Here is a 115,343-nt window from a genome sequence, read left to right on the forward strand (position 1 = left end):
GGATGAAAAAGGTTATATTGTGACAGATGAGGATATGAGAACTAATATTTCAGGAGTATTTGCCGCAGGTGATATAAGAAAAAAATCCTTAAGACAAGTAGTAACTGCAGCAGCTGATGGTGCTATAGCAGCAACTACTGCTGAGCACTATTTAGAATCATTGAAATAATAAATACTGAGCTACCTTATTAAGGCAGTTATAAAAATAGGAGGGTTAATAAAATGATAGAATTAAACAAGAAAAACTGGGATGCTGAAATTACTGAATATGTTGAAAAGCCAGTGTTTGTTGACTTTTGGGGCGATAAGTGTGAAATTTGTAAACAATTAATGCCTGGAGTACATGGCTTGGAAAAAGTATATGGTGACAAAATAAAATTTGCCAGCCTTAATATAAGCAGTGCAAGGAGGTTAGCAATTTCTCAAAAAGTTCTAGGACTGCCGACGATGATTATATATAAAAACGGTGAAAAAATGGACACTATAACTGCAGATAAAATAAATACTCTTGATGATGTGAAGAGCTTTATAAAATCTACATATGATAAGCTTTAAAATTAAATAAAGTTCAAAATAAATATTAAAAAAGGAAGAGATAATATGTTAAAAGGTAAAAAGGTAATTGCGATAGGAGATAGGGACGGTATACCTGGCCAGGCTATTGAGGCCTGTGCAAAGTCAGCCGGAGCAGAGGTTATATTTGCTTCTACAGAATGTTTCGTTTGAACGGCTGCGGGAGCTATGGATCTGGAGATCCAACAGAGGGTAAAAGATTTGACGGAAAAATACGGTGCAGAAAATATAGTTGTAATTTTAGGTGGAGCAGAGGCAGAAGCGTCAGGTCTTTCTGCAGAAACGGTAAGTGCGGGAGATCCGACTTTTGCTGGACCGCTTGCAGGAGTAGCACTTGGACTGGCTGTCTATCATATTGTAGAACCTGAAATAAAGGAAGAATGTGATGCTGCAGTTTATGATGAACAGTGCAGCATGATGGAAATGGTTCTTGATGTAGAAGATATTATAAGTGAGGTAAAGACTATAAGAGACCAGTATTCAAAATATAATAAATAATATAAATAATTTCATTAAAAAGGAAAAATTTTTGGTAGAAAATAGTGTTGATATTAGAATAAAGAATAATAGCATGCAGGAATGCATGCTATTATTAAAATAAATAGGAGGTTTTAAAATGAATTTTCCCGTTGTTAAGAGAGCTTCTTATGTTTTAGTTAATACGCCGGATATGGTGGTACATAATGGCACTACCCAAACTTTGGAGAGGAAGACAAATCCGGATTCGGATTATCTGAAGCAGATAAAAAACCACTTGAGATCATTTGAAAATGTAGTCAGTTATGCGCCAAATCAAACTTATATAGGAAACATGGCTCCAGAAGAATTGAGTGAAAGAAAAAGACCCTGGTATAATGAAAAAGTTGATGGCTCATCGAGGTTTGGCAAGTTTGGAGAGATAATGTGTCAGGATGAGTTTTATGGATTGTTGAAGATATCCGATGTATTTGATCTGGTGATCTTGGAAAAATCCTTTACGGAGGCTGTAAAAGAGAGCTTTAAGAGGCATCCAATCTTAAAAGATAGAATTGATGACTTGAAAGAGGGAGAGAGCATAGAAAATATTAAAAGGCTTGTAAATGATGGCATAGCAGAGGGCCTTTACAGGGATGACAAACTTGTGGGATGCGTGAAAAGGGCCCACGAATTTGATCCGAATCTGTCGGCACATACCATGATTGAAAACTTGTCAGTAAAGGCATCGGGCGTTCTGGCACTGATGTATCTTGTAAAAAACTCTGGATTGGATGTAAGTCAAATTGATTATCTAATAGAATGTTCAGAAGAAGCCGTGGGTGATATGAATCAAAGGGGAGGTGGAAATACTGCCAAAGCCTGTGGCGAAATAGCAGGAATAAAAGGCGCCACTGGAGTTGATATGAGAGGTTTTTGTGCGGGACCTGCCCATGCACTGATTACAGCTGCAGCTCTTGTACAATCTGGTGTATATAAGAACGTGGTAGTGTTTGCAGGCGGATGTACTGCCAAACTTGGAATGAATGGAAAGGACCATGTGAAAAAAAATATACCTATCCTGGAGGACTGCCTCGGGGGTTTTGCAGTTCTTGTGTCGGAAAATGATGGAATAAGCCCGGTACTCAGAACTGATGTAGTTGGGAGACATACAATAGCCCACGGTGCTGCTCCCCAGGCTGTAATACAGGCTCTGGTACTTGATCCTCTGACTAAAAAAGGAATGAAAATTACGGATGTGGATAAGTTTGCACCTGAAATGCAGATACCTGATATAACAGAGCCGGCAGGTGCCGGGGATGTACCGACACAAAATTATAAGATGATAGGGGCTCTGGCGGTTAAAAGTGGACAGCTTGAGAGGAAACAGCTGCCTTTATTTGTCAAAGAACATGGTTATCCGGGATATGCACCCACTCAGGGACATATACCATCCGGCGTTCCTATTATAGGACACGGCATAGAACATATAATGAGTGGAAAATTGAACAATTTTATGGTAATAGGTAAGGGGAGTTTATTTCTGGGAAGAATGACAAATCTGTTTGATGGAGTATCTATACTTGTAGAAAAGAACGATGGCGGGAAAGAGGAGAATACTGAAGTATCCAAAGATGAGGTAAAGAAGATCATAGCACGGGAGATAAGAAAATTTGCACAGCAGTTGATGGATGATTAGAATTTTTGATACAGAGGAGGGGAATTATGGACAGGACAAAAAAATTGATTGCGGAAGCATTTGAGGATATAGCTGACGGTATAGAAAAGGGAAGCTTTAAAAGGAGGCCTAGAATAGGACTTACAGTTTATGGCTCGGAACATGGAGCAGAGGAGATGATAAAAGCTGCACAGTTGGCGGGGAGTAAATACGGTGATTTTGATATAGTGCTCATAGGGCCGAAAGTTGACTGTGGGTTTGAATCTGTAGAAGTAAGCAGTGCAGAAGAAGGTCATAAGAAAATGGTAAGTCTTCTTGAGGAAAAGAAGATAGATGGGTGTGTGACACAGCATTTTGATTTTCCTATAGGGGTATCGACTGTAGGTAGGATGGCTGCACCGGGAAGCGGCAGAAATATGATACTTTCAACCACTACGGGTACTATGGCCACGAATAGGGTGGAGAGTATGGTCAAAAACTCCATAGCCGGCATTGCAGTTGCAAAGTCCATTGGTATAGATAATCCAACCGTGGGGATTTTGAATGTAGATGGAGCCAGGGGTACACAGAGGGCGCTTGTAGAACTGCAGAACAGGGGATATGGTATTGATTTTGCTCAATCTCTCAGGAAAAATGGAGAAGTACTGATGAGGGGAAATGACCTCCTTTCAGGTACCCCGGATGTCATGGTTTGTGATTCACTGACCGGAAATCTGCTCATAAAGATTTTTGCAGCCTATACTACCGGAGGAAATTATGAGACTCTGGGATATGGATATGGTCCGGGAATAGGGGAAAATTATGATAAACTGATAAATATAGTATCCAGGGCTTCTGGGGCACCTCTTATCTGTGAAGCACTTAAATACTGTGCGATGTGTGCTGAAGGAAAAGTACTGCGGGCGGCGAAGAATGAATTTCAAAAAGCAGAGGCTGCAGGGCTGGAGGAAATATTGAAAAAGGATAAACCCTCAAAGGTTGAAGAGGTGAAAGTACCACCTAAGGAAGTTGTGACCTATGCAATACCGGGAATAGATATACTGGAACTGGACAATGCCTGCAGGGTATTATGGGAAAAAGGTATATATTCTGAAAACGGAATGGGCTGTACAGGGCCTGTGATTCTGGTAAGTTCTCAAAAGGGTGAAAAAGCCGTAAAAATTTTAAAGGAAGCAGGATATAAATAAGAGGGATAAAACAACCCTCTTATTTATCTTCAAAGATTCCGTATTTATCATGACAATAAATTACAAGGAAATGAGTGCAACTAATATAAAAAAGTACAATTTCTAAAAAAAAGTAAACGTTTTATTACATTAACATTACAGAATAGTTCAATGAATATTATCTGCTGGTTTACTATAATTTAATTATAAACTTGACTCAAGTTATAAATATTTTTATAACAATTCGTGACTTGAATATAGGGAAAGGATGGTTATAGTTATGAGTAAACGTCTGCAAATCGATTATATCGATGTTAAAAAGGTTCAATTCGGAAATAAATCCGAGTTGGTTAACGGTGTGTTAACAGTTAATAAGGAAGAGCTTTATAACCTGATTAATAATGACTTGTTTGCATGGATGAATATCCAATTGGTATACCCTGGTGAGAGCTGCAGAATGCTGGCAGTGCATGACATCATGCAGCCGCGCTGTAAAAAAGAACATCCGGAAGAATCTTATCCGGGAATTTGGGGAAAACTGGCACCTGCAGGTGAAGGGGAAACGGTAGCACTTAGAGGTGTAGTTGTTTCAGACATTTATTATGCAAAGTGTAATGTTAAATATTATATGGATATGGGCGGTCCATGTGCAAAATACACTCATTTTTCAAGACATTATCATGTCGTTATCGATGCTGCACCAGCTGAGGGTGTCAGTGATTTAAGTTATGCGGAAGCGTTAAAACATGCTTCACTGACGGCAAATGTATATTTGGCTAAGCTTGGTGTTGATCTAAAGCCAGATGAAAAAGAAGTCTTTGAGCTCGGACCAGTTGGCCCAGGAAAGGATGGCAAGCCTCTACCTAAAGTGGCATACTTTGTTACCCATATGGCCTCACATGATACTTGGAATATATTGTACTATGGGCAAAGCGCGCTTAATTTTCTCCCAATCATAGTTCAGCCTACCGAAGTGCTTGATGGAGCTTTCCTATGGCGATATTGGGAATGTAATTATTACCTGCAAAACGAGCTGTATATCAGGGAACTTATGAAGCGCCACGGCAGGGATCTTGAATTTGTGGGAGTTGTTTTCGCAAATAACGTTATGAAAATTGACGGTAAAAATACCATGGGCATGATTGGAGCGACATTATGCCGTGACACATTAAAAGCGGATTGTGTTGTGATCAATAAGTCAGGTATGGGACATTGCCAGCTTGATTCGGCGCTGGCTTTTAACTGGGCAGAAAAAATGGGTATGCCCTGTGTAATGAATCTCTCGGCTGTGTCCAATGATCGACCGGGTGACATGCTGGTGATCTCAGATCCTAAAGTTGATGCTGTTGTCAACAGCGGGCGTAATTATACGCTTCATCACCCGAGAGTTAAACGACTGATTGGGGAGAATGCCGGAGTTCCTAGTCTAGCTGGTATTGATCCTTGGGGACCTTTCGATCATACCACCAATTTTGCATATCAGGGAATATGGTCCCAGCTGGGAGATTGCTATGTGACTACGGATTCAAATATTCCATGGAAAGAAGAGGTGTAAATCATGGCTAAAAAGTATCGAATAGTTCATTATATAAACCAGTTTTATGGAGGATTTGGTGGAGAAGATACTGCAGGTATGGATATAGTTGTTAAAGAAGAGCCTGTGGGGCCAGGTTTAGCAATGAAAAATGCGTTTGGTGACAGAGCGGAAATTGTGGCTACGATTATTTGTGGGGACAATCATATTGCGGAAAACTTGGAAACAGTAGTACCTAAGGTGGTTAAAATTGTAAAAAAATACAATCCAGATATGTTCATTGCCGGTCCTGGATTCAATGCTGGCAGATATGGCATGGCCTGTGGTGCGACAACAGCAGCAGTTGTTGAAACACTGAAAATTCCGGGCGTTACAGCATTATATGCTGAAAATCCTGGAACTGATATGTATAAAGATCGCTGTTATATTCTCAAAACAGAAAACAATGCCAGGAAGATGAGAGAAGTTATAAAAAAAATAGTTGATTTTTCCCTTCGATTGGTGTCAGGAGAAGCAATTGGGGATGGCAAGAAGGAAGATTACCATGGAAGCGGTCCGGCCATTGAAATCGATTATTCAATACCAGCACCAAAACGAGCCATTAACATGCTTTTAGCTAAGTATTACAATAAGCCTTATAGAACGGAAGTGGTTATGCCCAATCATGAAAAAATTCCGGTGCCGGTACTTGATAAACCCTTGTCAGAAGCAAAAATTGCACTTGTTACTGATGGAGGCCTAGTACCAAAGGGAAACCCTGATAATATGGTTGTTACCAATTCAACTTGTTTTAAATATTACTCAATTGAAGGAAAGGACAAACTAAGTCCTGAGGATTATGAAGTAAGACATCAAGGTTATAATAATGCCTTTGTTCTTGATGATCCCAACCGTCTTGTGCCAGTTGATGCAATGAGGACGCTTGAAAAAGAAGGTGTCATCGGTTCTTTATTTGATTCATATTTTACAACTGCAGGTGTGATGACTCCTATGGAGAAAGGTAAGAAATTTGGTGAAGGTATTGCCAAAATAATGAAAGAACACAAGGTTGATGCGGCTATATTGACGTCCACCTGAGGAACTAGTTCTCGCTGTGGTGCAGTGATGACAAAAGAAATCGAACGTGCTGGTGTTCCTATTGTTCAAGTGACGAACTTGACAAAAATCGCCGAAGGTATAGGTTCTAACAGAATTCTTCGTGGAAACAGCGTCTTGCATGTTTTTGGCGATCCTTCGCTGCCAAAGAAAAATGAAGTGGCCTATCGTAAAAATGCTGTCAAGAAAGCTTTGAAAATGCTTGAAGAAGTGCCGGAAGAGGGTAAATCGGTAATCGAGGAAATTTAAGCTGGAAATAGCCAATGTGATAATATGACAATATGTTAAAATTAAAAGGAGGTTATTCTTTATGGTTAAGAATAATAAATATAGTGTTAATACAACTGAGCCAATATCTGTGAATGTTATAGATCCTTCTACAAAAAAAATATGGCCGGCTGAATTATGCCATGATTCAGATGGGTTTTTTCTGAAGCAATCCTCTGATCAAGCCAAGGATGCAGAGTTATTTTTGAGTCCTGGCTGGATTGATTTACATGCTCATGTTTACTATGGCGTAGGAGCCATATCCATACCTCCGGATTCAATTGGATTTGATACCGGTGTTCATTTTATAGCTGATGCTGGAAGTTCAGGTGAAGCTACCATTACTGGATTGAGAAAATATGTTGCACCTGCCTTTAATACTCCATTTAAAGCCTGGTTAAATATATGTTCTACTGGTTTGGCACAAATACCTGAAGCTACAGATATTTCCGCAATGGATGTAGCAAAAACGGTGAGAGCGGCCAATGCAAATCGTCCCTTTGTCTGCGGCATCAAAATTAGAGCTGAAAAAACCACTGTCGGTGCAATGGGTATACAGCCGGTAAAACTTGCAGCTAAAGCTGCACGAGAAACGGGAATGCGCCTTATGGTACACATTGGGCTGCCTATGCCGTGCATCGAGGATATACTGGATATTCTGGCTCCAGGTGACGTAATATCTCATGTTTATCACGGGAAATTAAATTCACCCTGGACGTCTGAGGGCAAACCGATTCCTGCTATGGAAAGAGCTTTAAAGCGCGGTGTTCTTATGGATGTAGCCCATGGAATAGGCAGTTTTAGTTTTGAAGTTGCAAAGAGGGCAATAGCTGCAGGATATCCTCCGTTTACTATTAGCTCTGATGCTCATGTTCTAGGCATAAACGGTCCTGTTTATGATCTTCCGACTACAATGACTAAATTGTGTGCTGCGGGCATGGATCTTGTGGATGTAATAGAAGCGGTGACAGCATCACCTGCTAAAATATTACAGCTGGGTGATTGGTGCAATTTGAAGGGAAGACTGCATAATGCAACATTGTTTAAGCTTAGTAAATCTGCTCCTGCATCCAGAAAATTTATTGATTGTGTTGGCAAAGAAATTTTCCCTGAGAAATATATTATTCCTACAGCTATAATTAATAAAGAAGAAATGAAATGGCTGGATTATCCTCTTAAAAATGTAAAGGTAGATGTTGATCCTGCAGTACACATATAAGAAAATTTAAATACAGAAATGAAGGAGCCTGCTGCATAATTTAATTATGCAAGCAGGTTCCTTTTTTAAATATTCTATTCTGTCAGTGTCAGTTGAAGTGTCTTGGTAGATCCATCTCTATAAATTACCACTGAAACTGTATCACCGGATTTATGGGTGGATTTTATTTTATTTATTTCTTCTACGGTTTTTATGGATTTGCCGTCAAATTTTTGTATGATATCCTCTGGTTCCAATCCGGCCTTTTCAGCGGGACTGGATTTTTCAATTTCCTTTACATAAACACCTTCAGGTATGTTGTATTTCTTTGACAGGCTGGAGTCAATATCCACGCAGGCAATTCCGATTTTCAATATTGGTTTTAAGAGGCCGTTTAACTTGGAAGCCACTGTATTTATAGGAATGGCGAATCCTATACCTTCAACCCCGTTTCCACCTATTTTAGCTGAATTTACTCCTATTACCTGCCCAAGTGAATTTACAAGGGCACCGCCGCTGTTTCCTGGGTTTATAGCTGCATCTGTCTGTAAAAAGCTTTGAGTGGTGTTACCCACAGTGATTTCTCTTTTTGTAGCACTTATAATACCACTTGTGACAGAGCCTAAAAGTTCCTTGCCGAGGGGATTGCCTATGGCTACTACAGAATCTCCTACCTGAACATTATCAGAGTTTCCGAGTTCGGCCACTGCCGGCATTTCAGTTTTAGTGGTTACTTTTATTACAGCCAGATCCTGATTTTCATCGTAATTTACAACTTTGGCGGATACGGTTTTTTTATTGCTCAATATGACACTTATGCTCTGAGCACCCTGTATCACATGGTAATTTGTGAGTATATATCCATCGGAGTTTATTATTATGCCTGAACCCATTCCATCGTCCTCACTGCTTTGCCCATCTGAAAAACCGAACATATCCGAATATTGGGATATGGATTTAGTGGAAACACCCACTACTGCAGGGCTTACTTTTTTAGCTATTTCTGCTATTGTAAGGCCGCTCTTGCTTGAAGTGGATATAGGGGAAACCTGTGTCTGTGAAGGCTTTGTCTGCGTTGAGTTTATGGTCTCATAAAGTGGTGTATTTTTGAAAAAGTCTGTATTTGGAACTACATATAAAAAAGCTGCGGCAGATAGAGAGGCGCCTATCAAGCTGGATATCAATGCCAGGGATATATATGAAAAAATTTTTTTGCCTCTGGAATGTTTTTGGGAAAATTTATTTTTGAAACGGGATAATATGTTCATTCTTGCAGTATCTTGATTTTTGTTATAATTATCATCCATGTAAAATTCCTCCTTCTATGAGCTTTTAATAACTATATTATATCATGGTTATATGATAGTTTTTTTTTGTTACAACTATATGTCAAAACTGTAAACTGAGTATGACAATTCTGTTTATTATATGTTACAGATTTTTTATGCTTTTATTAAAAAAGTATTGATATAATTATTATAATATTATACAATTATCTTCTATATTTTATAGGAGAAAATTTAATTTGGAAAGTTCGATTAAGTTAAGGTGATTTTATGATATATGTAATTGGTATATTATCTGTATTTATATTTACCGGTGTAAATTTGTATATTGGTATAACTGTTTTTGAAACTTTTAAATATTTTGTGACTTTTATAAATTCATATGTCTATTGGATTGTGTTTTTGCTGCTTGTATTGTCCTTTTTTATAGGAAAATTTTTCAAAAAAATCCTGCCTGAATTTATAAGTAAGATGTTTTACTTAATAGGATGCTATTGGCTAGCTGTAATTTTTTATTTTATAATAGCTGTGATAATATTTCAAATTATCAAATTGACCTGCTATCTTTTGCCTTTTGCTTATATTTCAGATGGAATTAAATGGAGAGCTGTATTTTATGCTGTTTCAATGATGATAATATGTGTTATTTTAATAATTGGAACTTATAATGCAAATTCAATAAGACTGTCGAAATATAATTTACAAGTTGAGAAAAATATAAATGGAATTGAAAAATTGAACATAGTGATGATATCTGATATTCATGCAGGTAGAATAGTGGGCAAAAGCAGAGTGAAAAATTTAGTTAAAAATGTAAATTCATTGAAACCTGATCTGGTTATTTTAGCAGGTGATATTATAGATGATGATGTGGATTTGAAAGAAATGAAAGATATTCTGACGCCATTAAAAGATATAGATTCCGCCTATGGTGTATATGCGGTGTTTGGAAATCATGAATATATTGGCAGAAATACTGGGTATATGACAGAAGAGTATAAGAGATTGAATATAAAACTTTTGGTAGATGAATTTGAAGGTATAGATAATAGATTTTATATAATAGGACGAAACGATATTGCCTATAAGAATTTTACAGGTAAAGAGAGAAAAAATATATTTCAATTGACGGATAGATGTGACAAGACAAAATTACTGATTGCAGTAGATCATAGGCCGGTAGATTTGGAAAATTGTAAAAATGCGGGGATAGATATTCAGTTTTCCGGACATACCCATAGGGGTCAGCTTCATCCTTTAAATCTTATAACGAAAAGAATCTTTAAGATTGATTGGGGATATTTAAAAGATGGTAAATTTAATATTATAGTTTCTTCGGGATTTGGAACTTGGGGTCCGCCTATAAGAATTCATAGTAGATCAGAGATTGTTGAAGTTATTCTCAAAGGAGCCGTGAATTGAAAGTTCAATAAGGAGGAGGACAGTTTCCAATGGATAAACAGCGGAAATACACTGTGCTAGGTGAAGAGTATGAAAAATCTATGAGTTTAGAAGAAAGAAAAAAAAAGGGCAGTTTTTATACACCTTACTATATAGTGGATTATATAGTGGAAAATATTATGTCCGATTTGGACGTTAAAAAAAATCCTTTTGTAAAGGTGCTGGATCCCTCCTGCGGCAGTGGATATTTTTTAATAAAAGTGTATGAAATTTTAATGAAAAAATTCAGCGAGAATTTAGAATTTATTAGACAGAATTTTAAGGATGAAGATTATAGGATTGAAGATAAAAATGGAATCAGATATATAAAGGGCAGTGAATATTGGCAGTACTCTAACCTGGGCTATCATATACTCAGGGAATGTATATACGGCGCAGATATAGATGAATTTGCCGTAGAACTGGCAAGAATAAATTTGTGCAATAAAAGTGGAATTGATTTTGAGTTTAAATATAATATCATATGCTGCAACAGTTTGATAAAATGGGAAAAAGAACATGAAAATGGAGAAATTTGTGGAGATATATCTGAATTCTGGAAGAGAAAATATGACTATGTACTGGGAAATCCACCATGGATATCCCTCAGCAGAAAATATAAAAAAGAGGATAAGCTGACGAAGTATTATAGTGAGAATTATAGTGGAAATACGTATTTACCCAATTTATATGAATATTTTATAAAAAGATCTATGGAACTTTTAACACCTCATGGAAGATTTGGATTTATAATTCCAGATAGACTGGCCAGTAATCTTTATTACAGAGATTTTAGAAAAAATTTACTTGAAAATTATAGCATATTGAATCTGGTCTTTGAAATAAAATTTCCGGAAGTAAATGCCGATTCCATGATTATTATAGCTGAAAATGGCTGCAGAATGTACAATAAAGTAAATATAGACATATGTAAAAAGAGGATGTATGCTGTGGATCAGCAGAAATATCTGGAAAACTTAAATTTTGAGTTCTCTTACTGCTATAATTCAGAGAGCCTGTTTATAAAGGAAGGTATTGAAAAATCCAGTAAAATGCTTTCTGACATATGCTGTACTTTTACTGGATTCATAGGATATAGATCTAAAGTGACTTCAAATAAGATCAGCTCTAGCCAAGTTAAAATATTAAAGGGCGAAAATATAAGAAAATTTAAGGTAGAAGGCAGCTGTTATTATGATTTTATACCTGAGAATATAAAGGGAGGAACCAAGGATATAAAAAAACTTGCCAGTAAAAATAAAATAGTTATAAGGAAAACTGGGAGCCAGCTGATAGCAGCACTGGATTGTGAAGGATGCATAATAGAACAATCCCTGTATGGTATAGTGGGCAAGAACAGGAAAATTTCCATTTATTATATTCTGGGAATTTTAAATTCAACCCTAATTCAATGGTACTATTTAAATTTTCTAATAACAAATCCCAATTCGACCCCCCAGATTAAAAAGTACAGTTTGGATCGGATACCCATATGCGAATGCAGTTATGAATATAGGAGTGAAGTTGAAAAATTAGTAAATAAAATAATGTATGAAAAAGGGGAAAAAAGTAGATTTGAAAAAAAATTAGACGAAACTGTATTTAACCTATATAATATTGACTATAAGTACAGATATATTATAGTGGATGAAGTACAAAATAGCAGAGATGGGAAAAAAGGTGGCAGAAAATTAAATGGGGGGAATTATTTATGATAACCTTGTTTTGCATTTTATTTGTGATATTAACTTTGTGTTTGGTATTGTCTATAGTGGGAATTGTGATGCTTCCAATTGTAGGACTTATAATAGCAGCAGCCTTTATTATTGCCATAATAGGAATTATTTTGAAGATTGTATTTTCACTGCCTTTTTTAATACTTGTTATAATATTGGTGATACTGTACATGTGTAGAAATAAATGATCAATTATAATATTCGATATGTAACGAACTATGTAGGCGGTATAAATTATATAGTGTTTATATGTAAAGAATATTATCAAACTTATTTTATTAAAATATATTGACTTATTATATATATGATGTTAATATAATTACGTAAATTTAATAAATTCTTTTGAAAAACATTCGTATAATCTTGATATAATATGGTTCAAGAGTTTCTACCAGAAGGCCAAAACTTCTGACTATGAGTGGATTCCGGGAAGAAAATATTTCAAGTATTTTCTAATTTGGATTATTCCATAATTCATATTAGAAATTTTTTATTTTGGAGGTATCAACATGGAAGTTGAAAGATCTAAACTGGATTCATTTTTTAAATTAACTGAGAATCACACTGATGCAAGAACAGAAATTTTAGCGGGCGTTACTACTTTTATTACCATGGCTTATATAATTTTTGTGAATCCCAGCGTACTTATGCAGGCTGGTATGAACAGCAAGAATCTTATGGGAGATGCTGCAGTTAAGGCAGGACTTTCTGCAATCAATGATCCCGTGGTTGCATCGATATTTGTAGCAACCTGTATAGCGGCAGCTATTGGAACTTTTGTGATGGCACTTTATGCAAACCTTCCTTTTGCACAGGCACCTGGTATGGGACTCAATGCATTCTTTACCTATAGTGTTTGTATAGGAATGGGATATAGATGGCAGCAGGCATTGGCGGCAGTTTTGGTATCGGGGATAATATTTATAATAATTACAGTTACATCTATAAGGGAAAAAATTGTCAATGCTCTTCCTTATAATTTGAAATTGGCCATATCAGGTGGTATAGGATTATTTATAGCTCTTATAGGTCTTAAAAATGCAGGTATTGTTATATCTGATCCTGCTACTTTAGTCGCTTTTGGCAAACTGACCACACCTCATGTACTTGTTGCAATCATAGGTATTTTAATTACAGCTATACTTATGGCAAGAAATGTAAAAGGATCCATACTCATAGGCATAATTTTAACTACTATAATCGGCATACCTTTTGGGGTAACCCACACTTCAGGTATACAGCTTATAAGTGCTCCACCTTCACTTTCGCCTACGCTTTTTGCCTTCGATTTTAAAGGACTTCTGGGAATAGGAAAAGCAGGTATGGTAGGTGCTGTTACAAGTTTGATTATGGTAATCATAACTTTTACCCTGGTAGATCTGTTTGATACCATAGGTACTCTTGTGGGAACAGCTGAAAAAGCTGGAATGGTAGATAAAGACGGGAAAGTTAAAAACATGCACAAGGCACTTTTGTCAGATGCACTGGCAACTACAATAGGATCTTTGCTTGGGACCAGTACGGTAAATACATATGTGGAATCCACTGCCGGTGTTACAGCAGGAGGAAGAACAGGGCTTACATCTTTTACTGTGGGAATATTATTCATACTGTCATTATTTTTCTCTGGTCTTGTAGGAATAGTTCCAACTGAGGCTACAGCTCCAGCACTTATAATCGTAGGTGCACTTATGATGGGAGTAGTTACCAAAATAGACTTCAGTGATTTTACAGAAGCTCTTCCAGCTTTTTTTGCCATAGCTTTTATGCCTTTTAGTTATAGTATAGCAAATGGTATTGCTGCAGCTATAATATTTTATCCGATAGTTAAATTAGTTACAGGAAAATATAAGGAAGTTCATCCAATAGTATATGTACTTGCAGCACTTTTTATATTTAGATTTGCTATGCTTTAATTGAACTATTCTGGGATTTAGGTGAGAAATTTATTCATGAGAAATATGTTTTTCACCTGAAATCCAGGGTGATACTTTGTTTATTGTAGACATTAATAAAATATTAAATATAGGAATAAGAGGTTGAAATTTCGTTTTCAATAAACTATGATATTGTAAATGATAGGCGATAGGTGGTTTTTTAAATGAGCCGTAAATTGAAATTTGCAGTGTGTTTTATCACTATAGCATTTGTGGCCGTTTTGTTGACGGAATTTCAAATAGTGTTTTTTGGGGAAGATACGAAGCCTGAAAGATCGGATTGTATAATTGTACTTGGGTGCAGAGTATACGGCACAACCCCCAGCCCATTTTTAATGGGGAGGTTGAATAGAGGGCTTGAGCTTTATAATAAAGGTTATGGAAGATATATTATTGTATCCGGAGGAAAGGGTGAAGGAGAAAGTATATCTGAAGCTGAAGCTATGAGACAGTATTTATTGTCCAAAGGCATGGATAATTCAAAGATAATAGTAGAGGATAAATCTTCATCTACTATGGCGAATTTAATAAACTCTAAAAAAATAATGAATGCAATGGGGTTTCACAGTGCTGTGATAGTATCTAATAAGTATCACTTGAAAAGAGCATCCTTGATGGCAAAGAGTCAGGATATAAAAGGAAGTTATTCGGGAGTGTTTATATCCTCCTATAAAACTCAGGAAATTAGTGGATATATTAGAGAGATACCAGCTGTTTGGAAGTATTACATTCTCAAATTGAATTAAAATTTGATTTTAACTGTAGAGTTATAAAAATATGCCTCATAATCTAGATTTATGAGGCATATTTTTAATCCACGAAACTATTCCAGTAATTTGAATAATCTAATACTATCGAATCTGATTTTGCATCTTCTATATTATAACAATAAGCTAATTCCTTTATGAAATCCTTTGCTGAAAGTCCAGATTTGGAAATCAACTCGTCAACCTGTTTTTGTAAGTCTTCAGGTATCCTGGAAAAGCAGGAAGTAGTATTCATTTTAATAATCCCCCCATATGATATTAATATACTATATGCTATATTCCATTAATGAGTGATATATAACTCATATTACATTTTAAATGTATCACTTTATATGCAAAATGTCAATAAAGAATAGCCTATATATAGAAGGTTACACTGAGGATTTAAAGAAATTTATTGTACACTCTGCCATTAATCTATGCCCTGATAATGATGGGTGTAAGCCATCTATAAATAGATGATTTGCACTTGTATCTTTTAATTTTTCAAGAAAACATTTATAGTAATCTATGTAATGAAATTTATTTTCACTACAGAATGTTATTATCCAATTTCTGTAATCTTTTTGGAGCTCATTTATTCTGTCATAGTTTAGAATGTCGTCCCATCTTTTTATTGCTATACCCTTGTTTATAGCCGGTTCTATTCCTATTATTGGAATTATATCAGAATTTACGGCATCTTTTACAATCAATGCTATATTGTCTGTTACCATATTTAAAGGTCTGTTGCTCATGAAATCATTGCTTCCACCCATGATCAGTACGTAATTGGGATGATTTTTTATTACATCTTCGTAAGAACGGGATAACATTCCTGAGGTTGTATCTCCGTTTGCGCCTTTATTCAATACCTCCATTTGGAGGGGTTCTTTTATAAGCGACACCCAATTGTCATTTGCGGGAACACCATATCCAAAAGTTAAACTGTCCCCTATACATACTAATTTCATTTTTTGATTACCTCCTTATTTTTCACAGCTTTTAGAATTAATTGCCGTGGTTTTGTTTACCTGTGAATAATGTTCGATATGATATGAACATTATTCACATAAATGATTATACAATTTCAAATTAAACGAATATTAAAAGATAAATTGAAATTAATATATTGAATTATATAATTTACTATGTTAATATAATTATATCAGAAACAAGTACGAATGGAGCATCCATATAATCCTAATAATCTGGTTTAGGAGTTTCTACAGGAAACCGTAAATTTCCCGTCTATGGTTGAAGTGATTTAAAGCTGCGTGTTTTTTGTGCTGAATTTTAAATTGGTTTGCCGATTTTGGGGTTCTTGGAAATTTACGATGTAGATTTTCAGGAGCTTTTTTAAGTATCAGAGTTCAGGAATTGTGAACTGTGAATTGTGAATTGTGAATTGTAAAAGGAGGATATATTTTATGAAAGTAGCTATTATATTTGGCAGCAGTTCTGATATTGACAAGATGAAGGGTGCCGCCAAAGCTTTGAAAGAATTCGATATACAATATGAGGCCTATATTCTATCGGCTCACAGAGTTCCGGAAAAACTTCTGGAAACTGTAAAAAAACTGGAAAATGAAGGCTGTGAATGTATAATTTCGGGTGCAGGCCTTGCAGCACACCTTCCAGGAGTTATTGCAGCAAACACCACTCTGCCGGTTATAGGAGTTCCGCTCAATGCAGCGGTTGAAGGGCTTGACTCTTTATTTTCAATAGTACAGATGCCAAAATCAATACCCGTAGCTACAGTTGGTATAAACAACAGCTATAATGCGGGTATGCTTGCAGTGGAAATATTGGCACTTAAATATTCTGAAATTAAGAATAAATTACTCGAATATAGAAAAAATATGAAAGAAAAATTTATAAATGAAAATGGAAAAGGAGTGGAATTATAAAATGGAAAAGGGAAATATGATCTACGAGGGAAAAGCAAAAAAGGTGTATGAAACTGATGATAAGGACAAGGTTATAATTTATTATAAAGATGATGCTACGGCTTTTAACGGACAGAAAAAAGGACAGATTTCAGATAAAGGTGTGATGAACAATACAATCACTTCAATGCTGTTTGAACTTCTTGAAAAACATGGAGTGAAGACTCATTTTGAGGAAAAATTGAGCGACAGGGAACAGCTTTGCAAAAAAGTAAAAATAATACCACTGGAGGTAATAGTGAGAAATGTGGCGGCAGGAAGCATGGCAAAAAGACTGGGGCTTAAAGAAGGAACTCCCCTTAAAACTACAGTCTATGAATTGAGCTATAAAAACGATGAGCTTGGGGATCCTCTTATAAATGATTATCATGCAGTTGGAATTGGAGCTGCTACTTTTGATGAACTAAAAACCATATATGATATGACAGCAAAGATAAATGATGTTTTGAAGACATTCTTCTTAAAGCAGGGAATAAAACTGATAGACTTCAAAATTGAATTTGGAAAATTTAATGGAAAAATACTTTTAGCCGATGAAATATCGCCGGATACCTGCAGGCTGTGGGATGCAAAGACGAATGAAAAACTGGATAAAGACAGATTCAGGAGAGATTTGGGAAATGTAAAGGAAGCCTATGAGGAAATATTGAAGAGAATAAGCAATAATTAAGTTAAATCCTTATTTTATGGGTATAAAAGGAGAGAATTTTATGTGCACTTTGAATGATAAATTTAATACCTGTTCCTGTATTGAGCTGGAAGAAGATAAATTTAAAGATGAATGCGGCGTATTTGGTATATTTTCTAAAAACGATCTGGATGTGGTATCTCTCACTTATTATGGACTGTATGCCCTGCAGCATAGGGGACAGGAAAGTGCAGGAATTGTAGTTTCGGATGGAAAAGAATTCAAATACCATAAGGGAATGGGACTTGTTTCGGATGTATTTGACAAAAAATTGCTGGAAAGTTTGAAAGGACAAAGTGCTATAGGTCACGTGAGGTATTCTACTGCCGGATCCAGCACTTTAAATAATGCCCAGCCCCTTATAGTAAAATATAAACTGGGATCTATTGCCATAGCACATAATGGCAATTTAGTCAATGCAGATGTCATAAGGGCACTTCTTGAAGATGCAGGGTATATTTTTCAGACTTCTGTGGATTCGGAGGTTATATTGAGTCTCATTGCACGGGAAGCAAAGAAGGATATAGGCAAAGCCGTAGTGGATGCAGTTCAGGCCGTAAAGGGCTCTTACGCCATTGTTATTTTGACGGAAGATAAACTCATAGGTGTGAGAGATCCAAATGGGATAAGGCCCCTCTGCATAGGAGAGTTAAATGGTGACTACATACTGTGTTCTGAAAGTTGTGCACTTGATTCTATAGGCGCGGATTTTGTAAGGGATGTAGCTCCAGGAGAAATTGTCATAATAGACAAAGATGGAATCAAATCCATAAATTTTGCTGAAAAGACAAAATGTGAAACCTGTTCTTTTGAATATATATATTTTGCAAGACCAGACAGTACGATAGATGGAATAAATGTCTATACTTCTAGAATTAAAGCTGGGAAAATACTTTATAAAGAAAATCCGGTAGAGGCAGATGTGGTAATAGGTGTGCCAGATTCAGGAATACCAGCTGCTCTTGGATATTCGGAGGCATCGGGTATTCCATATGCAATAGGCTTTATAAAAAATAAATATGTGGGAAGGACATTCATATCACCTTCAAAAGAACTTAGATCCAAAGCTGTAGCTGTAAAACTAAACCCGCTTAAAGTAAATGTGGAGGGTAGGAGAGTCGTAATAGTGGACGATTCCATAGTAAGGGGAACTACCAGTAGGAAGCTTGTGGAGATATTGAGAAGGGCTGGAGCTAAAGAGGTTCACTTTCGGGTTAGTTCTCCTGTTGTAAAATACCCATGCTATTTTGGCATTGATACCCCCTGTAGAAAAGATCTCATAGGTGCCAATGCAAACATAGAGGAGATCAGAGAGGAAATAGGAGCAGACAGCCTGGGATATATCAGTATAGATGGAATTTTAAAATCTTTAGACTGCAGCGCTGAAAGAGGATACTGTGTGGGATGCTTCAGTGGAATCTATCCCATATCTGCACCTATAGAAAAAGATAAAAATTATTTAGAGTAAAGGATGGTTTTATCATGACAACCTATAAGGATGCTGGTGTTAACATTGAAGAAGGGTATAAATCTGTAAAGCTTATGAAGGAGTATTCAGCCAGTACTTTTATTCCCGGTGTATTGAATGGGCTCGGGAGTTTTGCAGGTATGTTTGAATTGGAAAAATATAAGAATCCTGTACTTGTTTCCGGAACCGATGGAGTTGGGACAAAATTGAAGATAGCTTTTCAGATGGGTATATATGACACAGTTGGAATAGATTGTGTTGCCATGTGTGTAAATGATATTTTGTGCCATGGAGCAAGGCCTCTTTTCTTTCTGGATTATTTGGCCTGTTCCAATTTACAGGCGGAAGTTGCTTCAGATTTGGTCAAGGGTGTATCAGAGGGGTGCATTCAGGCGGGATGTGCGTTGATTGGCGGTGAAACAGCTGAAATGCCTGGATTTTATGCCAAAGGCGATTATGACATGGCGGGTTTTGCTGTGGGAATTGTGGAGAAAGATGATATAATAGATGGAAGCAGAGTGAAAGAAGGAGATACACTTATAGGCATAGCTTCCAGCGGAGTCCACAGCAACGGTTATTCCCTTGTGAGAAGTCTTATAAGAAATTTTGAGGACAGTTTTGGTGACAGTACTCTGGGAAAGGTACTTCTAACTCCCACCAAAATATACGTAAAGCCTGTATTGAAATTACTGGGAAAATTTGATGTGAAAGCCATGGCTCATATAACGGGAGGGGGTTTCTTTGAAAATGTACCCAGGATGTTTAAGGAGGACTTTACTGCGGTCATTCATAAAAACAGCTATGATGTACCGGATATATTCAAATATATAATGGACTTGGGAGTGGATGAGCAGCATATGTACAACACCTACAATATGGGTATAGGTTTTGTACTCTGTGTAGACCCCGGGGACTCTGAAAATATAATATCTGAGCTTGAGAAAATAGGTGAAAGTGCATACATAATAGGAACTGTAAAAAGAGGGGAAAAGAAAGTATGTTTAAAATAGCGGTTTTGGCTTCCGGCGGCGGAACGGATTTTCAGTCAATAATAGATGGAGTGGAAAGTGGATATCTTGAAAATTGCAGGATCGAGATTTTAATAACGGATCGAGCTGGTATATATGCTCTTGAAAGAGCTAAAAAACATGGAATTAAGTACAAAGTGTTCGATAGAAAAGTTTATGGTGATAAAATATCGGATGAAATATTGAAACTGCTCTATAACAAGGCAGATCTGATAGTATGTGCAGGGTGGCTTTCAATACTTAAGGGAAAGCTGATTTCAGAATTTGAAAACAGGATTATAAATATACACCCTTCTCTCATACCTTCCTTTTGCGGGGACGGGATGTATGGAATAAAGGTACATGAGGCTGCAATTAAGAAAGGTGTCAAGGTATCTGGATGCACTGTACATTTTGTGGATACAGGCACTGACAGCGGTCCTATAATTTTTCAAAAATCAGTGCCGGTGTATTTTGAGGATACTGCTTATGAGCTTCAAAAGAGAATATTAAAAGAGGAGCACATAGCTCTTCCTAAAGTTATCAGGCTTATTTCCCAAAATAAAATATCAGTGAAACAGGGAAGAGTTCAAATTTGCAAATAAAATAAATGGAGGCGTAAGTTATGATAAAACGTGCACTTATAAGTGTCTACAACAAAAATGGTCTATTGGAATTGGCACGATTTTTGACCAGCAGGGAAGTGGAGATAATATCTACTGGAGGGACATATAAGTACCTTGCAGAGAACAATATAAAAGTTACAGAAGTATCGGAAGTAACAGGATTTGATGAAATACTGGACGGAAGGGTAAAAACACTTCATCCTGCAATACATGCAGGTATACTTGCTAAAAGGGATAACGAAGCACACATGGATACCATAAAAAACAAGAACATACTTCCAATAGACATGGTTGTTGTAAATTTGTACCCTTTTTTTGACAAGGTATGTGACGATATAAGTTTTGATGAAAAAATAGAGTTTATAGATATAGGCGGGCCGGCCATGATAAGGGCAGCAGCTAAAAATTTCAAAGATGTGGTAGTGGTTACAGATGTGGAAGATTATTCTCCAGTAATTGAAGAAATAAAATCCTCCGGGGATGTGAAATATGAATTTAGAAGAAAGCTTGCAGGAAAGGTGTTTAACCTTATGTCTGCCTATGACGGAGCTATAAGCAATTTCCTGCTGGAAGAAGAATATCCTGAATACCTAAGCCTGTCTTATAAGAAATCTGAAGATTTAAGATATGGAGAAAATCCACATCAGAGCGCGGCTTATTATACAGAAACTGTGGGAAAAGCTCCTATGAAGGATTTTGAGCAGCTAAACGGGAAAAAGCTTTCCTATAACAATATGAGGGATATGGATATGGCCTGGAGAGCAGTAAATGAATTTGATGAAATATGCTGCGTGGCAGTGAAGCATAATACTCCCTGTGGTGTGGCAATTGGGAGAGATCTTCATGATGCTTATTTAAGGGCTTATGAATGTGATCCCACTTCTATATTTGGAGGAATTATAGCTTTTAATGGAAAAGTAGATGCAAAAACTGCTGGAGAGATAGTAAAAATTTTTGTAGAGATAGTCATAGCACCTGATTTTGATGGAGAAGCAGTTGATATACTGGAGAAGAAAAAGAATCTCAGGATAATAAAGTGCGAAGCCAAACCTACAAATGAATACGAGATAGCAAAATTGGACGGGGGAATACTTGTTCAATCTGCGGATACAAAGCTTGTAGATAAAGTTAGGGTTGTAACTGAAAAGAAACCTTCAAAAGAGGAAATGGACAATTTGATATTTGGAATGAAGGTTTGCAAATATGTAAAATCCAATGCAATTGTGGTGGCTAAGGATTTTATGGCAAAGGGAATTGGAGGAGGACAGGTAAATAGAATATGGCCTGCCTGTCAGGCTCTTGACAGGGCAAAAGATGGTGTTGTACTTGCATCCGATGCATTCTTCCCATTTAATGATGTGGTGAAGGAAGCTGCTAAATATGGGATAAAGGCCATAATTCAACCCGGCGGTTCTATAAGAGACAATGATTCCATAGAAGAATGCAATAAAAATGGAATATCCATGGTGTTTACGGGAGTAAGGCATTTTAAACATTAATTTTAATAGAAGGGGGTAACCAGGCAGTGAAAGTGCTTGTTATAGGATCAGGTGGAAGGGAACATGCTATCTGCTGGAAGATAGCTCAGAGTCCAAAAGTGGAGAAAGTATTTTGCGCCCCGGGTAACGGCGGAATAGAAATAGAAGACAAGTGCAGTAACGTGAATATAACGGATATGGATGGCCTTATGGATTTAGCATTGGAAGAAAAAATAGATCTTACTGTAGTTGGTCCTGAGGTTCCGCTTACAGAGGGGATTGTGGATAAATTTAAAGACAGGGGTCTAAGTATATTTGGACCCTCTTCGAGAGCGGCAATGCTGGAGGGAAGTAAAATTTATTCCAAGAATTTCATGAAAAAATATGGCATTAAAACTGCAGAGTATGCAGTTTTTGATCAGATAGATAAAGCTTTGGGATATATTGGAATATGCAGTTATCCTGTGGTTGTAAAAGCAGATGGGCTGGCAGCCGGAAAAGGGGTATTCATATGTCAGAATTACAGAGAAGCAAAATCTGCATTGGAAGATTTAATGATAAGGAATGTGTTCAAAGGGGCAGGAAAAAAAGTGGTTATTGAAGAATTTCTGCAGGGAGTAGAGGCTTCAATATTGACTATAACAGATGGAAATACCATTGTTCCCTTTATATCTTCAAAGGATCATAAGCAAATTTATGACGGCGGTGTAGGACCGAATACCGGCGGCATGGGAGCTGTAGCACCAAACCCCTATTGCAGTGAGAAAGTGCTTGAAGATTTTGCAAAAAATATAATGGAACCCACTTTAAGGGGAATACAGCAGGAGAACTTGGATTATACCGGAATAATTTTCTTTGGAATAATGATAACCAAAAAAGGTGTCTATCTTTTGGAATACAATGTGAGGATGGGTGATCCGGAAACTCAGGCAGTGCTGCCCCTTATGAAAAGTGATTTTGTGGATCTGATTCAAGCTGCCCTTTCAAAAAGACTTTTGAGTTTCAAGCTGGAGTGGAGAAAAGGTGCATGCTGCTGTGTAGTGGCAGCTTCTAAAGGATATCCTGCAAAATATGAAACCGGATTTGAAATAGAAGGTTTGAAGAAGGAAAACAAAATTTTTGCAGCAGGTGTCAAGAAAGAAAATGGAATTTTTAAAACAAGCGGCGGGAGGGTTCTTGTAACCTATGGAATTGGCGGCAATCTGGAGGAAGCCATTGAATGTGCCTATGAAAACCTTAAAAGGGTGAGCTTTAATGGCATGTATTTCAGAAAAGATATAGGAAAGTAATTCAAATATCAAATCTAAGGGGTTTTTGGTTTTATCCGAAAACCCCTCATTAATTGTGAATTGTACATTGTGCATTGTACATTGTGCATTGTAAAAAGGGTCAGCTTTTAATTTATTGTTACATAATACTTTTTAAGTGGAAATAATTTTAAGTTAATAGTAAAATATAAAATAGTTCTTATCTTATGGAGGTTATTTTAATATGAGTAATGCGAAAAGGAGAAAGAGGAAAAAGAAGAAGAGATCTTCTTTTAAAATGTTTTTGATATTTGTAATCTATGAGCTTGTAGTGGTTGTGGTTACTACTCCATTGCTTGTATTTTACGGTCCCTTTAAAAATGTAAGAAATCAAATAGTGGCAACAGCTATGGCAACTTTTAGCCATCAATACATAGCTACTTTATTTTTGTCAAAAGACAAGATAAACCAAATACTTCAGGAAGGGAAAAATGGTCAGACTACCAGTGCAGAAGCTGAAAATCTAAATGGAGTAAATATAGCTCATGTGGGTGATAAGAGTATAAAGAGGTATGACATAGATACTTCAAAATTCAACGGCTATATTCTGGAAATAGACGATCCTAAAAGGATACGAATAGGGTATACCAGTAAACTCAGGGAAGTAGGAGAGAGGACCAGTGAGATAGCCAAAAGAAATGGAGCAGTGGCTGCTATAAATGGAGGGGGATTTTCCGATAGAACCAGCAGCGGAAAGCTCTGGGTAGGAACAGGGGCTTATCCGGAGGGAATTATAATATCCGGGGGAAAGCTCATATACAGTGATGTAAATCCTGATGGAGAAATAAATGTGACGGCTTTTACTCCAAGCGGAAGGCTCATAGTGGGAGATCATACCTTAAATGAATTACTTTCCCAGGGTGTGGTAGAGGCTATTTCTTTTAGAAATTCTCTCATAATAAATGGTAAGACTGTAGCTGTGGAAAATGAAGGACTAAACCCCAGGACAGCTATAGGACAAAAAGCAGATGGAACCATAGTCATGCTGGCCATAGACGGTAGGAAAGGACTTAAAATGGGAGCTTCTTTGAAAGATGTACAGAATATACTCCTCAAGCAGGGGGTTGTGAATGCAAGCAATCTGGATGGAGGATCTTCTACTACTATGTACTTAAACGGTGAGGTCATAAACAATCCAAGTGACTGGAACGGGGAGAGGACTGTGGCTACAGCCATATATGTAAAACCCTAGAGGAGAGTGGATGGATGAAAAACTTTAAGAGAATAATTATTTGGACTCTGATACCTGTAGTTATAGAATTAATAGGGCTTTTGTGTCTTAACTTGTTTTATTTCAACGGGGATGCAAATTTCAGCATAAAAAAGGTTGATATTTCTTCAAAACAGGCAGAGCATAAAATAAAAGTGAAAATACCGGAATATGCAGAGCAGATCAAAGTGGCAAGCAGTGGGAATTACATATCCTATTATGACGGTCAGTCACTGCATGTGGTTGATACCATTAAAAATGATGAAAAAGAAGTAAATCTTGAAAATGAGTTGTCCTATTATACCTGGAATCTGGATACTGATAATATGTTTATAGCGGAGAAAACAAGTACAGGAGGAAATTCAAGTAATTTAAAGTTTGAATCATATGATGCAAAACGTGATGAAATATACCCTCTGAAAAATTTGGATAAGAATCAGGATCTTTCCATACTGCTGCCGGACGACTCCTATGAGGTTAAACGAGTAGCATTTTCAGGACCAAGTAATGTGGTATATGTGATGAGTCTTGGAAATGAAGAGACAAATGGGAGAATATACAGGATAGATGTCATGATAAGGATGAATTTAGTTAATTTTGGAAGATGCCGTCTTGGAAATATAGCAGCTGTAAATGATGAAAATGGCGACGAGATCATATATGAAGACAGAACCTATAATAGAATCAGAACGGGAAGGGGAAGGGTGATAGCAACAGGGGAAAATGCCATGCATTATCTTCTAAATACAGATGAAAACAATAATATATACATAGGAAATGGTGAAAATAATAAGGTCAATAAAATATTCATAAGTAATCTGGATGTTGACAAGAGAAAAATATATACTTTGCCCTCATATGTGAATAAAAACAACATATATATCACCAGAGACAGAAAAATATATGTGGATAATCCGGAAGCTGGCGAAGTAAAGGAACTTACTACGGGAAAGGTGACTAAATATGACGGAAAATTGATATCTTTATATGAATATGGCATAGTAAGTCAAGATGGAAATAAAATAGTTAACAGTTTATTTTAACATGTTGATATATTGTTTAAAATCAAAGTTCAAAGTTCAATTATAAAATTTAGCAGATTTTTACTAAAGTTAAAAATCTTCATAATTTTATATTCTTGCTTTGAACTTTATTTATTTATGTCAATTTCCAGTTTAACATACAGAAAATTAATAGTGTATATTAATATGATATTAGAAATATATAATTTAAAATAATATATAATTAATTATTTTAATTCACAATTTTAAATATTTTTATTATTATTAATTGTTTATAATTTAAAATATATGTACTATATATTTTTTAGATATTATTAAAATGCAAAAAATATATACCTAAAAATGACATAATTATATTTTTAAAAAAGAATTTAATTGCGAATAATGCTGTAAAACCAATGATTACAAGGGATAAGCAAAAAGACACAATTCATTAAATAATATTCAGAATATTTTTTATATTAATTTAAACAAATAAATTTATGCTATAATTATAATAGTTTTAAATTTATTAATATTATTTTTGAAGGGAGTGTAAGTATGGCTACAAATAATTCTATATTTAGGACTAAAGAGCTAGATAAGTTGTTAGCCGAAACTAAGGGGAAAAAATCATTGAAAAAAGTATTGGGACCTCTTGAACTCGCCATGTTGGGAATAGGTGCCATAGTTGGGACGGGCATCTTTGTACTGACAGGGGTTGCTGCTGCAAATTACGCAGGGCCAGCACTAATATTATCTTTTATATTCTCGGGAGTTACATGTTGTTTTGCCGCGCTATGCTATTCGGAAATGGCCGCAATGATTCCTGTAGCAGGTAGTGCCTATACCTTTGGCTATGTAGGTTTAGGTGAAATATGGGCCTGGATGATAGGCTGGGATTTACTGATGGAATATATGGTAGCGGTTTCAGCAGTTGCGGTTGGATGGTCTGGTTATATAGTGGCACTTTTCGAATCTGGAGGAATCAAATTACCAGCAGCCTTAGTCAATCCGCCTGCAAACGGAGGTATAATAAATCTGCCATGTATATTGATCTTGCTTGTAATAGTACTTTTCCTTTTCAGAGGCATGAGCCAGAGTGCAAAACTCAATGATATACTTGTTTTGATAAAATTAAGTGTGGTAATACTGTTCATAATTTTAGGAGTAGGACATATTAAACCCACTAACTATCACCCATTTTTCCCTTATGGTGTCAGCGGCGTATTTAAGGGCGCAGCAGTTATATTCTTTGCCTATATAGGTTTTGATGCTGTTTCCACGGCAGCTGAAGAAGTTAAAAATCCACAAAAGGATCTGCCTATAGGTATATTAGGTTCCCTGCTTGTCTGTACTTTATTGTATATATTGGTTTCAGCAGTGCTGACAGGAGTGCTTCCATATTATACTTATAAAACTACTGCAGCTCCAGTGGCGTTTGCACTGCAAAAGATAGGGATTTCCTGGGGATCTGCACTGGTATCTATTGGCGCAGTGTGCGGACTTACTTCTGTACTTCTGGTTATGACTTATGGTTCAACCCGTATATTGTTCTCATTGTCCAGAGATGGCCTGCTCCCTGAAGTTTTTTCAGATGTACATCCTAAATTTAGAACACCTATAAAGAGTACTATGCTTGTTGGAGTTATAGTAATGCTGCTGTCAGGATTTGTTTCTCTGGGAGAGCTGGCAACGCTTACAAACATAGGTACATTGATTGCCTTCATTATAGTATCTGCTTCAGTCATAGTTTTGAGGAAGACAAGACCGGAATATGAGAGGCCGTTTAGATGTCCATGGGTACCTTTTGTTCCTGCAGTGTCTATAATATTTTGTGCTTATCTGATATGGAATCTGCCTCATTTTACTCAAATGGTATGTGTAATATGGTTGTGCATAGGGGCTGTAATCTATTTCACTTATAGTAGAAGTCACAGTTTAATGAGTAAGGAGGAAAATGTAGTTTCTCCAACGGATGGAAAGTAGTCTGATGATATATTATTGATTCTCATTTACTGTTTTATAAAATAATAGTAAATCGTATAAAAGAGGGGAGATGCCGGGATGCAGGGCATCTTTCCTCTTTTATTTTAAATGAATACATAATTGTATTCATTTAGTATATAGTATAAATATTTTAATAAATATATTATAAATAAAAATTTATAAATATAATTGTTCTTTTATATATATTTTTATAGATTATATAAAATATTATATTGCAAATATATGCAATATAGAATAAATTAAATTTTTTAGAATATAATAATTATTATGACTAATAGAAGTATTAAATTATAATATGCTATTATATTAAGAGTATGTAAATTCAATGAAGATTATGTACTCTTAATTTTTATTGAATTGATAATTTATAAAGTGTTTTATTTACTGAAAGGAGACAACATACATGGGAAAATCAAATTCGATTTTCAGGACAAAATCTGTAGAGGAATTACTGAATAATTCTCAATCAAAAAAAGGAGGATTGAGAAAAAGTTTAGGCGCATTTGAACTGACGATGATGGGAATTGGAGCAGTTATCGGAACAGGTATATTTGTATTAACCGGAGTTGCAGCTGCAAATTATGCTGGACCAGCATTAATTCTTTCATTTATAGTTTCAGGTATGACCTGTGCTTTTGCAGCGTTATGTTATGCAGAATTATCTGTTATGATGCCTATAGCGGGAAGTGCCTATACGTATGGTTATGTGGGACTTGGAGAAATATGGGCATGGATTATAGGATGGGACCTAATACTTGAATATACAGTAACGGTGGCAACGGTTACTGTAGGCTGGTCTGCATATGTAGTTCAAATATTACAGGCGATAGGAATCAATATACCAGCTGCTTTTAGCAATCCACTCGGATTAAATGGTGGTATCATAAATTTGCCCTGCATATTTATTTTAGCTATAATCATCACTTTTTTAGTTAGGGGAGTAAGCCAGAGTGCTAAGCTCAACGATGCTTTAGTTGTCATAAAGTTGGGAGTAGTCATACTATTCATTGTTCTTGCATCAGGACATGTGAAACCGATTAATTGGCATCCATTTTTCCCTTACGGAGTAAATGGAGTATTTAAAGGAGCAGCAATAATATTTTTCGCCTATGTCGGGTTTGATGCAGTAGCTACTGCAGCAGAAGAAGTTAAAAATCCTCAGAGAGATTTACCAATTGGTATAATATGCTCACTTCTTATATGTACTGCATTGTATATTATAGTTTCAGCAGTGCTGACAGGAGTACTTCCATATTATGTGTATAAAAACACTGCTGCTCCAGTGGCATTTGCACTTCAAAAAATAGGCATTTCATGGGGCTCTGCTCTAGTTTCAGTAGGTGCTCTTTGCGGTCTTACCTCGGTACTTTTAGTTATGTGTTTTGGAGGTACCCGTATATTATTTTCACTTTCCAGGGATGGACTTCTTCCAAAGATGTTTTCGGAGGTAAATCCTAAATATGGAACACCAGTGAAAAGTACAATTTTAATAGGAACCGTGGCAATGATTCTTTCAGGTTTTTTACAAGTTGGAAGACTGGCTGAGATGACTAACATAGGTACTCTAATTGCCTTTATAATAGTTTCATTGTCTGTAATTATTTTAAGAAAGAAAAGGCCCGATTTAGAAAGAAAATTTAAATGTCCAGGGGTTCCATTCACTCCTATAATTGCAGTTGTATTTTGTTCAGTCTTGGTTGTATCTCTGCCTACTTTTACCAAGATAGTGTTTGTAATCTGGCTGGGTGTAGGATTTTCTATATATTTTATATATGGAAGAAAACACAGTACTATGAATGAGTGAACTTTAAATGTAAATCATGAGCATTAGGGAAATTTCCCTAATGCTCATTTAAGAAGCCTGTTTATTTTCACTTGAAATAATATAATTTGCCGTCCTCCACGGAATAATTTATAAGTTTATTGTTATATAAATAGGATAGAAAGGCTGATATTCCACTGAGATCTAAATGATATTCATAAAAATTTAAAGATAAATTGTTCAATATAGTTATGTTCTCCAATATATCCTCCCGGGTGAGGGGCTGATCCAGAAGATCTAGGATTTCGTTTTTGTAATTGTGTATATTGGATATGTTCTTATCTGCTAATTCGGATATTTGACTTTTATCAAGTAATTTTTTTGAGTGTCCTATTAAGAAATAATCTGCTTCCATGTCCTTTATTTTGTTCAATGAAGATAGGCTGTCATCTATATTATATAAGTACGGAAAAGAGTATTTATTAAGTATCTCGCTGCTGAAAATTGAATCTCCAAGGAAACATACTCTTTCAGGTGTTATTATTCCTATGTGTTCTATGGAATGACCGGGCAGGGCAATGATGTCGAATTTTTCATCATTCAATTTGTTTATTCCATAATCCAGAATAAAATCTACATCTATAGGCTTATTGCTTCTATCGAAAGCTCTTGAAGGATAGGATGAAGAAAGCATAGATGAAAAAAGCTCCTGATTTTCCATGAATAGACTTTCCTTTTTAGAAGTATATACAAGACAACCTGGATAATTTTTTTTGAAATACAAATTGCCGCCGCAGTGGTCTAAATGACTGTGGGTGTTTATTATGAATTTGGGGTGAAGGTTATTTTCAATAAGCAGATTGTCTATTTTTTTAGCCTCACTGTTATTTATACCTGTATCTGCAATCAGGCAGTTTTTATTTTTGAAAATAAATATTCCGCAATTGGTTGGGCCATCTATATAATAAGTGTTGCCTTTTATTTTATTCAAATTCATTTAATGACACTTCCCTTGAAAGTTAAATATCAAATTTCTATTAGTTTTTCTTTAATTAAATGATAGCATATTTTATTAAATTTTGAAATTTATATATTGAGGTGATATAATTTAATAAGTATTTTTATACGATAAATATTAATAGATGGGGGTATATTTTATGGATTCCACGATGACAGGTCTGCTAACTTTTTTAGGATTTATAGGTATTATTCAGGGACTGGGGATGAAATACAGCAAGTCGGTACGTAAGAAATTTATGCTGGACGCAGAAGGTGTGGACAAAAAATACGTTAATTTTAAAATAAATTTTCTTATTATAATGGGAACAGTGGTATTGATAATTGAACTTATTACATATTTTTATCCTCAAGCGGGCACTAAAATGGAGATATTGTTGTCTGCATTTTTACTTTTGGCAATTACTTCGGATTTTGTATATAAGAAAACCAGAAACAGGAAAAGAAATAAGTCAAAATAACTTATTTGTCTGAAATCATAAATTTTTCATAGTACAAAGATCTCTGTTAGGACATCGGGAACAATCATGATCTTTTTTACTCAGAGGTAAATTTTCATCGGCTCCGTATATATATGCCATGGAATAGCTGGAGGAAAGCATAAAGCCTTCCGTAACAGTTAAGTTTAAAAATTTTTCTGCATCCAATTTTTCAAGTATGTTTTTTTGATATTTAAGTGGTAATTCTCCATCACCGGGTGATATTCTGCAGCTAAGTCCCAAATTTAATTCCTTTGATTTGCTGTAAATATGATTGAAAAGCTGGGAACTTGTTTCAAAGAGATAGGAAGTGAACATTGCATCCATTACCATTCCCTTTTTCATGTTCCCGTAAGAAAAAAATTCATTTATTTTTTTGCTGCAGTTGTCTCCTAAACTTATTATACAATATATTATATGGCTGTAATTCTCAATAATTTTATAAAGAGAACTATTGTCATTTTTTTCTATGCTGAATACACCTACAGGTTCCGCTGTTTCATATACTGTGGGAAGGAGTAAGTTGTATAAGCTTTTTATTTCCCTTTCTTCTAATATTTCGCCATAGGATTTTAGCGCTTGAAATACCTGGGATCTATTTAATTTAAAATCAAAATTCAATGTTACTTCCATGCTAGTTCTTCCTCCGCTTATTAATGCATCTACATGCATATATATGATCATATCATATTAAATAGTATATTTTCAATATGTAATGTTGAACAAGCAGATGAATTTGGCAAATACAAGCAGCTGTTAGATGATATTTGTTCCAATATATCAAGTCTAAAAAAAATAATAACATCAAACTTATTTTAAAAGACCTTGACAGAGACATAAATATTCCTGAAGATGCAAGTTTAAGAATGAGTTATAAACAAAAAAGAGATATTGAAAAGCTTGAATTTAAAATATACTGGCCTCAGAGAAAAGAATATAAAATTGATGCAAATCAAAAATAAAATTTTAAGGGTAGGATGAGTGTGTATATTAATAATGAAAAAGATAAAAAGGTACTGGGAATTGAGCGCAACATCTTTTTTACCGGTATGACCAGCTTTTTAACGGATACAACTACGAAAATGATATATTCTATTATGCCGTTATTTTTAATGTCCATAGGTGCGTCAAAAACAGAGGTATCTCTTATTGAAGGAATTGCAGAAAGTACGGCTTCGGTTCTTAAAGCTGTATCGGGCTGGTGGAGTGATAAAATTGGCAAAAACAAACCTTTTATGATCATTGGATATGGATTTACAGCTATTTTATCCCCATTATTTTCAATAGTAACTTCACCTTTGCAGGTATTAGCTATAAGATTCAGTGAAAGGGTTGGAAAGGGTATAAGGACTGCTCCAAGAGACAGCCTTGTAGCTGCTTCATCAAGTGATAGTGAAAGAGGAAAAAATTTTGGGTTCCACAAGGCCATGGATAATAGCGGCGCAATAGTAGGGCCTTTTATTGCTTTTGCAATTTTATCAGTATTTCCTAATAATTATCGAAAGGTATTTATATTTTCAGCTCTGCCCGGGATACTTGGATTAGTTACCATAATTTTTTTTGTAAAAGAAGCTAAGAAAAGTAAAGATGATCTTCCTAAAAAAATTACCCTTAGGGACTTTTCATATAAATATTACATGTTTTTAGGTATTGTTTTTGTATTTACCTTAGGTAATTCAACTGATGCCTTGCTGCTGGTAAAGGCCAATGACATTGGTATAAAAGCCCTTATTCATACCAATTGTATACTTGATATTCAACTCGGTGTCAGTAATATTCGCTGTTCCAATGGGGATTCTCTCTGATAAATTTGGCAGGGGAAAACTTATTATCTTTGGATATGTACTTTATTCTGCAATATACTTTGGCTTTGGAAGAACAGATAATAAAATATCAGTGATTTTGTTATTTGTATTATATGGACTTTACAGTGCAGCAACAGATGGAGTACAAAAGGCACTGGTCTCAGACCTTATCGATAAAAATAAGAGGGGTACAGGATTGGGAATATATAATTCATTGGTAGGTATAACCTTACTTCCTGCAAGTCTTATAGCTGGTGTTTTATATGATAACGTCAACAATAGTGCCCCTTTTTATTTAAGTTCGGCAATAGCTCTGACTGCTGCAGTATTAATGTTTCTATTTTACAAGAAATTTAGCAAGGTGAGCCAAATATAATGAGAGTGTGAAGTTTTGGACCTGTTGACAAACTCAAATTTACACATCTAAATTATATATCCCCGAAAGAAAGAATTCAGTGGAAGATGCAGAATTTCTACGTATGTGTTCTCTGCAGCGAAACTATAGTCTCCACATGGACAGTGTGGGGAAACATATCCATGAGTTTTACCTTATCCAGTATATATCCAGATTGGATAAATATGTTTAAGTCATTTACAAGAGTTTTAGGATTACAGGACACGTAAATTATTTCAGGAGCATTGAAATCTATAATCTGTTTAATTGCTTTGGGATTGATTCCCGGCCTTGGGGGATCAAGTATTATTATGTCGGGCTTATCCTCTAAAGTTTTCATTATATGTAATACATCTCCTGCTATGAATGTACAATTCTCTATTCCATTCAATTTTATGTTTTCTTTCGCAGATTTTATTGCCTCTTCTACAAGCTCTATTCCTAGTACTTTTTTTACATGGGGAGATAATATTTGGGCTATAGTTCCCGTGCCGCAGTACAGGTCAAAAACCGTTTTTGAGGAAGTATCCTTTAAAAAATCCTTAATTATACTATACAGCTTTTCGGTGCCCTTAGAATTGGTCTGAAAAAATGATTCCGGATAAATTTTAAATTTCAATCCTAAAATTTCTTCTATTATATAATCGTTTCCACATAGTATTTTCATTGAATCTATTTTTACCACATCCGATAAATTGTCATTTATAGTGTGAAGTACACCCACCAATTTGCCATTATAATTTAAATTTCTCAATATTTCAGTTATTTCATTGAAATCAAAATCAATTTGTGAAGTAGTAACGATGTTTACGAGGATTTCCCCTGTATTTTTACCTCTTCTAATTACCACATTTCTTAAATATCCCCTGTGGCTCCGTATTCTGTAATAAGGCAGTTCCTTTTTCCTGAAATAGGTGACGATTTCATTTAAAATTACAGTAAAGTCCTCATCTACTATTTTGCATTTATCTACATTCACAATGCCGAAGGATTTCCCCCTCATATGCATTCCCAATGTGAGAGATCCTCCTTTTTGCTCATCTCCAAAAGTAAATTCCATTTTATTTCTGTAATGAAATTCCTCAGGGCTTTTTTCTATACCCAAGAATTTAAAACCTTTGATAGAAGATTCTTCAAACAGGTCTAAAACCTGCTGCTTTTTTAATTCAACCTGTATATTATAGGGAATAAACTGAAAATTGCATCCGCCGCAGAGGTTAAAGTGGGGACATAAGGGCTCTATTGCATAGTTTACATTTTCAATTATTTCCACGATTTTGGCTTCTGCATATCCATTTCTTTTTTTTGTAATCTGACCTTTTATTTTTTGACCTGGCACAGAGTTTTTTATAAATACCTTTATTCCATCCTTTTGTGCGATTCCAACTGCTGGAAATTTTAACTTTTCTATAAAAAATTCATGTTGGCTGCCCTTTTTCAATTTTTAATCTACTCCTTTTGGTACTTTGGCAAATTTTTCACCTAATGTTTTCCTGGATTTACAGCTTCTCATTATAACAGGATATAAGATAGATACTATTAGAAATAATATTATGTACATGCCTTTCATATCTGCTATATAATGTCCAAACAGGGTTCTTAAAATAAGATCAAATAAATAAAGACAGGCTAAAGAAACTACAGCCGATACAGCTGTATCTATAATGGAAAGTTTCAGATTGCAGGGTACCAGGTTGTTTTTGACTTTGAGATCTGTACTTCGGTCAGAAGTTTTTTTCTTTGACACAGGTTCGATTTCAGCACTATCTGCTTTAAAATTGTCAATTTTAGTGTCCTCTTCCTGGGGCTTCTCTGATTGCAGGCTGGATTCATCCAACTTTTTTTCAGCTTCCTGTTCTTCCAAAAGTTTTTTTTGTTTCTCTTCTTCCTCCCTTTTGAGCTGTTCCTCTTTTTCCTGTTCTTTCTTCCTTTTAATTTCTTCAAATCTTCTTTTCTCTTCCATATTTTTATTTTTAAGTTCTTCTAAAAACTGCTTTTTTGCTTCTTCATCTACTGAAAGTTTATCTTTATTTTCATCATTTTCTCCCATTAAACATATACCTCCTTCTTCTTTTTAACCTTTCTATAACAAATATATTATGCTACACTATGACATCTATGTAAATAGGTATAAAAAATCTTTTATTATTGTTCACATATTATTTTACAATTTTATTCATTAGTTCTATAATTTTAGTATTGTAATAAATTGATGATTGAGGATATTTAATATGAATAGATTGAATTCGTTTTTTCTAGATTTTTTGGATGTAGTATTTTTTATAGTATGTGTAACTTTTAAGATATTGATGTATGGAAGGCATTTAGAAACAGGGTATATAAAAATTATATCTCTTTTCATTCCGGCCATTGCCCCGGTAATAATTATAATCTCCATATCTTTGATTCTGAAAGCAAAGGCACGTTCCAGGATGCTCTATATATTCAATATTGTAATAAGTTCATTTATAGTAAGTGATATCATATATTTCAGATATTTTAAGGACATAATATCTCTTCCCGTGCTTATAAGTGGATTTCAGCTTGGAGCTGTAAAATCCAGTGTGTCAAATTTGATGAATATAAAGGACTTTTTATATTTCACTGATGTTATATTTATAATTCCCTTTGTGAACAGATATGTTAGAAAGAGAAAAAACAAATTTCCGCTGAATTATAGGATATCAATAGCTGTCGTGCTTCTCTTATTTGGTATTGGTATGGATTTTATAAGTTTTTATGGACTTTCAAAAGAGCAGCCCAGACTTTTGAGCGCAATGTATAATAAGGTTTATATAAGTAGAAAACTAGGTGTATTGAATTATCACTGTTTAGACATCTATAATTCACTTTCAGCCAATATAACCAAAATGACACCTGTTTCCAGAGAAAAAATAAATGCCATAAATACTTTTATGGATAATAATAAATCAGATAATAAAAATCTGAAAGGATATTCAAAGGAAAAAAATCTTATAATGATACAGGTAGAGGCCCTTCAGGAATTTGTAATAAATGCTTCTGTAAATGGACAGGAAATAACTCCGAATTTGAACAGATGGGTGAATAGGTCAGTGTATTTTGATAATTTTTATTATCAGGTAGCGGCAGGGGGAACTTCCGATGCGGAGTTTATGACCAACAATTCGATATATCCGGCAGCGGCTGGGGCAGTGTATTTTCTGTATTCCGGAAATAAATTCAGTGCCATGCCCGAAAATTTTAAAAATAACGGTTACAGTACAGCAGCATTTCACGGCTTTAGAGAAAATTTTTGGAACAGACAGATAATGTACAAAAAATTTGGCTTTGATAATTTCTATGGTGAAAAAAGTTATAAGAAAGATGAATCCATAGGTTTGGGACTCAGTGACAGATCTTTTTTGAACCAGTCTCTGATAAAATTGAACAATATGAAATCACCTTATTATGCTTTTTTAATAACACTGACCAGTCACTTTCCCTATGATGATGTGGATAAATATGGTGATTTTGATGTGGGAAATTTAAAAGGTACTCTTCTTGGAAATTATTTAAAAGCCATACATTATACAGATGAACAACTGGGAGTGTTTTTAAATGCTCTGGATGAAAATGGCACGCTTGAAAATTCAGTTGTAATGCTCTACGGTGATCACTATGCAATACCCAAAGATAAAGAGCAGCAGCTGTTCAAATTCCTGAATGTAAATTCAACTTCCGAAATGGATTGGGAAGGGCTTCAGAAGGTACCTCTTCTAATACATTTTCCCAACGAATCGGTGAAAGGTGTGAATCACGTATATGGAGGTGAAATGGATATATATCCTACGGTGTGTAACTTATTTGATCTGCCCGGGAAAAATATGTTTGGAAAAGATCTTTTTAACCCTAAAAATCAGAAGGTTATATTTAGAAATGGTTCCTTTATAGATAAAAATTATTATTCTTCTTCCCAGGATGATGTATACTATGATGTAAAGACCGGAAAGGAAGTGCCTGAGAATAGCAGCCTGAGGAAAGACAAAGAGGATGTGTTGAATCAGCTTGAATATTCTGATTACATATTAAAACATAATGTCATTGACAAGTTGGATAAATAAAACTGCGGATATGTACATGAAATGTTTACATTTTTATAAACAAGTGATATTATAATAATAATGTAGCAAATTTAATATTGTCTGTAGTGTCAGGGGTGCCGGTACGGCTGAGAAAAGTGAAAACTTTAACCCTTTGAACCTGATTCGGGCAGCGCCGACGTAGGGAAACCGCTTTGTAATTTGTATCCTGAAGCACTATTTGTGATAGTGCTTTTGTTTTTTGTCAAAGTTATATAGGAGATAATTGAAATGCTTGTTGATGCCCACAATCATATGGATTTTTATGGAGAAAACTTAAAGAAAGCTCTTGATATTATAAAAAAAGATGATATCAAGACACTGGGATGCTCCATGAACCTGAAAAGTTATATTTTTACGAAAAAGATAAGTGAAGAGAATGAGAATATAATACCCTGTTTTGGAATACATCCCTGGGAAGCACATAAAAATTATGGTAATCTGGATAGGTTTGATGATTGTATAAAGGAGTGTAAGGCTTTAGGGGAAATAGGTCTTGACTATTACTGGGTACCGGAGAGAGAAAAATATCCCAAAATGGACATGGTATTTGAATACTTTTTGAGTAGGGCCAGACGATATGACAAGATAACCAATATCCATACCAAGGGAGCAGAAAATAAGATACTGGAATATATAAAAAGGTATAAATTGAGAACACCGATAATTCACTGGTACAGCGGTGATATGGATGTGCTCAAGGAGCTTTTAAAATGTGGTTGCTTTTTCACCATAAGCGTTGATATAGGCTATTCCAGGATTACAGATGAAATAGTCAATATTCTCCCCCTGGACAGAATATTGACGGAAACAGATGGACCCGACTCCCTTGAGTGGGTGAATAAACGGTATGGATATCCCTGGGAAGTTGAAGGCATTGTCAGAAAAATCTCAAACATAAAGGGAATTCAGTATGAAGAGTTAAAAAATAAAATATCCAGTAATTTCAACAGATTGAAATTGTGAATTTAAGGTGTTTAGAATGAAAGAATCAGGAAATATTCAAAATAAGATGTACCCGGTGATAACCATAGCAGTAGTAGTGGCTTTATGGCAGATGGTGGTGGGTCTTCAGTATATACAACCCTATATCCTTCCCTCGCCGTCAAATATTATAAAGACCCTCGTTTTGGATTTTAGAAACATAATGGAAAATGCGGAAACAACGCTTTATGAATCTTTTGTAGGATTTTTTATATCCATAGTGCTTTCTTTTATATTGGCCATAATAATGGACAGCTTTCATACAGTTAAGAAATCACTATATCCTATTTTGCTCATATCCCAGACCATTCCAACTATAGCTATAGCACCGCTTTTTATAATATGGTTCGGATTTGGAGCACTTCCCAAGATAATAGTTGTGATAACGGTATGCTTTTTTCCCATAGTTGTAAGTCTTGTAGACGGTCTTGAAAAGATAGATGTGGATTACATAAATCTATTTCATAATATGAAGGCTTCCAAACTTCAGATATTTTACCATCTTAAACTTCCCTATGCTCTGGTCAACTTTTTTTCAGGTTTGAAGATTGCTGCAACTTACATGATAATGTCTGCAATTATAGGCGAATGGCTGGGAGGAGACAGCGGAATAGGTGTATATATGGTGAGGGCCAAGAATGCCTACCAGCTTGATAAGGTATTTGCCTCAATTCTGGTTATTGTTGTAGTGAGCATTGCGATAATCTATATCATAGACTTTATAGGTAAAAAAATAATACATTGGAAATAAGAGGGGGATAATAATGAGAAAAAGTAAATTTATATTGTTGATACTGGCTGTTTTTATAAGTGTAATTGCTATATCAGGATGTGGAACAAGCGATAAAAAGGATACATCAAATTCCCTGGATAAGACCACTGTCATACTGGACTGGACTCCAAATACAAATCACACCGGATTGTATGTGGCCCTAAATAAAGGATATTATAAAGATGAGGGACTGGATGTGAAAATAGTTCAGCCTTCAGAAGGAAGTGTTACAAATCTTATAGCTGCTGGAAAAGGTGATTTTGGAGTGAGCTATCAGGAAGATGTCACCTATGCACTTACAAGTAACAATCCTCTTCCTGTAAAAGCCATTGCCACAATAATACAGCACAACACTTCCGGTTTTGCCGCACCTAAGAGCAAAAATATAAAAACCCCTAAAGATTTTGAGGGAAAAGTATATGGAGGATGGGGATCACCTTCAGAAGAAGCAGTGCTTAAAGCTGTAATGGAGAAGAGCGGTGGAGATTTCAGCAAGGTAAAGATAGTGAATATCGGAAATGACGATTTTTTTGCAGCTACAAAGAAAAATATAGATTTTGCATGGATATTTGAGGGTTGGACAGGTATACAGGCCAAGTTGAAGGGAGAGCAGCTTGATTACATACCCGTTAAAGATCTGGATCCGGCTCTGGACTACTATACACCTATTCTTATAAGCAGTAACAAGCTTATAAGCAAGAATCCCGAAAAGGTAAAAAAATTCCTGGCAGCTACCGCCAAAGGCTACGAATACTCCATAAAACATCCTGAAGAAAGTGCAGATATACTTTTAAAATATGCACCTGAAATAGACAAGAATCTGGCTCTTCAAAGTCAGAAATATATGGCTGGTCAGTATGTATCAGATGCACCGCGATGGGGAGTTATGAAATCCCAGGTATGGCAGCGTTATGCTAAATTTCTCAAGGACAAAGGCCTTATAAAAAAGGAGTTAAAAATAAGTGATGCATTCACAAATGAATTTCTGCCAAAATAATAGTGATGAAATGATGGTTGAGATTGAAAATGTGTGCAAGAAGTTTGAAGACAAGACAATACTTGAGGATATAACCCTATATCTCAAAAGAGGAGAATTTGTTTCCATACTTGGGCCCAGCGGCTGTGGCAAGAGCACACTTTTCAATATAATAACAGGATTTCTCAAAGAGGACAGCGGCAGTGTTTTTGTAAAAGGTGATATAGGATATATGCAGCAAAAGGATCTTCTTCTGCCCTGGAAGACTGTTCTTTCAAATGTAGTACTGCCCCTTGATATAAAGGGGAATGATAAAAAACAGTCGAGGAGAGATGCAAAGAAATACATTGACATGTTCGGACTGGGGGGTTATGAAAATAAGTATCCCTATGAACTTTCAGGTGGAATGAAACAGAGGGCCAGTTTTTTGAGAACTTTTTTCTCCTCAGAGGAGATAATGCTTTTGGATGAACCTTTTGGTGCACTTGATTCAATAACCCGTGGAAAAATGCAGAATTGGATTTTAAAAATGAGGGAGAAGCTCCATCGGAGTATACTCTTTGTAACCCATGATATTGAAGAGGCAATTGTACTTTCAGATAGGATATATGTACTTTCTTCAAAGCCCGGCAGGGTAAAAAAAGAGATAATCGTGAATTTTAGCAGGGGCAATAAAGAAAACAGGTTGTTTTCCCAGGAACTTTTGAACATGAAAGCTGATATTTTAAAGTTGCTTTAGGAATCAAACAGCATGGACATTAATCTAAGCTAATTCGATAATTTATAGACCTATTAAAAAAATTGGAAGTATAAAGTGATTCTATATGCTTCCAATTTTCTTCCATAACCAATATAACTTATATATGAATAATGTCTCCTGCACTTGCTTTTTCCAATCGGTTGATTATAGAGTTCCCTAAGCCCCTGTCGTTAGGAGCTTGTATATAAATATGATTTACATTCAATTTATCACATTTTCTAAGCAGATCAAATATCTTTTGAGCTGCTGTGTTTAACGTTTTAAAACTTCCTAAACTATATATGTGTTGACAGCTCTTAAAATCATTTAAAAATTCTTGGAAACAAATTACAGCATTGTCCTCCTTCGCATTTTCTTTGATCCACTGTGAGGTCTTTGTATAATCGCCTTCAACCAATGTTACTGGTGCATCCGGTGCGTAGTGCCTGTATTTCATTCCTGGAGCCTTTGGAACTTCATTTCCCTTTACGCTCAATAAATCCTTTTTATATATAAGATTTGGAATTACATTACGTATGTCATCCAGGCTTATTGCTCCCGGTCTTAGGAGCACGGGTGCTGAAGTGGACATATCTATAATTGTTGATTCTAGTCCAATTGAACATGGCCCTCCATCTAAAATACAGGGAATTTTTCCATTTAGATCATTATAGCAGTGCTCTGCACTGGTAGTTGATGGTTTTCCTGATAAATTTGCAGACGGAGCTACTAATAAGGTTCTGCTTTCTTTAATTATAGCCCTTGCTATCTTGCTTTCTGGAAATCTAACTCCTACAGTTTTCATTCCTGCAGTAACTGTATCTGAAATACAGTCTTTTTTGTTGAAAATCAAAGTTACTGATCCTGGCCAGAAAGCGTCAAATATTTTTTTGGTTTCTTTTGAAATATCCTTACATATATCATAAACCTGTTCTAATTTATATATATGTACTAGTAGCGGATTATCTTGTGGCCTTCCTTTAACTTCAAATATTTTTTTTATTGCATTTTCATTAAAAGCATCTGCAGCCAATCCATAAACAGTTTCTGTAGGAATTGCAACAACTTCACCTTTTCTTAAATATTCTGCACCTTTTACGATATTTTTATAATTAACATTTAAATCTTTAACATTTAATATTTCTGTTTTCACAGCTTTCACCTTCTATTTTATTTTGTCTCCATGAAATTCAAGTCCCAATTGATACAATTCAATACCTGTAACCGTATTTTTACTGTCAATGTTAAATTTAATGCTGACATCTGCTACCCTCAGGAAAAATTCATTTTGAGACTGCGGATACAATTGGTATTTTTTACCGCTGTTGTCCTGCTCATAATAGAGGGCTTTTCCGTCGGCGGTTATGGAGATATTTGCGAGATTCCCATTGAGTTTATAGTTACCGACGTATTTGTCAAGAGTTTTACTGTCAATGGCAATTACTTGCTTTGACTTTGGAAGTTTATAATTCCCACCTAGGGTTATGTCCGCCAGAGTGTCATTTAGAGGATTTATATTGTAGTACCCTACATTGGTGAGAATAATTATAGCTAGATCTTTGGCTGGATATCTGGCTATATTGCTTGTAAATCCAACTGTATTTCCACCATGGTATATTTCCTTTCCGTATTTTCCACTTGTGAGCATCCAACCATATCCGTAGTAGGGTCCAGAGGGTGCCATCTCTATATGATTTGAAAATATATTATCCAATGTGGACTGCTTTACCATTTTTTCTGTGTAAAGGGCTCTATCCCATTTATATAGGTCTTCCGTAGTGGAATACAGGCACCCTGCACCATAAGCCCCGCTGAGTGTTATTTCATCACTTACAGGATAAACGTCCAAGTAGCCGCTGTAACCTGTAGAGGAGTACATTTTTTCAGTACCTTTATAACCCAGGCCTGTATTTTTCATATCCAGCGGCTGAAAGATATTTTTTTGAAGGTAATCCCCATAACTCATTCCACTCACCTTTGTAATTATATATCCCAGAAGAATATATCCGGAATTGCTGTAGCTAAAATTGGTCCCCGGTTTGAATTCCAGAGGTTTATTTTTAAATAGGTCTATTACCTTGTTTATATCTTTTAAAGAATCCTGGCTCATGTTCCAAAATTCAGGAAGGTCGGTACAGTTTACAATTCCTGAGCTGTGGGTGAGAAGATTTTCTATTGTTATTATATTTCCGTTTGGAAAATCGGGTATATATTTTGAGATAGGATCGGATACGCTTACCAATCCTCTTTCAACCAGCTGCATTATGGCCATAGCTGTAAATTGTTTGGTCATGGAACCTATGGGAAATGTGGTATTTGGTGTATTTTGAATATTTTGCTCGAAGTCCGATTTGCCATAGCCCTTGTCCAAAATTATCTTTTCATTTTGAGCCACAAGTACACTTCCATGAAAATTATCCGTACTCTGAAGTGTGTTCAAATAGGTATCTAATTTCTGTGAGATTTGGGAATTTTCCTGGCTAGGTTGTGCTTTTTCAGGGGTGGATATTTTAACAGCCCTGGTATTGTTGTCCCAGTTTATGGTCTTGCCGAGTATCTGGCTGAAGAATTCCAGAGGCACAAAGACGAAATTAGTTCTGATGACTGGTGCTGTTGACAAAATGATATTTTTGTTGTTCACACGTATTTTTTTATTGTTACTCTCGAGTTTTACGGTATAATCCGGAGTAATGAATTCGGCACTGTCACCTTTTATATTCAGTTTTCCGTTTAGTTTCCCACAAAATACGTTAAGAGAGAGCATGACTACTGAATTTGAGTCCTGATAGGGCTGTACGTATTCTGATGGAATACTGCTTCCATCAATGCTTATTGTAAATTTAGCTTCCTCCGGTGCTGCTGCAGTGTTTGCCTTCACATTTATTGCAGTTCCGCTTGAGCATATGAGAAAGATTGACATGATCATGGAGGAAAGTACTTTTTTGAACATTTACATCATCTCCTTCTATAGTAAGATACTATAATCATATCATAAAAAAATGTAGTACTGCTAAATTTAGGTGAATTTTTATAGAGTTAGTTTTGAAATATGATTTGGGACAAATTAGTATTTGAAGATAGTACTGTTGGCGGGATATACTATTATCAGGAGATATGTTTATTACGATAGTGAATTATTATTTTGTTGAAAGGGGATAAAAATGAGGATAAAGGATATTATGGTGCCCTGGAATGGGAAAAAGCGCATAAAAGATGGTATAAATAAAAATTGTTGTATATACAGCGTAAATGTTGCTCATGCCTTATGGGATAATTCAGCTTATGAAGTAATAGATGATGCTGACAATAAGGTGGGAGAAATAGACAGGGATTTGTTTAGATATCTTATCAACAGCACAAATACCAATATAATAAGTAATATTGTAGATAAATTTCAAGAGGGAGTTATTGCAATTGATGCAGAAGGAAGAATTTTTTATATAAATGATGCCTATACGAAAATCCTTGGAGTTCCAATAAGTAAAATTATAGGAAAACAGATGCGGAAGGTAGAGCCAGGAGCGGAGATATTGAATGTACTTAGGACAAAAATACCTATTATTAAAGATAAGCAGTATATAAAGACATTGGATAAATATGTTTCAGTGCACATATATCCTATTGAACAGGATGGAGAACTGAAAGCGGTTGTGTCGATTTTTACAGATGCAACTGAAATTGTAAAATTGGGAAGAAAAGTAGAGGAGGCAAATAAAGCTGTTTTGCGCTTTAAAGAGCAGATTGAAGCGCAAAATAAATTGTTGAAACTAGAGATTATTGGAGAAAGCTCAAATTTTTTAAAAACCGTTTCACAGGCATTGATTGTGGCGAAGACAGAAGCGTCTGTATTGATAGAAGGCGAAAATGGAACTGGAAAGGAATTGATTGCGAAGCTCATACATTCAAATAGTGAGAGAAAATCTCAACCAATGATAATTGTAAACTGTGCAGCTGTTCCTGAAAGTTTAATCGAAAGTGAACTTTTTGGATACGAGGAGGGCTCCTTTACAGGTGCAAAATCTGGAGGAAAGATGGGAAAATTTGAGCTGGCCAATGGTGGAACTCTGTTTCTAGATGAAATAGGTGACATGCCCATGGCAATGCAGGCAAAGCTTTTGAGGGTACTGCAGGAGGGAGAGATAGAGAAAATTGGAAGACAGAAAAATGTGCCTGTAAATGTCAGGTTGATTGCTGCAACAAACCAGCCCCTTGAAAGAATGGTAAGGGAGAAAAAATTCAGGAGAGATCTTTACTATAGGTTGAATATTGTGGAGATTAAAGTGCCTCCGCTGAGAGAACGGGGTGAAGATGTGGGATTGCTGGCAAATCATTTTCTGCAAAAGTACAACAAGAAGTATGGAAAGCAGGTATTTTTTTCTCAAAGGGTACACTCGTTTTTCTATTCCTACAGCTGGCCGGGCAATGTTCGTGAAATGTGCAACTGTATTGAATATGCCGTGATTATGTGTCTGGATGATTGCTTTGATGTTGTTTATCTTCCTCCCCACATCAAAGAATCCATTGGGGAAATTACAGAAGAGAGAAATAGATCTGAATACACCCATGGTACTTTAAAGGAAGCGGTAAAGAGTTTTGAAAAAAAGATGATTACAGATGTTCTTTCAGAAAGTAATGGCAATAGAAGTAAAGCCATGCGGCTGTTGGGACTCAGCCGCAGAACTTTTTATCGTAAATTAAAGGAATACAAAATTGTCAGTGTCTAAAAGTAAACATGTAGGGCTAAAAGTAAACACTGATTTTTATACAAACTGTGGCAAGATTGTCACTGATATTTAAAAAGGTTTTCACGTTGAAAGTGAAAACCTTTAAACTACCTCATTTCTACTATAATAAAAATATTGGCATAATGCTTGCTCATTGAATATGGTACGAAGCAGAAGGAGGTATCAGAATGGATAAGAAAAAAATACGTATCGGTGGTGGACAGGGATTTTGGGGTGATAGCAATGATGCTGCCATACATATGGTCAAGAGAGGTAATCTTGATTATATGGGGTGTGATTATCTTGCAGAGCTAACTCTTTCCATTATGCAAAGACAGAAGAACAAAAATCCGGAAGCAGGGTATGCAAGGGATTTTGTGAATCTGATAGGAGAAATTGGAAGAGAGAGCTTTGAAAAAAACGTCAGAATCATATCCAATGCTGGCGGAATGAATATTCTTGGCTGTGTAAAAAAAATTGAAGAAATTGCAAAAGAACAGAAGATGTCAGGTTATAAGATTGGGTATGTGCTGGGAGATGATCTTAAATCACAAATACCTGAATTGCTTGCCCAGGGTGTTGAGTTTAAAAATATGGACAATGGGGGGGACTTCCGCGATATTGTGGACAAAATTTTAAATGTAAATGTATATCATGGTCATGAACCCATTGTAGGGTGCCTGGAGCAGGGGGCTGACATAGTAGTTACAGGAAGGGCTGCGGATTCGGCTCTATTTCTCTCACCGCTCATGTATGAATTTGGCTGGGCTGAGGATGATTATGACAACCTTGCGAGAGGCATAATGGTTGGGCATTTACTTGAGTGTGGAGGGCAGGGTTCCGGGGGTAACTATGATTATGACTGGCGTGGAGTCCCGAGGATGGATGAACTGGGATTTCCTATTGCAGAAATTACAGAGGATAAACTTCATATAACAAAAGCACCTGACTGCGGTGGTATTGTTTGTGAACAGTCCTGTAAAGAACAGTTTTTGTATGAGGTGCATGATCCTGCCAATTACATTACTCCGGATGTTACAGTTGACATCAGCCAAGCCACTCTTACTCAGGATGGTGACAACAGAGTTGAAGTCGCAGGAATAAAAGGCAAAAAACGTCCTGACCAGTTAAAGTTGTGTGTTGGATATCATGCAGGCTATAAAGTGGAAACCTATTTGAGCTTTGCTTGGCCGGATGCCTATGAAAAAGCAAAATATGCAGCAGAAATACTGATGAAGAAGATGAAACGCAAAAATTTAAAATCAGAGGAAATAAGAATAGATTATCTAGGACTCAATGCACTTCATTTAAATGTTGCAAACATGGATCCTGAACTGGTTAAAAATATGAATGAAGTGGTTTTAAGAATTGCCATACGCACTTTGGATAAATCGGAGGCCTATAAAATAATTCCTGAAATTTCTCCACTGCAGCTAAATGGCCCTCCAGGAGCAAGCTTTTTTGGAGGAAGAGCTAAAGTTAGGGAAGTTATAGGCCTATGGCCTACACTTGTCCCAAGAGATGTAGTGAAATTGACGTCAAATATTTTGGAGGTGAAGTAAATGGCTCAGGTATATTTGAAGGAGCTGGCTCATGGAAGATCTGGGGATAAAGGTGATACAAGCAATGTATGTGTATTTGCCCGTGATCCCAAAGACTATGAGTTTTTGAAAAGGGTCCTGACGGTAGAAAAGGTAAAAGAACATTTTGGGGATATGGTAAAAGGAGAAATTGTAAGGTATGATGTGGATACTCTAAAGGGATTTAATTTTGTGATGAAACATGCACTGGGTGGAGGGGCAACTCTTTCCATAAGGTTGGACTCTCTTGGGAAATCAATGGGTTCTGCCTTTATGAGGATGAAGATTGATACAGAGGAGTAATCTGTAAGCAGACGGCTGATAAAAGATAAGTAAATTATCATTGGATTTGAAAGGATGGGGAAAATGAAAACAAGCAGTTATTCGGGGTTTTACAAACTTTCACCAGAGGAAAGGCTTAAGGAAGTAAGTGAATTTACGGGAATTTCAGAAGAGGAGCAAAAGATTATAAGAGAGCCAGGTGCACTTGATATAGATAAAGCAGATCATATGATTGAAAATGTAATTGGCACTTTTCAGCTTCCCATGGGAGTTGCCCTTAATTTTATCATAAACGGTAAGGACTATGTTATACCTATGGTAATTGAAGAACCTTCTGTGGTTGCTGCTGCCAGTAATGCAGCTAAGATGGCCAGGGAGACTGGAGGCTTTTTTGCAAGCAATACAGGCTCCATTATGATTGCCCAGATTCAGGTTATTGATGTGGCGGATCCAAATTATGCGAAAATGAAGATTTACGAGAATAAGGATAAAATAATTGAAATCTGTGATTCCAAGGATCCTGTCTTGGTTAAATTCGGAGGCGGTGTTCGGGATATTGAAGTCAGGGTTATTCAATCCAGCGTAGGGGAAATGCTTGTTGTTCACCTTGAAGTCAACACCCTGGATGCCATGGGTGCAAATGCCGTCAATACAATGGCCGAAACTGTTGCACCTTTTATTGAAAAAATTACAGGAGGCAAGGTATATTTGAGAATTTTGTCTAACCTGGCGGTACACAGACTTGTTCGTTCGAGGGTGACAATTAAAAAAGAGACTTTAGGTGGAGAAGAAGTTGTTGACAAGATAATAACCGCATATGCCTTTGCTGCAGCAGATCCGTATAGGGCAGCTACCCATAACAAGGGGATTATGAATGGAATTATCCCTGTGGTAACAGCTACTGGTAATGATACAAGGGCAATAGAGTCAGGTGCCCATGCTTATGCCTCACGTTCAGGAAGGTATACATCCCTTACAACTTGGGAGAAGAATGAAAATGGAGATCTTGTGGGCACAATTGAAATCCCCATGGCAGTTGGTCTTGTAGGAGGTGCTACGAAAATTCACCCTACAGCCAAAGTTGCAGTGAAGATGCTGGGTGTCAAAAATGCTGTAGAGCTTGGAGAAATCATTGCTTCAGTGGGATTGGCACAGAATCTTGCAGCTATCAAGGCTTTGGCTACAGAGGGTATCCAAAGAGGTCATATGTCTCTTCATGCCAGAAATATAGCTTCTGTCGCAGGTGCAAAAGGTGAAATTCTTGAAAAGATTGTAAAGAAGATGGTTGAAGAAAAGAACGTAAGACTGGAATATGCCCAGGAGCTTATGAAGAAATATTCTAAGTAAAAATATCACTTGATATAATTTGTCTCTAGCATTTAAGCTCTTAGCATTAGCTATCTTGTATAAGTAAATGAATATTTACTTATACAAGAAAATAACATTATCAATTTAATTATGGAGGTTAATTTTATGGAAAAGAAAATTTATGCAGATATATGGGGCGATACAGTAAATGTTAGACATCTCTTTTTTGCAATTATTATTGGCATAGCTATTAGTTTACCATGTTTTATCTTAAGCCTGAGTTTTATTCAAGTACATTTTCCGCAAACGCCATTGAAACTGTGTAAAGCTTATGCACTGTTGATTGGTATGTTATCTTCTCTACTAAGTGCATTTATATCGGCTAAATTATTTAAGCCAAAACGTATCCTTCAGGAAAAAAATTTTTCTGAAGAAGACCGGAATTTGGTGTTAAAAGAGCTCGACATAGATCTGGATAAAGAAAGAGAAGAGTTGAAGACAGTAGAAGATGAGGTTATAGAAGAAATGAAAAGCCTCCAGTTGTATGAACTATTTGCTGGAGAAAAAGAAAATAAATGAAGAAAAGGAGATGATAAACTATGAATGCATTGCTTTTGCACAATGTACTATGGGGTGTTGGAAGTGCACTTCTTGGCAGCGTGATCTTCTCATTTATAGGACTTATATCTGGAACTGATGAAACTGCCACAGTTGCGCCAATAACGCTGTTGATCATTTTACTTGGATTTCCGCCTGTAGGTATATTTTCATTTTTTATCGGTGGAGCCGTTTCCAAACATATGACTCATGCCATTCCAACAGCTTTAATGGGTGTGCCTGGAGATACCATGGCCGTTCCGCTTCTGGAATATGCAAATGTTTTAAGGCGATTGGGAGTTCCCCATGTTGCCCTCCGCAAGATGATTTCCGGGGCAATTATTGGAGCGATTATTGCACTGCCTATTTCAGTTGGATTTGCCACATTACTTGCTCCATTTTCCCATATAGTAGAAGTTTGGGCACCTGTTATTTTTACAATTGCGGCAATTATAATAGCTTATACATCTAAAGGTAAATGGGCCAGTGTATTTGTGCTTATACCTTTTGCCGTATTTCTACAGGGTGTTATTAAATTGGCCAGTGCCGGTCATCAAAGTATTTCCATAGGAATCTTTCTCGGGATTGCCATCGGACCCATGTTTGCCGATATAATTACTCTTTTATCACCAGTGACCCATGGTTCAATTCTTAAAAGTTCACCAAGAGAATTCTGGCTGGCTCCTGAACTCAAGACATGGAAGGGTTATTTCCCTAATCCACTTAAAATACTAACACGTAGACAAGCTGCATATACCTGTGCGGGAGCCGGCATTTCTGCTCTTACTTTTACATTCAGTCCTGTAGGCATGACAGTAATGATTGGAGAAGTAGTGGCATCTAAAGTAAAGAGTTTATACCAGCGTCTGACAACCTGTCTGAGTGTGATGAATGCTGTAACTGAAGCAACTTATGTAGCTGAGACATTGATCCCACTAATAGCTTTTGGAATACCGCTTAGCCCGGTAGGACTTGGACCGGCAGGTCCACTGTTCAATGCCCCTCCTGTGTTTTCAAGTCAGCCTGTTCACAATTTGCATAATCTGTTGACACCGGGACAATTTGCATTATATGGACTGGTAGGAATTATAACAGCTTACATCATAGCTTATCCATTATCTATGAATTATGCCAGAACGGCAAGTGCATGGGTTTTAAGAAATGTCAGTCAGGAAGCTATAATCTGCATGTTTGTAGGATTGATAACGGTTTTATCTTTTTATGAAGCTGGTCTTGTAGGAGTCGGAATTTCAATTACAATCGGTATCTTTGGAGGTATATTAAACAGGTTCTTCGGTGTACATACCGGAGTGCAGTACATGACTTATTATGCATCCAGCTGGATGGTGCTTAAACTTTTCGGAATTTAATAAAGAAATTCTTAGGCTATGGAGTTTGCCTAAAAAAATTTCTTATGGAGAAGACTGCTCAGGGTAAAATTTGAAGCAGTCTTTTTAAAAAATTGTCTCGCGGAGGTTATTGTGATATGAAAAAAATAAGAATAGGTTCAGGTGCAGGATTTGCGGGAGATAGAATAGAACCTGCCCTGGAAATTATGGAAAATGGAAATATAGATTATATTGTATTTGAATGTCTGGCGGAGAGGACCATAGCAATTAACCAGCAGCAGAAGTTGCTTGACGGGGATAAAGGGTATAATGAGTTTCTTGAGTGCCGTATGAGGAAAATACTGCCTTTATGTGTTGAAAAGGGAGTAAAGGTAATAACAAACATGGGCTCTGCAAATCCTGCAGCTGCAATTAGAGTCATAAAAGAAATTGCATGGGATATGGGAATAAGGGGAATGAAGGTAGCAGCAGTGCTGGGAGATGATATTTTGGATCGGGTGGACAAGTATATGAATTGTGAAATACTTGAAAATAGTAAAAAATTGAGCTCTATAAAATCACAGATAATTTCAGCAAATGTATATACGGGAGTAGAGGGTATAATAGAAGCTTTAAATAATGGAGCACATATTGTAGTAACTGGAAGAACGGCGGATCCTTCATTGACTTTGGCACCGTTGATGTTTGAGTTCGGTTGGAGCAAAAGTGATTATGAAATACTTGGTAAAGGTATCTTAGTAGGGCATCTTTTAGAATGTGCAGGTCAGATAACAGGAGGTTATTTTGCAGATCCTGGATACAAGGATGTACCAAAGCTGTGGAATTTGGGATTTCCAATAGCAGAAGTAACTGAAAATGGTGATATAATCATAACAAAGCTTGAGAATTCAGGGGGAATGGTTACTGAACATACCTGCAAAGAACAGATTGTGTATGAGATTCACGATCCATCAAATTATTTTACACCGGATGTAATAGCAGATTTTTCAGAAGTAACTGTGAAAGAAATTGAAAAAAATAAAGTTTTAGTAAAAGGTGCAAGTGGAAAAGAGAAAACCGGTTTATTCAAGGTGAGTATAGGTTATAAAGATTGCTATATAGGAGAAGGTGAAATAAGCTATGGGGGATCAGGAGCCTATGGCAGAGCCAGATTGGCTGGAGAAATAGTAAAAAAGAGGCTTGAATATATAAATTTGCCTGTAAAAGAATTGAAAATTGATTTTATAGGAGTAAACTCTCTTTATGGGAATCATTTAAGCAGTATATTAAATGATAATAAAGCGGATTTTAAGGAAGTAAGGCTCAGAGTGGCAGCAAGAACATTGAATAGAGAAGATGCGGAAACGATAGGAAATGAAGTTGAGGCCCTATATACCAATGGACCCTCAGGAGGAGGGGGAGCAAGAAAGTATACAAGGGATGTAGTGTCAATTGCATCTATATTTGTACCTGACAAAGATATAATCACGAAAGTGATCTATGAGGAGGTATAGAAATGAAATTAAGGGATATTGCACATTCACGGACGGGAGACAAGGGAAATATTTCAAATATATCACTTATAGCCTATAGGGATGATGATTATGAACTGATTAAAAAAATTGTCACTGCCAAAAGAGTAAAAAATTGGTTTAGGGATACAGTAAAAGGAGAAGTTATAAGATATGAACTGCCCAAAATCTGTGCCCTTAATTTTGTCATGTATGATGCTCTTGGCGGAGGGGTTACAAGGTCACTGTCCCTGGATACTCATGGAAAGTGCTTGAGTTCGGTTTTACTGGACATGGATATATGATTTAGATGAGGTAAGCTAAAAATGAGAAGTGAAAAGTTAAAAGTAAATGAGGATTTTTAGTAAATACTGAAAATCTAGTAAGACTATTAATTTTTAACTCTTCACTTTTCCGTTAGCTGCATCAATATGTTAAATTCAGGTCATTGAGCATTTGAAAATCCTTGTTTACCTCCTGCCCGCTTGTAGTCAGATAGTCACCTATCAGCATGCCGTTTATGCCGGCAATAAATCCAAGAGGTTGGAGACTCTTGAGATTTTTTTCTCTTCCTCCTGCAAATCTTAAATTTTTATCAGGGAATATAAATCTCATTATGGCAAAAGTTTTTATTATTTCCAGCGGAGGAAGGGGCCTTGCATTTTCGAGCCTTGTGCCTTTAACTGGGTTCAATACGTTTAAAGGCACTGCATCCACATTCAGTTCCTTTAGCAGGAATGCGTGCTCAATGCGCTGTTCTATGGTTTCTCCGAGGCCTATGATCATTCCTGAGCACACTTCCATGCCGGCCTTTTTTGCATAGCGTATTGTATCAATTCTCTCGCCGTATCCATGAGTTGAAACAATTTTAGGAAAAAAGCTTCTTGCTGTCTCAAGGTTGTGGTTGTAGCGTTCAACGCCTGCATCTGCCAGCTGCTGTGCTGCATCCATGGTGAGAGTTCCAAGACAGGCGCACAGCTTTAAATTGGTATTTGCTTTCATCCTTCTAAAGGCGTTTAATATGATCTTAAAATTCTTTTCTTTTCCGGTATATCCCAGGCCGCTTGTACATATATCGCAGTGCCTGGCACCTGCCTTCTCACGTTTTATTGCGGTTTCAACAATTTTATCCTCATCTATAAGTGGGTAACATTTTGCATTTGTATGGTGATGGGCGGATTGGGCACAAAATGCGCAGTCCTCAGGACAGCTGCCTGATTTTGCATTTATCACAGAGCACAGATCCACGTCACTTCCGTTGAATTTTTCCCTTATTTTATTGGCAAAGCTGCACAGCAAAAATATATCACTTTCTTTGGATTTCCCCAGAGCTTCAGCTTCTTTCCTGGTGATATTTCCTCCATTTAAGATCCTCTGACCTATTTCCAGTATTTCATTCCATAATTCATCCATAAAGATATCTCCTTATACAGTTTATTGTGAACTCAATTTTATATAAAGGTTAACAATATAATTATAGCAATACACAAAAAATATATCAAGATATTTTGAATATTAAATTTGGCAAAGGTATAGACATAGGTTGGATGGACACACTAATAACTAATTGCTCATAGTATTAACTTTGCCGTCACTAAGTTTTTTGTTAAAATAAAAAGTGTAAATCCTGGTGAATGACATCAGGATTTACGCAAATTTAAGTTGGATCATATCCCACTACAGTCCATATTCCAGTACTGTCCTGTCTTATAAGTTTCTTTAGATATACTTTTCTTATAGGGGTATTTTTCCCACCAACCTCTACTACTGCATCTATCCCAGTGTTTTTTAGTACGTTTAATTCTTCATATTTAATGGGATAATCACCCTGAATGCCTTCAGGTGAAATCTTAAGGCTTACAAAAACCTGGGATGTGAAAACAGGATCTAATTTCCATGGAGAATGTCCTCTATCAGCATTTTTTTGTTCTGCCTGTTCTATTTTTAAATCTACGGGAACTTTTACTTCAGGTTTAGCTAAATTCCCTCTTTTTGATGAAGGTAAGTCCACTATGCCGTTGGTAAGGCCCTTTATGAATAATTTCAATTCTTCTAAAGACGAATTCCCAACTACGGCATATTCAAAGCCATTAAGCTGCCACCTAACCGAATTTATATCTGTTGAACCTGCGTATGAGTCTATACCCTGTAGAATGCCCACTTCATTTTGTACTGGTGACTGAATTTCTGCTGCACTGTTGTTTATCCTTCCAATAACTGCAGTGGATACTGGCTTGAATTCACTTGAGGATTTCTTCTGCAGAATTTCAACTTTATTTTTATTGTCCATTGAAATATAAAGTATCTTAACAACTTTGGAATCGCTGGCTACTGTTATATTATCCTGGGTAAATGATGCAGGTATATTTTTAGGAACTTTAGGTGTAAAACCTGTAATTTTTTTGGCATCCTCCAGGCTTCCTACAATTTGCTGTGAATTTGTATCTATTTCTTTGAAGCCTTCTGGTAAAGTATAGGATAAAAGTTTTTTAGGAATACTATTTGTAAAACCGATACTTGTATAATACATTTTGTATTGAATGGAATTTTCCATGGAAGTCTGTTTTTGAAGCGGCATTTTAGTATCCTTATCCACCCATATTTTATATGGGCTTCCTCCTTGAGGGGTTACTTCCATTATAGTGGCAGATCTTCCAGAAATGGTGCCATCACCTATTATTTTAGTCTTGAGTGCGTTTTTCACATCATCTATTTCTTTTCCTATTTCAAATGTAAAGCTGTAGGAATCGGGAAAAGCAGAAAATATATTCACTTCCTTTTGTTCAGGCTGTATCTGCCATTTGTTCTGGCCGTTATTTACAGTAATCAAATTTTTTTGCGGGCCATCCAGTCCTTTAACGTAATATCTTCCTTCCCTGTCAGCCCATACTTCCATTTTTGACTGCATGATGGATTTTCCAGCTCCATTGATTTCTACGATCTCAAGGAATCCATGATATGCTTTTACCTCTTCGAAAGCTTTTTCCATTGCATAGGTCATATTGTTCCTGCCAAAAGGCAGTGTAAGATTCAAAATGATTATTAATGAAACAGCTGCAGCAGAAGCTATTGTCAGAAGCCACTTTTTCCTTTTTTTCCTTGAATTCTTTATATATAAAAGCCTATTACCTGCAGCTTCAGCCAATTTTTCCCCATATTCATCTTCTGGAAGACTTGGTTCCTTTAAACTGCGTACCAACCTTACGGTTTTAAAAAGTTCTTCCATTTCAGGTGCTTCAGTCATATTTTCGTGTTCTCTAGGTTTTTTTTCTTTATTTAAACTGTCAATATAATCTGACAACTTTTTTTCGTTTTCATTCATGGATACACACCTCCAATACTCAATGTTTTTCCTTTATAATTTTGTTAAGGGCTTGTAATGACCTGTATTGCATGACTCTGATAGTGCTTTCTTTTTTATTCATCAGTCTGGCAGTGTCAGCTACCGAGCATCCTTTTAATATCCTGAGTTCAATGACAGTACGTTGATCTTTATTTAAAATTTTTAATGCATTTTGTATAATTTCACGCTGTGCTATATTTTCTGTGTAATCTTCTATTGCTGTCATTTCCGGATTTATATCGTCAAAATTGACTGTTTTACCTTGACGTTTGCTTTTACGCCACCTATCTCTCAATATATTTAATGAAACGGTTTTTAAAAAGCCCATGGATTTATCTATCCTCACATTGCTTTTTTTCATATATAAAATAGCCTTACAGTAGGTTTCCTGGGTAATATCTTCAGCTTCTTCGCGATTCTGAACTTTAAAATATATAAAACGGTATAATGATTTCCAGGTATCCGCACACATTTTTTCAATATATGATATGTCCTCTGCTTTAATGTTCTTTTCACCCTCCTTCATAAGATGAAGTCCCCCTCTCATGGTTACATGTTTACAATAATAATGACGTTAGAAAGGATATAAAAGTTACATTTTGTTATTTTATTTCATAGTATATATGGGAAGGGGTCTTCTGGATAAATTGAAACAGGGAAGTCCCCGGATTAATTGTAAAGGAAAAATTTTTTATAATGTATAATTATTATAGGCAGTGTTCTGCAAATCATTATCCTTATACTATACAGCCGGGTGATACTTTATACAATATTTCACAGAGATTGGAAGTGAGCCTTGAGAGGATACTTGCGGCGAATCCGGGAATAAATCCGTACTACCTGCGGGTAGGTCAAATTATATGTATACCAGCTTGTTTGCCAAACTATACTCCAAGAATAATTCGCCCTGGGGATACTCTATATAAAATTGCCCGGGAATACAATGTAAGTGTAGAAAGCATTTTAGATGCGAATCCAGGTGTTGATCCAAATTATCTGCGGGTAGGCCAGCGTCTATGCATACCGTCGGGAAATGGAGGATCCCCAAATTGCGGGGAAACTGTAACAGCAATGCAGGAAGATATTGATATGCTGATACCTGAAAGCAGTGTCCAGCAAACCCATGAATCAAATTATGGGGATTCCACTCAGACAACTTCTGTGATTATGGTGAACAGTGGTCAAATACGTTTTGATGCGGTACCTGTAAATATTTCTGGTGACTATGTGGGGCATTATACGGAAGGTAAAAATTATCCTTATTATGCTGATGCGGCTTCAGGAGGTCAGAGAGGCATAAATGTAAAGGATAATTTTGGAGTATGGCATTCTTTTGGGTATAGAGTACCTGTAACTTAATATGAAATTGATGCATTGGCCAATTAAAACCAGTGCATTTTTTCCCTAATTCACTTATAATGGAAGAAAGGGGATGATAAAATTATGAAAACAAAAAAATTGGTTGTACTGGCACTTTTTATAGCATTGAGTTTTATAGGTGCCAATATAAAAATTGCTGGAAGTATAGCTTTTGATTCTACTGCAGGATTTCTGGGCACATTGATTATGGGGCCTTTGTATGGAGCGGTAATAGGTGCAATCGGGCATCTATTGACGGCAGCTGTCAGCGGCTTTCCGCTTAGCCTGCCAATACATATCATAGTCATGGTAGATATGGCACTTACCATGTTTTTATTCGGAATAGTATATAAAATTTTTTCCAGATCCAAAGAAATAATGGCAATAATATTATCGGGGGTAGTTGGAATTTTGATTAACGGCCCGTTATCCGTATTTATGCTCATACCTATAATGGGAAAAGCTGTTCTGGCCATGCTTCCGCTGTTAATACTGGCGGCTGCACTGAATATTTTAATAGCACATGTCGTATATAAATTTTTACCGGGAAGTATAAAACGATGGAAATAAAGAAGATAAGGGATTTGAGTTTGATAAAATTGGATGAAATTAGGACTATGGTCATAGCCTGTGACAGCTGCGGGGGTATTGGAATTAAAAAGGGAGATGTATTTAAAGTACCACCTTTTTATGTGGGAAGGTATACTGCCAGAGTAGTTCTGCTGGAAGTGATCTGTTCAGGGGCACAAGTCGTCACCATTACAAATACTATTTGCAATGAGATGGATAATACGGGAGTGGAGATAATTAAAGGGATAAAAGAAGAGATAAAATATGCAGGATTTAGAGATGTGATCTTGACAGGCAGCACAGAAGAAAATTTTACTACTATTTCTACAGGTCTTGGGGTAACTGCAGTGGGTTTGGCGGCTTCTGAGGATTTAAAAGTAAATAATGTAAAGGGGGAAGCGGTGATAATATGCATAGGTATGCCGAAAGTGGGAGATGAGGTAAATTTAAATGGTGATAGGGAAATAATCAATTATGAAACGGTGTATAGGTTATTGCAGAATGATTTTGTATATGAAATGGTTCCAGTAGGATCCAGGGGAATAGCCTATGAGGCTGAGCAGCTTGCATTGTGCAATAATTTAAAGTACCATATGAAAAAAGACTGTGGTGTAGATGTTAAAAAGTCAGGAGGACCGGAGACTTCAGTGATTGCGGCAGTGGACAGTAGAGGTGCAAAAGATATATTGAAGAATATACAGGAAACGCATATCGTAGGATATTTGTTTTAGGGGTCAGACCCCCTTACAAAAAATGTAAGGGGGTCTGACCCTACGCTAATGGAGCAAACATTCTGAGAATGGATTCTAATATCTTTTTTAAAAAGCATCTTTTTTCCCAGACTTCCTTTTCTATTTTTTTGCATTGACCCATGGTATTTATGAAATCATTGTAAATATCATCTATTATTGAAACATCATACATGTACACGGCACATTCAAAATGTAGATATAAGCTCCTATAATCCATGTTTATGGTTCCCACTACGGCACATTCTCCATCAGAGACAAGGGTCTTCCCATGAATGAATCCTGGTGTGTATTCATATATCTTCACTCCTGAATCAAGGAGTTTGTCATAATGGGATCTTGTAAGAACTTGTATGGTTTTTTTGTCAGGTATGGAGGGGGTTATTATTCTCACATCAACCCCTCTTTTTGCGGCCAGAGAAAGCGCCAGTATCATTTCATAACCTATTACAAGATAAGGGGTCGTGATATAGATATAATTTTTAGCACTGTCTATGATGCTCAAATATACATCCTGTGCCACATCGTTGCTTTCTTCCGGGCTGCTGTTATAGGGTGCTACAATACCCGTATATCCATTGAATTTACTTTCAAACTTGTATTTTTGAAAATCCTCTCTCTTTTTTGTTATTGACTGCCACATTCTTAAAAACATGGATGTAAAACTGTAAACTGCATCTCCTTTAAGACACACTCCCATATCCTTCCAGTAACCGTATTTTTTATACAGATTTATATATTCGTCTCCTATGTTCATTCCTCCGGTAAAAGCAACTTTTCCATCAATTACTGCCATTTTTCTATGATCTCTGTAGTTTAACATGACATTCAATAGCATTTTTATAGGGTTGAATATCTTGTATTTTATATTATATTTTTTCAGGGAGTTTTCAAAATCCTTTGGAAGAACGAACATTGATCCTATATAATCCACCAGAATCCTGACCTCTACTCCATTTTGTGCTTTTTGTTTTAGTATTTCGAAGATTTCATCCCACATTTTTCCTCTGGAGATTATAAAGTATTCAAGAAATATAAATTTATCGGCTTTTTTTAATTCTTCCAGTAATTTTTTGTACATGCTTTTTCCCGAAGGAAAATAAATTGCTTTTGTATTGAAATAGACTCCATATCCGCTTATATTTTTGATCAGCCTTGTCTGATTGTATCGGGTTTTATTATTTACTTTCAACTGTGAAAGCATGGTTTTATCTTCTTCGGGAAATATCTTTTCATCTAGCTCTACTTTATTCATTTTATTGAAATTGCGTTTGATTCCAATTCTGGATAGAATATATATAATAACTCCTACTACTGGAATCAGTAATATCAAAGCAATCCAGCTGATTTTATAAGATGTGTTTTTATCCTTATAATTCAAATGAATTACAGAAATAGCACTTACAATTTCGAAAAATATAAAATAGTATATAAAAAATATGTTGAATATATTGTATATAAGTACTATAGCTATAAATTGAAATATGAGCCAGAATATAAAAACTATAAATTTAAAAATTGAAACGAATATTTTTCTCTCACCCAATTACAGCACCTGCTCTTGTCATATTTTAGTTTATTCTAAGTAGGAAGTGTTTACTATAAAAGTATTTCTATTTTACATATAAATTATTTTCACTAATGGTTTATGATTTTCCCTTAAAAATAGTTCCGCAGTTTCTGCAGGTTATAGTTATTCTGCCCTTATGCTTTGGAACTCTCATTTTTTGGGAACAATTTGGACATTTGAATATTTTATAGTATCTATTACTACCTATTGTGGTTTTATATGTTTTGATCCATCTGACCAGGGGAGAAATAAAATTTTCGTAGGCCTGAAGTTCTTTATGTCTTCTGTATTTGTTTCTTGAAAGACATCGCCATGTAGAATATATTATGCATACAAAACCGAAAGTGGCACTGCGCCTGAACAGGGAAAATATAAACCCAGCTATGTAAAGATGAGTTGAGAGTTTATCAATGCCATAGCTGTTTCTAAAATAATAGGAAATCTTATTTAAATATTTATTCAAATTTATCACTCCTGTAAACTAAGCTTTATATAGCTATTATATCAGTGTTATATGGTATAGTAATATTATAATAACATAATTTATGATTTGATTTATAATAATTTTGTGTATATGTTTTTAATTTTAATGTCAACTGGCGAGAAACCGCCCGCATCTTTGATTAAATAAATTCTTAGGGGTGTATATACTTGAAATTTATGAAAAAATATATAGATAAGTATTGGAAAGGATTTTCCCTCGCGATAGTATGCCTTACGGTAGAGGCGTTATGCGATCTTATGCAGCCTACAATAATGTCTGATATAGTGGATATAGGTGTAGCATATAGAGATGCGGATTATATAATCAGAAACGGTCTGATAATGCTTGGAATTACTGCCATTGGAGCCTTGGGAGCTTCAGGACGCAATATATTGTCTGGAACTGTGTCGCAGAATTTTAGTGCAGATCTGAGGGAGGATTTATTTAAAAAAGTTCAGGGATTCTCTTTTGAGAGCATTGACAAATTTGAGAGAAGCTCTCTTATAACACGGCTTACAAATGATGTAACTCAAATCCAGAACTTTGTGAATGGACTTATGAGAATAGCTGTGAAGGCACCTATTCTATGTGTGGGAAGCATAATTATGGCATCCAGACTGAATTTGCGTCTTTCGGTGGTAATTTTTGCTGCAATATCTATTGTAGCAGTGTTGATATTTTTAAATGTGAATATTGGGTATCCGTATTTTATAAAAGTCCAGCAGGCCTTAGACAAGGTAAACTCAGTAATGAGGGAATACCTGTCGGGAGTAAGAGTTGTAAAGGCATTTAACAGATCAGATTATGAAAATAAAAGATTTAAAGGTTTCAATGAAGAGCTCGGGACATTATCAACCAGGGCAATGAGGGTTGTATCCATATTTTCCCCGGGCATAAATTTGGTAATAAATTTGGGAATAGTATCTGTGCTCTGGATTGGGGGAATATACGTGAACAGAGGCACCATGAAGGTAGGGCAGATAATTGCATTTACAAATTATATGACACAGATATTGTATTCAATTATGATCATATCTGCAGTTTTTAATACATTTGTGAGATTTAAAGCCTCTGCCAGCAGGATCTCTAAGGTGTTTGAAGAAAGAAGCAGCTTTAGCTCCAACAATTCTATTTTAAATATTGATAAAGCGGGTAAAATAGAATTTGAAAATGTAAGTTTTGCTTATGCCAATGGCCACCGGATTATTAAAAATATAAGTTTTACCTGTATTCCAGGAGAGACCCTGGGAATTATAGGAGCCACAGGATCAGGTAAGAGCACTTTGGTAAGCCTAATTCCCAGATTCTATGACGTTACTTCTGGAATTATAAAAATTGGTGGAGTGGATATAAAAAATATAGATGAAAAGATATTGAGGAATAAAATAGCTCTTGTGCCGCAAGAGACTGTATTGTTTACAGGAAGTGTGCTTGAGAATATAAGATGGGGAAAAGAAGATGCTTCTCTAGAAGAGGTTAGGGAAGCTGCTCAAGCTGCGGAAGTGGATGAATTTATTTCAAAATTTCCAGAAAAATATGATACAAAGCTTGGACAGGGAGGAGTAAATTTTTCAGGAGGACAAAAACAGAGGGTCTCTATAGCCAGGGCACTTATAAAAAAGCCTGAGGTGCTCATACTTGATGATTGTACTAGTGCGGTAGATGCATCTACGGAAGTAAAAATTAGAAAAAAATTAAAAAAATATTCGGATAACCTTACCTGTATAATAATTGCGCAAAAAATATCTTCTGTTATGTCTGCAGATAAAATAATTGTTTTGGACAGTGGAAAACTGGTAGGTATTGGGAGGCATGAGGAACTTATAAAGAACTGTCAGGTATATAAAGATATATTTTTGTCCCAGGTTGGAAGGGAGAAGTTATGATATATGGATAAAAAATTTAAATATGACAAAAGCAGTATCAGAATGCCTCTTGGACCAAGGAGAGGTGTAAAAGGTAAAGGCAGCATTAAGCCAGTTGAAAAGCCTAAAAATTTTAGGAAGACTTTGTTCAGATTGTGGAGATATTTTGGAAGTGAAAGAAGACTTCTAATTATAATTTTTATATTTGTGATACTGGATTCCATAGTGTCGTTTTTAGGACCTTATTTCATAGGGAAATCTATTGATGCCATGTCCTCAGGATTGAAGGTAAGAGTGGACTTCGGCCTGCTGTTTATGGTGGTCATGCTGCTTTTATTCACATATATACTAGATGGAGTGCTGACTTTTTTTCAAAGCTGGCTTATAGCTGGAACAGCCCAAAGAATAATAATAAGACTCAGGGAAAATTTATTTAATAAGCTTCAGAAGCTTCCAATATCTTTTTTTGACAGAAATACCCATGGGGAGATAATGAGCAGGCTCACCAATGATATAGAAAATGTGAGTTCTACCATATCGCAGTCTACCACCCAGCTCATGTCATCAGTGGTGACAGTATTTGGATCTTTTGTAATGATGCTTGTTTTGAGCCCTATTATGACTTTTGTGAGCCTTATTACAGTTCCACTGGTGTTTTTACTTACCAAGAGTATAGCAAAGAATACAAGCAAATTATTTAAGACTCAGCAGATAGAACTTGGGAAATTGAATGGTCATATAGAGGAATCCATATCAGGACTTCAGGTAATAAAAGCTTTTAACCATGAAGAAAAAATCATAGAGAAATTTAATCTAATGAATCGTAGGTTGTGTAAAGTGGGATTAAAGGCCCAAATACTGTCCGGGTTTTTAATGCCAATTATGAATGTCATAAACAATATAGGATTTGCTGCAGTAGCCGGAGTTGGTGGGATTTTAGCTGTAAAGGATATTATAACCGTAGGAGTTATAGCCAGCTTCTTAAGCTATTCAAGGCAATTTACCAGACCCCTAAATAGTATAGCAAGTATATTTAATACCCTCCAGTCAGCTGTTGCAGGTGCGGAAAGAGTATTTGAAATATTGGATGAGGAAGAGGAATTAAAGGACACATCTGGAGCGAAAATACTTGAAGATTGTAAAGGCCGTATTGTTTTTGAAAATGTATGTTTTAGATATAGGGAAGATGTCGAGGTATTGAAGAATATAAATCTTGAAATAAATCCAGGTACCAGTGTAGCTTTGGTTGGGCCTACAGGAGCAGGTAAAACCACTATCGTAAATCTGCTAAATAGGTTCTACGACGTATCCAGCGGGAGAATTTTTATTGATGGGGTGGACATCAGAGATTATACCAGGGACAGCCTTAGAAAATGCTTTGGTATAGTTCTTCAGGATACCTATCTTTTTACAGGCACCATATTTGAGAACATCAGATATGGTAATCTGGATGCAGATTATTCTCAAGTAAAAAAAGTTGCGGAATCAGTAGGTGCAGATAAATTTATTGAAAAGCTTCCAGAAGGATACAATACTATGATTCAAGAGGGAGGAAGCAATTTAAGCCAGGGCGAAAGGCAGATAATATCCATAGCAAGGGCTGTACTTTCAAATCCTTCTATACTTATTTTGGATGAAGCTACCAGCAGTATAGATACTAGAACGGAAATTGGGATACAGAAAGCTATGTTTAAACTTATGGAGGATAGGACTAGCTTTATTATTGCCCATAGGCTCAGCACTATAAAGTATTCTGATATCATAATGGTTATAAAAGATGGTAGAATAGTGGAACTTGGAAATCATAAGGATTTAATAGATAGAAAAGGTGTATATTATAATATGTATTACAACCAGATTGTCTCAAGCAGCTCTCAGGGTTCATAAGTAAATCTGGATAAAACAGGGTATTATCCTGAGATATAGTCGAAAATTAGAAATCCCGTATATTTAAGACAGATAAAAGGGCAGAGGACTGCTCTTTTTAATTTTTGCAAAAAATACTGAATTATTATCTTGACATCATAAAAAATTGTGATAATATTAATTATGATATTCGTATAAACAAATTAGTTTTGTATATGCGAACAAAATAAAGAAGAATTAGCTTTATCAATTGTCAAATTGCCGATACGCGCAGCAGGATATAGCTATTACAAAATAAGCTTTGAATTTAATCTAAAATTTTTATTGAAGGAGAGATAACACGTGAAAAAGGCTAAATTTTTAACTCCTGTAATTACTGCATTTGATGCTGAGGGAAATTTAGATGTCCAGGCAAATAAAAATGTTTATGACTATCTTATTGACTCAGGTATAGATGGTTTAGTTGTTATGGGCAGTACAGGTGAATTCTATGCAATGTCTATTGAACAGAGGAAAGAATTGATTGATCTTGTTGTTCCCTATGTAAATAAGAGAACAAAGACTATTATTGGTACAGGCTGTATGACAATAGAAGATACAATTGAACTTTCCAATTACGCTATTGGTGTTGGAGCGGATGCTGTTATTGTTGTTAGTCCGTATTATTTTGGTTTAACGGATGCAAATTTGGATTTTTACTATGGAGAAATCGCAAAAGCTGTAAAGGGTAATATTTATTTATATAATTTTCCTGACAGAACAGGATATGATCTATCACCGGAATTTACACTTAATTTGTTGAGAAAACATGGCAATATTGTTGGATATAAAGATACGGTATCAGAAATGGGACATACTAGAAAGCTGATCAAAACCGTACAGAATGAATTTCCTGGATTTGAGGTATTTTCAGGATTTGATGAAAATTTTGTCCATAATATTCTTGTAGGTGGAAGCGGTTGCATTAGTGCACTTTCAAATCTTTATCCAGAGATTTTTGTAAATTGGGTGAAATCGGTTAATAATAAAAATATCGCTAAAATAGCTGAAATTCAAAATTGTGTTGATAAAATGTCAGAATTATATGAGATAAGCCAGTGTTTTATTCCTATTCTAAAGAAAGCAATGATGTTTAAAGGTTTAGATATTAAAGACTACTGTAAAACTCCTTTTCTTCAGGCAGATGAAAAGCAAACCAATGCAATTAAGGAACTGATGGAAGAGGTAGATCATATAATCTCATAAAAATTGCTACTTAGCCATATGTTTTGTTAATTAAGTTATCAAAATAATTTTAATTATAGAGAGGAAGGGTTAATTGTGTCATTAAAATCAATTTTTGGTGAAGAAAAAGCAGCTTTGTATAAAATTCACACTCATGCAGAAGGGCCTAAGGGTTCGCTTCCACTTACTCCGGAATTGTTGAAAAAATTACCTAGCGGTAATGTATTCGGAATGACTTTAAGTGCCGGTATGGGATGGGAGCCATCTAAACTCTTGGGTGGTGACGTGCTGATACTCAGCAATCAAGGTGGTGTTCGTGATAATGACGGTACTCCAATAGCTTTAGGATTACACACAGGTCACTTTGAATTGGGATTGCAGGTAAGAGCGGCATCTGAAGAGATCAAGAAACTTGGAGGCGTTCCTTATGCTGCATACGTAACAGATCCATGTGACGGACGCAGCCAGGGTACAACAGGAATGTTTGATTCTCTGCCTTATCGTAATGATGCGGCAATAGTACTACGACGTTTAATTCGTTCACTGCCGACACGACGTGCAATAATTGGTGTAGCTTCATGTGATAAAGGACTGCCTTCCATGATGATGGCGCTGGTGTCTATGCATGATTTGCCAGCTATCATTGTTCCTGGTGGTGCAACACTTCAACCTATAAAAGGGGAAGATGCAGGAACTATTCAAACTATTGGAGTTAGATTTGCCAACAATGAGCTTTCATTTGAGGATGCCTGCCGATTGGGATGCAAAGCTTGTGCTTCTGCAGGCGGTGGATGCCAGTTCTTGGGAACAGCTGGTACTTCACAGGTTATTGCCGAAGCATTGGGAATAGCGTTGACTCACTCTGCTTTATCACCTTCAGGTCAGCCGATATGGGAAGAAATTGCTAAGCAGTCAGCTAGGGCAGTTTTGGATATGGCTGATAATGGAATAACTACCAGGGATATTGTTACAGATAAAGCTATTGAAAATGCCATGGTGGTTCATGCTGCTTTTGGTGGATCGACGAACTTGCTCCTTCATCTGCCTGCAATTGCACATGCTGCCGGTTGTAAAATTCCAACTGTGAAAGACTGGGCAAGGGTTAATAGGGAAGTTCCCCGTTTAGTAAGTGTTCTTCCTATGGGACCGGTTAATTACCCAACAGTTTGCGCATTTTTAGCAGGAGGAGTTCCTGAAGTTATGCTTCATTTAAGAAAACTTGGACTTTTGCATGAAGACGTTCTTACCGTTACAGGGGAAACACTTGGAGCTAATCTTGATTGGTGGGAAAAATCTGAAAGACGTGTACAGTGTAGAAAACGTTTGGTTGAAGTAGATGGATTTGATCCTGATGAAATTATAATGAGCCCAAGCAGGGCAAAAGAAAGGGGATTGACATCAACAGTAACTTTTCCTATGGGAAATATTGCTCCTCAAGGTTCGGTGGTAAAATCAACAGCTATTGATCCATCTGTTATAGATGATGATGGAGTATTTAGACACACTGGAAAAGCTAAGGTTTTCACCTCTGAAAAATCAGCTATTAAAGCGCTTAAAGATGTTGGAAAGATCAAGGCTGGAGATATAATGGTTGTCATGGGTGGAGGTCCGATGGGAACAGGTATGGAGGAGACATATCAGTTGACATCTGCTTTAAAACATCTATCTTTTGGTAAACATGTTTCCTTGATCACAGATGCACGTTTTTCCGGTGTTTCTACAGGTGCTTGTTTTGGTCATGTAGGTCCTGAGGCATTGGCAGGAGGCCCTCTTGGGAAGCTTCGTGATGGAGATGTTATTGAAATTATAGTTGACACCAATAAGCTTGAGGGATCGATTAATTTTATTGGAACTGAGGATAAAAAACTTTCTTATGAAGAAGCAGCCAAAGTACTAGAAGCACGTGAACCTAATCCAGATCTTGAGCCTGATCCAGATCTTCCAGATGATACAAAACTATGGGCGGCACTTCAGTCTGTCAGCGGTGGAACCTGGAGTGGAAGCGTATATGATGTAGATAAAATTATTAAAGTTATTGAAGAAGGCAAAAAAGCGCTGGATAAGCAATAATTATTTAAATTTTAAGGGGGAATGATTATGAATGACAATATAAATTCCTTAATTGTAGACAAAAAAGATAATGTGGCTGTGGCTATGGTGGAACTAAATACCGGGGATACAGCTGTGTACAAGATTGGTGATGAATTGAAAAAGGTTACTATCGTGGACAACGTACCTGTCTATCATAAATTTTCGGTATCCAATATAAGTGAAGGAGATAAAATTTACAAATACGGGCAGGTAATAGGCAGGGCCGTAAAAGATATAAAAATAGGAGAGCATGTTCATCTGCACAATTTAATAAGCATAAGGGAAAATATATAACAAGATAGAGGGAAGGAGGATGATATTATGAAATTTATGGGATACAGAAGGCCCGATGGAAAGGTTGGAGTGAGAAATAAGGTTCTTGTGCTGCCTACCTGTGCATGCTCCAGTGAAACCTGCAGGATAGTCGCAGGGCAGGTAACAGGAGCTGTCAGCATAATCAATCAGAATGGATGTGGTCAGGCGAAGGGAGATCTTGATATTACTGTAAAGGTATTAGTTGGCCTGGCAGCAAATCCAAATGTATACGGTACAGTTCTCATAGGACTGGGATGTGAGAATGCCCAGCCTGATGAGGTTTCAAAGTTGATAAAAGCTGTTACAAACAAACCGTTGAAGAAATTGGTAATTCAAGAGGAGGGAGGTACAAGTGCTACTATAGCCAAGGGAATTGAATATGCAAGGGAGATGGCACAGGAGGCATCTGAACTTGAAAGGGAAGAAGCTGATATATCTGAACTCATAGTAGGTACGGAATGCGGAGGATCTGATCCAACTTCCGGGCTGGCAGCCAATCCGGTTCTTGGTGATATGAGTGACAGGCTGGTGGATCTGGGATCGACTTCAATATTGTGTGAGACAACTGAATTCATAGGTGCGGAGCATCTGCTCGCAGCCAGGGGAGCTACTCCTGAAATAAGCGATAGGATTATATCAATAGTCAAGAGATATGAAAAGCATTTAAAGACTGCAGGGGAAGACTTAAGGGAAGGAAACCCATCGCCTGGCAATAAGGCAGGGGGCATAAGCACCATTGAGGAAAAATCCCTGGGATGCATACACAAGGGAGGACACAGGCAAATAGTAGAAGTAGTTGATTATGCTTATTTTCCAAGTAAAAAGGGATTGGTCATAATGGATACACCGGGTTTTGATATAGCATCTGTGACAGGGCTTGCAGCAGGAGGATGCCAGATAATAGTGTTTACTACGGGAAGGGGAACTCCTACGGGCAATATAATATCGCCGGTGCTGAAAGTGACGGGCAACAAATATACCTTTGAAAAGATGAAGGGAAATATAGATTTTGATGCAAGCGGAATTCTATCGGGAAAAGATACGGTAGAACAGCTGGGCGAGAAACTGCTGAATGAAGTCATCCATGTGGCAGAGGGAAAAGTTACAAAGGCAGAAGCATTGGGCTTCAATGATACTGCAATATGCAGAGTGTGCAACTATGTGTAGGTTATTTGTTTGAATGAGAATTATTTATAGTATTTTAAGGAGGAATTCAAATGCAAAAAAGTATAGATAAAATACCCAGTGGACGTTGGATTCATATAATCCCACCTGCAATACTGGTTTATATAGTAGCATTTATGGATCGTACAAATATAGGTTTTGCAATGGCAGGAGGAATGAGTGAAGAGCTAGCTATGACAGCTAGTATTACGGGTCTTGCTGCAGGAATATTCTTTGTAGGGTATCTGTTTCTGCAGGTACCTGGTGGTCAAATAGCTGAAAAGGGAAGTGCCAAGAAATTTATAGCCTATTCCATTTTAGCCTGGGGTGGACTTGCAGTTGTATCAGGATTTGTCAAGAATGTACCACAGCTGCTTGCAATTCGTTTTCTGTTGGGAGTTGCTGAAGGTGGTGTTTGGCCCGCAATACTTACCATTATAAGTCATTGGTTTCCAAATGAAGAAAGGGGAAGGGCAAATGCATATTTTATAATGAATGTGCCTATAGCTTCCATAATAACCGGACCTCTTTCCGGGTGGATTATAACTGCGTACAGCTGGCGTGCCGTTTTTGTAATAGAAGGCATAATATCCCTTGCACTTATACTGGTTTGGCTTCCGCTTATAAGTGACAGGCCTGAAGATGCTAAGTGGATATCTAAAGAAGAAAAAGAGTATATTACACGAAAAATAAAAGAAGAGCAGGAAAATATAAAAGATCTGGAGGGAACTGCAGTATCTTTTAAAGATATATTCTCCAATATAAATATGTGGAAATTGATTATAATATATTTTTGCTATCAGACCGGAATATATGGTTTCTCGCTGTGGCTTCCAACTTTGATAAAAGAACTTACTAAATCAGGAATGAATGGTGTGGGGTGGTTGTCTACATTGCCGTATATAGGCACTATAGTTGGACTGTATGTATTTTCTCATCTATCTGACAAAAGCGGAAATAGAAGACTGCATACTGCATTACCTTTGATCGGATTTTCCATATGTTTGTTGCTGTCAGTTCAAACCAAATCCAATATATGGCTGTCATTTGCATTTTTAATTGGATGCGGTGTATTTCTTCAAGCAGCTTCAAGCGTATTCTGGACAATACCACCTATATTGTTTAATGCTGAAATGGCAGGTGGTGCCAGAGGAGTTATAAATGCACTGGGAAATCTGGGAGGCTTCTTGGGACCGTATATAGTTGGATGGCTGACTATGAAATACAGTTCTGGTATAGGGATTTATAGTTTAGTAATAATTTTGGCAATTGGATTTTTAGTGACGGTATCATTACCGAAAGAGACATCTAAAAGTGAACAATTATAAATGAATTATTTTGAGCATGTATGAAATACCAAATGAATGGGAGATGTAAATATGGAGTCTTTGGATTTAAGTAAATTTCCTAAAATAGAATTACCCAGGTTCTTGAAAATAAAGCAGAATTTTGAGAAAGATAGAGTTGAAAATATAGAACTTGAAGTGGCGGATAAAGTAAGACAGAGTATAAAAAATATGGATTTGAAAGGCAAGAGAATTGCAGTGGGTGTTGGCAGCCGTGGAGTTGCAAATATAGCTAAAATGGCTAAGACAGTTGTGGACTGCCTGAAAGGAGCTGGAGCAGAGCCATTTATCATACCTGCCATGGGAAGTCATGGCGGGGCCACACCGGAGGGTCAGGCAGGAATTTTAGCCTCTTATGGTATTACGGAGGAAGCAATGGGGGTCAAGGTAGATGCATCTGTAGATGTTGAGCCTATTGGAGAATATGAACCGGGATTGACTGTCTATGTTGCCAAAAGTGCTCTGGAGGCCGATGGAGTGGTTATAATTCCCAGAATAAAACCGCATACCTGTTTTAGAGGCAGGGTTGAAAGCGGTGCCTGCAAAATGCTCGTTATAGGTCTTGGGAAGCAGCGGGGGGCGGATTCAGTTCACAGTAAGGGATTTGAAAGATTCCATGAGCTTATACCCGGAGTTGGGTGCATGATAGCTAAGAGGATCAAGCTGCTTTTTGCCGTATCCACAGTTGAAAATGCCTATGATGATACCTATAAGATAACCATACTTACGAAAGATGAGATACTTGGATTGGAGAAGGAAGAAGCTCTTCTTGAAGAGAGCAGAAAAAGGATGGCCCAGATACTCATACCGAAATTTGACGTACTTATAATAGGGGAGATAGGCAAGAATATAAGCGGAGATGGACAGGATCCCAACGTGACAGGGCTGTATTTTACCAAATGTGCCAGCGGAGGACCTGAATTTAAGAAATGCGTGATATTGGATGTGACAGATGAGTCCCATGGAAATACAAATGGAGTGGGAATGGCTGATGTCACGACTAGAAAGCTATTTGATAAAATAGATTTTATCTCGATGTATACAAATTGTTTTACAAGTACTGAAATAGAACCTGCTAAGATACCTATGGTTGCCAGGAATACGGAAGATGCTGTGAGGATAGCAGTCAAATTGTGCAATGGTATAAAAAGTAAGCAGCATAAGATAGTCTGGATTAAAAACACCATGGAGCTGGGGAAAATATTGGTAAGCGAACCTCTGCTGCCCGAAGTTGAAAAAAATCCCAAGCTTGAAATTTTAACTGGCCCTAAAGAGATTGAATTTGAAAAGGGCGAACCTGTAGATATATGGTAGGTTAATTTGCAGTAGGCATTGAGGTTGTTTGACCGCCAATGGGCTTTTTGGAAGAAAGCCGATTGGTGGTTCTGTTTTTTATAAAAGTAACTTTGTAAGAGAGTGGATTATTGAATATTACTGTCAAAATATATATAATTAATTCTGTATATAATAATTTTTGTGAAAATTAGAATGGTGGGTATGAATATGACACATAAACCAACAGAAAGAGTCTTGAATATATTGAATCTTTTGTCAATTACCCCTAAGGGGTTAACTTTAACGGAGATTTCTGAAGCAATTAGTATACCTAAAAGTACTCTTTATCCTATTATGCAGACAATGCTGGAACGTAACTTTGTTTATCTTGAAAAAAATTCTCTAAAATATTCAATGGGAATTTCTGCTTTTTGTATTGGGGCATCTTATTCGCAAAATAAACATATGATAGATTTCATACAAAAAATAATGAAAAACATTGTAGCTGATATTGATGAAACCTGTCAGATGGGAGTTCTCGACGGAAGCGATGTATTATATGTATTAAAAGAGGATCCTGTAAAAGATATGGATATTCGTCTTATTTCCCATGTAGGGAAACGACTGCCAGCGTATTGTACAGCTCTAGGAAAAGCTCTATTGAGTGGGTATAAGATTGAAAAAATAAAATCACTTTATCCTGATGGTTTAAAAGCTGTTACAAAAAACACTATAACGGATTTTAATGTCCTAGAAGCACAATTAGAAAAGATTAGACAAACTAATGTGGCGTTAGAGGTTGAAGAAGTGACAAAATTTTTACGATGTTATGCGGTTCCTCTAGCTTCAAAGGGGAAAGTCATAGGAGCTATTAGTATAAGTATTCCGACTTTTCGAGCTACTGAGAAGAAAAATAAATTGGCAATTGAATTGTTATTAAAGGCAAAAGAAAAAATTGATTCTGTCAATTATAATTAAATTTCACCATAGGGTTTGGAAGATCCATCAGCTTCATTTAGCTGATGGATTTTTATCCGAACAAAATTTTATACATCCCTGTTCCAGGCTGCTGATTCTGGCTAGAGAATAGACTCTATACCCTTTTGATTCCAGCAATTTTCTTCCCGGCTGAAAGGATTTTTCGATAACTATGCCTATGCCTGAAACTTCAGCCCCGGCAGATTCAATCAGACGTATAGCTCCTGAGGCAGCTTCTCCTTTTGCTAAAAAATCATCTATGATTAAAATTCTATCTTTTGCAGTAATGTATTTTTTGGACAGAGTTAAGTTGTAATCTATGGATTTAGTAAAAGAATGTATGACGGTTTGATATATATTGTCGCTTAAAATTTTTGAAGTTTCCTTTTTTAATATCACCATAGGGAGTCCCATTTGAAGTGCTGTCATGGATGCTGGAGCAATTCCGGAACTCTCAACTGTAAATATTTTTGTGGGCTTGGCTTCTTTAAAATAATTTTTAAAATAAGTGCCTATTTCGTACATCAAATTTAAGTCCACCTGATGATTTAGAAAGGAATCTACTTTTAAAATATTTTTATCAATTACAAGTCCATCTTTCAAAATTCTTCTTTTTAATGAGTCCATTTTTATACCACCTTATATAATTATTTTTGGTATTTAAATGCCAAGTAAGAGTTGGATTTTAGAAAAACCGTACTGATTATTGGAATAATACTTATTATATAGAATATAGTTTACAACTTCAACTGTTGTTAATATTGGAAAATACATAATTTAGGAATATAATATATAGTATTATATTGTATTATAGGGAGTGGTTTAAGTGGATTTTTTAGAGCTCAGCAAAAAACGTTATTCTGTTCGAGAGTATGAAAGTAAAAAAGTAGAAGATGATAAACTTTCCAGGATATTAGAGGCGGCTAAAGTGGCACCTACAGCCTGCAACAATCAACCTCAGAGACTTATTGTAGTAAAAACTGAAGAGGGGCTTGAGAAGCTCAAAAAGGGAGCAAATGTATATGGGGCTCCATTGGCTGTAATTGTATGTGTGGATCGCAGTGAGTCATGGAAAAGACCTTTTGACAAGAAGGATATTGGAGATATAGATGCAGGTATAGTGGCCACTCATATGGTACTTGAGGCAGAAGAACTGGGATTAGGTACTATATGGATAGGTTATCTAGATCCCAAGGCAGTTAAAAGCGAATTCAACATTCCAGAAAATGTGGATCCAGTGAGCATCATAGGTATAGGTTATGCAAAAGGTCAGCCTGCGTCACCGAACAGACATAGTACTGAACGTAAACCTCTAGAAAAATGGGTAAATTATGAAACTTTCTAGGGCATACAAATGAAATTTCTGTTATCATAATAACACCACCATTAGAAGAAAATTAAATTCAGTGAACAGTTTTTAGCTGTTCACTGAATTTATCGGGCTATTATTTATGAAGGCCTTGATGTTATTACCTAAGAGTTCTACAAGTCTCTGTCTTGTTTCAATACATTTGCAGCCTATATGGGGAGTTAATATGACGTTTTTCATAGAAAAGAGAGGATTGCTTACGTCAAAAGGTTCCTTTTCCTGAACATCTAAAGCTGCACCTGCAATTATTCCCCTCTGTAAGGCTTCTATTAAATCCTTTTCATTTATTATGGCTCCTCTTGCAGTGTTTATAATAAACGAAGTGGATTTCATGAGTTTAAATTTATCCCTGTCAATGAGATGCTTTGTATCCTCTGTAAGAGGACAGTGAATGGATACGAAGTCACTTTTAGCCAGGAGTTCTTCTAAAGATACAAATTTTACGTTGGAAATTGGTTTTATACTTCTGTTATAGACCAGAACTTTCATATCCAGAGCCAGAGCTGTCTTTATAACGCGTTGTCCTATGGCACCAGCTCCAATTATGCCCAGAGTCTTATCTTTTATTTCAACATGCGGTACCTGGAGATCTTTGGTGAAATTGCTGAAGTTCCCTTCTTTCAACATTGTCTGCTGCAGGGTAATAGATGAACATAAGCTCAATATAAAGGTGATGGCAAGTTGTGCCACTGCATCTGTACTGTAGCCGGGTACGTTGCAAACCATAATATTTTTTTTACGGGCAGCTTCTATGTCTATATTGTTGTACCCTGTTCCAGCTTCACAGATAAGTTTTATAGAAGAGGGAAATTTACATATCAAATTGCCACTTAAAGGGAGTTCCTTGGTTACTACAATATTTTGGTCTTTAACTCTTTCTAGAATTTGGTCTTCACTGCTGCTGTCATACAATGCAACTTTAGTAAATTCATCTAATACTGAGAAATTAATTTTTCCATCAAAATTGATTTTGCTTGAATTTAAAAATACAGTATTTTTCATGTTAATCCTCCATGTTATATTACAAAATATTTTAAATTCAGTATAACTTTTGTGAAAATTGCTGTCAAATTGTTAAAGCATTTAAACTACCTATAATATTCTTGAATTTAATGAAGTGACCTGGGAAGAAGCTATAAAATATACAGCTGATAGACTCATGAAAATAAAGAATAAGTATGGAGCTGATTTTATAATGGGTACAGGATGTTCGAGAGGACCTGGGAATGAGGCAAATTATATTATGCAGAAATTCATGAGGGCTGTTGTTGGGACGAATAATGTGGATAATTGTGCCAGGGTCTGTCATGGACCCTCTGTGGCTGGACTTGCCAAGGTGCTGGGCAACGGAGCTATGTCCAATAGCATTCCTGAAATTGATAATGCGGATCTGATTTTTGTTTTTGGGTATAATCCTGCAGAATCTCATCCTATAGTTGCCAGAAGAATAGTGAAAGCCAGGGAAAAAGGTGCAAAGATAGTAGTGGTTGATCCCAGAATAACTGAAAGTGCCAGAATTTCAGACCTGTGGCTTCCAATAAAAGGCGGCACCAATATGGCCCTTGTAAATGGTTTTGCAAATGTCCTTGTAAACGAAGGATTGTATGATAGGAATTATGTGGAGAAATATACTGAAGGCTTTGAGGAATACAGCAGAATACTTGCAAAATATACACCTGAATATGTGGAAAAAATATCCAAAGTACCTGCGCAGAAGATAAGAAAAGCCATGGAAATGTATGCAGCTGCTAAAAGTCCAATGATACTTTATGGTATGGGAGTATGTCAGTTCGGGCAAGCTGTAGATGTGGTAAAGGGACTGGCTTCACTTGCCCTTCTTACAGGAAATTATGGAAGGCCAAGTGTGGGAATAGGGCCTGTCAGAGGACAGAACAATGTTCAGGGCGCCTGCGATATGGGTGCACTTCCCAATGTCTTTCCAGGATATCAAAGTGTAACGGATGAAAGTGTAAGGAATAAGTTTGAAAAAGCCTGGGGAGTTGAAAGACTTCCGGACAAAATAGGATATCACTTGACTGAGGTACCTGAATTGGTGCTTAAAGAGCATAAGTTAAAAGCATATTATATAATGGGAGAGGATTCAGTTCAAAGTGATCCAAATTCCAATGAACTTAAAAAGGCTTTGAATGAACTTGAATTTGTGGTGGTTCAGGATATATTCATGAATAAGACAACTTTATATGCAGATGTAATACTGCCTGCAACTTCCTGGGGGGAACATGAGGGTGTATATACGTCAGCAGACAGGGGATTTCAAAAATTCAACAAGGCAGTTGAACCTATAGGGGATATTAAGCCTGACTGGCAGATAATTTGCGAACTTGCCTCGGCTATGGGATATGAAATGCATTATGATAATACAAAGGAAATATGGGACGAGATGAGAGGACTTTGCCCTAAATTTGCAGGTGCAACTTATAAGAAAGTTGAAAGCTTGGAAGGTGTTTTATGGCCTTGTCCTTCGGAGGATCATCCCGGCACTTCCTACCTGTATGAAAATAATGAATTCAGCACTCCAAGCAAAAAAGGAATCCTGTTTGCTTCAGAATGGAGACCTACTGAGGAATCACCTGGCAGTGAATATCCTCTTAGCTTGTGTACTGTAAGGGAAATAGGACATTATTCGGTTAGGACCATGACAGGAAATTGCCGTGCCCTTCAGCAGCTTGAAGATGAGCCGGGAAGGATACAGATGAGTCCTGAAGATGCGGGAAAACTTAACATAAAAGATGGGCAGCTGGTCAGGGTGTCTTCTAGAAGGGGCTCAGTGATAAGCAGGGCCTATATAACAGACAGGGTAATGAGGGGATCTACCTATATGACTTATCAGTGGTGGATAGGTGCCTGTAATGAACTTACTGTGGATAATCTTGATCCAATATCAAAAACTCCTGAGTATAAATACTGTGCGGTAAAAGTTGAGCCCATAAAGGATCAGGACAGGGCTGAGGAACAGCTGAAGGAAAATTATAAAGATCTCCGAAAAAAAATGGGAGCCTTGAGTTAAAAATATTGAATAATTATCGTATTGATACAGTGCAGTGAAAAGTATAATGGAAACTTTTCACTGTTTTTTTGTAGAGAAATTGTCTTCTATTGAATTTTAACTTCACAAGTATATAATAAAAATCATTAAATGTTCTAATATTGTAAGGGGTGAAGTGATGAAACCATTAGCGGAATTGATGAGGCCGGTTTCACTGGAGGATTTTATTGGACAAAATCAGATATTGGGAAAGGGAAAACCTCTATACAATTTGATAATTAAAAAGATGATACCAAATTGTGTATTATACGGCCCTCCGGGAACCGGCAAGACGACACTGGCTGGTATTATGGCCAATTATATGGATAAAAGATTTTATAAACTCAATGCCACAACGGCATCCTTGAAGGATGTACAGAATATTACATCTAATCTGGACAATTTGCTTAATTACAAGGGAGTTGTCATCTACATAGATGAGCTCCAGTATTTTAACAAGAAACAACAGCAGGCTCTGCTGGAATTTATTGAAAACGGTAAGGTGACTTTAATAGCAAGCACAACTGAAAATCCGTATTTTGCTATACATAAAGCTGTTTTGAGCAGATGCAATATATTCAGATTTTTACCTTTGACTGCTGATGAGGTAATGACCGGACTTAAAAGGGCATTAGATAAATTAATTGGAGAAAATATGAAAATTAAATATTCACGGGATGCCCTTAGATATATAGCTGAAATTTCTCAGGGAGATTATAGAAAGGCCTATAATATATTGGAGCTGGCAGTTAATTCCCAGATGGGAGAGGAGAAGGAAGTATCGGTGGAATGTGTTGAGGGCCTGGGGCAATCATCTATGAGAGCCGATTCCAGCGGCGATGAATTCTACAATGTTTTGAGTGCGCTGCAAAAAAGTATCCGGGGAAGCGATCCGGATGCATCCGTTCATTATCTGGCCAGACTCATAGAAGGCGGTAATATATTGGCTGTAACCCGGAGATTAGCGGTAATTACTGCAGAAGATATTGGACTGGCCTGCCCCAATGCACTTTCGGTGGTTAATTCAGGATTGGAGCTGGCTTTGAAAGTGGGATTTCCTGAAGCCAGAATAATACTTTCTGAACTTGTCATATATCTGGCTACTCTACCCAAATCAAACAGTGCGTATCTGGCCATAAATTCTGCTGTGGAAGATCTAAGGCATACTAATACAGGTGATGTTCCGGATCATCTAAAAGATGCCCATTACGGTGGAGCCAGCAAATTGGGGGTTAAGGGATACAAGTATCCACATGACTACCACAATAATTATGTAAAGCAGGAGTATATGCCAAGGAAATTAAAAGGAAAGAAGTATTATATTACTCAAAATAACAAATATGAAGATAGTGTTAAAAAATACTGGAACTCAGTAAAAAAAACTGCTGAATCAGGCGATTTTTAACCCTGAGTACTGACAGTGTTATTTGAATAATTCTGGAAGTGAATATATACTTAGATTATTAGTGTTTGATGGGAGGTGCTTATATGGTATGATAAGAAAAGGAAAATTGAAAGATCTGAATACAGATGAATGAAACCTATTATCTAGTATATGAAATTGTAAAATAATAATTTTGTGGAGAGATATTATGCTAAAAAAATTATATAAAAGTTTATTAATCTTGATAGTATTCTTACTATTATTTTTTGGGAACAATTGTTATGCAGCGGAAAATTATAAAGTTTGGAATGATGGAGTCTTAGCCAGTGTGGATAAAAACAAGACGTGGACTGTGACTTTTAATGGAAATGTAGATTTGAATTCAGCTGAGAATTCTATTAAAGTATATGAATTGGATAATAATCAGTCCATGGGGATTGACATTGTAAATTCAGCACCTAATTCAATAAGAATTTCTCCCCGGAGTTTATATATCCCCGGCGAAAGCTATGTCCTGGAAATAGATAACACGTTGAAATCCACCGATGGAAGACAATTAGGACAAGCAGTAAAATACGATTTTACAATAGATAAAGATAACTCTGGAGATGGAATTTCGGTACAAAATTATGATCAATATTATAATGCGTTAAAAGATGCCCTCTCAGATTATAAAAATACATTGATATTAAACATAAGTAATTATGATAAGGACACATATGATTTAAATGTAATAGATACTGTGCTCGATAATAATCCCAATTTGCGTGATTGGTATTTAAGTGCAGAAGCCAACATTCAAGGAAGCAATCCTGCAAAAATGAGTATTTATTTTAAATACACCGATACTAAACAGAATCTTATAAAAAAGGAAAGTGAACTCCAAAATAAGACAACTGAAATAATAAAGAAGGTTACAAACCCAGATATGAAAGATTATCAAAAAGAACTTGCACTTCATGATTATATAGTCAATAATGCAGATTATGATAGAAGTGATGATATTCCCAATGATTCCTATACGGCTTATGGAATTTTGATGAATGGTATTGGCGTTTGTGAAGGTTATGCGGATGCAATGGATAGACTTCTTACGGCAGCTGGAATAGAGTGTAAAATGGTCATAGGAAGGGCAAATGGCGGGAATGGATGGGTAGATCATGCCTGGAATATAGTGAAAATACAGGGTAAATATTATCAATTGGATTCTACCTGGGATGATCCCGTTACGAATGACGGATCCCACTTGATTTCTCATTCTTATTTTAATGTAACAGACAATGAAATGGCTCAAAATCATGTATGGGACAGAACAAAATATCCTAGGTGCAGTAGCACGGATTACAGCTTTTACAACATAAATTTAAGATAAGGGTCAGTTCAGATCTGACTCTTATCTTAAATTAATCTATTGACAACTCAGAGAAATAATTATATTATATAAATGAAAATGATTATCATTATTATTTATATGAGGTGACCAAAATGAGTAAAGTAAACATTATTTATTGGAGCGGAACGGGTAATACAGAATCCATGGCCAATTTAATAGCGGAAGGTGTAAAAGAAAGAGGGGCGGAAGTCAATGTGTTAAATGTTTCTGAAGCTTCTCCAGATGATGTAAAAAGTGCAGATATAGTTTTACTTGGATCTCCTGCCATGGGAGTTGAAGTAATTGAAGAGGAAGAAATGGATCCTTTTGTTGAATCCATCTCTTCTTGTGTGTCGGGTAAAAAAGTAGGGCTCTTTGGATCTTACGGTTGGGGAGACGGAGAGTGGATGAGGAATTGGGCTAAAAGAATGGAAGATTATGGTGCAAATCTATTGAATGAAGGATTTATTGTACAGGAAGCGCCGGAAGGAGAAATAAAAGAGGATTGCAAAAATTTTGGAAGGCAAATATTAAATGAATGATAACAGTTTTACAGATCTTGTTTGTGAGGAAGATGAAAAAAATACATGATGACACTTATCACTTATAGTATATCTCCTACCATATCAGGGTATAAGCCTGCTTCTATAATAAATATTTCTAATAAATATAAAAACATGTATGATCTTTGGTGTAAATATGGAGAAGAATATATAAAAGATATAAATTTAAAGGTCTTTGAAATTTTTAGTAATAACAGCTCATTGTTACTTTTGTTTTACAATGAAACATTTTTGTACAGAATTTTGTCTTGCCAGGATAATATAGAATTTTTAAGTGAATTTGGATATTCTAAAGATATGTGTTTAATGGATTTGTTGAATTTGTTGAGGGAAAGATATAAGTGCAATTTTTGTCCACATGAGATGGGTATTTTTCTGGGAATACCCCTCCCAGATGTAAAAGATTTTATATATGGGAAGGATAAAAAATGTATATGCTGTGGATATTGGAAAGTATATAATGACAGAGAACAAGCATTGAAAACTTTTGAAAATTACGATAGGTCAAGATATAATTTTATGAAATTGATCAGAAAAAATACGGAAATTATTAAAGCTGTAGAGATGCTTTCCTCTGCTGTTAGATGAATGTAATGAGTAGATAGAACTGCTGCTTGTTTAAGTGCAGTTCTATCTTTATATGTAAATTTTATATTTTGTTTATAATTTTACACTTCTTTTATTAACAAATATAGTATATTATATTTAATGGTATATATTTTACTATTTAAAAAAGGAGTTTTGAATCATGAAGATTAAAAAGATTTTCAGCAAATTGATGATTGTACTTATGGTTCTGACGTTGTCTGCATCTTTTGGAAATACCAGGGCTTATGCAGATGCTTATAAAGTTGTGACTTTGGGAGGAGATCTTACAAATGAACAAAAAGAGGATATGCTTAAATATTTTGGTGTTACCAGGCAGGATGTAAATGTAATAGAAGTGAATATAGATGAAGAGAGAAAATATCTTGGAAACATTGCAACCAGCCAGCAGATAGGTACTAAATCCATATCCAGTTCCTATGTGGAGCCAACTTCAAGCGGAGGTCTAAATGTAAGTACCAATAATATATACTGGGTGAGCAGCAGCATGATAAAAAACGCACTTATAACAGCAGGAATAAAAAATGCAAATGTAAAAGTATCTGCACCCTTTAATGTATCGGGAACTGCAGCACTTACTGGAATTTTAAAGGGTTTTGAGAGCAGCAGCAGTGGAAATAAAATTGATGAAGCCAAGAAAGAAGCTGCCAATGATGAATTGATGACTACGGGAAATCTTGGAGATAAAATAGGGAAAGACAAAGCTGCTGGTCTTATAAATGACATAAAAACCCAGGTGGTGAAGGAAAAACCTAAGACAGAAGAAGGAGTAAGGCAGATAGTCGAAAATGTAACTAATAATTACAATTTAAATCTGAGCACCGGAGATATTGACAAAATAACTGCACTTATGACAAAAATAAATGGGCTGAATTTGAATTTTGGGGATATAAAAGGACAGCTGAGCAGTGTGGCGGATCAATTAAAGGGAGAATTGTCAAGTGATCAGGCGCAGGGATTTTTCGCTAAAATAATTAATGCCATTAAAACATTTTTTTCTAATCTTTTTTAAAATATAATATATAAATTTAAAGAAAGGTGAGTTGTCGTATGAAATATGATAATCCGGTTATAGGATTTATTGGATTGGGAGTAATGGGGAATAGTATGGCTTCCAATATTTTAAAGGGCGGTTATGATTTACTGGTATATAATAGGACAAAGTCAAAAGGGGATAATCTTGTTGCGGAGGGGGCAAAATGGAAGGATAATCCGGCAGATATTGCAAAGGAGTCAGATATTGTTATATCCATGGTAGGATATCCACAGGATGTAGAGGAAATTTATTTTGGAAAAGACGGAATAATTGAAAATATAAAAAAAGGCGGCATAGTGGTGGATATGACTACATCCAAGCCTTCTCTTGCAAAGGAGATATATAGTGAAGCTAAGGAGAAAGGAGTATATTCATTGGATGCTCCTGTTTCAGGAGGAGATGTAGGTGCAAAAAATGCTGCACTTTCAATTATGGTTGGGGGAGATAAGGAAGTATTTGAAAAAGTACTGCCTGTTTTCAAACTCATGGGTAAAAATATAGTCTGGCAGGGAGAAGCAGGTGCAGGGCAGCATACCAAAATGTGTAATCAAATAGCTATAGCAGGAAATATGATGGGGGTATGCGAAACAATGGCATATGCGAAGAGATCCGGATTGGATCCTGAGAGAGTTCTTAAAAGCATAGAAACTGGAGCTGCCAGCAGTTGGTCCCTTAGTAACCTGGCTCCTAGAATGATAAATGGGGATTTTGAACCGGGATTTTATGTGAAGCATTTTATAAAGGACATGAACATAGCTTTAAGTGAAGCTGAAAATATGAATTTAGATACCCCTGCATTAAAACTTGCGAAATCTCTTTACGATAAACTGGAAAAAGAAGGCAATGGCAGCAGCGGTACTCAGGTACTCTATAAGTTAATAGACAGATAGTTTTGTTTGAATTGATGAATTTCAAATTATTGAGGGTGATTGAAGTATGGATTATGAAGTGTTTAAAATAGAGACATTTATACCGGAAAAGTATGTTGATGCCCTGAGGGAAGAGCTGAACTCAATTGGAGCTCTCAGCATTGGAGGCAACTATGACAATTGCATGTCTGTTTCCAAAGTTACAGGATATTGGAGGCCCTTAAAGGGGGCAAATCCTTTTTTGGGAGATGTGGGAAAAGTGAGCAGGGAGATAGAATGCAAAGTGGAATTTTGCTGTAGAAGTCATATTGTAAAAAAAGCCCTGGATATCATAAAAAAAGTACATCCCTATGAGGAACCTGTTATAAATGTAATTCCTCTCATCAATTATTACTTTATGTAAAACGAACATAAACATTTACACATGATTTAAAGTTGATTCTATATTTGGCAGTCAGGTGAATTATTCTGGTTGTAATTAAAAATAAACTATTTTTATCCGAACGCTACCAGTGCTAATACTCCCAACTTCTTAAAGCTTACGATAAGCACTGCTACGCGCCTGGATAAGTTCTGCTAAGGTTCAGCTGGAGAAAAGTATTTCTTATAGGCAAACTCCATCTGATAGGCAAACTCCATCTGAACCCAAGAATCACTTGATGGGGAAATTATTAGAATTGTGACTAAATAATTTGTAAATTGTTGATTTTTAGCAAATTTTATGGTAATATATAACTTGTGATAATATTTACTTTGTAATAATTAATATTATGTTACATATTTTATTATGAGGTAGATTGTCATCAACTCAAACTTAATGTATGGGGAGTGTGTTTATGAAAAGAGATGCGAGGAAGGACAAGGAAAATTCTAAGAATAATGAATTGAGTAAAAGCTTTTTTAAATCCTATTTGCAATTTTTTCTACTGATTGTTTTTTCTGTAGTGCTTATAGGATTTATTGCTTTTTTCAGTACAAAAAGTGCACTGACTACATTAGGACAAACTGCCATAAGAAATAGAGTTCAAATGGGGCTTGCCATGATGGACAGCCTGGAAAGTCAAGTCAAAAAGGGAAAGATTACAAGAACTGATGCCCAGGAAATATTTAAAAGCGAGATGCTTAATCCAAAGCAGTCCGATGGGAAGACAAGGGGATTGAATTCAAAATTGGAATTGAATATAGAGGCATATATGTATGCTGTCAACAGCAGGGGTATAGAGCAGATGCATCCTTATAAAGAAGGGGAAGATATTTCAAAGGTCAAGGATTCGGATGGGAATAATTTATTGCAGCTTATAATCAATGAAGCTAAAAACCCTAAAGATGGAGGAATAGTTCATTTTAACTGGAAGAACCCGGGAGAAACTCGTGAAAGACCTAAAGTAAATGCAGTGGCGTATTTTCAGCCCTGGGACTGGTACATAAATGTAGGATGCTATGATGAGGATTTTTATAAGCCTATATATAGGGTTTCGATCATTATAGCGGGGGTATCTGCAGCCATGATATTGATTTCCATATTGTTTATAATGAGACTCATGAAGAAAAAAGTAAATCCACTGAGCCAAATAGTGAATTCCATGAGTATGGCAGCAGCGGGCGATATGTCTGTAAAAGTGGATGTGACAAGTAAGGATGAAATAGGATATATAGGCAGAGTGTTTAACAAAATGATAGATGAAATAAGAAGTTTGCTTATAAATATAAAGAAGCTGTCTGACACTATAGATGAGAGAATAGAACTTATAAATTCGTCCACTACGGCCACATTTGAAAATTCAAATGGAATAAAGGATGCTATGGAAGAAATTTCATCTGCAATAAATAATTCAGCAAAAGACATGCAAAGTAGTGTTGAAAATATGAATATTTTATCAAAAAATGTAGATGAAGTGAAGGAAAATGGCATAAATATGAAAAATGGGGCTTCAGAAGCAGGAAAGCTGAATTCAAGTATTGTGGATATACTTACAGAGTTGGAAAAGAAAAGTTCAGAAAATATAACTGCAGCTCAGGAGACAAATAACAATCTAAAGCAGTTGATAAAAAAATCCAATGACATATTGGATATAGTGAGCACTATAGAAGAGATATCCGATGAAATAAATTTGCTTTCATTAAACGCTTCTATAGAATCTGCTAGAGCAGGAGAGGCCGGAAGGGGATTTGCCGTAGTAGCAGATCAAATCAAGGAGCTGTCCAATCAGACTTCTAAATCCGTTAAGCAGATCAATTCACTTATAAAGGATCTCACCCATGCTGAGAATGTTTCAGCAAATAATGTGGAGATATATGGAGAAATAGTGCGTTCCCAGATACCTACGATAAACAAGACAAAGCAAATTTTGAACGGGGTAGTCGAATTTATAAAGGGTATACCTCAGACAATTGAAAAAAATGTGGATAAAATAAGTGAAGTACATAAAAACAAGGACATGATCAACTCTTCAATGGATTCAATACTTTCTGTTACCGAAGAAATATCAGCTTCATCTGAGGAGATAACAGCTTCGACTTCTGAGGTAAAGGAAAAGATGGGAGATGTTAAAGATCTAGTGAGAGAATTAGGACAATCTTCAAAGGATCTAAAAGAAATGGTAGGCAAATTTTCTTTATAACATTTGTTAAAATAGTTATTGACATTGGAAACAATTTGTATTATACTTACTACCATACTTATAGTTGATATAAAAACTTGGATAAGGAATAGTAGGTATGTTAGTATTTTAAAGAGAGCGGTAAAAGATGGGAAGCCGTAAATACTGCATGTTGAACTCGCCTTGGAGTTGCAGGCTGAATTGATATAGTAGGCTGTGCCGGCATATGTCGTTATTTAATTGAGTACGAATTTGGGTGGTACCGCGAACAGATTTCTCGCCCCATAGAGAAATCTGTTTTTTTATATTAACTTTTAAAATATGGGAATATTTATTTCAAAAAATGAATATCAATAAGCTGTGAGGGGAAGTAGTAGACATAATTTCTATTTTAAAGAGAACGGGCATTTATGGTGAGAGCCTGTGAATAGTATATGTGTTGAACTCGTCCTGGAGCTGTAGGCTGAAATAGTAGTAAGCCTTATCGGTAAAAAGCCGTTATTTAATTGAGTACAAATTTGGGTGGTACCGCGGACAGACTTCTCGCCCCATAGAGGAGGCTGTTTTTTATTTGCCTTATTTTAAATTAGAAAATATGGGGACTTTCAAAAAAATTTCAACTGGCCAATTGAGATTATATGATACATGAGTAGGTATTTTTAAAGAATTACAAGGACAAATTGGAGGAAAAATCGTTATGGAAAATAGAATATATATTTTTGATACTACGTTGAGAGATGGAGAGCAGACTCCTAAAGTGAGCTTAAATATAAATGATAAATTGAGTATTGCAAAACAGCTTGAAAAATTAAATGTGGATGTCATAGAGGCTGGTTTTCCAGCGGCTTCCAATGGAGATTTTGAGGCAGTCAAAGCTGTGGCAAATGAAATAAAATCACCACATATAGTAGCTCTGGCAAGAGCTTTAAAAAGCGACATACAGACTGCCTGGAATGCAATTGATGATGCTCAAAAGCCAAGAATCCATGTTTTCATTGCCACCTCGGATCTGCACATGAAATACAAATTGAAAATGAAACCGCAGGAGGTCCTGAAAAGAGCAGTGGATATGGTGAGATATGCTAAAAGTTTGTGTCCCAGTGTGGAATTTTCACCAGAAGATGCCACGAGAACGAGACCAGAATTTTTGTATAAGGTGCTGGAAGCTGCTATAGACGCCGGAGCCGATATAGTAAATATACCTGATACCGTTGGGTATTCTACGCCAAGCCAATACGGTGCATTCATAAAGGGCATCAAAGAAAATGTATTTAATATAGACAAAGCCATTATAAGTGTTCACTGTCATGATGATCTCGGCATGGCGGTGGCCAATTCTCTGGCAGCAGTGGAAAATGGAGCTAGACAGGTGGAATGTGCAATGAATGGTCTCGGAGAGAGGGCAGGAAATGCGGCTCTTGAAGAAATAGTGATGGCTATTAAAACCAGAGCTGATCTTTTTAACTGCCATACGGGCATTGTAACAGAGGAATTGACAAGGACCAGTAAGCTTGTGAGCCACATAACGGGGATGCAGGTTCAAAACAATAAGGCAGTAGTAGGTGCAAATGCCTTTGCACATGAATCGGGCATACATCAGCATGGGGTTTTAAACTGCAGGGAAACTTATGAAATTATGACTCCGGAGTCTGTAGGATTGAAGAAAAGTTCTATAGTACTTGGAAAACATTCAGGAAGGCATGCTTTTGTCAGACATCTTGAAGAACTGGGTTATAAAAATCTAGATAAGGATAAGGTAAATGAAATCTTTGAAGAATTTAAAAATCTAGCTGACAAGAAAAAAGATGTCTCCGATGAAGATATAGAAAGTCTTGTAAAAAATGAGATATTTCAAGTACCTGAGGTGTTCAATTTAAAATACTATCAGGTTTCTACAGGGAATACTACAGTATCCACATCCACTGTGAGGTTGGAGTATGAAGGTAAAAGTGTAAGTGAGGCCTCCTGCGGAGATGGGCCTGTAGATGCTACTTTTAAAGCTATTGAAAAAGCGGCGGGAATTAAAGTGAATTTAAATGACTATTTTATAAAATCAGTGGGATATGGCAAGGATGCCCTGGGCGAAGCTACTGTAAAAGTGGAAAAAGATGATAAGATTTTTTCGGCAAAAGGGTTGAGTACTGATATAGTGGAAGCCAGTGCAAAAGCTTTTGTAAATGCCATGAATAAAATGTATTATGAAGTTTCTCCAGAAAAAGCTGCGGCTTATTGATGCTGAGGCAGAATCACTTAAACTAAAATTTTAGTAGGAGTTGATATAAATGGGTATGACAATGACACAGAAGATATTGGCCCGCCATGCGGGAGAAGATTTTGTAAAAGCCGGGCAGTTAATAAAAGCCAAGCTGGATTTGGTGCTTGGAAATGATATAACCACCCCGGTGGCCATAAAAGAATTTGATAAAATTGGGATTGGAAGGGTTTTTAACAGAGATAAGATAGCTATTGTCCCAGATCATTTTACCCCCAATAAGGATATAAAATCAGCACAGCAGTGCAAATGTGTGAGAGAATTTGTCAAAAAAGCGGAAATTAAAAATTATTTTGAAATTGGGCAGATGGGAATTGAACATGCACTTATTCCAGAAAAGGGTTTGGCAGTATGTGGAGATGTTGTGATAGGAGCAGATTCCCATACCTGTACTTATGGAGCTTTGGGGGCTTTTTCCACAGGAGTTGGGAGTACGGATATGGCCGCAGGCATGGCCACTGGAGAGGCGTGGTTTAAAGTTCCACCGGCAATAAAATTTGTACTTGATGGAAAACTGCCTAAATGGGTAAGTGGAAAGGATGTTATTTTACACATCATAGGAATGATAGGAGTGGACGGAGCCCTCTATAAATCCATGGAATTTACAGGCAAAGGAGTAGATGAACTTTCCATGGATGATCGTTTTACCATATCCAATATGGCAATAGAAGCAGGGGCCAAAAATGGAATCTTTCCCGTAGATGAAAAAACTGTGGACTATATAAGGAAACATTCAAAAAGAGAATATAGAGTATACGAAGCGGATGAGGATGCAGAGTATGAAAAAGTTATACACATAGATCTGTCTAAACTGCGTCCTACAGTGGCATTTCCACATATTCCTGAAAATACCAGAACCATTGATGATGTAGGAGATATAAAAATAGATCAGGTGGTCATAGGTTCCTGCACTAACGGGAGAATAAGTGATTTGAGATCTGCAGCCAGTATTTTAAGAGGAAGAAAGGTAAATAAAAATGTGAGGACAATTATTTTTCCTGCCACCCAGGCAATATATCTTCAAGCCCTGAGAGAGGGTATTATAGAAACTTTCGTAGAATCAGGAGCTGTGGTTAGTACTCCTACCTGCGGACCTTGTCTCGGAGGACATATGGGAATACTTGCAGAAGGAGAGAGGGCGGTTTCAACTACAAACAGGAATTTTGTCGGAAGAATGGGACATGTAAAAAGCGAAGTTTATCTTGCAAGTCCGGCAGTAGCTGCGGCTTCGGCAGTGATGGGTAAAATTGCATCCCCGGAGGAGGTGGTAAAATGATAGAGGGAAAAGCGATTAAATACGGCGATAATGTTGATACAGATGTTATAATACCAGCTAGATATCTAAATACCAGCGATGAAGAGGAACTTGCCTCACATTGTATGGAGGATCTGGATAAAGAATTTCCTTTGAAAGTGAAGAACAATTCCATACTTGTGGCAGGGAAAAACTTTGGGTGCGGATCTTCAAGAGAACATGCACCTATAGCCATCACGGCGTCTGGGGTTGAATGCGTGATAGCGGAAACTTTTGCCAGAATATTTTATAGAAATTCCATAAATATAGGTCTTCCCATAATTGAATGTAAAGAGGCGGCCTGTGGTATAGAGGAAAATGACCAGGTATCGGTAGACCTGGCTTCAGGCAGGATAATCAATGTTACTAAAAATAAAACATACAATGCTGCTCCATTTCCTGAATTTGTACAGAAAATTATAAAATCACAGGGGCTTATAAATTATTTAAAGAGAGAGGTGGCAGGTAAGTGAAAATAGCTGTTATATCAGGAGATGGAATTGGCAGTGAAATAATTGCGCAGGGAAAAAAGGTATTGAGGACTGTTGCTCATAAATATAATTTTGATTTTGAATATGAAGATGTACTTTTGGGGGGAAGTGCATTTGATAAAAAGGGGACTCCACTGCCGGAAGAAACTGTAGAGATCTGTAAGAATAGTGAAGCAGTGCTTTTAGGAGCAGTAGGAGGGCCTAAATGGGATAATCTTCCCGGCAATTTAAGGCCGGAATCAGGACTTCTAGGTATGAGAAAAGCTCTTGGAGTATTTGCAAATTTAAGGCCGGCCATATTGTTTCCTGAGCTTGTAGGATCATCCAATCTGAAGCCTGAGGTTTTGGGAAGAGGGCTGGACATAATGATAGTCAGAGAATTGATAGGAGGAGCCTATTTTGGAGAAAAAGGCACGGTAAATATAAAAGGGGGTCAAAAAGCTTGGGATACCATAGCTTATACAAGCTTTGAGATAGATAGAATAGCAAGGAAATCTTTTGAAATAGCGAGAAAGAGAAATAAAAGACTTACACTGGTGGATAAAGCCAATGTACTTGAAAGTTCAAAGCTGTGGAGAAAAACTGTGCGGAAAATTTCAGATGAATACAAAGATGTAGAAGTCAGCTATATGTATGTGGATAATGCGGCAATGCAGCTTATAAGGGATCCTAAACAATTTGACGTGATACTGACTGAAAATATGTTCGGAGACATATTAAGCGATGAAGCTTCCATGCTGACAGGTTCTCTTGGAATGCTTCCTTCTGCTAGTGTCAGAGGTGACTCTTTTGGCCTTTATGAACCAGTACATGGTTCTGCACCGGACATTGCAGGGCAGAATAAGGCGAATCCAATTGGCACAATTATGAGTATTGCAATGATGCTCAAATACAGTTTTAACATGACAACTGCCGCTGAAGATATAAAAAATGCAGTGTCTCAGGTTCTCGGTGGGGGCTATAGAACTGTGGACATTGCAGAAAAAGATACAGAAGTTATCGGAACTGAAGAAATGGGAGAACTGATTTGTAAATATATGTAAGGGGGTCAGTCCCCTTTAAAATGGATTTGTGTATGTTGATTTTACACAAATCTATTTTTGTTATGATTATAAAAAAATATGCAAGAAAATGGGGACAAGTAGAGTAGTATTTTTATTGGCAAAAAAGTTCAAAACTGATAATATAGGATTGTTAGCTGCAATTAAAGAATTTGTTACAGATAATGTTACTTAATTTTGTCTAAAATAATTTCTAAAATATTAGAATGGGGTGAGACTATGAGAGACAAGTATGATGTATTGGTAATAGGAGGCGGTGTAATAGGCAGTTCAATAGCCAGAGAGCTTTCACGCTATAAGCTTAAGGTAGCTGTTCTGGAAAAGGAATTGGATGTGGTTTGTGAAACAAGCGGCCGGAATAGTGGTGTCATTCATGCAGGATTTAACAGCAGGCCGGGAACACTTATGGCTAAATACTGCGTAGAAGGATGTCTTGGATTTGACAAAGTAGCAAAAGAATTGGACATACCGTTTAAAAGAACGGGAAAATTGGTAGTAGGATTTACAAAAGATGATTTAGAAGGACTGGAAGAATTAAAAGAAAAAGGTGAAAAAAATGGAGTCCCGGGATTAAAAATAATATCTGAAAAAGAAATAAGGGAAAAGCAGCCTTATGTAAAAGGGAAAACGGCATTGTTTTCACCGATGACAGGTATAGTAAATCCCATAATTTATACTATAGCGTTGGCAGAGAATGCATGCCAAAATGGAGTAGAATTTTTCATGGGAAGAGAAGTAAGGGGAATAAAGAGGATAGAAAAAGGCTATGAAGTATCTACAGACGATGAAATTTTTCAAACCAGATGGGTGATAAACAGTGCAGGGCTAAATTCAGACAAGATTGCCAGGATGGTTGGGATAGAAGATTATACAATATATCCCTGCAGAGGGGAATATTTTATACTGGATAAAAATTTTAGCAAATACTTAACTATGCCGGCTTATCCTGTACCGAATAAAAAGGAGGGGGGACTTGGTATTCATCTTACTCCTTCAGTAGATGGAAATGTGCTTATAGGACCAAGCGCAGTCTATATAGACGAAAATGATAATTATTCATCCACCCAGAAAGTAATGGATATGCTTATAGAAGGCGGTAGGAAAATACTTCCTCAAATAGAGAGAAAGTATTTTATAAGGAATTTTTCGGGTATAAGACCTAAGTTGGTGAGCAAGGAAAAGGGCGGATATGCGGATTTTGTAATTGGAGAGAGAAAGAGTGTACCGAATGTAATCAATTTAATAGGAATAGAATCTCCTGGGCTTACGAGTGCTCTTCCAATAGCCAGAGATGTAGTAAAAATAATAGCCGGGAAAGAAGTTCTTCAAGAGAATGAAAAATTCAATCCGATTAGAAGGGGAATACTGAAATTCAATGAACAATCGGATGAAAAACAAGCTGAGCTTATAAAGCAGGATCCAGATTACGGTGAAATATTTTGCAGATGTGAAACGGTGACAAAACATGAAATTTTAGAAGCAATTCACAATCCATTGGGAGTCAAGACACTGACGGGAATTAAAAATAGAACAAGAGCAATGATGGGGAGATGTCAGGGCGGATACTGTCAGACAAGAATCGTAAAACTTTTGATGGAAGAACATGATTTAAAACCAGAAGAAATAAGGTATTCGAGGAAGAACGGATATCTATTTGAAGGGAGGGTCAGATAATGAAGATAATGGAAAAGGATGTAATTATTATAGGAGCGGGCCCTGCAGGACTTGCTGCAGCTATAAGATTAAAAGAAAATGGTATAGATGATGTACTTGTATTGGAGAGAGAAAAAGCTCCAGGAGGAATACTTAAGCAGTGTATACATGATGGGTTTGGACTTTTGAGATTTAAGGAAGCACTCAGCGGACCTGAATATGCGGATAGGTTTATACAAAAAGCAAAAGAAAAAAATGTGGAAATAGAAACAGGAGCCACAGTTGTAAGACTTACAAAAAATAAAGAAGTTACGGCTGCAACCAGAAATGGATTAAAAAAATATAAAGCAAAAGCTGTTATTTTATCAATGGGATGTAGAGAGAGAACCAGGGGAGCTATAAGTATACCAGGAACAAGACCTGCTGGTATTTTTACGGCAGGTGTTGCCCAAGCCTATATAAATTTAAATGATCTTATGGTTGGGGAAAATATTATTATTCTTGGTTCCGGCGATATAGGTCTCATAATGGCGAGAAGGCTTACACTGGAAGGTGCTCATGTCATTGCAGTATTTGAAAAACTGCCATATCCAAGCGGCCTTCCCAGGAATATACAGCAGTGTTTGAATGATTACAACATACCTCTTTATTTAAGTCATACTATTACCAACATAATAGGTAAGGATAGAATTCAGGAGGTTGCAGTCAGTGAGCTTGACGAAAATGGAAAGCCTATAGAGGGTACTGAAAAAAATTATAAATGTGATACTTTGATTTTGTCAGTTGGATTGATACCTGAAAATGAATTGTCACTGCAAGCTGGTATTGAACTTGATAAAAGAAGTAATGGCGCCATTGTAGATGAGAATTTGCAGACCAATGTTTCTGGAATATATTCAGCAGGAAATGTACTGCATGTCCATGATCTGGTGGACTATGTATCTTTGGAGGGAGAAAAAGCTGCTGAATCAGTGACTAGGCAGCTTAGAGACCAGATCAGGGGAAAAGACACAATAGGTATAAGCACGGATGGAACGATTGGAAACATTGTACCAAATAAAATAAGTGGAAATGAAGACTTGGAATTGGCCTTGAGAGTGAGAAAACCATCTAAAGATAAAGTTATAAAAGTTATGCAGGGAGAGAAAGTTATAAAAACTGCTAAACTGAAGAAACTTAATCCTGCAGTAATGATACATTTGAATGTTAAAAAAGAAGATATCAAGTCTCAACAAGATATTAAGGTGGTGGTAGAGGTATGAAGAGAGATTTGACGTGTATAGTATGTCCTAATAGTTGTGAGATTACAATTGATTATGATGACAGAGGTATCATAAGTGTCAGGGGGGCAACCTGTAAAAGAGGAGAAAAATATGCAAGACAAGAAATACAGGATCCCAAGAGAACTATTGCCACTTTGGTAAAAGTTAAAAATGGCAAGGAACCTTTAGTAAGTGTGAGAACCAAGGATCCAATACCTAAAGATAGAATATTTGATGTCGAAAAAGAAATAAAAAAAGTAGAATTAGAGGCGCCAGTGGGAATTCATCAAATTGTGGTAAAAAATATTTTAAATCTGGGTTCTGACATTATAACGACAAAAAGAGTAGAGAAATTATAATGAATTAGGGGGTTGTATATATGAATTTTAAGATAGATGTATTATGTAAGGCATTTCCGGGTAAATCCACTATAGGTGCATTGGGATGGAGCAATGTAGCACTTATACGTATGAAAGACAGAAACATTTTATTTGATACAGGGTCTCAGGGAATTCGTCCAAATCTTTTAAAGGCACTTGAAGAGTTATCAATGAAACCAGATCAAATTGACAGCGTTTTTTTGAGCCATCTGCATTTTGATCATTGCGGCAATGCATCCTTGTTTCGAAATGCAAGATTTATTATAAGTGAAGCTGAGTGGAAATATGCTACTACGGAAGAAGATGTCTTTACAACAGAGGAATCTGTAAAATATTTAAGTGATAGGGAAAAAATAATTATATCCAGAGATGGAGATGAAATTTACCCTGGCGTGAAAGCCATATTTACTCCGGGACATACTCCTGGAGGAATGTCTCTGGTTCTCGAAGCAGATAATGAGACATGGATTATTGCAGGTGATGCAGTAAAAAACAGGATAGAGCTGCTGAAGGGGGAAGTGGATATGTCTTTAGATAATGAACAAAGCAGGCAGAGCATATTGAGAATAAAGAATATTGCAGATCGTGTTTTACCTGGACACGATTGCTGGATGAAAATCAAAGACAATAAAATTATTCCTCAAGAAAAAGTACAGGTTGATATAACTTTACCTGGGGGAATACAGGGTGGAGAAGACGGGGTGTTTAAATTAGCTGTTGAAAATAGACCGTTATTTTAAAATTCAATAGGCAAAAAGTAAGATGTTAAAATTGTAAATATGAAGGGGGATTATAAGTTGCCTGGCATTGATAATAAAAATAATATTGCTGATGGTGTTATGGACGAGAAAACTAAAAAGAGTATATTATGGGGTGCTACATTTTTTACTGCAACCACTTCAACGGTTGGTGCCGGATTCTTGACTCAAACAGCTCAATTTGCACAGGACTATAAATTGTCGCTTATTTTAGTGATTATAGCTGTATGCATAATAAATATTTTCACACAAATCAATGTATGGCGTATATTATGTGTTTCAAAACTGAAAGCGCAGGACATTGCAAATAAAATTGTACCCGGGCTGGGATATGTGATTTCATTTTTGATATTATTGGGAGCAATAGCTTTCAATACAGGTAATATAGGCGGTGCAGCATTGGGGTTTAATATTCTTTTTGGTATTAATTTTAAAGCAGGATATATTTTAGCAGGCATTTCCGCTGTCCTCATATTTTTATCCAAAAATATAGGCAGAGCTCTAGATCAATTTTCAAAGATATTGGGTATTATTATGATACTTGTTATTTTTTACATGACTGTAGCAGTTCTTCATGGGAATTCAATGAGTACTGGAATTAGATTGGATTATGGCACTCTGTTCCCCCAAAACCCATCAACCTTGTTATTTCCAACTATAACTTTAATGGGAGGAACAATTGGAGGTTTCATATTATTTTCCGGGATGCATCGTCTGCTGGATGCAGGAATTTCTGGAGAAGAAAATTTAAAGGGAGTGGAGAGTTCTGCCATCTCAACAGTAGCTATAACAACAGTTATAAGGATTATGCTGTTTTTGGTAGCTTTAGGTGTGGTAGCCAGTGGAATAGGATTAGATCCTACCAATCCGGCGGCATCGGCTTTTAAATATGGAGCAGGAAATTTAGGATATATATTCTTTGGAGTGGCTATTTTGTGTGCAGCAGTTACATGTGTTGTAGGAGCTTCTTACACTACTGTTACTTTTTTTAAGACATTGAGTCCCTTTGTAAGCAGACATGAGAGAATCCTCACAAGTGTCATAATTGCCATTTCAACGCTTATAATGACTGTGCTGGGCAGACCGGCTAAATTGCTCATAGTTGCAGGTTCTCTAAATGGCCTCATTATTCCCGTGATGCTTGTTATGATTTTAATAGCATCCAGGAGAAAAGATATTGTGGGAAACTATAAGCACCCAAAATGGTTATTTATAACAGGTGTTGTCATAGTTATAATAACTGCCTATGCGGGAATAGAATCCTTGACTAACATCAAAGCGTTATTTTCATAATATGTAAATATATGTAATGGGGTCAGTCCCCTTACATCAGGAAATTTTTCTGGCATTTTTATCATAATAACAATTTGGATTTTCCCAGTTAACTATTAAATCTGTGGCCATCATAGCTGCTGAAATGGCATAAATTATATCTCTGACGAAGGATTTACTCTCCTTGTCATATCTTTCACGCATGCAGTATATTACTGATGATATGCTTTTTTCAGTAATATCTATATTTGTTATAATTTTGATTTTTTTAAATATTAAAAGGCCTATAAAAATAAAATGAAGGCACAGTTCATATATGAAATGCTGAAAAAGGTTTCTCTCTTTATATTCTTTTGTATGATATAGACAGAAATAATCACAGATAAAATGGCATATCATGCCTAAAATGACTGAAAATTTTTTTATTGACATTCTGGTATTGATCAGCTGATCGCAGTATTCGCATACTATATCCATGCTTTCACTTAGGTAATGGTGAAAATTGGAGCTGTCCCTTACAAAATCAGGTCTTATACTGCCGTATAAGAAATTAAATTTATTCAGTTTAATATTAAAATTTTTTGAACAGTATTTAAATATGATATTGGAAATCAATAAGTGGGTATCTGTTATCATTATAAGATCACCTTTCTCCCTATTTGATATCTTCACCTTTGAACTTTGCTTTTTTACCAATTGTGCATTGAGTATATAAAATCCACCTTCACTTATATATATATACTTTGAAAGTTAAAGCCAGATTAATGTAGGGTTAATTAAATATTTTATTTTATCACGTGGCTGCCATTGCATAATTATGTGTATATATATATAATAATTTTGAAGTTTAAACTTTAATAGTATGCCTTCTCTAATAATTTCAGAAGGTTTTTTTGAATTCTGCTGAAAATGAACATTGGCAAATTAGAAGGAATTCGCTGGTTGTTATTGGAATATTATAAGGGAACACAGATGACAGACAGCAGATAATTATTTTGGAGGAAAATGAGCAGATGAAAAATGTAGACAAAAAGAGTGAAGCTTATGATGTAACATCTCTGACTTCTCTGGAAAAATTGGAACCGGTTCGTGTTAGACCCGGCATGTATATAGGTTCTACAGGCAGCCGGGGTCTTCATCACTGTATATGGGAGATATTAGATAATTCCATAGATGAGATTTCAAATGGATTTGGAGATATGGCCTGTGTAACTTTAAATGAAGATGGGAGTGTGTCTGTAGAAGATAATGGCAGGGGGATTCCCACAGGTATCCATCCTGTAAAAAAAATAAATGGAGTGGAAATGGTATTTACACAGCTGCATACAGGAGGAAAATTTAATAATGAGGTCTATAAGACTTCGGGAGGACTTCACGGTGTAGGTGCTGCTGTAGTAAATGCACTATCCAAGTGGATGGAAGTGGAAGTCAAGCGAAATGGGCACATTTATGCTCAGAGATTTGAATATGCTTATGACAGACATCTTAAAAAAGATATGCCCGGGACACCAGTCACTGATCTTAAGATAATAGGAGATACCGATGAAACAGGTACCAAGGTTACCTTTATGCCTGATGAAAGGGTGTTTTCAACAGTAGAGTTCAAATTGGATGTCATAGAGGAAAGACTTCGGGAACTGGCTTTTCAAAATAAAGGTATAACTTTAAAACTCCTGTGCAATTGGGGGGAGAATAAAATACAAAGGGAATATCATTCTGAAAGAGGTCTGCTGGATTTTATAGAATATTTGAATGAAAGTAAGACGCCTCTTCATAAAGAACCCATATTGTTTGAAGGGGAAAGGCATATGGGAGATTTGAATATGGAAGGAGAGGTGTGTATTCAGTTTACCGATTCAACTAATTACCATATAGCAAGTTATGTGAATAATATTCCAACCACCGAGTCAGGAACTCATGAGAGCGGGTTTAAGGCTGGTATGACCAGGGCATTTAAGGAATGGGCCAAAAAACTCAATTTACTGAAGGAAAAGGATGCAGAATTTGAGGGAGATGATCTCAGGGAGGGAATGACCGCCATAGTTAAGATAAGGATAAATAATCCCGTATTTGAAGGCCAGACCAAGACTAAACTTGGAAACGCAGAGGCCTATACCATGATGAATGATCTTTCTTACACTAAACTTTCTGAATGGATAGAAGATAATAGGGATATGGCTTCAGTAATAATAAATAACGCCTTAAATGCAGCCCTGAGGAGGGAGAAAATAAAAAAAATAAACGATGCGGAGAAAAAGAAAGTAGGAAGGGGAACTGCACCACTTGCAGGGAAAATTGCAGTGTGCACTTTGAAGGATCCATCCAAGTGTGAATTTATAGTGGTGGAAGGTGACTCTGCAGGAGGCTCTGCAAAACAGGCCAGGGACAGACGATTTCAGACCATAATGCCTTCCAAAGGTAAGATAATGAATACAGAAAAGCAGAAGCTGGAAAATGTACTTGGAAGTGAGGAATTAAAAATATTCAACACGGCCATAGGTACTGGAATACTTGAAAATTACAGGGAAGAGGATTTGAAGTATGACAAGATTATAATACTCAGTGATGCCGACGTAGATGGATATCATATAAGGGCACTTTGGATGACTTATATATATAGATATATGAGACAGCTTATTTCAAATGAGCACCTGTACATAGCGCTTCCACCTCTTTACAAAGTTTATAAAGAGAGCAGGGGAAAAGACGTGACCAGGTATGCCTATAGCGATGAACAGCTTTCAAAAGCAAAAAAAGAAGTTGGATCCGGGGCACTTGTTCAAAGATATAAAGGTTTGGGAGAGATGAACCCGGATCAACTCTGGCAGACTACTTTGGATCCGGAAAGTAGGACACTTCAGCAGATAACTATAGAAGATGCTGTAAAAGCTGAAAAAATGATATCTCTGCTTATGGGTGACGTAGTGGCGCCGAGAAAAAAATATATGTATAAATACGCAGAATTTTAGGCAATGTACAATTGACAGTGCACAATTCACAATTGTGGTTGATTTTTCGCAGAAAAATCTTCATTAACTGTGAATTGCCAATTGTTCATTGTGAATTGATAATAAGGAGGCTTTTACTTGGCAACTAAAACAGTAATTCCAGAAGATCACAATATAATAAAAATTCCAATAGAAGAAGCTATGCCAGATAATTATCTTCCCTATGCAGTGGAAGTAGCAAAAGACAGGGCGCTTCCAGATGTGAGAGATGGCTTAAAGCCCGTACATAGAAGAATAATATACGGTAGTTATATGTTAAGGGCATTTCCTGATAGGCCCTATTATAAATCTGCCAGAATAGTGGGTGACATACTTGGAAAATATCATCCTCATGGGGATACATCTGTATATGATGCCATGGTCATATTGGCCCAGAATTTCACTACGAGAATGCCCCTTATAGATGGACATGGAAATTGGGGTAGTCAGGATGGAGATAGTGCTGCGGCAATGCGTTATACAGAAGCCAGGCTTACCCCTATTGCCATGGAAATGATGAGAGACATAGACAAAGATGTGGTAAACATGATAGACAATTATTCAGGATCTGAAAAAGAACCTGAAGTGCTTCCGGCAAGATATCCCAACCTGCTGGTAAATGGAGCCTTTGGAATAGCTGTAGGTCTTGCCACCAATATTCCTCCCCATAATTTGAGAGAGGTAATTGGAGCTGCGGCGGCCTATATAGATAATCCGGATATAACCACTGAGGAACTTATGAAATACATAAAGGGACCAGATTTGCCCACCGGAGGGATAATAATAGGGAAAAAATCTCTCCTTTCCGCCTATGAAACGGGCGAGGGGAGAGTGACTTTAAGGGCCAAGACTTCCATAGAGAAGCTTGACAATGGAAAGCTTGCCATAGTCATAACGGAATTTCCCTACAGGAGGAGCAAGGCCAGGCTGCTTCAGACTATTTCTGAAATGACTGCCGATAAAAGGCATGCAAAGATATTTGAACCCATATCTGATATAAGAGATGAGTCCGATAGGAGTGGTATAAGAGCAGTAATAGAATTCAAAAAATCAGCAGATATCAATCTAGTGAAGAAAATTTTAAAATATCTGTTTAAAAAGACAGATCTTCAGTGCAGCATATCCTTTAATATGGTGGCTTTGGCTAATGGAAAACCTCAAACTATGGGACTTAGGACCATATTGAGTTACTATGTTGATTATCAGAAGGAAATTGTAAAGAGGAGAACAAGAAAGGAGCTGGATGCAGCAAATTCCAGGTTTCATATTGTAGAGGGATTCATAAAGGCCATAGGTATAATGGATGAAATTATAAAAACCATCAGGGCATCTAAATCCAAAAAAAATGCTGCCTCAAATCTTATGGATAGATTTCAGTTTACAGCTCCACAGGCCCAGGCTATATTGGAGCTCATGTTGTATAGACTTACAGGACTTGAAATAGTGTCTTTTGAGAAAGAATACAAAAAACTTTTAAGAACAATAAAGAGGCTTACAAAAATATTGGGCAGCGAAAGGGAAGTCCTGAAAATTATAAAAAAGGAATTGGAAGAAATTGGTGAAAAATATGGCGATGATAGAAAAACTGCCATTGTAGAAGAGGATGAAAAAGCCAAAATAGATGAAGAAGAGCTTATGATAGAGGAGAACATAATCGTTACAATGTCCAATGAATCCTTCATAAAAAGAGTTTCTGAGAAAAGCTACAGTAGATCCAGCGGGCAAATTGAAGATATAAAATACAGGGAGGGGGATTTCAATAGATATCTCATACATGCCAATACCAGAGACACATTTATGTTTTTTACAGATAAGGGAAATGTGTATAATTTAAAAGGAAGGGACATTCCTGAATTCAAGTGGAAAGAAAAGGGTGAAAGACTCGACAGCATAATAAGAGGTCTTGATCTGTCCGCGGAAAACGTAATTGCAGTATACAACATGGAGAATTTAAATTTAAAAAAGGATTTTATATTTTTTACTACTATTGGAGGGATAAAAAGGACAAAATTGGAATCCTTTATTACAAATTATGTCAAGATCATGGCCCTTAAGCTAAAAAGTGGGGAAGAACTTGTAGATGTAAAACTTATTGACAGAAACTCTCAGATGAAGTTTATAAAAGTGTCAACAAAGATAGGGCTTGATTTTAAATTAAAAGTGCCGAAGATGGCGACTGAAGATAGAAATATAGTCACTACTAAACTTTTTACCCTGCCAAAAGAAGATAGAGTATTAAATATTCAGTTGTGTGATGAGGATGAGTATAGAAAGTTTCATATAAATGTGAATAAGTCAGGAATGGTCAAAATTTCAAATATGGGAAGAGCCTACAGGAATGTACTCACAAATTCAAGATGTACTGTACTCCTATTTACGGTTGATGGAATGGTGTTTTCCATGCCTGCATTTATGCTTCAAAATATAGGTGCTTCCGGGATAAATGCTGCGAAGCTCATGGGAGATGTAGATGTAAAGGATATACTCAAGATAGTTTCTGTGGAAGACTTCAGCTCAGGATACATATACTTTTTTACTGAAAGCGGAATGGTTAAAAAGACTTCCATGATGGAATTCAAAGATATGGATTTGTGGAACAGGGCATATAAATTTAAGAATAAGGGAGATCTTCTGATAAATGTAGAATATAGCAGTGCTCAAAGTCCCCAGATACTTTTAGTAAGTGATGCTGGGATGGCAATAAAATTCAAGGGGGATTCAGTAAGCACCATGGGTAAATTGGCTTCAGGGGTAATAGGCATGAGTTTAAAGGATGACCAGAAAGTGATATATTCTCTTCTTATAGACAATGAAGATAAGATGAACCGCACCTTGATTTTAAATTCTTTCAAGGGAAATAAAGGAAAAATAAAGTTAAAGAATATATCGCTTCAAAACAGAGCAGGCAGAGGCAGAAGCGTTGTTGTAATGAATTTAGATGACAGAGTTAAGGAAGTTCACTGAAAAGTATTTTGCAGCAAATTTGCAGATAATTTAGAAGTATATTGTAATATTGTGATTATTATATTATAATGTGTATATAATTTAATAAAAGGCAGAGAAAAGAGAGCCGCTTTAAAAAGTCAATATATTTGGCTTCTTTTAAGTAGGCTCTTTTTATAAAAAGAATTATACTTTTATTCAGTAATCGATTTCTTGTGTTCTTTGAAATACCAAATTTATTTCATAATTAGATGTTAATTTAAATTAACATAATTATTAAGTTAGGGGGAATAAATATTATGTCACATGTATTAGCAGAATTTGTTGGAACTGCATTGCTTGTCTATTTAGGAGACAGCGTATGTGCAAACTGTACTCTTAACAAGAGTAAAGGGCAGAATGCAGGATGGATAGTCATAGCAGCAGGATGGGGTTTTGCAGTAGGAATTCCTGCATACTTGTTTTCAAATTTCAGTAATCAGTTCAATCCGGCGCTTACCATAGGGCTGGCCGTAATTGGTAAATTTCCGTGGGCGGAAGTTCCTGGTTATGTCGTAGCTCAAATGGTGGGAGGTATAGTTGGAGGAGTTTTTGTATGGCTTACCTATTTACCGCATTGGGGAATTACAGAGGATAAGGCTGCAAAACTGGGTATATTCTGCACAGCGCCGGCTGTGAGAAATTATCCTGCAAACTTCTTAACTGAGTTTTTGGCTACGGCTACTTTAGTATTTTCTTTAGCTGCGATGGGTACGGTTAAAACTGCCGATGGTATGGGATCTATAATTGTTGTAAGTGCAATTATCTTTGTTCTGGGTTGTGCTCTCGGTGGTCCTACTGGATATGCAATGAATCCAGCCAGAGATTTGTCACCAAGAATTGCACATGCTATACTTCCTATAGCAGGTAAAGGCGATTCAGATTGGGCTTATGCTTGGGTTCCGGTTTTTGGACCTATAGCGGGAGGAATAGCCGGGGCACTGCTATTTGCAGTAATATTCTGATGATAATTGCTTAAATTAATTAAAAAGGAAGTCTTTTTAAATGCCTAAATTTAGAGAAGAACTCATAGAGAATCCTATTATAGCGGCTGTGAGAAATGAAGAGGATTTGGAACAGGCTATTTTGAGCAGGGTGTCCATAGTATTTGTACTCTATGGAGACATATTGAATATTTCACAAATATGTGCGAAACTCAGGAGAAAAAACAAATTGACTTTTATTCATGTTGATTTAGTAGATGGATTAAAGGGAGACTTTGCAGGAATGAGGTATATAAAACAATGTGCAAATCCAAATGGAATAATAAGCACAAAATCCTCTAATATCAAATATGGGAATCAACTGGATTTACTGACGATACAGAGAGTATTTATACTGGATTCACTTTCTCTTAAAACGGGAATAAAGAATATACATGAAAATAATCCTGATGCACTTGAGGTTTTACCTGGAGTAGCAAGTAAAATAATAGGAGTTATTGAAAAGGAAATTAAGATGCCTATTATAGCAGGAGGGCTTATAAAAGAAAAAAAGGATATAATGAATTCTCTGTCTGCAGGAGCTATAGCTATATCCACTACTACTCACAAATTGTGGAACTTGTAAGGTTGATAATATGAGATTGTGGAATTTCAGAAACTAACAAAAGATCAAAAAACTGAAATTCCATGATCTATGTTATGTAAGAATTTAATTTGATAAGACTGTAAAGGAGGATGTAAAATGGCAAAATATATTATGGCGCTGGATCAGGGAACGACTAGTTCCAGGTGCATATTGTTTAATAAACAGGGATTGCCTGTAAGTATGGCTCAGAAAGAGTTCAAACAGATTTATCCGGAAAATGGATGGGTGGAGCATGATCCAACTGAAATATGGGCTACACAGTTTGGAGTGGCAACAGAAGCTCTTCTTAGGGAAAATATAAAAGCTGAGGATGTTGAGGCCATAGGAATAACCAACCAGCGAGAGACCACTATAGTATGGGACAGAAGAACTGGACTTCCAATTTACAATGCTATAGTATGGCAGTGCAGAAGAACTGCTAGCATATGTGATGAAATAAGAGCAAAAGGTTTGGACAAGATGATAAAGGAAAAGACAGGATTGATTTTGGATGCATATTTTTCAGGTACAAAAATAAAATGGATCCTGGACAATGTACCTGGTGCGAGGAAAGAAGCCGAGAGGGGAAATCTGGCCTTTGGAAATGTGGATACCTGGCTAATATGGAACTTGACTAAAGGCAGGGTTCATGTAACTGATTACACCAATGCATCTAGAACTATGCTTTTCAATATTCACGAATTGAAGTGGGATAAGGATCTTTTAGACATGCTTGATATACCTGAATCAATGCTGCCGGAAGTAAAACCTTCCAGCTGTGTCTATGGGGAAACCGATAAGAGCCTGTTTGGAGTAAATATTCCAATAGCAGGAGATGCAGGAGATCAGCAGGCGGCTTTGTTTGGACAGACTTGTTTTCAGCCGGGAACTGCAAAGAATACCTATGGTACAGGATGTTTCCTTCTAATGAATACTGGAGAAAAAGCAGTGGAATCTAAAAATGGTCTTTTGACAACTATAGCAGTTGGAATAGATGGTAAAGTTGAATATGCCCTTGAGGGAAGCATATTTGTAGGTGGAGCAGCAATACAGTGGATCAGAGATGAACTTAGAATGATAAAAACCTCTCCGGAGTCCGAAAAATACTGCCTTGCTGTGAAGGATACCGGTGGAGTATACCTGGTGCCGGCATTTGTGGGATTAGGTGCACCTTACTGGGATGCCTATGCGCGGGGCACTATAGTTGGAATTACAAGAGCAACCAAAAAAGAGCATTTTATAAGAGCTACAGTTGAATCCCTCGCATATCAGACTTATGATGTACTAAAAGCCATGGAAGAGGATTCTGGAATTGGACTTAAGGCTTTAAAGGTAGACGGCGGGGCTTGTGCCAATAATTTCCTGATGAAATTTCAATCGGATATATTAAATGTTAAAGTCGACAGACCTGAAGTTATAGAAACCACTGCGCTGGGTGCAGCTTATCTGGCTGGTATTGCAGTTGGATATTGGAGTGACAGGAAAGAGGTATCTAAGAACTGGGCTATATCCAGAACCTTTGAGCCAGATATGGAGGAAGGAAAAAGAATTGAACTGCTAAATGGATGGCATGAGGCTGTGAAGAGATCCATGGGATGGGCAAACAAATAAAATAATTGTATATATTGTGATCCTGAGATGATATTTCTTTTGTCTCGGGATTTTTTATAATGGTGCATTGTGAATTGAATAATTATGGTATAATTTATTAGAGGTGATTCATTATGAAAAAAGCTATAGTGTTACTTGCTAAAGGCTTTGAAGAAGTGGAAGCTCTTACCTGTGTAGATGTATTGAGAAGAGGTGGAGTGCACTGTATAACCTGTTCTATAAATTTGGATAAAGATGTAGCTGGCTGTCATGAAATACATGTAAGGGCCAATAATATACTTGAGAATACAGATGTAGATAAATATGATGCGCTTATAATACCAGGAGGTATGCCCGGTGCGGCAAATCTTAGGGATAACAGCGAAGTTATAGATCTGGTAAAAAGATTCTATAATGAGAATAAAATAGTAGCTGCCATATGTGCGGGCCCCATAGTATTGAAGAAAGCGGGAATAATTGAAAATAAAAAAGTAACTTGCTATCCCGGTTTTGAAAAAGAACTGGAACCAATCCATTTCAGCCATGATATAGTAGTTCAGGATGGAAACCTCATAACCAGCAGGGGCCCGGCTACGGCCATGTATTTTGCCTTTAGGATTTTACAAAATCTTGCAGATGAGGATATAGTGGAAAATTTGAAAAAAGATATGCTTTTAAATCTGGTGACAGGTTAAATTGTTCAGCCTGACTTCAAGGTAAACCCGTGGAAAGAGAGGATGAAAAGTGAGAGAATATATGCTTGACAATGGGATCAAGCTCTTGTATCAGTATAGGGAGGGAATACTCACTTCACTGTGTATTGGATTTAATGCAGGAGCTCTAGAGGAGAGCGGGCAATTTAATTTTGGGACGGCCCATGCCCTGGAGCATGTCATATCTAAAGGGACGGAACACAGAGATGAAAATCAGATAAATGAGGAATTTGACAATGTATTTGGATTTGAAAATGCCATGACTAATTATCCTTATACCATATATTATGGAACTTGTTTTTCAGATGATCTTGAAAGGGCAGTGAAGCTCTATGGCGATGTGATTCTAAACCCCATTTTTCCTGAAAAAGGTTTTAAGGAAGAAATGGATGTAATACTTCAGGAGTACAGGGATTGGAAAGATGATGCATATCAGCGGTGTGAAGATGCTCTTTTTGGGAACTCCTTTAATAAGAGAAGAATAAGAGAGCTTATAGTGGGGAATGAAGGCAGTATAAAATCCATTACCTTAGATGAGATAAAGAGATTTTACAGTACTTTTTATTTCCCTGAAAATTGTACTGTTTGTTTTTGTTCTTCCCTGGATTTTAAAAGCATAATTTCTATTGTGGACAGATATTTTGGAAAATGGAGAGTAAAATCAAAGATATGTGCTGCAAAAGAACCCGTGTATGAAAAAAATAGGGCTGGTGTATTCCTGGAAAAAGTATCTGGAATAGCCGGTGCCAGGATTCAGTATATATTTGATATTCATGATTTAAGTGAAAGGGAATACAAAGCCCTCTATCTGTTTAACACTGTCTTTGGGCAGGGCACCAGCAGCCTCTTGTTCAGCAGAATAAGAACTGAAAAGGGCATAGCCTATGATTTGGGCAGCAGCATAAAGGATGAAAGGGGCATGAAACTTTTCTCCATAAAAATGAGTACCTTGCCTGAAAATATAGATAGAGCACTTGGCATTGTAAATAGTGTAATAAATGAATTGAAAAATTCGAAAGAGTATTTTAGCAGTGATAAAATAGGAAAAATTGCCAGAAGTCTGGAACTGAAAAGGGAAATTAAAAGAGAAAGATCCATTGAATACTGTAAAGAAGTTGTGGAACACGATCTCATGTATGAGAGATTTGATGATCACTGCAATTCATGTGATGCAGAACAGCTGGATGAAATTAAATGCGAGGATATAGTCGAAGTCATAGACAAAGTTATGAAAAATCCCTCCATACAGATATTAAGAGCACCTTAGATATCAATTTACAATTTACAATTGTCCATTGACAATTGTGTATTGTAAGTTGAAAATTATAAATTGTAAACTGTCAACTGTGAGTTGTCAATTGATATAAGGCTGGTGGTTTGTTTTTGAGTGCAAAATGGATGCTGAGAAGATGCAGAAAAGATATAAAGGCTATTGCTAAAAAATCGGGGATAAGTGAAATTACAGCACAAATTCTTGTCAATAGAGGAATAGTTGATGAAAGAGAAATAGAGAATTTTATAAATCCGTCAATACATAAATTGCTGAATCCCATGCTCATGAAAGATATGGGAAAGGGTACGGATATAATATACAGAGCTATAAGGGAAAATAAAAATATAGCTATATATGGTGATTATGATGTAGATGGAATAATAAGCACATATATACTGTACCGTGGGCTTTTAAGGTGCGGGGCAAAGGTGAAATATCATATTCCGGACAGGATTACAGAGGGGTATGGCATGAATATTCACAGTGTTGAGCAGTTAAAAAATGAGGGAATTGAAGTTATAATAACCTGTGACAACGGTATTTCTGCTTTGGATCAGATTGAAAGGGCAAAAGAGCTTGGAGTTACAGTGGTGGTTACGGATCACCACAATATACCTTTTGATGTTGATGATTCAAAACAAGGTGAAAAGAAATTTCTCATACCGCCAGCAGATGCTGTCATCGATCCAAAACAAAAAAACTGTTCATATCCTTTTAAACAGCTCTGTGGTGCAGGAATAGCTTTCAAATTTGTTCAGGTACTCTATAAAAAATTTGGAATAAAGGAAGAGGAAGCTTGTGCGTTTATAGAATATGCAGCTATAGGAACTATATGTGATGTGGTGGATTTATTGGGGGAAAACAGAATTATAGCTAAAAATGGTCTTAAAATGTTAAATAATACTGGAAACCCTGGTATAAGGGCATTGATCAAAGAGACTTCATTGGATGGGAAAATTATAAATTCCTACCATATAGGTTTTATTATAGGGCCTTGTATAAATGCGACAGGACGCCTTGATAGTGCATCTGTGGCGCTTGAACTCTTGCTGTGCAGGAATTCAGCTGAGGCACAAAAGCTTGCCAAAAAACTTCATGAATTGAACATACAGAGGCAGCATATGACTAATGACAGTTTAAATGCAGTAGTGGAGGAAGTGGAAAATTCTTCCCTAAAAAAAGACAAGGTACTTGTAGTACATAGAGATGATATACACGAGAGCATAGTTGGTATAGTCGCAGGAAGACTCAAAGAAAAATACAATGTACCTTCTATAGTGATAACAAAAAGTGCAGATCAGTCTAAGGGCTCAGGCAGATCCATAGAAGGCTATAATATGTTTGAAGAACTTTTAAAATGCAGAGAATTGATGAATAAATTTGGAGGTCATCCGCTGGCAGCGGGGTTGTCCATAAATACTGAAAATATAGATAAACTGAGGAAGAAACTCAATGAAAACTGTAATCTTACAGATGAAGATATAGTGCCTAAAATTAGGATAGATAAAAGACTTCCCCTTGAAAATGTATCTTTTAAAATGCTGGAGGATATAGAAAAACTGCAGCCTTTTGGAAAGGGAAATCCAGAACCTGTTTTTGGTGAAAAAAATATAGATGTATTCAGGGTATATTTTTTAGGAAAAGATAAAAATGTACTGAAATTATTTTGCCGGCTGAAAAAAAGTTTAAAGAAAATTGATGCTGTGGATTTTAATGGAGGTAAAAAATTTAAAGAATTAGTGATGGAGCGCTATGGTGATAAAAAGGGAAATGAAATTTTAAACAATAAATTTCGCAGCATAAAAATGGATTTTATATTTTCACCATCTATTAATGAATTTAATGGAAATAAAAGTATTCAGATTATAGTAAAAGATTTTAGACTGACTTTTTAATGTGCAGTGTGAATATTATATTTTGTGGGGGGGAAATGTACTTTGAAGAAGATAATTCTAACAGGTGGCGGCTCTGCTGGACATGTTACACCTAATTTGGCACTGGTTCCCAGTTTGAAGGAATTGGGATATGAGATACAGTATATAGGAACCAGAAATGGAATTGAAAGAAAAATAATAGAAGATGAAAAAATAAAATATCACATTATTTCCAGTGGAAAATTGAGAAGGTATTTTGATATAAAAAATTTTACGGATCCCTTTAGAGTACTGAAGGGAATATTTCAGGCCGTGGTTATAATGAGAAGGGAAAAACCAAATATAGTATTTTCCAAGGGAGGATTTGTGTCGGTACCCGTGGTTATTGCTGCATATTTAAATAAAATACCTGTCATTATCCATGAATCGGATATTACACCTGGACTTGCAAATAAATTATCTATACCCTATTGTACAAAAATTTGCGTTACATTTCCTGAATCCCTGAAAAATGTAAAAGGACATGATGCTGTTCTTACGGGAACTCCCATAAGGCAGGAACTCTTAGATGGAAGTAGAATAATTGGAAGAAGGTTGTGTGGATTTACAGATGAAAAGCCAATTCTTCTTATAATAGGCGGGAGTCTCGGGTCCAGATTCATAAACAATACAGTGAGGAATTCTTTAAATGAGCTCCTGAGAGTATTTAATATAGTACACATATGCGGCAGGGGAAATGTGGATAAATCCTTGAATATGCGAAAAGGATATATTCAGTTTGAATATTTAAACAGGGAACTTCCACATATAATGAATGCGGCAGATATAGTTGTATCCAGGGCAGGTGCAAATGTCATATTTGAATTACTTGCACTTAAAAAGCCCAATTTGCTTATTCCACTTTCCAGGGCATCCAGCAGGGGTGATCAGATTTTAAATGCAGCTTCTTTTGAAAAAAGCGGATACAGTATGGTGCTTCAGGAGGAAGAAATGACACAAATGACATTTTTGAATAAAATTAAAGAACTCTATGCATCCAGGAATAATTACATAAATAATATGAAGGCAAGCCCTGTCCGTCATGGAGTGAGTAAAATCATAAATTTGATAGAAAAATGCAGCAATTAACTGAATTGGTGCATAAACATATTCTTAATGAATCTTTTGCCTGCCTGCTTTAGCATAGCAAAATACTTTGTGAAAAAAGTGATTATATTTTGCTTTTTCTAGAAGGAAAAACAGATCCTGTGTAGAAGTATAAATAATAAGAATTATCACAGTGTATTGATATACTGCTGAACAGATAACTTATAAATGATATAAAAGTGAAAGGTGGAGGTAATATATGAAAAACATAGCTGTAATATATTGGAGTAATGGGGGAAATGTAGAAGTACTGGCTGATAATATTGTAAAAGGCGCAGAAGCTGAAGGTGCAAAGGTCACAACAAAACATGTACAGGATGCAAAGGTGGAGGATGTGACTTCTGCAGATGCCGTAGCATTTGGAAGCCCATCTCTTGACAATAACAAGATAGAACAGGATTATATGGCTCCATTTATTAAAGAATTTAAACTTCTTCCTATTCAGGGAAAGAAAGCTGTACTATTCGGATCCTATGGTTGGGATGAAGGTGCATTTTTGAAAGACTGGAAAAAGACTGTAGAAGATTATGGTTTTAAAGTGGTGGGGGAACTTGCAGTTAAAGAAGCTCCTAATGATGAACAGCTGCAAAAAGCTAAGGAACTTGGTAAATTACTTGCAGAATAGTTTAGGCATGTGGGTCATGAAAATATAAATATAGAAGTTCAAAGAACAATTATCAAACAATTGTTCCTTGAACTTTAATAGGATTATTTGAAAGTACGGGAGATGTGGGCTGCTTGATAAAAATTATTGTTTATTTATTAACGATCAGACATCTCCTTTTTTTATATTTTTAAATATCTTTTTTTACTATGTTGAATTCAAAATGAAACTGTATTTTAAAAAAATTGCATCTGTAGTATAGTTTTTATTAACCAATTATGGTTGATAGTAGATAATTGGAACTAAAAAATTTTTTTAAAATCGTTTTATATATTTAAAATTTTGTCGTTTTGCTGTATAGTAAAGTTATAGATCATAAATAAATATAGCTAAATTTTGTACTTTTTAATTAAAATTTTTGCTTCCAGTGTAATTGCTGTACTAATTGTGATATAATTACTGTATTAATTTAAAATTAAAAAGCACAACTATTTATATTTAAAATTTACAATACTAAAAAGGAGAGGAATTTTTTATGAGTAAAATGAAGACTATGGATGGAAATACAGCAGCAGCTTATATTTCCTATGCATTTACCGATGTGGCAGCTATTTATCCGATAACTCCATCATCTCCAATGGCAGAACATGTGGATGAATGGGTAGCTCAAGGTAAAAAGAACATCTTCGGACAGCAGGTAAAAGTTATGGAAATGCAGTCAGAGGCAGGAGCATCTGGAGCAGTACATGGTTCACTTGAGGCAGGAGCCTTGACTACAACTTACACTGCATCACAGGGTTTATTACTTATGATACCTAACATGTATAAAATTGCAGGAGAACTTTTACCAGGAGTATTTCAGGTATCGGCCAGAGCAGTAGCAGCTAATTCACTTAACATATTTGGTGATCATCAGGATGTTATGGCTACAAGGCAGACAGGCTTTGCACTGCTTGCAGAGAGTTCAGTACAGCAGGTTATGGATCTTGCTGCAGTAGCACATTTGTCAGCAATAAAGGGCAGAGTTCCATTTGTGAATTTCTTTGATGGATTTAGGACTTCCCATGAAATTCAGAAAATTGAATTGTTGAATTATGAAGATCTGGCAAAACTTATTGATATGGATGCAGTAAATGCATTTAGAAGAAGAGCTTTAAATCCAGATCATCCTGTAACCCGTGGTACAGCTCAGAATCCAGATATATACTTCCAGGAAAGAGAAGTATCCAATAAATACTATGAGGCACTTCCTGAAATAGTTGAAGATTATATGGCAGAAATAAGCAAGCTTACAGGAAGAGAGTATCATCTGTTTAACTATTATGGAGCAAAAGATGCGGAGAGAATCATAATAGCTATGGGTTCTGTCTGTGAAACTATAGAAGAAGTAATAGATTACTTAACTGCTAAGGGCGAAAAGGTAGGACTTCTTACAGTTCACCTGTATAGGCCATTCTCAATAAAACATTTCTTTAAATATATACCGAAAACTGTTAAAAAGATTGCGGTTCTGGATAGAACAAAAGAACCTGGATCAATTGGAGAACCTCTTTATCTGGATGTTAAAAATGCATTTTATGGTAAAGAAGGACAACCTGTTATAGTTGGAGGAAGATATGGACTAGGTTCCAAGGATGTATTACCATCACATATTCTTCCAGTATTTGAAAACTTGAAATCAGATAATCCAAAGAACGGATTTACTATAAGCATAGTGGACGATGTTACAAACACTTCCCTGAAAGTTGGAGAAGATATAAATACAACTCCAGCAGGAACTACAGCTTGTAAGTTCTGGGGACTTGGATCCGATGGTACTGTAGGAGCAAACAAGAGTGCAATAAAAATCATAGGAGACCATACAGACATGTATGCCCAGGGATATTTTGCATATGACTCCAAAAAATCCGGAGGTATAACAGTTTCCCACTTGAGATTTGGTAAGTCACCGATAAAATCACCATATCTTATAGATAAGGCTGACTTCATCGCTGTACACAATCAGTCCTATGTTCATAAATACAATGTACTTGAGGGACTTAAAAAAGGCGGAAAATTCCTGCTGAATACAATCTGGAGCCCAGAAGAACTTGAAAAGGAACTGCCTGCTTCAGTAAAAAGATATATAGCAAATAATGATATCGAATTCTATACATTAAATGCCGTGAAAATTGCACAGGGAATAGGACTTGGCGGAAGAATAAACATGATATGCCAGGCTGCTTTCTTCAAGATTGCAAATATCATACCAGTAGAAGATGCAGTTAAATACCTGAAAGAAGCAGTTGTAACTTCTTATGGTAAAAAGGGACAAAAAGTTGTAGACATGAACAATGCAGCTATAGATGAGGGCGTCAAATCAGTAGTTAAGATAGATGTACCAGCTTCATGGAAAGATGCATCGGAAGAAGCTGCTGCCACAAGAGAAGTTCCTGAATTCATTCAAAAGATAGCTGATCCTATGAACAGACAGGATGGAGACAAACTTCCAGTAAGCACTTTTGTAGGAATGGAAGACGGTACATTCCCGGCAGGAACTGCAGCTTATGAGAAGAGAGGAATAGCTATATCTGTTCCAGAATGGCAGGTAGACAATTGCATACAGTGTAACCAGTGTTCATTTGTATGTCCTCATGCAGCTATAAGACCTGTTCTCACTACTGAGGAAGAGGCATCCAAGGCACCTAAGGGATTTGAATACAAAGATGCAACAGGAGCAAAGGGACTTAAATTCACCATGGCTGTTTCACCATTTGATTGTCAGGGATGTGGAAACTGTGCAGATGTATGCCCTGCAAAAGAAAAAGCTCTTGTTATGAAACCACTGGATACTCAATTGTATAAAGCAGATGCATGGGATTATGCTATGTCGGTATCTCACAAGGACAATCCTATGAATAAATTCAACGTAAAGGGAAGCCAGTTCGAGCAGCCGCTGCTTGAGTTCTCAGGAGCTTGTGCGGGATGTGGAGAAACTCCTTATGTTAAGCTTGTAACCCAGCTGTTTGGTGACACAATGATGATAGCCAATGCAACAGGATGTTCGTCAATCTGGGGAGCTTCTGCACCGACAACTCCATATACTAAAAATTACAGAGGACACGGTCCTTCCTGGGCTAACTCATTATTTGAGGACAATGCTGAATATGGACTGGGCATGGTTCTTGGAGTAAAACAGACAAGAGAAAGACTTGAGATCAGCATAAAAGAAGCTCTTAAAGGTAGTTTAAGTGCAGAACTTAAAGCTGCTTTTGAGGATTGGATTGAAAATATAGACAATGGCCAAGGCACAAGGGAAAGAGCTGATAAGATAATAGCTTTACTTGAAAGTGAAAAGGGAAATGACCCTGTATTAAATGAAATTTATGAAAACAGAGATTTCCTTATCAAGAGATCCCACTGGATAATCGGCGGAGACGGCTGGGCTTATGATATAGGATACGGCGGATTAGATCATGTACTGGCATCTGGAGAAGATGTAAATGTACTTGTACTTGATACAGAAGTTTATTCAAATACAGGCGGACAGTCTTCAAAATCCACTCCTGCAGCAGCTGTAGCTAAGTTTGCAGCAAGTGGTAAGAAGACTAAGAAAAAGGATCTTGGAATGATGGCTATGACTTACGGATATGTATATGTAGCTCAGATTTCCATGGGTTCAGATAAAGCTCAGGCTCTTAAAGCAATAAAAGAAGCAGAAGCTTATAAAGGACCATCACTTGTAATAGCTTATGCTCCATGCATCAATCATGGATTGAGAGCTGGCATGGGCAAGAGCCAGAGAGAAGCTAAGAAAGCTGTTGATTGTGGATACTGGGCACTTTACAGATATAATCCTGAATTAAAGGCGGAGGGCAAGAAATCATTCAGCCTTGATTCCAAGGAGCCAACGACAGACTTTAGAGAATTCTTAATGGGTGAGGTTAGATACTCTTCACTTGCTAAACAGTTCCCTGATAAAGCAGAAGCTCTGTTTGCAAAGACAAAGAGAGATGCACTGCAGAGAATTGAAGGATACAAGAAACTTGCAAATGCAGAATAATAGCTAAAAGACATCGGGCATGAATTGCCCGGTGTTTTTTTGGCTTAACTGATAATTTTTTATTTTTAACTAAAAAAAGCTTTTATTATATTGTAATTAAGGGTAAAATTAAAACATAACAATAAAAGAGGAGGTGAATATCCCGGTAGGATCAAGACTACAAGTTATAGCTCTGTAAGATACAGGAAAATTTTGTAATTGGGTTATAATATTGATAGGATATCCACCTTAAAGGTTACCGGGCATATGTTATGAATGAAGAGGATTTAAATAAGAAGAGCTGCAATAGCGGCGATGAAGTAGAAGAAGCTTGTGATGAAAGGGTTCATGATTGCGGCTGTGGGTGTAGCGACTGCGGAGAGCATGAATCATTAGTAGTGGATCTGGAAGATGAAAATGGAAACATAGTTCCCTGTGAAGTGGTTGATGGATTTGAATTCAAGGAAAATGAGTATGCTATAGTTCAGAATCCGCAAAATGGAGCTGTATATCTATTTAAAGTAGAGGGAGAAGGTCCGGCAGGTGAGCTTGTTATCCCTGAGGAGGAAGAATTCAAGGAAGTTTCAGCTTATTACCAGCAGCTGTCACAGGAATAAGCAAGAATGAATATCAAAGTTCAAAGTTTAAATATCAAATTTGGTGGATTTTAGGGCTTAGGCGAAAATCTTCACTATTTGATATTTGTTCTTTGAACTTTGTACTTTAATTGTCAATTGTGCATTGTGCATTGTCAATTGTATATTGACTTCACTTCCAGTTCAGCACCTTGATATTGTATGGATTGCTTTTTTTATGATTTATGAGGTATGGATTTCCAACTATATTAAATAATGGCAGATCTGCTAGGGAATCGGAGAACATATAG

General features: G+C 36.4%; 101 protein-coding genes, 1 pseudogene, 3 riboswitches and 2 other annotated features (1 of these 107 running past the window's edge). Of the genes and pseudogenes, 84 read left to right on the forward strand and 18 right to left on the reverse strand.

Annotation, left to right across the window (positions count from 1 at the left end; all coding sequences use genetic code 11):
• The 8 genes from LN736_RS02680 to LN736_RS02715 all read left to right on the forward strand — a co-directional run.
• Nucleotides 1-169: FAD-dependent oxidoreductase (locus LN736_RS02680; protein WP_229980921.1), on the forward strand; the 169-nt coding region annotated here is incomplete at its 5' end.
• 53 nt (nt 170-222) lie between these two features.
• Complete coding sequence (locus LN736_RS02685; protein ID WP_179976992.1) at nt 223-555, forward strand: thioredoxin family protein; 333 nt, start codon at nt 223-225, stop codon at nt 553-555.
• A gap of 45 nt (nt 556-600) precedes the next feature.
• Nucleotides 601-1,071 (forward strand): glycine/sarcosine/betaine reductase complex selenoprotein A, encoded by a 471-nt coding sequence (gene grdA, locus LN736_RS02690; RefSeq protein ID WP_229980770.1) that lies wholly within the window; start codon nt 601-603, stop codon nt 1,069-1,071.
• Between the two features lie 118 nt (nt 1,072-1,189).
• A complete protein-coding gene (gene grdC / locus LN736_RS02695) occupies nt 1,190-2,725 on the forward strand; it encodes a glycine/sarcosine/betaine reductase complex component C subunit beta (RefSeq protein WP_229980772.1) in 1,536 nt (511 codons plus the stop codon).
• Nucleotides 2,726-2,751: 26 nt separating this feature from the next.
• Entirely contained in the window at nt 2,752-3,891 is a 1,140-nt protein-coding gene (gene grdD / locus LN736_RS02700; RefSeq protein WP_229980774.1) for a glycine/sarcosine/betaine reductase complex component C subunit alpha, read from the forward strand.
• Between the two features lie 259 nt (nt 3,892-4,150).
• Nucleotides 4,151-5,425, forward strand: coding sequence for a glycine/sarcosine/betaine reductase component B subunit (locus tag LN736_RS02705; protein ID WP_150358859.1), 1,275 nt, complete (start codon nt 4,151-4,153; stop codon nt 5,423-5,425).
• 3 nt (nt 5,426-5,428) lie between these two features.
• Complete coding sequence (locus LN736_RS02710) at nt 5,429-6,748, forward strand: glycine/betaine/sarcosine/D-proline family reductase selenoprotein B (protein WP_229980776.1); 1,320 nt, start codon at nt 5,429-5,431, stop codon at nt 6,746-6,748.
• Nucleotides 6,749-6,809: 61 nt separating this feature from the next.
• Nucleotides 6,810-7,985, forward strand: a complete 1,176-nt coding sequence (locus LN736_RS02715) for an amidohydrolase family protein (protein WP_150358862.1) — start codon at nt 6,810-6,812, stop codon at nt 7,983-7,985.
• Between the two features lie 74 nt (nt 7,986-8,059).
• Here the strand turns inward: LN736_RS02715 and LN736_RS02720 are convergent, their stop codons facing one another.
• Entirely contained in the window at nt 8,060-9,271 is a 1,212-nt protein-coding gene (locus LN736_RS02720) for a S1C family serine protease (protein WP_150358863.1), read from the reverse strand.
• Nucleotides 9,272-9,520: 249 nt separating this feature from the next.
• Here LN736_RS02720 and LN736_RS02725 point away from each other — a divergent pair, with 249 nt between their 5' ends.
• The 5 genes from LN736_RS02725 (at nt 9,521) to LN736_RS02745 (ending at nt 15,109) form a co-directional block, all read left to right on the forward strand.
• The gene (locus LN736_RS02725) at nt 9,521-10,672 is read left to right on the forward strand and encodes a metallophosphoesterase (RefSeq protein ID WP_179977000.1); all 1,152 of its coding nucleotides are present in this window, start codon (nt 9,521-9,523) and stop codon (nt 10,670-10,672) included.
• Between the two features lie 29 nt (nt 10,673-10,701).
• Entirely contained in the window at nt 10,702-12,405 is a 1,704-nt protein-coding gene (locus LN736_RS02730) for a TaqI-like C-terminal specificity domain-containing protein (protein ID WP_150359001.1), read from the forward strand.
• Nucleotides 12,402-12,614 (forward strand): hypothetical protein, encoded by a 213-nt coding sequence (locus LN736_RS02735; protein WP_179977001.1) that lies wholly within the window; start codon nt 12,402-12,404, stop codon nt 12,612-12,614. Before LN736_RS02730 ends, LN736_RS02735 begins: the two co-directional genes overlap by 4 nt.
• Nucleotides 12,615-12,759: 145 nt before the next feature.
• A riboswitch (purine riboswitch) is annotated at nt 12,760-12,861 on the forward strand.
• 74 nt (nt 12,862-12,935) lie between these two features.
• A complete protein-coding gene (locus LN736_RS02740; protein WP_150358368.1) occupies nt 12,936-14,342 on the forward strand; it encodes an NCS2 family permease in 1,407 nt (468 codons plus the stop codon).
• 185 nt (nt 14,343-14,527) lie between these two features.
• Nucleotides 14,528-15,109, forward strand: a complete 582-nt coding sequence (locus LN736_RS02745) for a YdcF family protein (RefSeq protein ID WP_150358369.1) — start codon at nt 14,528-14,530, stop codon at nt 15,107-15,109.
• 64 nt (nt 15,110-15,173) lie between these two features.
• Here LN736_RS02745 and LN736_RS02750 read toward each other — a convergent pair whose 3' ends face one another.
• Together LN736_RS02750 and LN736_RS02755 are read right to left on the reverse strand one after the other, a co-directional pair.
• A complete protein-coding gene (locus LN736_RS02750; RefSeq protein ID WP_150358370.1) occupies nt 15,174-15,365 on the reverse strand; it encodes a hydrolase in 192 nt (63 codons plus the stop codon).
• 136 nt (nt 15,366-15,501) lie between these two features.
• The gene (locus LN736_RS02755) at nt 15,502-16,083 is read right to left on the reverse strand and encodes a GDSL-type esterase/lipase family protein (protein ID WP_150358371.1); all 582 of its coding nucleotides are present in this window, start codon (nt 16,081-16,083) and stop codon (nt 15,502-15,504) included.
• Between the two features lie 199 nt (nt 16,084-16,282).
• Nucleotides 16,283-16,383, forward strand: a riboswitch (purine riboswitch).
• 156 nt (nt 16,384-16,539) lie between these two features.
• Between LN736_RS02755 and purE the strand changes: the two genes are divergently transcribed.
• The 11 genes from purE (at nt 16,540) to LN736_RS02810 (ending at nt 29,657) form a co-directional block, all read left to right on the forward strand.
• Nucleotides 16,540-17,019 carry a 5-(carboxyamino)imidazole ribonucleotide mutase gene (purE, locus tag LN736_RS02760; RefSeq protein ID WP_150358372.1) on the forward strand — a complete coding sequence of 160 codons (480 nt, stop codon included), beginning with the start codon at nt 16,540-16,542 and terminating at the stop codon, nt 17,017-17,019.
• 1 nt (nt 17,020) lies between these two features.
• A complete protein-coding gene (gene purC / locus LN736_RS02765) occupies nt 17,021-17,728 on the forward strand; it encodes a phosphoribosylaminoimidazolesuccinocarboxamide synthase (RefSeq protein ID WP_150358373.1) in 708 nt (235 codons plus the stop codon).
• 40 nt (nt 17,729-17,768) lie between these two features.
• Nucleotides 17,769-19,214 carry an amidophosphoribosyltransferase gene (purF, locus tag LN736_RS02770; protein ID WP_229980778.1) on the forward strand — a complete coding sequence of 482 codons (1,446 nt, stop codon included), beginning with the start codon at nt 17,769-17,771 and terminating at the stop codon, nt 19,212-19,214.
• 14 nt (nt 19,215-19,228) lie between these two features.
• A complete protein-coding gene (purM, locus tag LN736_RS02775; protein ID WP_179977003.1) occupies nt 19,229-20,224 on the forward strand; it encodes a phosphoribosylformylglycinamidine cyclo-ligase in 996 nt (331 codons plus the stop codon).
• A complete protein-coding gene (gene purN, locus LN736_RS02780; RefSeq protein WP_150358376.1) occupies nt 20,212-20,826 on the forward strand; it encodes a phosphoribosylglycinamide formyltransferase in 615 nt (204 codons plus the stop codon). The genes purM and purN overlap by 13 nt, the downstream gene beginning before the upstream one ends.
• Nucleotides 20,827-20,846: 20 nt before the next feature.
• Nucleotides 20,847-22,346, forward strand: coding sequence for a bifunctional phosphoribosylaminoimidazolecarboxamide formyltransferase/IMP cyclohydrolase (purH, locus tag LN736_RS02785; RefSeq protein ID WP_179977004.1), 1,500 nt, complete (start codon nt 20,847-20,849; stop codon nt 22,344-22,346).
• A 26-nt stretch (nt 22,347-22,372) separates the two neighbouring features.
• Entirely contained in the window at nt 22,373-23,614 is a 1,242-nt protein-coding gene (gene purD, locus LN736_RS02790) for a phosphoribosylamine--glycine ligase (protein ID WP_229980780.1), read from the forward strand.
• Between the two features lie 202 nt (nt 23,615-23,816).
• Entirely contained in the window at nt 23,817-24,824 is a 1,008-nt protein-coding gene (locus LN736_RS02795; protein ID WP_229980782.1) for a phosphodiester glycosidase family protein, read from the forward strand.
• 14 nt (nt 24,825-24,838) lie between these two features.
• On the forward strand, nt 24,839-25,885 hold the full coding sequence (locus LN736_RS02800) for a YncE family protein (protein ID WP_179977006.1): 1,047 nt from the start codon (nt 24,839-24,841) through the stop codon (nt 25,883-25,885).
• A 519-nt stretch (nt 25,886-26,404) separates the two neighbouring features.
• The gene (locus tag LN736_RS02805; protein WP_150359061.1) at nt 26,405-27,832 is read left to right on the forward strand and encodes an amino acid permease; all 1,428 of its coding nucleotides are present in this window, start codon (nt 26,405-26,407) and stop codon (nt 27,830-27,832) included.
• Between the two features lie 424 nt (nt 27,833-28,256).
• A complete protein-coding gene (locus tag LN736_RS02810; RefSeq protein ID WP_150356618.1) occupies nt 28,257-29,657 on the forward strand; it encodes an amino acid permease in 1,401 nt (466 codons plus the stop codon).
• Between the two features lie 67 nt (nt 29,658-29,724).
• On the opposite strand, the gene LN736_RS02815 is transcribed toward LN736_RS02810, so the two are convergent.
• Nucleotides 29,725-30,612, reverse strand: coding sequence for an MBL fold metallo-hydrolase (locus LN736_RS02815; protein ID WP_150356617.1), 888 nt, complete (start codon nt 30,610-30,612; stop codon nt 29,725-29,727).
• A gap of 160 nt (nt 30,613-30,772) precedes the next feature.
• On the opposite strand from LN736_RS02815, the gene LN736_RS02820 reads away from it, so the two are divergent.
• The gene (locus LN736_RS02820) at nt 30,773-31,093 is read left to right on the forward strand and encodes a hypothetical protein (protein WP_179977007.1); all 321 of its coding nucleotides are present in this window, start codon (nt 30,773-30,775) and stop codon (nt 31,091-31,093) included.
• A gap of 15 nt (nt 31,094-31,108) precedes the next feature.
• On the opposite strand, the gene LN736_RS02825 is transcribed toward LN736_RS02820, so the two are convergent.
• Nucleotides 31,109-31,744: a 5-methyltetrahydrofolate--homocysteine methyltransferase gene (locus LN736_RS02825; protein ID WP_179977008.1), complete on the reverse strand. Its 636-nt coding sequence runs from the start codon at nt 31,742-31,744 to the stop codon at nt 31,109-31,111.
• Nucleotides 31,745-31,878: 134 nt separating this feature from the next.
• On the opposite strand from LN736_RS02825, the gene LN736_RS02830 reads away from it, so the two are divergent.
• From LN736_RS02830 to LN736_RS02840, 3 genes are read left to right on the forward strand one after another with little or no spacing between them, the layout of a single operon-like run.
• Nucleotides 31,879-32,073, forward strand: coding sequence for a hypothetical protein (locus LN736_RS02830; protein WP_179977009.1), 195 nt, complete (start codon nt 31,879-31,881; stop codon nt 32,071-32,073).
• A gap of 21 nt (nt 32,074-32,094) precedes the next feature.
• Nucleotides 32,095-32,916, forward strand: a complete 822-nt coding sequence (locus LN736_RS02835) for an MFS transporter (protein WP_229980784.1) — start codon at nt 32,095-32,097, stop codon at nt 32,914-32,916.
• Nucleotides 32,876-33,292 (forward strand): MFS transporter, encoded by a 417-nt coding sequence (locus LN736_RS02840; protein ID WP_229980786.1) that lies wholly within the window; start codon nt 32,876-32,878, stop codon nt 33,290-33,292. Before LN736_RS02835 ends, LN736_RS02840 begins: the two co-directional genes overlap by 41 nt.
• Before the next feature lie 97 nt (nt 33,293-33,389).
• Here LN736_RS02840 and rlmD read toward each other — a convergent pair whose 3' ends face one another.
• The gene (rlmD, locus tag LN736_RS02845; protein WP_179977011.1) at nt 33,390-34,751 is read right to left on the reverse strand and encodes a 23S rRNA (uracil(1939)-C(5))-methyltransferase RlmD; all 1,362 of its coding nucleotides are present in this window, start codon (nt 34,749-34,751) and stop codon (nt 33,390-33,392) included.
• A gap of 3 nt (nt 34,752-34,754) precedes the next feature.
• A complete protein-coding gene (locus tag LN736_RS02850) occupies nt 34,755-35,360 on the reverse strand; it encodes an RDD family protein (RefSeq protein ID WP_179977012.1) in 606 nt (201 codons plus the stop codon).
• Between the two features lie 181 nt (nt 35,361-35,541).
• Between LN736_RS02850 and LN736_RS02855 the strand changes: the two genes are divergently transcribed.
• From LN736_RS02855 to LN736_RS02875, 5 genes are all read left to right on the forward strand, one after another.
• Nucleotides 35,542-37,392: an LTA synthase family protein gene (locus tag LN736_RS02855; RefSeq protein ID WP_229980788.1), complete on the forward strand. Its 1,851-nt coding sequence runs from the start codon at nt 35,542-35,544 to the stop codon at nt 37,390-37,392.
• An 81-nt stretch (nt 37,393-37,473) separates the two neighbouring features.
• Nucleotides 37,474-37,575, forward strand: a riboswitch (TPP riboswitch).
• 66 nt (nt 37,576-37,641) lie between these two features.
• A complete protein-coding gene (locus LN736_RS02860; protein ID WP_229980789.1) occupies nt 37,642-38,376 on the forward strand; it encodes a TatD family hydrolase in 735 nt (244 codons plus the stop codon).
• Between the two features lie 16 nt (nt 38,377-38,392).
• Nucleotides 38,393-39,145: an ABC transporter permease gene (locus LN736_RS02865; RefSeq protein WP_150356608.1), complete on the forward strand. Its 753-nt coding sequence runs from the start codon at nt 38,393-38,395 to the stop codon at nt 39,143-39,145.
• A gap of 13 nt (nt 39,146-39,158) precedes the next feature.
• Nucleotides 39,159-40,163, forward strand: coding sequence for an ABC transporter substrate-binding protein (locus tag LN736_RS02870; RefSeq protein WP_150356607.1), 1,005 nt, complete (start codon nt 39,159-39,161; stop codon nt 40,161-40,163).
• Nucleotides 40,132-40,881, forward strand: coding sequence for an ABC transporter ATP-binding protein (locus LN736_RS02875; protein WP_229980925.1), 750 nt, complete (start codon nt 40,132-40,134; stop codon nt 40,879-40,881). The genes LN736_RS02870 and LN736_RS02875 overlap by 32 nt, the downstream gene beginning before the upstream one ends.
• Nucleotides 40,882-40,999: 118 nt before the next feature.
• Here the strand turns inward: LN736_RS02875 and LN736_RS02880 are convergent, their stop codons facing one another.
• Together LN736_RS02880 and LN736_RS02885 are read right to left on the reverse strand one after the other, a co-directional pair.
• Entirely contained in the window at nt 41,000-42,034 is a 1,035-nt protein-coding gene (locus tag LN736_RS02880) for an L-threonylcarbamoyladenylate synthase (RefSeq protein WP_190972187.1), read from the reverse strand.
• 12 nt (nt 42,035-42,046) lie between these two features.
• Complete coding sequence (locus tag LN736_RS02885) at nt 42,047-43,831, reverse strand: serine hydrolase (RefSeq protein ID WP_150356605.1); 1,785 nt, start codon at nt 43,829-43,831, stop codon at nt 42,047-42,049.
• Nucleotides 43,832-44,042: 211 nt separating this feature from the next.
• Here LN736_RS02885 and LN736_RS02890 point away from each other — a divergent pair, with 211 nt between their 5' ends.
• The 8 genes from LN736_RS02890 (at nt 44,043) to LN736_RS02925 (ending at nt 52,516) form a co-directional block, all read left to right on the forward strand.
• Nucleotides 44,043-45,605, forward strand: a complete 1,563-nt coding sequence (locus LN736_RS02890) for a sigma-54 interaction domain-containing protein (protein ID WP_150356604.1) — start codon at nt 44,043-44,045, stop codon at nt 45,603-45,605.
• Between the two features lie 188 nt (nt 45,606-45,793).
• The gene (locus LN736_RS02895) at nt 45,794-47,167 is read left to right on the forward strand and encodes an acyclic terpene utilization AtuA family protein (protein WP_150356603.1); all 1,374 of its coding nucleotides are present in this window, start codon (nt 45,794-45,796) and stop codon (nt 47,165-47,167) included.
• Complete coding sequence (locus LN736_RS02900; protein ID WP_150356602.1) at nt 47,168-47,488, forward strand: AtuA-related protein; 321 nt, start codon at nt 47,168-47,170, stop codon at nt 47,486-47,488. It abuts the gene before it with no gap.
• A gap of 63 nt (nt 47,489-47,551) precedes the next feature.
• Nucleotides 47,552-48,814: a hydroxymethylglutaryl-CoA reductase, degradative gene (locus LN736_RS02905; protein WP_150356601.1), complete on the forward strand. Its 1,263-nt coding sequence runs from the start codon at nt 47,552-47,554 to the stop codon at nt 48,812-48,814.
• Between the two features lie 126 nt (nt 48,815-48,940).
• On the forward strand, nt 48,941-49,354 hold the full coding sequence (locus LN736_RS02910; RefSeq protein ID WP_150356600.1) for a hypothetical protein: 414 nt from the start codon (nt 48,941-48,943) through the stop codon (nt 49,352-49,354).
• 20 nt (nt 49,355-49,374) lie between these two features.
• Nucleotides 49,375-50,742 carry a tripartite tricarboxylate transporter permease gene (locus LN736_RS02915; protein WP_150356599.1) on the forward strand — a complete coding sequence of 456 codons (1,368 nt, stop codon included), beginning with the start codon at nt 49,375-49,377 and terminating at the stop codon, nt 50,740-50,742.
• Between the two features lie 116 nt (nt 50,743-50,858).
• Nucleotides 50,859-52,214 carry an acyclic terpene utilization AtuA family protein gene (locus LN736_RS02920; protein ID WP_229980791.1) on the forward strand — a complete coding sequence of 452 codons (1,356 nt, stop codon included), beginning with the start codon at nt 50,859-50,861 and terminating at the stop codon, nt 52,212-52,214.
• Between the two features lie 2 nt (nt 52,215-52,216).
• Nucleotides 52,217-52,516: an AtuA-related protein gene (locus LN736_RS02925; RefSeq protein WP_229980793.1), complete on the forward strand. Its 300-nt coding sequence runs from the start codon at nt 52,217-52,219 to the stop codon at nt 52,514-52,516.
• A gap of 121 nt (nt 52,517-52,637) precedes the next feature.
• Here LN736_RS02925 and bioB read toward each other — a convergent pair whose 3' ends face one another.
• The 3 genes from bioB to LN736_RS02940 all read right to left on the reverse strand — a co-directional run bounded on the left by bioB (nt 52,638) and on the right by LN736_RS02940 (nt 56,080).
• On the reverse strand, nt 52,638-53,624 hold the full coding sequence (bioB, locus tag LN736_RS02930) for a biotin synthase BioB (protein ID WP_229980796.1): 987 nt from the start codon (nt 53,622-53,624) through the stop codon (nt 52,638-52,640).
• Between the two features lie 244 nt (nt 53,625-53,868).
• A complete protein-coding gene (locus tag LN736_RS02935; protein ID WP_229980798.1) occupies nt 53,869-55,533 on the reverse strand; it encodes a LolA family protein in 1,665 nt (554 codons plus the stop codon).
• A 19-nt stretch (nt 55,534-55,552) separates the two neighbouring features.
• Complete coding sequence (locus LN736_RS02940) at nt 55,553-56,080, reverse strand: RNA polymerase sigma factor (protein WP_229980800.1); 528 nt, start codon at nt 56,078-56,080, stop codon at nt 55,553-55,555.
• Between the two features lie 170 nt (nt 56,081-56,250).
• Here LN736_RS02940 and LN736_RS02945 point away from each other — a divergent pair, with 170 nt between their 5' ends.
• From LN736_RS02945 to LN736_RS02955, 3 genes are all read left to right on the forward strand, one after another.
• Nucleotides 56,251-56,913, forward strand: coding sequence for a LysM peptidoglycan-binding domain-containing protein (locus LN736_RS02945; RefSeq protein ID WP_229980802.1), 663 nt, complete (start codon nt 56,251-56,253; stop codon nt 56,911-56,913).
• A gap of 84 nt (nt 56,914-56,997) precedes the next feature.
• Nucleotides 56,998-57,483: an ECF transporter S component gene (locus tag LN736_RS02950; RefSeq protein WP_150356592.1), complete on the forward strand. Its 486-nt coding sequence runs from the start codon at nt 56,998-57,000 to the stop codon at nt 57,481-57,483.
• A complete protein-coding gene (locus LN736_RS02955; protein ID WP_229980804.1) occupies nt 57,474-58,214 on the forward strand; it encodes an AIR synthase related protein in 741 nt (246 codons plus the stop codon). The genes LN736_RS02950 and LN736_RS02955 overlap by 10 nt, the downstream gene beginning before the upstream one ends.
• A 40-nt stretch (nt 58,215-58,254) precedes the next feature.
• Here the strand turns inward: LN736_RS02955 and cls are convergent, their stop codons facing one another.
• Together cls and LN736_RS02965 are read right to left on the reverse strand one after the other, a co-directional pair.
• Nucleotides 58,255-59,778 carry a cardiolipin synthase gene (cls, locus tag LN736_RS02960; RefSeq protein ID WP_229980805.1) on the reverse strand — a complete coding sequence of 508 codons (1,524 nt, stop codon included), beginning with the start codon at nt 59,776-59,778 and terminating at the stop codon, nt 58,255-58,257.
• Between the two features lie 100 nt (nt 59,779-59,878).
• Complete coding sequence (locus tag LN736_RS02965; RefSeq protein ID WP_179977028.1) at nt 59,879-60,265, reverse strand: hypothetical protein; 387 nt, start codon at nt 60,263-60,265, stop codon at nt 59,879-59,881.
• 188 nt (nt 60,266-60,453) lie between these two features.
• On the opposite strand from LN736_RS02965, the gene LN736_RS02970 reads away from it, so the two are divergent.
• The 9 genes from LN736_RS02970 (at nt 60,454) to LN736_RS03010 (ending at nt 72,410) form a co-directional block, all read left to right on the forward strand.
• A complete protein-coding gene (locus LN736_RS02970; RefSeq protein WP_229980806.1) occupies nt 60,454-62,172 on the forward strand; it encodes an ABC transporter ATP-binding protein in 1,719 nt (572 codons plus the stop codon).
• Nucleotides 62,173-62,175: 3 nt separating this feature from the next.
• Nucleotides 62,176-64,038 (forward strand): ABC transporter ATP-binding protein, encoded by a 1,863-nt coding sequence (locus LN736_RS02975; RefSeq protein WP_229980807.1) that lies wholly within the window; start codon nt 62,176-62,178, stop codon nt 64,036-64,038.
• A gap of 321 nt (nt 64,039-64,359) precedes the next feature.
• Nucleotides 64,360-65,262 (forward strand): dihydrodipicolinate synthase family protein, encoded by a 903-nt coding sequence (locus LN736_RS02980; protein WP_150356587.1) that lies wholly within the window; start codon nt 64,360-64,362, stop codon nt 65,260-65,262.
• A gap of 75 nt (nt 65,263-65,337) precedes the next feature.
• A complete protein-coding gene (locus tag LN736_RS02985) occupies nt 65,338-67,311 on the forward strand; it encodes a YjhG/YagF family D-xylonate dehydratase (protein ID WP_229980808.1) in 1,974 nt (657 codons plus the stop codon).
• A gap of 27 nt (nt 67,312-67,338) precedes the next feature.
• Nucleotides 67,339-67,626 (forward strand): UxaA family hydrolase, encoded by a 288-nt coding sequence (locus tag LN736_RS02990; RefSeq protein ID WP_179977031.1) that lies wholly within the window; start codon nt 67,339-67,341, stop codon nt 67,624-67,626.
• Between the two features lie 27 nt (nt 67,627-67,653).
• On the forward strand, nt 67,654-68,814 hold the full coding sequence (locus LN736_RS02995; RefSeq protein WP_229980809.1) for a UxaA family hydrolase: 1,161 nt from the start codon (nt 67,654-67,656) through the stop codon (nt 68,812-68,814).
• Between the two features lie 50 nt (nt 68,815-68,864).
• Nucleotides 68,865-70,139, forward strand: coding sequence for an MFS transporter (locus LN736_RS03000; RefSeq protein ID WP_150359063.1), 1,275 nt, complete (start codon nt 68,865-68,867; stop codon nt 70,137-70,139).
• Nucleotides 70,140-70,190: 51 nt separating this feature from the next.
• Nucleotides 70,191-71,471, forward strand: coding sequence for a nickel pincer cofactor-dependent isomerase, group 22 (locus LN736_RS03005; RefSeq protein ID WP_179977033.1), 1,281 nt, complete (start codon nt 70,191-70,193; stop codon nt 71,469-71,471).
• Between the two features lie 189 nt (nt 71,472-71,660).
• Nucleotides 71,661-72,410 (forward strand): IclR family transcriptional regulator, encoded by a 750-nt coding sequence (locus LN736_RS03010; protein WP_179977034.1) that lies wholly within the window; start codon nt 71,661-71,663, stop codon nt 72,408-72,410.
• A 33-nt stretch (nt 72,411-72,443) separates the two neighbouring features.
• On the opposite strand, the gene LN736_RS03015 is transcribed toward LN736_RS03010, so the two are convergent.
• Entirely contained in the window at nt 72,444-73,037 is a 594-nt protein-coding gene (locus tag LN736_RS03015; protein ID WP_179977035.1) for a xanthine phosphoribosyltransferase, read from the reverse strand.
• A 199-nt stretch (nt 73,038-73,236) separates the two neighbouring features.
• On the opposite strand from LN736_RS03015, the gene LN736_RS03020 reads away from it, so the two are divergent.
• The gene (locus tag LN736_RS03020) at nt 73,237-73,755 is read left to right on the forward strand and encodes a nitroreductase family protein (RefSeq protein ID WP_150355714.1); all 519 of its coding nucleotides are present in this window, start codon (nt 73,237-73,239) and stop codon (nt 73,753-73,755) included.
• A gap of 72 nt (nt 73,756-73,827) precedes the next feature.
• Here LN736_RS03020 and LN736_RS03025 read toward each other — a convergent pair whose 3' ends face one another.
• Complete coding sequence (locus LN736_RS03025; protein ID WP_229980810.1) at nt 73,828-74,781, reverse strand: NAD(P)-dependent oxidoreductase; 954 nt, start codon at nt 74,779-74,781, stop codon at nt 73,828-73,830.
• A gap of 112 nt (nt 74,782-74,893) precedes the next feature.
• Here LN736_RS03025 and fdhF point away from each other — a divergent pair.
• From fdhF to LN736_RS03115, 18 genes and pseudogenes are all read left to right on the forward strand, one after another.
• Nucleotides 74,894-76,807, forward strand: a pseudogene (gene fdhF / locus LN736_RS03030) (formate dehydrogenase subunit alpha); the annotation flags it as partial.
• Nucleotides 76,808-76,964: 157 nt separating this feature from the next.
• The gene (locus LN736_RS03035; protein WP_229980811.1) at nt 76,965-78,230 is read left to right on the forward strand and encodes a replication-associated recombination protein A; all 1,266 of its coding nucleotides are present in this window, start codon (nt 76,965-76,967) and stop codon (nt 78,228-78,230) included.
• A 187-nt stretch (nt 78,231-78,417) separates the two neighbouring features.
• Nucleotides 78,418-79,581 (forward strand): transglutaminase domain-containing protein, encoded by a 1,164-nt coding sequence (locus LN736_RS03040; protein ID WP_229980813.1) that lies wholly within the window; start codon nt 78,418-78,420, stop codon nt 79,579-79,581.
• A gap of 113 nt (nt 79,582-79,694) precedes the next feature.
• A complete protein-coding gene (locus tag LN736_RS03045) occupies nt 79,695-80,123 on the forward strand; it encodes a flavodoxin (protein WP_150355718.1) in 429 nt (142 codons plus the stop codon).
• Between the two features lie 45 nt (nt 80,124-80,168).
• Nucleotides 80,169-80,732 carry a DUF3793 family protein gene (locus LN736_RS03050; protein WP_229980814.1) on the forward strand — a complete coding sequence of 188 codons (564 nt, stop codon included), beginning with the start codon at nt 80,169-80,171 and terminating at the stop codon, nt 80,730-80,732.
• A gap of 160 nt (nt 80,733-80,892) precedes the next feature.
• Nucleotides 80,893-81,762: a DUF1002 domain-containing protein gene (locus LN736_RS03055; protein ID WP_229980816.1), complete on the forward strand. Its 870-nt coding sequence runs from the start codon at nt 80,893-80,895 to the stop codon at nt 81,760-81,762.
• A 38-nt stretch (nt 81,763-81,800) separates the two neighbouring features.
• Entirely contained in the window at nt 81,801-82,676 is an 876-nt protein-coding gene (locus LN736_RS03060) for an NAD(P)-dependent oxidoreductase (RefSeq protein WP_229980818.1), read from the forward strand.
• 46 nt (nt 82,677-82,722) lie between these two features.
• Complete coding sequence (locus LN736_RS03065) at nt 82,723-83,058, forward strand: cytochrome C biogenesis protein (RefSeq protein ID WP_150355722.1); 336 nt, start codon at nt 82,723-82,725, stop codon at nt 83,056-83,058.
• 433 nt (nt 83,059-83,491) lie between these two features.
• Nucleotides 83,492-85,276, forward strand: a complete 1,785-nt coding sequence (locus LN736_RS03070; RefSeq protein WP_229980820.1) for a methyl-accepting chemotaxis protein — start codon at nt 83,492-83,494, stop codon at nt 85,274-85,276.
• Between the two features lie 69 nt (nt 85,277-85,345).
• Nucleotides 85,346-85,543: a binding site (T-box leader), on the forward strand.
• A 63-nt stretch (nt 85,544-85,606) separates the two neighbouring features.
• Nucleotides 85,607-85,809 (forward strand) — a binding site (T-box leader).
• A gap of 143 nt (nt 85,810-85,952) precedes the next feature.
• Nucleotides 85,953-87,488 carry a 2-isopropylmalate synthase gene (locus LN736_RS03075; protein WP_229980822.1) on the forward strand — a complete coding sequence of 512 codons (1,536 nt, stop codon included), beginning with the start codon at nt 85,953-85,955 and terminating at the stop codon, nt 87,486-87,488.
• A 49-nt stretch (nt 87,489-87,537) separates the two neighbouring features.
• A complete protein-coding gene (leuC, locus tag LN736_RS03080; RefSeq protein ID WP_150355725.1) occupies nt 87,538-88,803 on the forward strand; it encodes a 3-isopropylmalate dehydratase large subunit in 1,266 nt (421 codons plus the stop codon).
• On the forward strand, nt 88,800-89,294 hold the full coding sequence (gene leuD, locus LN736_RS03085; RefSeq protein WP_179977039.1) for a 3-isopropylmalate dehydratase small subunit: 495 nt from the start codon (nt 88,800-88,802) through the stop codon (nt 89,292-89,294). Before leuC ends, leuD begins: the two co-directional genes overlap by 4 nt.
• Nucleotides 89,291-90,355 carry a 3-isopropylmalate dehydrogenase gene (gene leuB / locus LN736_RS03090; RefSeq protein ID WP_179977040.1) on the forward strand — a complete coding sequence of 355 codons (1,065 nt, stop codon included), beginning with the start codon at nt 89,291-89,293 and terminating at the stop codon, nt 90,353-90,355. Before leuD ends, leuB begins: the two co-directional genes overlap by 4 nt.
• Before the next feature lie 237 nt (nt 90,356-90,592).
• Nucleotides 90,593-92,047 carry an NAD(P)/FAD-dependent oxidoreductase gene (locus tag LN736_RS03095; protein WP_229980824.1) on the forward strand — a complete coding sequence of 485 codons (1,455 nt, stop codon included), beginning with the start codon at nt 90,593-90,595 and terminating at the stop codon, nt 92,045-92,047.
• Complete coding sequence (locus LN736_RS03100; protein WP_407647099.1) at nt 92,047-93,288, forward strand: NAD(P)/FAD-dependent oxidoreductase; 1,242 nt, start codon at nt 92,047-92,049, stop codon at nt 93,286-93,288. Before LN736_RS03095 ends, LN736_RS03100 begins: the two co-directional genes overlap by 1 nt.
• Nucleotides 93,285-93,647, forward strand: coding sequence for a DUF1667 domain-containing protein (locus tag LN736_RS03105; protein ID WP_229980825.1), 363 nt, complete (start codon nt 93,285-93,287; stop codon nt 93,645-93,647). The genes LN736_RS03100 and LN736_RS03105 overlap by 4 nt, the downstream gene beginning before the upstream one ends.
• Before the next feature lie 20 nt (nt 93,648-93,667).
• On the forward strand, nt 93,668-94,408 hold the full coding sequence (locus LN736_RS03110; RefSeq protein WP_229980826.1) for an N-acyl homoserine lactonase family protein: 741 nt from the start codon (nt 93,668-93,670) through the stop codon (nt 94,406-94,408).
• A 57-nt stretch (nt 94,409-94,465) separates the two neighbouring features.
• The gene (locus LN736_RS03115) at nt 94,466-95,719 is read left to right on the forward strand and encodes an NRAMP family divalent metal transporter (protein WP_326839063.1); all 1,254 of its coding nucleotides are present in this window, start codon (nt 94,466-94,468) and stop codon (nt 95,717-95,719) included.
• Nucleotides 95,720-95,755: 36 nt separating this feature from the next.
• On the opposite strand, the gene LN736_RS03120 is transcribed toward LN736_RS03115, so the two are convergent.
• Nucleotides 95,756-96,334: a zinc dependent phospholipase C family protein gene (locus tag LN736_RS03120; protein ID WP_229980827.1), complete on the reverse strand. Its 579-nt coding sequence runs from the start codon at nt 96,332-96,334 to the stop codon at nt 95,756-95,758.
• Between the two features lie 377 nt (nt 96,335-96,711).
• Here LN736_RS03120 and LN736_RS03125 point away from each other — a divergent pair, with 377 nt between their 5' ends.
• From LN736_RS03125 to LN736_RS03180, 12 genes are all read left to right on the forward strand, one after another.
• A complete protein-coding gene (locus LN736_RS03125; protein WP_150355777.1) occupies nt 96,712-98,667 on the forward strand; it encodes a DNA gyrase/topoisomerase IV subunit B in 1,956 nt (651 codons plus the stop codon).
• A 117-nt stretch (nt 98,668-98,784) separates the two neighbouring features.
• Entirely contained in the window at nt 98,785-101,649 is a 2,865-nt protein-coding gene (locus tag LN736_RS03130; RefSeq protein WP_229980828.1) for a DNA topoisomerase IV subunit A, read from the forward strand.
• 278 nt (nt 101,650-101,927) lie between these two features.
• Nucleotides 101,928-102,632, forward strand: coding sequence for an MIP/aquaporin family protein (locus LN736_RS03135; RefSeq protein WP_229980829.1), 705 nt, complete (start codon nt 101,928-101,930; stop codon nt 102,630-102,632).
• Between the two features lie 40 nt (nt 102,633-102,672).
• Nucleotides 102,673-103,236: a glycerol-3-phosphate responsive antiterminator gene (locus LN736_RS03140; RefSeq protein ID WP_150355734.1), complete on the forward strand. Its 564-nt coding sequence runs from the start codon at nt 102,673-102,675 to the stop codon at nt 103,234-103,236.
• Nucleotides 103,237-103,353: 117 nt separating this feature from the next.
• Nucleotides 103,354-104,847 carry a glycerol kinase GlpK gene (gene glpK, locus LN736_RS03145; protein WP_150355735.1) on the forward strand — a complete coding sequence of 498 codons (1,494 nt, stop codon included), beginning with the start codon at nt 103,354-103,356 and terminating at the stop codon, nt 104,845-104,847.
• A 113-nt stretch (nt 104,848-104,960) separates the two neighbouring features.
• Nucleotides 104,961-105,521: a DJ-1 family glyoxalase III gene (locus LN736_RS03150; RefSeq protein WP_179977044.1), complete on the forward strand. Its 561-nt coding sequence runs from the start codon at nt 104,961-104,963 to the stop codon at nt 105,519-105,521.
• A 49-nt stretch (nt 105,522-105,570) separates the two neighbouring features.
• Complete coding sequence (locus LN736_RS03155) at nt 105,571-106,806, forward strand: M16 family metallopeptidase (protein WP_179977045.1); 1,236 nt, start codon at nt 105,571-105,573, stop codon at nt 106,804-106,806.
• Nucleotides 106,807-106,922: 116 nt separating this feature from the next.
• Entirely contained in the window at nt 106,923-108,707 is a 1,785-nt protein-coding gene (recJ, locus tag LN736_RS03160) for a single-stranded-DNA-specific exonuclease RecJ (RefSeq protein ID WP_179977046.1), read from the forward strand.
• A 42-nt stretch (nt 108,708-108,749) separates the two neighbouring features.
• Complete coding sequence (locus LN736_RS03165) at nt 108,750-109,814, forward strand: undecaprenyldiphospho-muramoylpentapeptide beta-N-acetylglucosaminyltransferase (RefSeq protein WP_150355739.1); 1,065 nt, start codon at nt 108,750-108,752, stop codon at nt 109,812-109,814.
• Nucleotides 109,815-110,031: 217 nt separating this feature from the next.
• Nucleotides 110,032-110,457: a flavodoxin gene (locus tag LN736_RS03170; protein ID WP_150355740.1), complete on the forward strand. Its 426-nt coding sequence runs from the start codon at nt 110,032-110,034 to the stop codon at nt 110,455-110,457.
• Nucleotides 110,458-110,971: 514 nt separating this feature from the next.
• On the forward strand, nt 110,972-114,478 hold the full coding sequence (nifJ, locus tag LN736_RS03175) for a pyruvate:ferredoxin (flavodoxin) oxidoreductase (RefSeq protein WP_229980830.1): 3,507 nt from the start codon (nt 110,972-110,974) through the stop codon (nt 114,476-114,478).
• 251 nt (nt 114,479-114,729) lie between these two features.
• Nucleotides 114,730-115,074 (forward strand): DUF1292 domain-containing protein, encoded by a 345-nt coding sequence (locus LN736_RS03180; protein ID WP_229980832.1) that lies wholly within the window; start codon nt 114,730-114,732, stop codon nt 115,072-115,074.
• A 151-nt stretch (nt 115,075-115,225) separates the two neighbouring features.
• Here LN736_RS03180 and LN736_RS03185 read toward each other — a convergent pair whose 3' ends face one another.
• On the reverse strand, nt 115,226-115,343 hold the end of the coding sequence (locus LN736_RS03185; protein WP_229980834.1) for an HAD-IB family hydrolase. 527 nt of this gene lie beyond the right edge of the window; the window shows 118 of its 645 coding nt (coding positions 528-645); its start codon lies beyond the right edge, outside the window — the gene reads right to left on this strand; it ends in the stop codon at nt 115,226-115,228.

The organism is Clostridium aromativorans (assembly GCF_020908015.1).
Taxonomy (GTDB): Bacteria; Bacillota; Clostridia; order Clostridiales; family Clostridiaceae; genus Clostridium_B; species Clostridium_B aromativorans.

Coding starts and splice junctions, on each gene's coding strand:
- LN736_RS02685 (WP_179976992.1), top strand. CDS start 223: ATGATAGAATTAAACAAGAAAAACTGGGATGCTGAAATTACTGAATAT.
- grdC (WP_229980772.1), top strand. CDS start 1,190: ATGAATTTTCCCGTTGTTAAGAGAGCTTCTTATGTTTTAGTTAATACG.
- grdD (WP_229980774.1), top strand. CDS start 2,752: ATGGACAGGACAAAAAAATTGATTGCGGAAGCATTTGAGGATATAGCT.
- LN736_RS02705 (WP_150358859.1), top strand. CDS start 4,151: ATGAGTAAACGTCTGCAAATCGATTATATCGATGTTAAAAAGGTTCAA.
- LN736_RS02715 (WP_150358862.1), top strand. CDS start 6,810: ATGGTTAAGAATAATAAATATAGTGTTAATACAACTGAGCCAATATCT.
- LN736_RS02720 (WP_150358863.1), bottom strand. CDS start 9,271: ATGGATGATAATTATAACAAAAATCAAGATACTGCAAGAATGAACATA.
- LN736_RS02725 (WP_179977000.1), top strand. CDS start 9,521: ATGATATATGTAATTGGTATATTATCTGTATTTATATTTACCGGTGTA.
- LN736_RS02730 (WP_150359001.1), top strand. CDS start 10,702: ATGGATAAACAGCGGAAATACACTGTGCTAGGTGAAGAGTATGAAAAA.
- LN736_RS02735 (WP_179977001.1), top strand. CDS start 12,402: ATGATAACCTTGTTTTGCATTTTATTTGTGATATTAACTTTGTGTTTG.
- LN736_RS02740 (WP_150358368.1), top strand. CDS start 12,936: ATGGAAGTTGAAAGATCTAAACTGGATTCATTTTTTAAATTAACTGAG.
- LN736_RS02745 (WP_150358369.1), top strand. CDS start 14,528: ATGAGCCGTAAATTGAAATTTGCAGTGTGTTTTATCACTATAGCATTT.
- LN736_RS02750 (WP_150358370.1), bottom strand. CDS start 15,365: ATGAATACTACTTCCTGCTTTTCCAGGATACCTGAAGACTTACAAAAA.
- LN736_RS02755 (WP_150358371.1), bottom strand. CDS start 16,083: ATGAAATTAGTATGTATAGGGGACAGTTTAACTTTTGGATATGGTGTT.
- purE (WP_150358372.1), top strand. CDS start 16,540: ATGAAAGTAGCTATTATATTTGGCAGCAGTTCTGATATTGACAAGATG.
- purC (WP_150358373.1), top strand. CDS start 17,021: ATGGAAAAGGGAAATATGATCTACGAGGGAAAAGCAAAAAAGGTGTAT.
- purF (WP_229980778.1), top strand. CDS start 17,769: ATGTGCACTTTGAATGATAAATTTAATACCTGTTCCTGTATTGAGCTG.
- purM (WP_179977003.1), top strand. CDS start 19,229: ATGACAACCTATAAGGATGCTGGTGTTAACATTGAAGAAGGGTATAAA.
- purN (WP_150358376.1), top strand. CDS start 20,212: ATGTTTAAAATAGCGGTTTTGGCTTCCGGCGGCGGAACGGATTTTCAG.
- purH (WP_179977004.1), top strand. CDS start 20,847: ATGATAAAACGTGCACTTATAAGTGTCTACAACAAAAATGGTCTATTG.
- LN736_RS02795 (WP_229980782.1), top strand. CDS start 23,817: ATGAGTAATGCGAAAAGGAGAAAGAGGAAAAAGAAGAAGAGATCTTCT.
- LN736_RS02800 (WP_179977006.1), top strand. CDS start 24,839: ATGAAAAACTTTAAGAGAATAATTATTTGGACTCTGATACCTGTAGTT.
- LN736_RS02805 (WP_150359061.1), top strand. CDS start 26,405: ATGGCTACAAATAATTCTATATTTAGGACTAAAGAGCTAGATAAGTTG.
- LN736_RS02810 (WP_150356618.1), top strand. CDS start 28,257: ATGGGAAAATCAAATTCGATTTTCAGGACAAAATCTGTAGAGGAATTA.
- LN736_RS02815 (WP_150356617.1), bottom strand. CDS start 30,612: ATGAATTTGAATAAAATAAAAGGCAACACTTATTATATAGATGGCCCA.
- LN736_RS02820 (WP_179977007.1), top strand. CDS start 30,773: ATGGATTCCACGATGACAGGTCTGCTAACTTTTTTAGGATTTATAGGT.
- LN736_RS02825 (WP_179977008.1), bottom strand. CDS start 31,744: ATGGAAGTAACATTGAATTTTGATTTTAAATTAAATAGATCCCAGGTA.
- LN736_RS02850 (WP_179977012.1), bottom strand. CDS start 35,360: ATGGGAGAAAATGATGAAAATAAAGATAAACTTTCAGTAGATGAAGAA.
- LN736_RS02855 (WP_229980788.1), top strand. CDS start 35,542: ATGAATAGATTGAATTCGTTTTTTCTAGATTTTTTGGATGTAGTATTT.
- LN736_RS02860 (WP_229980789.1), top strand. CDS start 37,642: ATGCTTGTTGATGCCCACAATCATATGGATTTTTATGGAGAAAACTTA.
- LN736_RS02865 (WP_150356608.1), top strand. CDS start 38,393: ATGAAAGAATCAGGAAATATTCAAAATAAGATGTACCCGGTGATAACC.
- LN736_RS02870 (WP_150356607.1), top strand. CDS start 39,159: ATGAGAAAAAGTAAATTTATATTGTTGATACTGGCTGTTTTTATAAGT.
- LN736_RS02875 (WP_229980925.1), top strand. CDS start 40,132: ATGCATTCACAAATGAATTTCTGCCAAAATAATAGTGATGAAATGATG.
- LN736_RS02885 (WP_150356605.1), bottom strand. CDS start 43,831: ATGTTCAAAAAAGTACTTTCCTCCATGATCATGTCAATCTTTCTCATA.
- LN736_RS02890 (WP_150356604.1), top strand. CDS start 44,043: ATGAGGATAAAGGATATTATGGTGCCCTGGAATGGGAAAAAGCGCATA.
- LN736_RS02895 (WP_150356603.1), top strand. CDS start 45,794: ATGGATAAGAAAAAAATACGTATCGGTGGTGGACAGGGATTTTGGGGT.
- LN736_RS02900 (WP_150356602.1), top strand. CDS start 47,168: ATGGCTCAGGTATATTTGAAGGAGCTGGCTCATGGAAGATCTGGGGAT.
- LN736_RS02905 (WP_150356601.1), top strand. CDS start 47,552: ATGAAAACAAGCAGTTATTCGGGGTTTTACAAACTTTCACCAGAGGAA.
- LN736_RS02910 (WP_150356600.1), top strand. CDS start 48,941: ATGGAAAAGAAAATTTATGCAGATATATGGGGCGATACAGTAAATGTT.
- LN736_RS02915 (WP_150356599.1), top strand. CDS start 49,375: ATGAATGCATTGCTTTTGCACAATGTACTATGGGGTGTTGGAAGTGCA.
- LN736_RS02920 (WP_229980791.1), top strand. CDS start 50,859: ATGAAAAAAATAAGAATAGGTTCAGGTGCAGGATTTGCGGGAGATAGA.
- LN736_RS02925 (WP_229980793.1), top strand. CDS start 52,217: ATGAAATTAAGGGATATTGCACATTCACGGACGGGAGACAAGGGAAAT.
- bioB (WP_229980796.1), bottom strand. CDS start 53,624: ATGGATGAATTATGGAATGAAATACTGGAAATAGGTCAGAGGATCTTA.
- LN736_RS02935 (WP_229980798.1), bottom strand. CDS start 55,533: ATGAATGAAAACGAAAAAAAGTTGTCAGATTATATTGACAGTTTAAAT.
- LN736_RS02940 (WP_229980800.1), bottom strand. CDS start 56,080: ATGAAGGAGGGTGAAAAGAACATTAAAGCAGAGGACATATCATATATT.
- LN736_RS02945 (WP_229980802.1), top strand. CDS start 56,251: ATGTATAATTATTATAGGCAGTGTTCTGCAAATCATTATCCTTATACT.
- LN736_RS02950 (WP_150356592.1), top strand. CDS start 56,998: ATGAAAACAAAAAAATTGGTTGTACTGGCACTTTTTATAGCATTGAGT.
- LN736_RS02955 (WP_229980804.1), top strand. CDS start 57,474: ATGGAAATAAAGAAGATAAGGGATTTGAGTTTGATAAAATTGGATGAA.
- LN736_RS02975 (WP_229980807.1), top strand. CDS start 62,176: ATGGATAAAAAATTTAAATATGACAAAAGCAGTATCAGAATGCCTCTT.
- LN736_RS02990 (WP_179977031.1), top strand. CDS start 67,339: ATGAATGACAATATAAATTCCTTAATTGTAGACAAAAAAGATAATGTG.
- LN736_RS02995 (WP_229980809.1), top strand. CDS start 67,654: ATGAAATTTATGGGATACAGAAGGCCCGATGGAAAGGTTGGAGTGAGA.
- LN736_RS03000 (WP_150359063.1), top strand. CDS start 68,865: ATGCAAAAAAGTATAGATAAAATACCCAGTGGACGTTGGATTCATATA.
- LN736_RS03005 (WP_179977033.1), top strand. CDS start 70,191: ATGGAGTCTTTGGATTTAAGTAAATTTCCTAAAATAGAATTACCCAGG.
- LN736_RS03010 (WP_179977034.1), top strand. CDS start 71,661: ATGACACATAAACCAACAGAAAGAGTCTTGAATATATTGAATCTTTTG.
- LN736_RS03015 (WP_179977035.1), bottom strand. CDS start 73,037: ATGGACTCATTAAAAAGAAGAATTTTGAAAGATGGACTTGTAATTGAT.
- LN736_RS03025 (WP_229980810.1), bottom strand. CDS start 74,781: ATGAAAAATACTGTATTTTTAAATTCAAGCAAAATCAATTTTGATGGA.
- LN736_RS03035 (WP_229980811.1), top strand. CDS start 76,965: ATGAAACCATTAGCGGAATTGATGAGGCCGGTTTCACTGGAGGATTTT.
- LN736_RS03040 (WP_229980813.1), top strand. CDS start 78,418: ATGCTAAAAAAATTATATAAAAGTTTATTAATCTTGATAGTATTCTTA.
- LN736_RS03045 (WP_150355718.1), top strand. CDS start 79,695: ATGAGTAAAGTAAACATTATTTATTGGAGCGGAACGGGTAATACAGAA.
- LN736_RS03050 (WP_229980814.1), top strand. CDS start 80,169: ATGATGACACTTATCACTTATAGTATATCTCCTACCATATCAGGGTAT.
- LN736_RS03055 (WP_229980816.1), top strand. CDS start 80,893: ATGAAGATTAAAAAGATTTTCAGCAAATTGATGATTGTACTTATGGTT.
- LN736_RS03060 (WP_229980818.1), top strand. CDS start 81,801: ATGAAATATGATAATCCGGTTATAGGATTTATTGGATTGGGAGTAATG.
- LN736_RS03065 (WP_150355722.1), top strand. CDS start 82,723: ATGGATTATGAAGTGTTTAAAATAGAGACATTTATACCGGAAAAGTAT.
- LN736_RS03070 (WP_229980820.1), top strand. CDS start 83,492: ATGAAAAGAGATGCGAGGAAGGACAAGGAAAATTCTAAGAATAATGAA.
- LN736_RS03075 (WP_229980822.1), top strand. CDS start 85,953: ATGGAAAATAGAATATATATTTTTGATACTACGTTGAGAGATGGAGAG.
- leuC (WP_150355725.1), top strand. CDS start 87,538: ATGGGTATGACAATGACACAGAAGATATTGGCCCGCCATGCGGGAGAA.
- leuD (WP_179977039.1), top strand. CDS start 88,800: ATGATAGAGGGAAAAGCGATTAAATACGGCGATAATGTTGATACAGAT.
- LN736_RS03095 (WP_229980824.1), top strand. CDS start 90,593: ATGAGAGACAAGTATGATGTATTGGTAATAGGAGGCGGTGTAATAGGC.
- LN736_RS03100 (WP_407647099.1), top strand. CDS start 92,047: ATGAAGATAATGGAAAAGGATGTAATTATTATAGGAGCGGGCCCTGCA.
- LN736_RS03105 (WP_229980825.1), top strand. CDS start 93,285: ATGAAGAGAGATTTGACGTGTATAGTATGTCCTAATAGTTGTGAGATT.
- LN736_RS03110 (WP_229980826.1), top strand. CDS start 93,668: ATGAATTTTAAGATAGATGTATTATGTAAGGCATTTCCGGGTAAATCC.
- LN736_RS03120 (WP_229980827.1), bottom strand. CDS start 96,334: ATGATAACAGATACCCACTTATTGATTTCCAATATCATATTTAAATAC.
- LN736_RS03125 (WP_150355777.1), top strand. CDS start 96,712: ATGAAAAATGTAGACAAAAAGAGTGAAGCTTATGATGTAACATCTCTG.
- LN736_RS03135 (WP_229980829.1), top strand. CDS start 101,928: ATGTCACATGTATTAGCAGAATTTGTTGGAACTGCATTGCTTGTCTAT.
- LN736_RS03140 (WP_150355734.1), top strand. CDS start 102,673: ATGCCTAAATTTAGAGAAGAACTCATAGAGAATCCTATTATAGCGGCT.
- glpK (WP_150355735.1), top strand. CDS start 103,354: ATGGCAAAATATATTATGGCGCTGGATCAGGGAACGACTAGTTCCAGG.
- LN736_RS03150 (WP_179977044.1), top strand. CDS start 104,961: ATGAAAAAAGCTATAGTGTTACTTGCTAAAGGCTTTGAAGAAGTGGAA.
- LN736_RS03170 (WP_150355740.1), top strand. CDS start 110,032: ATGAAAAACATAGCTGTAATATATTGGAGTAATGGGGGAAATGTAGAA.
- nifJ (WP_229980830.1), top strand. CDS start 110,972: ATGAGTAAAATGAAGACTATGGATGGAAATACAGCAGCAGCTTATATT.
- LN736_RS03180 (WP_229980832.1), top strand. CDS start 114,730: ATGAATGAAGAGGATTTAAATAAGAAGAGCTGCAATAGCGGCGATGAA.